This window comes from Streptomyces sp. NBC_01497 (genome assembly GCF_036250695.1).
GTDB lineage: Bacteria > Actinomycetota > Actinomycetes > Streptomycetales > Streptomycetaceae > Streptomyces.
On sequence record NZ_CP109427.1, the window covers coordinates 1320093 to 1435435 of the forward strand.

General features: G+C 71.1%; 91 protein-coding genes and 8 pseudogenes (2 of these 99 cut by a window edge). 37 read left to right on the forward strand and 62 right to left on the reverse strand.

Annotation, left to right across the window (positions count from 1 at the left end):
• Positions 1-25, reverse strand: partial view of a gamma-glutamyltransferase family protein gene (locus OG310_RS05725; protein WP_329454782.1) — the beginning only. The gene continues 1784 nt to the left of window position 1, outside the view; 25 of the gene's 1809 nt are visible here — the first part of the coding sequence; it begins with the start codon at positions 23-25; its stop codon lies off the left edge, out of view.
• A gap of 687 nt (positions 26-712) precedes the next feature.
• Here OG310_RS05725 and OG310_RS05730 point away from each other — a divergent pair.
• On the forward strand, positions 713-2383 hold the full coding sequence (locus tag OG310_RS05730; RefSeq protein WP_329454783.1) for an APC family permease: 1671 nt from the start codon (positions 713-715) through the stop codon (positions 2381-2383).
• A gap of 208 nt (positions 2384-2591) precedes the next feature.
• Here the strand turns inward: OG310_RS05730 and OG310_RS05735 are convergent, their stop codons facing one another.
• Positions 2592-3617 (reverse strand): hypothetical protein, encoded by a 1026-nt coding sequence (locus OG310_RS05735; protein WP_329454784.1) that lies wholly within the window; start codon positions 3615-3617, stop codon positions 2592-2594.
• A 275-nt stretch (positions 3618-3892) separates the two neighbouring features.
• On the opposite strand from OG310_RS05735, the gene OG310_RS05740 reads away from it, so the two are divergent.
• From OG310_RS05740 to OG310_RS05755, 4 genes are all read left to right on the forward strand, one after another.
• Positions 3893-4708: a response regulator transcription factor gene (locus tag OG310_RS05740; RefSeq protein WP_329454785.1), complete on the forward strand. Its 816-nt coding sequence runs from the start codon at positions 3893-3895 to the stop codon at positions 4706-4708.
• Positions 4709-4884: 176 nt separating this feature from the next.
• On the forward strand, positions 4885-6450 hold the full coding sequence (locus OG310_RS05745; RefSeq protein ID WP_329454786.1) for a HAMP domain-containing sensor histidine kinase: 1566 nt from the start codon (positions 4885-4887) through the stop codon (positions 6448-6450).
• A 39-nt stretch (positions 6451-6489) separates the two neighbouring features.
• Entirely contained in the window at positions 6490-7767 is a 1278-nt protein-coding gene (locus OG310_RS05750) for a glycosyltransferase (protein ID WP_329454787.1), read from the forward strand.
• Positions 7764-9935 carry a glycosyltransferase family 39 protein gene (locus OG310_RS05755; protein ID WP_329454788.1) on the forward strand — a complete coding sequence of 724 codons (2172 nt, stop codon included), beginning with the start codon at positions 7764-7766 and terminating at the stop codon, positions 9933-9935. Before OG310_RS05750 ends, OG310_RS05755 begins: the two co-directional genes overlap by 4 nt.
• Before the next feature lie 94 nt (positions 9936-10029).
• On the opposite strand, the gene OG310_RS05760 is transcribed toward OG310_RS05755, so the two are convergent.
• The 5 genes from OG310_RS05760 to OG310_RS05780 form a co-directional block, all read right to left on the reverse strand.
• On the reverse strand, positions 10030-13290 hold the full coding sequence (locus OG310_RS05760; protein WP_329454789.1) for an alpha-mannosidase: 3261 nt from the start codon (positions 13288-13290) through the stop codon (positions 10030-10032).
• 130 nt (positions 13291-13420) lie between these two features.
• The gene (locus OG310_RS05765) at positions 13421-14641 is read right to left on the reverse strand and encodes a glycoside hydrolase family 76 protein (RefSeq protein WP_329454790.1); all 1221 of its coding nucleotides are present in this window, start codon (positions 14639-14641) and stop codon (positions 13421-13423) included.
• 97 nt (positions 14642-14738) lie between these two features.
• Positions 14739-15551 (reverse strand): carbohydrate ABC transporter permease, encoded by an 813-nt coding sequence (locus OG310_RS05770; RefSeq protein WP_329454791.1) that lies wholly within the window; start codon positions 15549-15551, stop codon positions 14739-14741.
• A 1-nt stretch (position 15552) separates the two neighbouring features.
• A complete protein-coding gene (locus OG310_RS05775; RefSeq protein ID WP_329454792.1) occupies positions 15553-16509 on the reverse strand; it encodes a carbohydrate ABC transporter permease in 957 nt (318 codons plus the stop codon).
• Positions 16506-17801, reverse strand: coding sequence for an ABC transporter substrate-binding protein (locus OG310_RS05780; protein ID WP_329454793.1), 1296 nt, complete (start codon positions 17799-17801; stop codon positions 16506-16508). Before OG310_RS05780 ends, OG310_RS05775 begins: the two co-directional genes overlap by 4 nt.
• A 306-nt stretch (positions 17802-18107) precedes the next feature.
• On the opposite strand from OG310_RS05780, the gene OG310_RS05785 reads away from it, so the two are divergent.
• The 4 genes from OG310_RS05785 (at position 18108) to OG310_RS05800 (ending at position 22990) form a co-directional block, all read left to right on the forward strand.
• Positions 18108-19808 carry a class I mannose-6-phosphate isomerase gene (locus tag OG310_RS05785; RefSeq protein ID WP_329454794.1) on the forward strand — a complete coding sequence of 567 codons (1701 nt, stop codon included), beginning with the start codon at positions 18108-18110 and terminating at the stop codon, positions 19806-19808.
• The gene (locus tag OG310_RS05790) at positions 19805-20872 is read left to right on the forward strand and encodes an ROK family protein (RefSeq protein ID WP_329454795.1); all 1068 of its coding nucleotides are present in this window, start codon (positions 19805-19807) and stop codon (positions 20870-20872) included. The genes OG310_RS05785 and OG310_RS05790 overlap by 4 nt, the downstream gene beginning before the upstream one ends.
• A 79-nt stretch (positions 20873-20951) precedes the next feature.
• On the forward strand, positions 20952-21986 hold the full coding sequence (locus OG310_RS05795) for a LacI family DNA-binding transcriptional regulator (protein WP_329454796.1): 1035 nt from the start codon (positions 20952-20954) through the stop codon (positions 21984-21986).
• A 122-nt stretch (positions 21987-22108) separates the two neighbouring features.
• Positions 22109-22990, forward strand: coding sequence for a class I SAM-dependent methyltransferase (locus tag OG310_RS05800; RefSeq protein WP_329454797.1), 882 nt, complete (start codon positions 22109-22111; stop codon positions 22988-22990).
• A gap of 54 nt (positions 22991-23044) precedes the next feature.
• On the opposite strand, the gene OG310_RS05805 is transcribed toward OG310_RS05800, so the two are convergent.
• Positions 23045-23932 (reverse strand): helix-turn-helix domain-containing protein, encoded by an 888-nt coding sequence (locus OG310_RS05805; protein ID WP_329454798.1) that lies wholly within the window; start codon positions 23930-23932, stop codon positions 23045-23047.
• Between the two features lie 77 nt (positions 23933-24009).
• Between OG310_RS05805 and OG310_RS05810 the strand changes: the two genes are divergently transcribed.
• From OG310_RS05810 to OG310_RS05820, 3 genes are all read left to right on the forward strand, one after another.
• Positions 24010-24867 (forward strand): alpha/beta fold hydrolase, encoded by an 858-nt coding sequence (locus OG310_RS05810; protein WP_329454799.1) that lies wholly within the window; start codon positions 24010-24012, stop codon positions 24865-24867.
• A 67-nt stretch (positions 24868-24934) separates the two neighbouring features.
• Positions 24935-26107: a cytochrome P450 family protein gene (locus OG310_RS05815; protein WP_329454800.1), complete on the forward strand. Its 1173-nt coding sequence runs from the start codon at positions 24935-24937 to the stop codon at positions 26105-26107.
• Between the two features lie 477 nt (positions 26108-26584).
• Positions 26585-27925, forward strand: a complete 1341-nt coding sequence (locus tag OG310_RS05820) for a M1 family metallopeptidase (RefSeq protein ID WP_329460036.1) — start codon at positions 26585-26587, stop codon at positions 27923-27925.
• A gap of 181 nt (positions 27926-28106) precedes the next feature.
• On the opposite strand, the gene OG310_RS05825 is transcribed toward OG310_RS05820, so the two are convergent.
• Together OG310_RS05825 and OG310_RS05830 are read right to left on the reverse strand one after the other, a co-directional pair.
• The gene (locus OG310_RS05825) at positions 28107-28592 is read right to left on the reverse strand and encodes a DUF2000 domain-containing protein (RefSeq protein WP_329454801.1); all 486 of its coding nucleotides are present in this window, start codon (positions 28590-28592) and stop codon (positions 28107-28109) included.
• Between the two features lie 316 nt (positions 28593-28908).
• Positions 28909-29427, reverse strand: a complete 519-nt coding sequence (locus tag OG310_RS05830) for an ATP-binding protein (protein WP_329454802.1) — start codon at positions 29425-29427, stop codon at positions 28909-28911.
• 358 nt (positions 29428-29785) lie between these two features.
• Between OG310_RS05830 and OG310_RS05835 the strand changes: the two genes are divergently transcribed.
• On the forward strand, positions 29786-30136 hold the full coding sequence (locus OG310_RS05835) for a hypothetical protein (protein ID WP_329454803.1): 351 nt from the start codon (positions 29786-29788) through the stop codon (positions 30134-30136).
• A 314-nt stretch (positions 30137-30450) separates the two neighbouring features.
• The gene (locus OG310_RS05840; RefSeq protein ID WP_329460037.1) at positions 30451-31506 is read left to right on the forward strand and encodes a lipoate--protein ligase family protein; all 1056 of its coding nucleotides are present in this window, start codon (positions 30451-30453) and stop codon (positions 31504-31506) included.
• A 332-nt stretch (positions 31507-31838) separates the two neighbouring features.
• Here OG310_RS05840 and asnB read toward each other — a convergent pair whose 3' ends face one another.
• Together asnB and OG310_RS05850 are read right to left on the reverse strand one after the other, a co-directional pair.
• Complete coding sequence (gene asnB / locus OG310_RS05845; protein WP_329454804.1) at positions 31839-33668, reverse strand: asparagine synthase (glutamine-hydrolyzing); 1830 nt, start codon at positions 33666-33668, stop codon at positions 31839-31841.
• 356 nt (positions 33669-34024) lie between these two features.
• Complete coding sequence (locus tag OG310_RS05850) at positions 34025-35023, reverse strand: TIGR03842 family LLM class F420-dependent oxidoreductase (RefSeq protein WP_329454805.1); 999 nt, start codon at positions 35021-35023, stop codon at positions 34025-34027.
• A gap of 956 nt (positions 35024-35979) precedes the next feature.
• Here OG310_RS05850 and OG310_RS05855 point away from each other — a divergent pair.
• Together OG310_RS05855 and OG310_RS05860 are read left to right on the forward strand one after the other, a co-directional pair.
• Positions 35980-36108, forward strand: coding sequence for a hypothetical protein (locus tag OG310_RS05855; RefSeq protein ID WP_329454806.1), 129 nt, complete (start codon positions 35980-35982; stop codon positions 36106-36108).
• A gap of 599 nt (positions 36109-36707) precedes the next feature.
• Positions 36708-38122, forward strand: a pseudogene (locus OG310_RS05860) (amidase).
• 364 nt (positions 38123-38486) lie between these two features.
• Here the strand turns inward: OG310_RS05860 and OG310_RS05865 are convergent.
• The 7 genes from OG310_RS05865 to katG all read right to left on the reverse strand — a co-directional run bounded on the left by OG310_RS05865 (position 38487) and on the right by katG (position 50331).
• Entirely contained in the window at positions 38487-42323 is a 3837-nt protein-coding gene (locus OG310_RS05865; RefSeq protein WP_329454807.1) for a GH92 family glycosyl hydrolase, read from the reverse strand.
• An 890-nt stretch (positions 42324-43213) separates the two neighbouring features.
• A complete protein-coding gene (locus OG310_RS05870; protein ID WP_329454808.1) occupies positions 43214-44038 on the reverse strand; it encodes a hypothetical protein in 825 nt (274 codons plus the stop codon).
• Positions 44039-44280: 242 nt separating this feature from the next.
• Positions 44281-45192: a LysR family transcriptional regulator gene (locus tag OG310_RS05875; protein WP_329454809.1), complete on the reverse strand. Its 912-nt coding sequence runs from the start codon at positions 45190-45192 to the stop codon at positions 44281-44283.
• A gap of 364 nt (positions 45193-45556) precedes the next feature.
• Positions 45557-45961: an NADPH-dependent FMN reductase gene (locus OG310_RS05880; protein WP_329460038.1), complete on the reverse strand. Its 405-nt coding sequence runs from the start codon at positions 45959-45961 to the stop codon at positions 45557-45559.
• Positions 45958-46170, reverse strand: coding sequence for an NADPH-dependent FMN reductase (locus tag OG310_RS05885; RefSeq protein WP_329454810.1), 213 nt, complete (start codon positions 46168-46170; stop codon positions 45958-45960). Before OG310_RS05885 ends, OG310_RS05880 begins: the two co-directional genes overlap by 4 nt.
• A gap of 36 nt (positions 46171-46206) precedes the next feature.
• Positions 46207-47538: an NtaA/DmoA family FMN-dependent monooxygenase gene (locus tag OG310_RS05890; protein WP_329454811.1), complete on the reverse strand. Its 1332-nt coding sequence runs from the start codon at positions 47536-47538 to the stop codon at positions 46207-46209.
• A 570-nt stretch (positions 47539-48108) separates the two neighbouring features.
• Positions 48109-50331 (reverse strand): catalase/peroxidase HPI, encoded by a 2223-nt coding sequence (katG, locus tag OG310_RS05895; protein ID WP_329454812.1) that lies wholly within the window; start codon positions 50329-50331, stop codon positions 48109-48111.
• Positions 50332-50673: 342 nt separating this feature from the next.
• Between katG and OG310_RS05900 the strand changes: the two genes are divergently transcribed.
• The gene (locus OG310_RS05900; protein WP_329454813.1) at positions 50674-51093 is read left to right on the forward strand and encodes a Fur family transcriptional regulator; all 420 of its coding nucleotides are present in this window, start codon (positions 50674-50676) and stop codon (positions 51091-51093) included.
• 322 nt (positions 51094-51415) lie between these two features.
• On the opposite strand, the gene OG310_RS05905 is transcribed toward OG310_RS05900, so the two are convergent.
• From OG310_RS05905 to OG310_RS05930, 5 genes and pseudogenes are all read right to left on the reverse strand, one after another.
• Complete coding sequence (locus OG310_RS05905; protein WP_329454814.1) at positions 51416-51874, reverse strand: VOC family protein; 459 nt, start codon at positions 51872-51874, stop codon at positions 51416-51418.
• 115 nt (positions 51875-51989) lie between these two features.
• Positions 51990-52934 carry a DUF5996 family protein gene (locus tag OG310_RS05910; RefSeq protein ID WP_329454815.1) on the reverse strand — a complete coding sequence of 315 codons (945 nt, stop codon included), beginning with the start codon at positions 52932-52934 and terminating at the stop codon, positions 51990-51992.
• 543 nt (positions 52935-53477) lie between these two features.
• Positions 53478-53654 (reverse strand): hypothetical protein, encoded by a 177-nt coding sequence (locus OG310_RS05915; RefSeq protein ID WP_329454816.1) that lies wholly within the window; start codon positions 53652-53654, stop codon positions 53478-53480.
• 140 nt (positions 53655-53794) lie between these two features.
• Positions 53795-54958, reverse strand: coding sequence for an FUSC family protein (locus OG310_RS05920; RefSeq protein WP_329454817.1), 1164 nt, complete (start codon positions 54956-54958; stop codon positions 53795-53797).
• A gap of 400 nt (positions 54959-55358) precedes the next feature.
• A pseudogene (locus OG310_RS05930) lies at positions 55359-57487 on the reverse strand (SpoIIE family protein phosphatase).
• 313 nt (positions 57488-57800) lie between these two features.
• On the opposite strand from OG310_RS05930, the gene OG310_RS05935 reads away from it, so the two are divergent.
• From OG310_RS05935 to mug, 3 genes are all read left to right on the forward strand, one after another.
• Entirely contained in the window at positions 57801-58430 is a 630-nt protein-coding gene (locus OG310_RS05935; RefSeq protein WP_329454819.1) for a TetR/AcrR family transcriptional regulator, read from the forward strand.
• A gap of 461 nt (positions 58431-58891) precedes the next feature.
• On the forward strand, positions 58892-59659 hold the full coding sequence (locus OG310_RS05940) for an SDR family oxidoreductase (protein WP_329454820.1): 768 nt from the start codon (positions 58892-58894) through the stop codon (positions 59657-59659).
• Between the two features lie 298 nt (positions 59660-59957).
• A complete protein-coding gene (mug, locus tag OG310_RS05945; RefSeq protein WP_329454821.1) occupies positions 59958-60545 on the forward strand; it encodes a G/U mismatch-specific DNA glycosylase in 588 nt (195 codons plus the stop codon).
• Between the two features lie 40 nt (positions 60546-60585).
• Here the strand turns inward: mug and hydA are convergent, their stop codons facing one another.
• The 10 genes and pseudogenes from hydA to ggt all read right to left on the reverse strand — a co-directional run bounded on the left by hydA (position 60586) and on the right by ggt (position 70939).
• Positions 60586-61989: a dihydropyrimidinase gene (hydA, locus tag OG310_RS05950; RefSeq protein ID WP_329454822.1), complete on the reverse strand. Its 1404-nt coding sequence runs from the start codon at positions 61987-61989 to the stop codon at positions 60586-60588.
• A 94-nt stretch (positions 61990-62083) separates the two neighbouring features.
• On the reverse strand, positions 62084-63331 hold the full coding sequence (locus OG310_RS05955) for an aspartate aminotransferase family protein (RefSeq protein ID WP_329460039.1): 1248 nt from the start codon (positions 63329-63331) through the stop codon (positions 62084-62086).
• A gap of 32 nt (positions 63332-63363) precedes the next feature.
• Positions 63364-64236, reverse strand: coding sequence for a nitrilase-related carbon-nitrogen hydrolase (locus OG310_RS05960; RefSeq protein ID WP_329454823.1), 873 nt, complete (start codon positions 64234-64236; stop codon positions 63364-63366).
• A 192-nt stretch (positions 64237-64428) separates the two neighbouring features.
• Positions 64429-64833: a PPOX class F420-dependent oxidoreductase gene (locus OG310_RS05965; protein WP_329454824.1), complete on the reverse strand. Its 405-nt coding sequence runs from the start codon at positions 64831-64833 to the stop codon at positions 64429-64431.
• A gap of 244 nt (positions 64834-65077) precedes the next feature.
• Complete coding sequence (locus tag OG310_RS05970; RefSeq protein WP_329454825.1) at positions 65078-65644, reverse strand: YbhB/YbcL family Raf kinase inhibitor-like protein; 567 nt, start codon at positions 65642-65644, stop codon at positions 65078-65080.
• Positions 65641-66207 (reverse strand): isochorismatase family protein, encoded by a 567-nt coding sequence (locus tag OG310_RS05975; protein ID WP_329460040.1) that lies wholly within the window; start codon positions 66205-66207, stop codon positions 65641-65643. The genes OG310_RS05970 and OG310_RS05975 overlap by 4 nt, the downstream gene beginning before the upstream one ends.
• A 585-nt stretch (positions 66208-66792) precedes the next feature.
• Positions 66793-67077, reverse strand: a pseudogene (locus tag OG310_RS38500) (MFS transporter); the annotation flags it as partial.
• Positions 67078-67240: 163 nt separating this feature from the next.
• Positions 67241-68092, reverse strand: a pseudogene (locus OG310_RS38505) (MFS transporter); the annotation flags it as partial.
• An 85-nt stretch (positions 68093-68177) separates the two neighbouring features.
• Complete coding sequence (locus tag OG310_RS05985; RefSeq protein WP_329454826.1) at positions 68178-68618, reverse strand: MarR family winged helix-turn-helix transcriptional regulator; 441 nt, start codon at positions 68616-68618, stop codon at positions 68178-68180.
• Positions 68619-69115: 497 nt separating this feature from the next.
• The gene (gene ggt, locus OG310_RS05990; protein WP_329454827.1) at positions 69116-70939 is read right to left on the reverse strand and encodes a gamma-glutamyltransferase; all 1824 of its coding nucleotides are present in this window, start codon (positions 70937-70939) and stop codon (positions 69116-69118) included.
• Positions 70940-71093: 154 nt separating this feature from the next.
• Between ggt and OG310_RS05995 the strand changes: the two genes are divergently transcribed.
• Positions 71094-71849, forward strand: coding sequence for a hypothetical protein (locus OG310_RS05995; RefSeq protein WP_329454828.1), 756 nt, complete (start codon positions 71094-71096; stop codon positions 71847-71849).
• 477 nt (positions 71850-72326) lie between these two features.
• On the opposite strand, the gene OG310_RS06000 is transcribed toward OG310_RS05995, so the two are convergent.
• From OG310_RS06000 to OG310_RS06050, 11 genes are all read right to left on the reverse strand, one after another.
• Entirely contained in the window at positions 72327-72767 is a 441-nt protein-coding gene (locus tag OG310_RS06000) for a DUF6278 family protein (protein ID WP_329454829.1), read from the reverse strand.
• Between the two features lie 86 nt (positions 72768-72853).
• Positions 72854-73912: a DUF2891 domain-containing protein gene (locus tag OG310_RS06005; protein WP_329454830.1), complete on the reverse strand. Its 1059-nt coding sequence runs from the start codon at positions 73910-73912 to the stop codon at positions 72854-72856.
• The gene (pcp, locus tag OG310_RS06010; RefSeq protein WP_329454831.1) at positions 73909-74550 is read right to left on the reverse strand and encodes a pyroglutamyl-peptidase I; all 642 of its coding nucleotides are present in this window, start codon (positions 74548-74550) and stop codon (positions 73909-73911) included. Before pcp ends, OG310_RS06005 begins: the two co-directional genes overlap by 4 nt.
• Positions 74551-74627: 77 nt before the next feature.
• Positions 74628-75596, reverse strand: a complete 969-nt coding sequence (locus OG310_RS06015) for a DUF979 domain-containing protein (RefSeq protein WP_329454832.1) — start codon at positions 75594-75596, stop codon at positions 74628-74630.
• A complete protein-coding gene (locus OG310_RS06020; RefSeq protein ID WP_329454833.1) occupies positions 75593-76306 on the reverse strand; it encodes a DUF969 domain-containing protein in 714 nt (237 codons plus the stop codon). The genes OG310_RS06015 and OG310_RS06020 overlap by 4 nt, the downstream gene beginning before the upstream one ends.
• Positions 76307-76460: 154 nt before the next feature.
• The gene (locus OG310_RS06025; RefSeq protein WP_329454834.1) at positions 76461-77168 is read right to left on the reverse strand and encodes a GntR family transcriptional regulator; all 708 of its coding nucleotides are present in this window, start codon (positions 77166-77168) and stop codon (positions 76461-76463) included.
• Between the two features lie 142 nt (positions 77169-77310).
• Positions 77311-78090 carry an exodeoxyribonuclease III gene (locus OG310_RS06030; RefSeq protein WP_329454835.1) on the reverse strand — a complete coding sequence of 260 codons (780 nt, stop codon included), beginning with the start codon at positions 78088-78090 and terminating at the stop codon, positions 77311-77313.
• A gap of 30 nt (positions 78091-78120) precedes the next feature.
• Complete coding sequence (locus tag OG310_RS06035) at positions 78121-78756, reverse strand: MBL fold metallo-hydrolase (RefSeq protein WP_329454836.1); 636 nt, start codon at positions 78754-78756, stop codon at positions 78121-78123.
• A gap of 131 nt (positions 78757-78887) precedes the next feature.
• On the reverse strand, positions 78888-80201 hold the full coding sequence (gene pcaDC, locus OG310_RS06040; RefSeq protein ID WP_329454837.1) for a bifunctional 3-oxoadipate enol-lactonase/4-carboxymuconolactone decarboxylase PcaDC: 1314 nt from the start codon (positions 80199-80201) through the stop codon (positions 78888-78890).
• A 19-nt stretch (positions 80202-80220) separates the two neighbouring features.
• Positions 80221-80631, reverse strand: a complete 411-nt coding sequence (locus OG310_RS06045; RefSeq protein ID WP_329454838.1) for a hypothetical protein — start codon at positions 80629-80631, stop codon at positions 80221-80223.
• A 540-nt stretch (positions 80632-81171) separates the two neighbouring features.
• On the reverse strand, positions 81172-81807 hold the full coding sequence (locus OG310_RS06050; RefSeq protein WP_329454839.1) for a TetR/AcrR family transcriptional regulator: 636 nt from the start codon (positions 81805-81807) through the stop codon (positions 81172-81174).
• Positions 81808-81957: 150 nt separating this feature from the next.
• On the opposite strand from OG310_RS06050, the gene OG310_RS06055 reads away from it, so the two are divergent.
• On the forward strand, positions 81958-82716 hold the full coding sequence (locus tag OG310_RS06055; RefSeq protein ID WP_329454840.1) for an SDR family NAD(P)-dependent oxidoreductase: 759 nt from the start codon (positions 81958-81960) through the stop codon (positions 82714-82716).
• A 130-nt stretch (positions 82717-82846) separates the two neighbouring features.
• On the opposite strand, the gene OG310_RS06060 is transcribed toward OG310_RS06055, so the two are convergent.
• The 5 genes and pseudogenes from OG310_RS06060 to OG310_RS06080 all read right to left on the reverse strand — a co-directional run bounded on the left by OG310_RS06060 (position 82847) and on the right by OG310_RS06080 (position 87326).
• Positions 82847-83062, reverse strand: coding sequence for a hypothetical protein (locus OG310_RS06060; protein ID WP_329460041.1), 216 nt, complete (start codon positions 83060-83062; stop codon positions 82847-82849).
• 150 nt (positions 83063-83212) lie between these two features.
• Positions 83213-83434 (reverse strand): annotated as a pseudogene (locus tag OG310_RS06065) (SDR family NAD(P)-dependent oxidoreductase); the annotation flags it as partial.
• 260 nt (positions 83435-83694) lie between these two features.
• Positions 83695-84054 carry a COG4315 family predicted lipoprotein gene (locus OG310_RS06070; RefSeq protein ID WP_329454841.1) on the reverse strand — a complete coding sequence of 120 codons (360 nt, stop codon included), beginning with the start codon at positions 84052-84054 and terminating at the stop codon, positions 83695-83697.
• A 579-nt stretch (positions 84055-84633) separates the two neighbouring features.
• Entirely contained in the window at positions 84634-86277 is a 1644-nt protein-coding gene (locus OG310_RS06075; protein ID WP_329454842.1) for a molybdopterin-dependent oxidoreductase, read from the reverse strand.
• 248 nt (positions 86278-86525) lie between these two features.
• Positions 86526-87326: an alpha/beta fold hydrolase gene (locus tag OG310_RS06080; RefSeq protein WP_329454843.1), complete on the reverse strand. Its 801-nt coding sequence runs from the start codon at positions 87324-87326 to the stop codon at positions 86526-86528.
• Positions 87327-88166: 840 nt separating this feature from the next.
• Between OG310_RS06080 and OG310_RS06085 the strand changes: the two genes are divergently transcribed.
• The gene (locus OG310_RS06085; RefSeq protein ID WP_329460042.1) at positions 88167-88484 is read left to right on the forward strand and encodes a DUF427 domain-containing protein; all 318 of its coding nucleotides are present in this window, start codon (positions 88167-88169) and stop codon (positions 88482-88484) included.
• Here the strand turns inward: OG310_RS06085 and OG310_RS06090 are convergent.
• From OG310_RS06090 to OG310_RS06100, 3 genes are read right to left on the reverse strand one after another with little or no spacing between them, the layout of a single operon-like run.
• Positions 88371-89072 (reverse strand): MmyB family transcriptional regulator, encoded by a 702-nt coding sequence (locus OG310_RS06090; protein WP_329454844.1) that lies wholly within the window; start codon positions 89070-89072, stop codon positions 88371-88373. The two genes, OG310_RS06085 and OG310_RS06090, sit on opposite strands and share 114 nt — an antisense overlap.
• Before the next feature lie 52 nt (positions 89073-89124).
• On the reverse strand, positions 89125-89940 hold the full coding sequence (locus tag OG310_RS06095) for a hypothetical protein (protein ID WP_329454845.1): 816 nt from the start codon (positions 89938-89940) through the stop codon (positions 89125-89127).
• A complete protein-coding gene (locus OG310_RS06100) occupies positions 89930-90484 on the reverse strand; it encodes an RNA polymerase sigma factor (RefSeq protein ID WP_329454846.1) in 555 nt (184 codons plus the stop codon). Before OG310_RS06100 ends, OG310_RS06095 begins: the two co-directional genes overlap by 11 nt.
• A gap of 1319 nt (positions 90485-91803) precedes the next feature.
• Between OG310_RS06100 and OG310_RS06105 the strand changes: the two genes are divergently transcribed.
• Positions 91804-92856: an NAD-dependent epimerase/dehydratase family protein gene (locus tag OG310_RS06105; RefSeq protein ID WP_329454847.1), complete on the forward strand. Its 1053-nt coding sequence runs from the start codon at positions 91804-91806 to the stop codon at positions 92854-92856.
• 197 nt (positions 92857-93053) lie between these two features.
• On the opposite strand, the pseudogene OG310_RS06110 reads toward OG310_RS06105, so the two are convergent.
• The 4 genes and pseudogenes from OG310_RS06110 to OG310_RS06125 form a co-directional block, all read right to left on the reverse strand.
• Positions 93054-93907: pseudogene (locus OG310_RS06110) on the reverse strand (helix-turn-helix domain-containing protein).
• A gap of 85 nt (positions 93908-93992) precedes the next feature.
• On the reverse strand, positions 93993-94541 hold the full coding sequence (locus OG310_RS06115; RefSeq protein WP_329454848.1) for a GNAT family N-acetyltransferase: 549 nt from the start codon (positions 94539-94541) through the stop codon (positions 93993-93995).
• Between the two features lie 206 nt (positions 94542-94747).
• Positions 94748-94912 carry a hypothetical protein gene (locus OG310_RS06120; RefSeq protein WP_329454849.1) on the reverse strand — a complete coding sequence of 55 codons (165 nt, stop codon included), beginning with the start codon at positions 94910-94912 and terminating at the stop codon, positions 94748-94750.
• A gap of 617 nt (positions 94913-95529) precedes the next feature.
• A complete protein-coding gene (locus tag OG310_RS06125) occupies positions 95530-96363 on the reverse strand; it encodes a helix-turn-helix transcriptional regulator (RefSeq protein ID WP_329454850.1) in 834 nt (277 codons plus the stop codon).
• A gap of 117 nt (positions 96364-96480) precedes the next feature.
• Between OG310_RS06125 and OG310_RS06130 the strand changes: the two genes are divergently transcribed.
• Entirely contained in the window at positions 96481-97551 is a 1071-nt protein-coding gene (locus OG310_RS06130) for an aldo/keto reductase (RefSeq protein WP_329454851.1), read from the forward strand.
• Between the two features lie 115 nt (positions 97552-97666).
• On the opposite strand, the gene OG310_RS06135 is transcribed toward OG310_RS06130, so the two are convergent.
• Positions 97667-98251, reverse strand: a complete 585-nt coding sequence (locus OG310_RS06135; RefSeq protein WP_329454852.1) for a TetR/AcrR family transcriptional regulator — start codon at positions 98249-98251, stop codon at positions 97667-97669.
• Positions 98252-98873: 622 nt separating this feature from the next.
• Here OG310_RS06135 and OG310_RS06140 point away from each other — a divergent pair.
• A protein-coding gene (locus tag OG310_RS06140) for an IS5 family transposase (protein WP_329460043.1) occupies positions 98874-99691 on the forward strand; the annotation gives its coding sequence in 2 pieces (ribosomal slippage) (positions 98874-99216 and positions 99216-99691; 819 coding nt in all).
• A 42-nt stretch (positions 99692-99733) separates the two neighbouring features.
• The gene (locus tag OG310_RS06145) at positions 99734-99862 is read left to right on the forward strand and encodes a hypothetical protein (RefSeq protein ID WP_443078561.1); all 129 of its coding nucleotides are present in this window, start codon (positions 99734-99736) and stop codon (positions 99860-99862) included.
• A gap of 101 nt (positions 99863-99963) precedes the next feature.
• Here OG310_RS06145 and OG310_RS06150 read toward each other — a convergent pair whose 3' ends face one another.
• On the reverse strand, positions 99964-100374 hold the full coding sequence (locus OG310_RS06150) for a tautomerase family protein (protein WP_329454853.1): 411 nt from the start codon (positions 100372-100374) through the stop codon (positions 99964-99966).
• A 716-nt stretch (positions 100375-101090) separates the two neighbouring features.
• Here OG310_RS06150 and OG310_RS06155 point away from each other — a divergent pair.
• The 3 genes and pseudogenes from OG310_RS06155 to OG310_RS38510 form a co-directional block, all read left to right on the forward strand.
• Positions 101091-102017, forward strand: a complete 927-nt coding sequence (locus tag OG310_RS06155) for a LysR family transcriptional regulator (RefSeq protein WP_329454854.1) — start codon at positions 101091-101093, stop codon at positions 102015-102017.
• Positions 102018-102073: 56 nt separating this feature from the next.
• A pseudogene (locus OG310_RS06160) lies at positions 102074-102321 on the forward strand (IS5/IS1182 family transposase); the annotation flags it as partial.
• Positions 102266-102394, forward strand: a pseudogene (locus tag OG310_RS38510) (IS701 family transposase); the annotation flags it as partial. The pseudogenes OG310_RS06160 and OG310_RS38510, both read left to right, overlap by 56 nt.
• A 686-nt stretch (positions 102395-103080) precedes the next feature.
• Here OG310_RS38510 and OG310_RS06165 read toward each other — a convergent pair.
• Together OG310_RS06165 and OG310_RS06170 are read right to left on the reverse strand one after the other, a co-directional pair.
• Positions 103081-103782, reverse strand: coding sequence for a response regulator transcription factor (locus OG310_RS06165; RefSeq protein WP_329454855.1), 702 nt, complete (start codon positions 103780-103782; stop codon positions 103081-103083).
• A complete protein-coding gene (locus tag OG310_RS06170; RefSeq protein ID WP_329454856.1) occupies positions 103779-104993 on the reverse strand; it encodes a sensor histidine kinase in 1215 nt (404 codons plus the stop codon). The genes OG310_RS06165 and OG310_RS06170 overlap by 4 nt, the downstream gene beginning before the upstream one ends.
• 472 nt (positions 104994-105465) lie before the next feature.
• Here OG310_RS06170 and OG310_RS06175 point away from each other — a divergent pair, with 472 nt between their 5' ends.
• Positions 105466-106404: a CPBP family intramembrane glutamic endopeptidase gene (locus tag OG310_RS06175; RefSeq protein ID WP_329454857.1), complete on the forward strand. Its 939-nt coding sequence runs from the start codon at positions 105466-105468 to the stop codon at positions 106402-106404.
• A 1115-nt stretch (positions 106405-107519) separates the two neighbouring features.
• Here OG310_RS06175 and OG310_RS06180 read toward each other — a convergent pair.
• Positions 107520-107846 (reverse strand): helix-turn-helix domain-containing protein, encoded by a 327-nt coding sequence (locus OG310_RS06180; RefSeq protein WP_443078562.1) that lies wholly within the window; start codon positions 107844-107846, stop codon positions 107520-107522.
• A gap of 745 nt (positions 107847-108591) precedes the next feature.
• On the opposite strand from OG310_RS06180, the gene OG310_RS06185 reads away from it, so the two are divergent.
• The 6 genes from OG310_RS06185 to OG310_RS06210 form a co-directional block, all read left to right on the forward strand.
• Positions 108592-109692, forward strand: coding sequence for an ABC transporter substrate-binding protein (locus tag OG310_RS06185; RefSeq protein WP_329454858.1), 1101 nt, complete (start codon positions 108592-108594; stop codon positions 109690-109692).
• Between the two features lie 254 nt (positions 109693-109946).
• Positions 109947-110804 carry an ABC transporter ATP-binding protein gene (locus OG310_RS06190; RefSeq protein WP_329454859.1) on the forward strand — a complete coding sequence of 286 codons (858 nt, stop codon included), beginning with the start codon at positions 109947-109949 and terminating at the stop codon, positions 110802-110804.
• A complete protein-coding gene (locus OG310_RS06195; protein ID WP_329454860.1) occupies positions 110801-111652 on the forward strand; it encodes an ABC transporter permease in 852 nt (283 codons plus the stop codon). Before OG310_RS06190 ends, OG310_RS06195 begins: the two co-directional genes overlap by 4 nt.
• Before the next feature lie 390 nt (positions 111653-112042).
• Positions 112043-112867: an NAD(P)-dependent oxidoreductase gene (locus OG310_RS06200; RefSeq protein ID WP_329454861.1), complete on the forward strand. Its 825-nt coding sequence runs from the start codon at positions 112043-112045 to the stop codon at positions 112865-112867.
• Positions 112868-113038: 171 nt separating this feature from the next.
• Complete coding sequence (locus OG310_RS06205; protein WP_329454862.1) at positions 113039-113797, forward strand: SDR family NAD(P)-dependent oxidoreductase; 759 nt, start codon at positions 113039-113041, stop codon at positions 113795-113797.
• A gap of 274 nt (positions 113798-114071) precedes the next feature.
• A protein-coding gene (locus OG310_RS06210; protein WP_329454863.1) for a hydantoinase/oxoprolinase family protein crosses the window boundary here: on the forward strand, positions 114072-115343 show its 5' portion. 846 nt of this gene lie beyond the right edge of the window; 1272 of the gene's 2118 nt are visible here — the first part of the coding sequence; its start codon is at positions 114072-114074; its stop codon lies beyond the right edge, outside the window.

The window sequence follows — 115343 nt, forward strand, 5'->3', positions numbered from 1 at the left end:
GCAGGGTCGGCCTTGTCGTGAACATTCGCTGTGCCACCTCGCCTCTCGTCGTACGGAAGCACCCCCCGGGCCGCGGGCGCGCCGCCGGCAGGGAGCGGGCGCGGCACGCGCCTGACCTGGGTCAGGAGCCGTACCGGCCGTTCAGCAGACTATCGACAGGCCACCGGGGCGCCCCGGCGCGTCCATACTCCGGGCGGGCCGGGACCGTCCGGCGCCGGCGACGGGCGGCAGCGCGGGCGGCGTGGAGCGCCGGGGCGGACGACGCCGTACGGGCCTCGCGGCGGGCGCGCCGACGGTCCGTACGGGCCGGACCGCTCCGTGCACCCCGGAGCGCACGGCCGCGGGCGCCCCGCACGGACGGCGTGGCATCCGGTGCCGCGAGGCCCCGGCGCGACGCGAGAGATATCCCGCGAAACCGCGACGCCTGCGTTCACGCGAATGACAACACCATCCCTTCACCCCTCGTCACGCCTCTTCACGCAGGGAGCGCGACCGTATCCGAATCGAGAGCTTATTGGCCCGGTTCGGGGGAAGCAGCCAGCAGATCACGCACCGATTCACGGGCGAAAAGGCGCAACAGCCCATGAAACCGCGCACGCCATACCGAGCCATCCCATCAAGGAAAGGCCAGGTCAGAGTCTTGATTTGAGCTCGACACGGTGTGCTAAGGATGAAGGCCGCATGCGGGGCAATGAGTCAAAGGAAAAGATGAATGACCACGATTGACAAAGCACCGGAGGGGCGTGCGGAACAACCGCGACTGCGCCGGGACATGGGACGCGTCAGCCTGCTGTTCGCCGGCGTCGGATCCATCATCGGGTCGGGCTGGCTGTTCGGCGCGCTGAACGCCGCCAAACTCGCGGGGCCTTCGTCCATATTCTCGTGGGCGATAGCCGCCGTAATGATCATCCTCATCGGGCTCTGCTTCGCGGAGTTGGGCACGATGTTTCCTGTATCGGGCGGTGTGGTGCGTTTTCCGCACCTGTCGTTCGGCTCCTTCGCCAGCTACACCATGGGCTGGATCACCTGGATCGCCGCCGCCACCGTGGCGCCGATCGAGGTCGAGGGCGCCCTGCAGTACGCCACCAAATGGGCACATTTCACTGATTTTCATCCGTCGAACGGCGCCTACACGCTCACGGGTCTCGGCTATGTCATCGCCGTCGTCGCCATGGCGTTCTTCGTCGCGCTGAACTACTTCGGTATCCGGTGGTTCGCGCGAGTGAACAATGTCCTGGTGTGGTGGAAGCTCGTGGTCATCCTCGTGGTGATCGTGGGCTTCCTGGTCACGGCGTTCCACGGCCACAACTTCAGCGCCAAGGAGTACGGCGGCTTCGCGCCCGGCGGCGCGAAGGGCATCTTCACGGCCATCTCCACGGCCGGCATCACGTTCTCGTTCCTCGGCTTCCGCCAGGGCGTGGAGCTCGCGGGCGAGACCGACAACCCCAAGCGCAACGTGCCCTTCGCGGTGATCGGCTCCGTGCTGCTGACCGGTGTCATCTACGTGCTGCTGGAGATCGCGTTCATCGGCTCCGTGCCGAAGCACGACCTGACGTCGTCGCACGGCTGGCTCAACCTCGCCTTCGCCAACGACTTCGGCCCGCTGGCGGCCATCTCCAGCGCCATCGGCCTGGGCTGGCTCGCGTACGTGCTGTACGTGGACGCGGTGATCTCCCCCGCCGACACCGGCCTCATCTACACGACGGTCACGGCACGCATCTCGTACGCGATGGCGCGCAACAAGAACGCACCGGAGAAGCTCGCCAAGGCCACCCGGCGCGGCGCGCCGCTCGTCAGCCTGATCGTCACGTTCATCGTGGGCCTCATCGTCTTCCTGCCGTTCCCCAGCTGGCAGGAGCTGGTCGGGTTCATCACGTCGGCGACGGTGCTCTCGTTCGGCTCCGGCCCGGTCGTGCTGGCCGCCATGCGCCGGCAGATACCCGACCAGCCGCGCCCGTTCAGGGTCCCCGGTGGCGACGTCATCCCGTTCCTGGCGCTGTACTCCGCGAACCTGATCGTCTACTGGGCCGGCTGGAACACCAACTGGAAGCTGTTCGTCACGATCCTCATCGGCTTCGTCTTCCTGGCCGCCTTCGAGATCTTCGACAAGGGCCGCGCGCCGAAGATGGACTGGAAGGCCGGTGCCAGCTGGGTGCTGCCGTGGATCGTCGGTCTCGCCCTCATCAGCTGGATGGGCGACTACGACGGCGGCCGCGGGTACATCGGTCTCGGCTGGGGCTTCGTGGTCAACCTGGTGCTGGCCGCGATCGTGTACTTCATCGCGCTGCGGGTGAAGCTGCCGCAGGCCCGGGTCCTCGAACACATCGAGGAGGCCCGCGAGGAGAGCCGCATCGAGGCCGAGGAACTGGGCTCGGCCCCCTGATCGGAGCGGGTCCCGGCGGGCCGCGCGCCTGCCCGCCCGGGCCCTGAGGCGCCGACCGGACGGTGCGCGGTACCCGACCCGGGTGCCGCGCACCGCCGCGTCAGGAGCCGGGACACCGGCGCGGCGCAGCGCGTCCCGGGCCGGCGCACGACGGACACGGGCCCGGGCGCTGTGCCTCGGGCGCTGTGCCTCGGGCGTGCGCCCCGGATCAGCGCACCGCGGCCATGACCTCCTCGGCCGTCCTCGCCAGTTCCGGCAGACAGGCCAGCGTCGCCCGGGCCCGGTCCCCGAGGTCCGCGCCGTCGATGATGCCGAGATCCGCCAGCAACTCGGAGAAAGCGGGAGCGAGTTCCGCCTCCAGCGCGGGATCGTCCGCCAGCAGCAGGGTGTGGCAGCGCGCGAAGGTCGCCGCCACCCAGAACAGCGCCTCGCGGTGGTCGCCCCGCCCCACCAGATCACGGCTCGCGTCCACGGCGACCGGGCGGGCGGCCCGGCTGATGTCGGTACTGAACGGGAACGGCGTGCGCGCGACGGCGGCCGTCGCGTCGAACGTCACGGCCAGCCGCTCGACATGGTGTCCGACCCGCTCCGGCGACAGCCCCGCCGGGTCCAACTGCCCGATCAGCGCCGGATAACGCGCCTGCAGGCCGGTAGCGGCGAACAGCTCGCGGGCCCTGAGATGACGCAGCCGTACGGTCGGGTTCCGGAGCCCGGCGACGAGCGGCAGGTGCGCGGTCACGCACGTCGGGAACAGCCACCCCGTGACCTGTACCGGCCAGGGCGCCGCCGTGTCCGGTGTGCGAAGGCCTCCCTCGATGCGCCGCCGCACCGCCTCGCACCGCTGCCGTACCCGCTCGGGCGCGGTGAACTCCCGCGCCACCGACCGCTGGAGAGCCCGCAGTCGGCCCGTCGGGTCGTCCAGGACGGTGTCACGGCTCAGTCCGGCGGCGAGATGGTAGTCGGCGAGGGCGCGTTCGGCCGGGGCGATCGTGTCCAGGCCGACAGTGGTCACATCGAGGAGCGCGCCGAGATGGCGGCACTTGCCCGGCTTGAACCCGCGGGGCGCGCGGGTGGTGACGAGTGTGACGTCCACGTCGGACCCGACCGGGACCTCCTGGTCCTCGCGCAACGCGACCGTCGACCCGGTCACGTACGCCCCGAGATACCCTTCGTGACCGCGCCCCACCGAGCACACCCAGTCGAGTGCGGCTGCCCGCGCCTCGTCAGCCCGCATGTGCGCCACTCACCCCGGGGCATGTCCTCGCCCGTCCGCCGCTCACCTGCCGCACACCGCCCTCGGGGCTTTCGGCCCCCGTCACCCACCGCTCCGGCGTCGCCCGCACCGGCTCGGACGGCCCGTCCCACCCGGCGTCCACGCCCTGTACCGGCCCGAGCGTACCGGCCCCACCCGGGCACCCGGGGGCGCTCGCGGACTGCTGACGTGGGATTCTCAGGCCCTTCACAGGACCGGGCAAGGAATCTCTCACGGCCCGACGCCAGCGTGGCACCATGACGACCACCTCATCCCAGGAGCAGCCCCGGCTGGTGCGCCCCGACGGCTCGCCCGTGCGGGTGCTCGTCGTGGACGACGAGACCTCGATCACCGAACTGCTGTCCATGGCACTGCGCTACGAGGGCTGGGACGTGCGGACTGCGGCCGACACGGCCTCCGCCGTGCGCACCGCGCGCGAGTTCCGGCCCGACGCGGTCGTCCTGGACGTGATGCTGCCCGACCAGGACGGCCTCACCGCGCTCGGCCGGATCCGCGACCACCTGCCGGAGGTACCGGTGCTGTTCCTCACCGCGCGGGACGCCGTCGAGGACCGTATCGCGGGACTCACGGCGGGCGGCGACGACTATGTGACGAAGCCCTTCAGCCTGGAGGAGCTGGTGGTGCGGATGCGCGGTCTGATCCGCAGGTCGGGGGCGGCGGCCACCAGGAACGAGCGGCTGCTCGTCGTCGGGGACCTGGTGCTCGACGAGGACAGCCGCGAGGCCCGGCGCGGTGGGGACCCGGTCGAGCTGACGGCGACCGAGTTCGAGCTGCTGCGGTACCTGATGCGCAATCCGCGCCGGGTGCTCAGCAAGGCGCAGATCCTGGATCGCGTCTGGTCGTACGACTTCGGCGGCAAGGCCAATGTGGTCGAGCTCTACATCTCCTACCTGCGGCGGAAGATCGACGCGGGCCGCCCCCCGATGATCCACACGCGCCGGGGAGCCGGTTACGTACTGCGGGCCGCGGAGGCGGGAGCGGAGCCGGCGGCGGCCCGGGACGGCCGTCGCCCGGGTCCTGCCCGGGACGCGGATGCGGCGGACGCACCATGAGGCCGAGGCCGCCGAACCGCCGGCTCCCCCGTACGGCGTCGGGCCCGTCCCGCCGTGCGGCGTCGGGCCGCTCCCCGCGTACCGCGTCGGGCCCGCTTCCGGGCACGGCGCCGACCGCGCGCCGCCCGCGTCCACGGCGGACCCGCTCGCTGCGTACGCGCCTCGTTCTCTCCGCGATGGCCCTGATCGCGGTGGTCGCCGCGGTGATCGGCACGGTCACCACCATCGCCTACCGCTCCTACCTGTACGACCAGCTCGACGCGCAGGTACTCAACGTCGCGATGCGCGCCTCGGGACCACCGCACGCGGGCCAGGTGCCCGAGGCCACGTCCGGGCTCCCACCGGGCGCGCCGCTCGACCGGGACCCGCTGCTGGTCGTGACGGGCGGCGGTGCGCCGGTGGGCACCGTCGGCGCCCAGGTGAGCGGTGACGGATCCCTCGGCCGTGCGGTGCGCAGCACCGAGCACCAGGACTCCGACCGGTTCGGCCAGGTCACCGCCGCCACCTTGACGTCGGCGCAGACCGCGGCCCTCGGCACTGTCACGCGCGACGGGTCGCCGCACACGGTGACACTGCCGGGCCTCGGTGACTACCGGGTGCGCCACGCGGACGGCTCGAACGGCGACTTCCTCGTCGGGCTGCCGCTTGAGGAGTTGCACGACAGCCTCACCACGCTGGTGCTGGTGGAGGCGTGTGTCACCGGGGCGGGCCTCGTCGCGGCCGGCCTCACCGGCAACGCGCTGATCGGGGTGGCCCTGCGGCCGCTGCGGCGGGTCGCGACGACCGCGACCCGCGTCTCCGAACTCCCCCTGCACAGCGGGGAGGTGTCACTGCTGGAGCGGGTGCCGGCCGCACAGGCCGACCCGGCGACGGAGGTCGGACAGGTGGGCGCCGCGCTCAACCGCATGCTGGGCCACGTCGGTTCGGCTCTGACGGCTCGTCAGGAAAGCGAGACCCGCGTACGCAGGTTCGTCGCGGACGCGGGCCACGAACTGCGCACACCCCTCGCGTCCATCCGGGGGTACGCCGAACTCACCCGGCGCGGGCGGGAGGAGACGGGCCCGGACACGCGGCACGCGCTGCGCAGGATCGAGTCGGAGGCCACCCGCATGGCGGGCCTCGTGGACGACCTGCTGCTGCTCGCCCGCCTCGACCAGGGCCGCCCGCTGGAGCGGGCGCCCGTCGACCTCGTACCCCTGCTCGTGGACGCGGTGAGCGACGCGCGCGCCGCGGGACCCGAACACCGCTGGACGCTGGAACTGCCACCGCCGGAGCCCGGCCCGACGAGCGCGGGCACCGACACCGACACCGACACCGCGACGACGGTACGGGGCGATGCGGGCCGGCTGCATCAGGTCCTGGCGAACCTGCTCGCCAACGCCCGTACGCACACGCCGCCGGGCACCCTGGTCGTCGCTCGCGTCGTCGGGGGCCCGGGGACCTCCGCCGGTGGCCGAGGCGCGGCACGGGCACGGGTCGTGGTCGAGATCGAGGACAACGGGCCCGGAATTCCCGCCGGGTTGCTGCCGCGCGTCTTCGAACGGTTCGCGCGCGGCGACGCCTCACGCTCTCGCGCCGCCGGTTCCACCGGGCTGGGACTCGCCATCGTCAGGGCCGTGGCCACCACCCACGGCGGCACCGTGGAGGCCGCCTCACGACCGGGCCGTACGGTCTTCACACTGACGCTCCCGGTGGCGGTCGCACAGGGGCCGGCCCCGGCTCACAGCGCCACCACAGGCTGAGCACACAGCCACGACAGCGCCTCCCACCAGCGTGGGGCCATGCTCACCGACACCACTTGTGGGGAGGCGCTCCCCGCACGGGAGCACCTGCCGGCGACGACCGCGGGCACTCCCGTGCTCGACGTCACGATCCCCGTCTTCAACGAGGAACGGGACCTGGCGCCCTGCGTCGAAAGACTCCACGACCACCTGTCCCGCACCTTCCCCTACGGCTTCCGCATCACCATCGCCGACAACGCGTCCACCGACCGCACCCCGCAGGTGGCGGCCGAACTCGACGCCCGGCTCCCCGAGGTCCGCTCCTGCCGGCTGGAGGAGAAGGGCCGGGGCCGCGCCCTGCACGCGGTGTGGTCCCACTCGGACGCACCCGTCCTCGCGTACATGGACGTCGACCTCTCGACCGGTCTCAACGCCCTGCTGCCGCTGGTGGCCCCGCTGATCTCGGGCCACTCGGACCTGGCGATCGGATCGCGGCTCGCGCGGAGCTCCCGGGTGGTGCGCGGCCCGAAGCGGGAGTTCGTCTCCCGCGCCTACAACATGATCCTCAAGTCCTCGCTGTCCGCCCGGTTCAGTGACGCCCAGTGCGGCTTCAAGGCGGTACGGGCGGACGTGGCCGCGCGGCTGCTGCCGATGGTCGAGGACACCGGGTGGTTCTTCGACACCGAGATGCTGGTCCTCGCCGAACGTGCAGGGCTGCGCATCCACGAGGTGCCCGTCGACTGGGTCGACGACCCCGACAGCCGGGTGCACATCGCCCGGACCGCCGTCGAGGACCTCAAGGGCGTCTGGCGCGTGGGCAGGGCCCTCGCGAAGGGCGCGCTGCCGCTCGACCGGCTCTCCCGTCCCCTCGCGGACGACCCCCGACAGGGCGCGGCGGGCGCACCGGGGCGCCTGGCACGGCAGTTGGCGGGGTTCTGCCTGGTGGGTGCCCTGTCCACCCTGGTCTACCTGCTGCTCTACTCCCTCTTCCGTACGCATCTCGGCGCGCAGGCTGCCAACGCGGCCGCGCTGCTCGTCTCCGCCGTCGCCAACACCGCCGCCAACCGCAGAGTGACCTTCGGTGTGCGGGGCCGGGGCAGGGCGGTGCGCCACCAGCTCCAGGGCCTGGTGGTGTTCGCCGTGGGACTCGCGCTGACCAGCGGCTCGCTGGCCGCGCTCGACGCCGCCACCGGATCGCCCCCGCACACCACGGAACTCGCGGTGCTGGTCGCCGCGAACCTCGCGGCCACCGTACTGCGCTTCCTGCTGCTGCGTGCCTGGGTCTTCCCCGAGCAGCGCGCCTCCTCCCCCACCTCCGGCGATCGGACCGCACGATGACCACCACCTCCCAGACCGCCGCCGCGGCCCGCACGGGGCACGCCCGCCCCGCGGGGCCGGGGTCCGTTCCCGCCCGGCTGTGGCGGGGACGGGCCGCCGACGCGCCCTGGGTGCGGCCCGCGCTGCTCGCGCTGCTGCTCCTGACGGCCGTCCTGGAGCTGTGGAACCTGAGTGCGTCGGGCTACGCCAACTCGTTCTACTCGGCGGCCGCGCAGGCGGGTTCCACGAGCTGGAAGGCGTTCCTGTTCGGCTCGTCCGACGCGGGCAACTCGATCACGGTCGACAAGCCGCCCGCGGCCCTGTGGCCGATGGACCTGTCGGTGCGCCTGTTCGGGCTCGGCTCCTGGCAGATCCTCGTACCGCAGGCGCTGATGGGGACGGCCACGGTCGCGGTGCTGTACGCGGCGGTCCGGCGCAGGTTCGACGCCCTGGCGGGGCTGCTCGCGGGCGCGGCGCTGGCACTGACCCCGGTGGCCTCGATGATGTTCCGGTTCAACAACCCGGACGCCCTGCTCGCGCTGCTGATGACCGCGACGGTGTACTGCGTGCTGCGCGCGCTTGAGGACGCGCGGACCAGGTGGCTCGTCGGGGCGGGCGCTCTGCTCGGCCTGGCGTTCTTGACCAAGACGCTCCAGGCGTTCCTGATCGTGCCGCCGCTGGCCGTGGTGTACGCGGTGTGCGCTCCCGCCCGGCCGCGCCGGCGGATCGGCGGGCTGTTGGCGGCCGGGCTCGCGGCGCTCGTCGCGGGCGGCTGGTGGGTGGCGCTCGTCCAGCTGTGGCCGGCCACGTCGCGGCCCTACGTCGGCGGTTCGCAGGACAACTCGTTCCTTGAACTCACCTTCGGCTACAACGGCTTCGGCCGGATCACCGGCGACGAGACGGGCAGTGTGGGCGGCCCGGAGAGCGGCGCGGGGCCGGGCGGCGGCGCGGGCTTCGGCGGCGGCGGCACGGTGGGTATCGGCCGGATGTTCGGCGACGCCCTCGGCGCCCAGGTGTCCTGGCTCCTGCCCGCCGCGCTGCTGCTGCTCGTCGCGGCTCTGGTGCTGACGCGGCGCGCGGCGCGCACCGACACGGTCCGCGCGGCGTTCCTCGTGTGGGGCGGCGCGCTGCTGGCGACCATGACGGTCTTCAGCTTCATGGCGGGGATCTTCCATCAGTACTACACGGTGGCTCTGGCCCCCTACCTGGCGGCGCTGGTGGGCATGGGCGCCTCGCTGCTGTGGCGTGAGCGTGAACGGCCGTTCGCGGCCGGGGCGCTGTGCGTGACGGTGCTCGCGACAGCGTCGTGGTCCTTTGTGCTGCTCGGCCGCACCCCGGACTATCTTCCCTGGCTGCGCTGGGTGATCCTCGCGGCCGGCGTCGTCGCGGGTGCGGCGAGCCCGGTGTCGCGCCGCATGCGCGGCGGCGCGGCGGTGGCGGCGCTCGCGGTGGCCGCGTCACTGGCAGGCCCGTTCGCGTACACGATGACGACGGTGGCGACCCCGCACACGGGCTCGATCATCGCGGCGGGTCCGGCGTCCGCCGGCGGCGGCCCGGGCGGCGGTGGAGGCGGACGGATGCCGGGCGGCTCCGGCTCCCCGGGCGGGGCGCCGGGAGGCACCGGCGCCCAGGGCGGTGCCCCGGGCGGCGGCTTCCCGCCGGGGGCCGGGCCGGGCGGTGGGCAGAACCCGCCCCAGAACACTCCCGGGACCGGTACGGCTCCCACCGGCGGGCAGCAGGGCACACCCCCCAGCGGTGCCGCCCTCCCGGACTCCGGCGGGAGGACCGGCTTCGGCCGGGGCGAGGCGGGAGGCGGCGCGATAGGCGGCCTGCTGCAGGCGCAGAAGGTCAGCTCCGCCGTCGAGGCCGCCCTGGAGAAGAACGCCTCGCGCTTCACCTGGGTCGCGGCGGCCGTCGGCTCGCAGAACGCCGCCGGCTACCAACTCGCCACCGAGCAGCCGGTGATGCCCATCGGCGGCTTCAACGGCAGCGACCCCTCCCCCACCCTGTCCCGGTTCGAGCAGTACGTGGCGGCGGGCCGCATCCACTACCTCCTGGCCTCCGGCCAGGGTGGCGGCCCCGGCGGCGGCTCCAGCAGTGCGATCACCACCTGGGTGGAGAAGGACTACACCAAGGTGACCGTGGACGGCACGACGCTGTACGACCTGACAAAGCCGCTGAGCGGCTGACCGGGCCGCCGTGCCGCGGTGGGGACGAGTGACGGTCCGGCGCCCGTGAGGGGCGTCGCGCCGGAGCACCCGCTCCCACCGCGCCGGCGAGCCCTCAGCCCACCGGGAGCGTCAGCAGCACCGCCGCGGTCCCACGGGCGGCCAGCGGCACACGCAGTGAGCCGTCGGGCCCGGGGAGCAGTTCCTCCCCGGGCCCGGCGAGGTAGGTCGCCGTGCGCGCGGTCGAGAACGGCACGTGGACGTGGAGCGCGACGTCGGCCGGTGCGTCGGCGAAGGACTGCAGCCGGACCAGTGCCGTGCCCGGCCGGGGTGTGGTCAGACCCACCACGCGCACACCGGGGTGGTCGAGCGTCAGCCACGAGGTGACGGCCGCGCCCGTCCCCTCGTCCGCCGCCCCGCCCGTGGCCCGGACGGCCAGCAGCGGGTGGCCGTTGGCCGCCGCGCGCATGCCGAGGGCCGCGTCGGACGCGGGTGTGCCCTCGTCGGGTTCCGGGACGGCGATGCTGTAGCGGAACTCCTGCTCGAACGCCTGCGAGCTCGGGAAGTTGGTGTCCCAGATGTTGTTGTGCACCCACGAGTAGAGGGTGCCGGGCTCGGTGCGGCTCAGCGACGACGGGTACGGCACGTAGGGCACGGCCAGTGTGCCGCGCTGTACGAGGGGTGCGTCGTGCGTGGCCCAGCCGACGCGGGTCCCGCCCTCGGCCAGCGTCGCCCAGCGGCGCATGGCCCGCATGTGGGGCGCGCCGCCGGGCACGGTGGGCAGCCCGGTACCGACGACGCCGCCGGTCGCCTCCATACGCACCAGCGGGTCGCCGAGCGCGAACGGGAAGGCGAAGAAGGCGCTCTCCTTCGTCAGCGTCGCCGGCTTCGTCAACCGGTTGGTGATGTCGAGGCGGGGCACACCGTGCGGCAGCGTCAGCGTCACGCGCAGCCGGTCGGCGCCGTCGGGCACGCACTCGTAGACCAGGGTCTCCGCCACCGGTGACGAGGTGCGCGACAGCAGGACCGCCGCGGGTGCGACGGCGCGGCTCGCGAGCAGGTGCATGGAGTCGTTCGCGACGGTCTTGCTGGACTGGTGGTTGAAGCCGCCGGCCGTCGCGTACCGGTCGTAGACGTAGGCGTTGAAGCCGAACACCGCGTCCTGGGAGACCAGTTCGGTGCCGGTGGCGCGATCCGTGACGGAGGCGACACGGGCGCTCCTCGGGTCGACCCGGACGGTCAGGTACTCGTTCTCCAGCACGGTCGACTCGCGGTCCAGCACGTCGAGTTCGCGCGCGCCGTACCCGTCGGTGCCGGGCGGCAGGGGTGCCGCGGCCGGCCGTATGTCCAGGCGCACGGTGCCCAGCGGGGGCACCTGGGCGACCGTCACGTGCAGGAAGCGGCCCGCCGCCCGGTGGCGGACGTTGACCTGGGCCTCACCGGTGAGCGGCAGCGGCTTCCCGGTGCGGCCGTCGGTGACCTCCACCGGCAGGTGCACCGCCGCGGCGCTCTCGGGGAGGAAGAACCGCACGACGTCGGTGCGTTCGCTGCTGCGCGTGTTGACGACGTGGAAGCTCGCCAGGGCACCGGGCGGTCCTGCGGGGAGTACGGCACCCAGCCGGTGGCCTGCCTGCTCCAGCAGGGTGAGCGCGCCATCCTTGGCGCCGGCGGCCTGCCCGTACTTCCAGTGCCACTGCTGTTCCCCGGAGCCGTGGCCCTGACAGCCGTACGTCCAGGGGTCGCCGGCGCCCCAGGTGTGCTCGTTGAAGAGGGACACCGTCCGGTAGACGCCGGCCACCGGACCGGGCGCGAGTCCTGGCATGGCCTCGTCCGCAGCCGCGCCGGACGCCGGGGCCGCGTCGGACGCCGCAGCCGCGCCGGACCCCGGGGCCGCTCCCGTGGCGGGTTCCGTGGCACGGGTGGCGGGGACGGCGGGTGCGGCGGCGGTCGTCGCGAGGGTGTCCAGCGTCTGCGCGTCGGTGATCGCGGCCTGCGCGGCGCGGTTCATCGCCATCGGGGCGGCCCCGGCGCCCACCCCGTCGGCCCACCAGTCGTTCCAGTCGCCCTCGTGCGTCTCCAGCCCGTCGCCGAGGCGCTGTTCGGCGTCGGCGAAGAAGTCCTCGTGCCGGGAGAGCCGCAGCCTCGGGTACGCCCAGGTCTCGTTCCAGTCGCGCACGGTGGCGGCCGCGACGAGGCGCGGCGGGCCGTTGTCGGCGAACGTGCCGAGGACCCGCAGATGCAGCACGTCCCACGGGTACGGATCCCGCCGGAACGGCTCGTCCAGGATGGGGAATCCCGGAATGCCCTTGCCGTCGTGCGGGTACGGGCGGGTCGCGAGTGAGGTGAGGTAGGCGGGCAGCAGGTCGTCCACGCGCGGGTACGACTCGTCGAACCCGATGATCGAGCCCTCCATGTAGGCGAGCCCGTGCGGGGTGTCGGTGCGCCACACCAGCACCGTGCGGCCGTCAGCGGTGCGCCACCGGAACAGCCGGGGCAGCGCGGCGCCGCCCACGAGGTGCGGCACGGCGCGGCCCGCCCAGTTGTGCGCGACGGACAGGCGTCGCACCCCGTGGTCGGCGAGCGCGTCGGGAAAGCCCACGACCTGGCCCGGCACGTCGGTCTGCATGGCGGTGCCGATGGTCAGGCCGTACCGCTCCCGGACGGTTGCGACGCCGCGCAGCGCCTCGTGCAGTTCGTCCACGGAGCAGGTCTCCGAGTGCAGGTTGAACGGCATCGCGGTGAGTTCGGCCCGGCCTTCGCGCACTCGCCGCACGAACTCCGCGACCTGGTGCGGCGGTCGGTGGGCGGCCCAGTCCTCGAAGGTGGAGAGCCCCTCGACGCTCCAGCGGTAGCGCGCCTCCTCGGGCCAGTCGTCGGTGGCCCGCATCAGTTCGAGGCAGGTGTCGAGGGCGGCGCGGGCCTCGGCGAGCACCACGCCCTGGGGGTCGGTGTAGCCGAGGTCGAGGTGGGCGTGCTGGACGAGGTGCACCGTCCAGTGGCGCTGCGGGGTCAGGGTGAGCGCCACTGTGGCACCGGGGGCGAGCACCGGTAGTTCCACGGTGAGTTCGGTGGCGGCGGGTACCTCGGGGACGAGCAGCCGCGCCGACCCCTCGGGGCCGGGCGCCGTCTCGCAGTCCAGCACGGCGCCGCCCCGGGTGCGCACGACGGCGCCCGCCAGCGCCTGCGGCACGGCCGGCTCGGTGTCGACGCGCAGCGACTGCAGCAGGCCGTCGCCGCGACGGCGCAGCAGGGGCTCCTGCGAGAACCGGACGGTCGTGGCGCCCAGGCGGTGGGTGTGTGCGACGGCGTTCTCGCGCAGCAGGTCGCGGGCGAGGTTCGAGTCCCACCAGGAGGGTCGGGTGAGGTCGGAGTCCATCGGGCGCGGTTCCCCTTCGTCTGTCGTGCGGTGCGATGCGGTGCGGTTCGGGTGCGGCGCGGTGACGGGCGGTGGTGTGTCTCCCGGGTGCGCCGCTGGGCGGCCCCGCCTCTCGCGGGGCCGGCCGACGTCACGTGATGCGGTGGTAGTCCTTCGGGTCCCAGGCCAGCAGGGCGAACAGCTGTACGGCGGCGGACTGGTTGAGGGTCCCGACCGGCAGGGCGGGGTCGGGTGTCCCGCCGTTGCTCCCCTGGAAGTGGAACAGCCCGGTGGCCGGGTCCCGGTTGTCGGTCCACAGCCGTTGTGCGTAGGCCGCGAGAGTGGCGCGGTAGCGGGCGTCGTGGTGCACGGAGTCCAGGAGCAGCAGGTCCTGGAAGAAGAACGAGTTGAAGATGGCCGGCTGGTCGTAGAGGCGGCTCTCGGCGCCGTAGTACGCGAGGGCGCCGTTCGCGTCGTCGACGGCGTCGTGGAGGTAGGCGCTCTTGCCCGTGGCACGGTAGAGCACGGTCGCGGCGCCGATCATGGCGCCCGAGTTGTAGCTCCACAGGGTGGTGTTGAGCGTGCCGTCGTCGCCGAGGTCGTTGGCGTACAGGCCCGGGGCCTGCCTGAGGCAGGTGCGGTTCCAGTCGTAGGCGCGCTGTGCCCAGTCGAGGTAGGTGCGCTGGTGGGTGATCTCGTAGAGGTTGGCCGAGAGCTGCGCGAACAGCCCGGTGACGTTGGCCGCGCGCATGGCGTTGCTGTCGCTCTCCACCCAGTGCATGCCGCCGGGGCAGGCGCGGGCGGTGTCGGAGTCCCAGCCGCGCAGGTCGGTGGTGAACTGGGCCCGTGCCGCGTCGAGGAGGCCGCGGTCACCGCTCGCCCGGTACTGGTCGGTGAGGGTGATGCCGACGACGGCGTTGTCGTCGTAGAAGAGGTCCCCGCCGGTGCCGAGCGGCGCCGGAAGGTAGGAGTCGTACCCGCTGTGCGCGGGATCGGTGCTCGCGTACTGCCCGAGTGCCGTGAGGCGGTCCTGGACGTCGGGGCCGTACTTCCGCCCGAGGCCCGGGACGTTCGCGAGGTCGAAGGTGGCCTGGGTGGCCTCGCGGTACTCCCACAGGTACGAGTACGGGTTGTCCGTGGGCTGCTTCGGTGTCTGCTCCTGGAAGAGGCCGTGGCCGGAGGCTCCGAGGTAGAGGTGGTCGAGCAGTGCGGCATAACTGCCGGCCGCGCGCGCGGCCCACGGTCCGTCCGCGGGCGCGGCAGGGGACGGCGCGGCGGAGGCGGGGGCGGCGAGGACCGCTCCGGCGATCAGCGGGCCGACGGCGGCGAGGACGCTCAGCAGGCGCCGTGGGCGGCGTCCGGTGCTTCTCATACGGGACTCTCCTCCTGGTCGGGGCGGGGTCGGTCCGCTCCCTGGGCGGGCGAAGGGGTGCGGGGCGTGCGGGGAGCGCGGGAAAGGCGTCCGGGCCTCAGACATTGAGTTTCAGGCTCGACACGAAGAACCGCTGGGCGAGGAAGAAGACGATCACGGTGGGCAGGGACACGAGCAGCGCGCCGCCGAGGACGACGGGCGGGCCGACGTTGGAGTAGTTGCCCTGGAGGTCCGCGAGCGCGGCCATCACCGGGCGGATGTTCCTGCTGGTGGCGAGGGTGATCCCGAACAGGAGGTCGTTCCACACGGCGACGAACTGGAAGACGAACGCGGCGATCATCGCGGACTTCGACAGCGGCAGGAACACCGAGACGAACAGCCGCCACCAGGAGGCTCCGTCGAGCCGGGCCGCCTCCACCACCTCCGGCGGGAGGGTGACCGCGAAGTTGCGGACGACGAAGTACGCGAAGGGGATCGCGATCGCCACGTAGATGACCATCATGCCGAGCTGGGTGTCGTACAGGCCGGTGTTGGCGTACGCGAGGAACAGCGGGCGCAGGAACACCTGCAGCGGCAGCAGGGTGCCGACGTAGATGAGCCAGAACCACAGCCCGCGGCGGCTCACCGGCATGATGACCGTGGCGAACGCGGCGAGGGTGGCGACGAACACGGCGACCAGTGAGCTGACCACGGCGTAGTACAGGCTGTTGGCCATCGCGGGACCGAGATCGGTCAGTGTCCAGGCCGACTTGATGTTGTCGAACAGACCGAAGCTGTTGGGGAACCACAGCGGGCTGCCGGTGTACTTCTTCGCCGAGGTCAGGCCGTTGACGATCAGCAGGTACGTGGGGACGAACCAGGCCAGGGCCAGGACCACGACGGTCGTGTTGCGAAGAGACTTGGCGACCATGTCACACCTTGCCCTGGGTCGGCAGCTGGCGCCGCAGGTAGGTCCATGACGCGAGCAGCACGACGACGGTCAGAAGGACCGCGATCGCCGCGCCCGCGCCCGGACTCTGGAAGAGGAAGGTCTCCTGGTACATGGAGACGGCCAGGGTCTCGGTGGCGCGGCCGGGACCGCCCTGGGTCAGCACGAAGATCAGGTCGAACGCCTTGAGCCCGTTGACCAGGCTCATCCCGATGACCACCACGGAGACGGGGCGCAGTTGCGGGAAGATCACGTAACGGAAGCGCGCCCAGGGGCCCGCGCCGTCGAGGCTCGCGGCCTCCAGGGTCTCCGGCGGCACGGTCCCCAGCCCGACCATGAAGAGGATCACGGCGACACCGGTGGCCTGCCAGGTGGAGGCGATGATCATCACGATGGTGTTCCCGGGCCACTCCAGCAGCCAGCCGCCGGCCAGGGAGCCGAGGTGCAGGCCACGCAGGATCTCGTTGAGGGCACCGTCGTCGGTGAGGATGAAGTTCCACACCACCGCGACAGCGGAACCGGAGATCGCGTACGGGACGGTGACCGAGAGCCGCGCGAGCCGGGACCAGCGGGTGGCGTTGGTGAGCATCGCGATGGCGAGCCCGGCGGCGGTGGGCAGGGCGATGGCGCCCACCACCCACAGCAGGGTGTTCTCCAGCGACCTGATGAGGTTGGGGTCGGTGAAGAACGCGCCGTAGTTCGTCAGGCCGTTGAAGGTGGAGTGGGTGAAGTCGCTGTAGAAGCTGCGGCGGAGTGTGTAGAGGAAGGGCAGCAGCAGGACGACCGCGACGATCAGGACGGCGGGAGCGAGGAAGCCGCCGGCCATCAGCCTCTCGCGCAGCAGTGCGGCGGCGCGCCCGCGGCGCGCGTCCCGGGTGGGGCCCGGGCCGCCCGGCGGCAGCGCCGCCCCCGGTCCCGCCTCGTCGGTCACCGTACTCATTGGCCGCCCTTCCGCCAGAGGTCCCACTCCGTGTCGGCGCGCGCCTGCATGGACCGCAGGGTGGACTTCGCCTCGGAGGGATGGATCATGAAGTTGCCGAGGTCCAGGATGTTGCCCTGGATGAGGTTGGGCGGGCTGGCCTCGTTGTACCGGGTGAGGAGTTGCCGCCCGTGGGTGGTGATGTCCTGCTGGATGCTCCGGACGACCGGGTTGGACGGCCGCACCGTGGGGTTGGCGGAGCTGTCCTGGAGGAAGTCGGACCACACGCGCTGCACGCGGGGGTCGAGCCAGCCTTGGACGGCGGCCATGGCGCCCTTGTGGTCGGCGGCCCTGCGCGGTACGACCAGGACGCCGGACTCGGTGATGACGGAGGCCTTGGTGCCGGGATGCACGGTCGGCAGGATGAACGCCCCGTAGTCGATGTCCGGCCGCAGGCCGCCCGCGCCGATCGCTGCCGCCTCCCAGCTGCCGTGGAGGAACATCGCGAGTTTCCCTGACTTCATCTGCGCGGGGCCGTTGGCCTGGTCGAAGTCGGGGGACGTCATGTAGCCCTTGGCGATGAGGCCCCGCCAGATGTCCATGGCCTCGACGACGGTGTCGTCGGTGTAGCGGGCCCGGCCCGCCACGAGGCGGGTGTAGAAGTCCGGGTCGAGTTTGCTGACCAGTTCCTCGAACCACTCGAACGCGGGCCAGGTGCCGCTCTGCGTACCGAGGAACGGTGTCACACCGTTCCTCTTGAGCACCGCCGCGTTGTGCATCAGCTCGTCCCACGTGGTGGGGACCTCCAGGCGGTACTTGGCGAAGACCGCCTTCGCGTAGAAGACCACGTACGAGGACTGGTACAGCGGCATGCCGTAGACCTTGCCCTCGTAGCTGACGGCGGGCCTGAGGCCGGCGGAGACCCAGCCCTGGGCGCGGGCCGCGTCCCAGGCGTCGCTCAGGTCGGACAGCCCGCCCCTGCGGGCGAGGGAGTAGAGGGCGTAGCCGTTGGCCCACTTGGCGACGTCGGCCGCCTTGTCGGTCTCGGTGGAGGTCTGCACGACCTCCTGGTACGAGGTGGTGGAGGCGTTGGACAGCGGCCGGAGGGCGTAGCCGGTGACACGCTTGAGGACCGCGCCCGCCTTCTCGTAGCCCGCCGTCCAGGTGGCGTTGTCGTTGTAGAGGTTGACGGCGCCCGGGACCGTGCTGGTCGAGCTGCCGCGTACGCAGCCCGCCAGGCCGCCCGCCGCCGCGAGTCCGGCCATTCCCGTCAGCAGGCGCCGCCTGCCGAGGTCAACACGGCCAGGGTGCATGACCTGTCCTTCCGTCCGTTGGGAGTGCGCCGTTGTTCCGGGCCGGCCGGGCGCGAGCCCGGGCGCCGGTCACGGCGCCGGGCCTCGACGAGGGTGCCCGGCATCGGGCGTGAACGTCCTTGGCCGGGAATCGCCTTGGCGCTGCACGGCCGACATGAAGGTAACCGTAACAATCAAGCGCTACAAGACTTCGTACAGAGAAACCTTTAAAACCGCACTTCACAGCCGTGCAAGAGGCACACGCACTGGACACTGACGCGATCGACGATATGGTACCGATACCAAGCGAGATGAAAGGTGCTTCCCGTGCGGCTGGATGGCGGCGACCGACCCTACGAGCCCAACCCGCGCTACGCGGCGATCGGCTCTTCCGTACAGACCGGCTGGTCAGCAGCCGTTGAGCAAGTGGAAGACGCGACCGGCACACTCGCCGTCGACGGCCCCTGGAGTCTGGACTGGGAGCGGGTACGCACCGATCTGGCCGCCGCGCTGCCCGGGGCGGAACTGATCGATGTGCGCACGTACCTCGCCCCCTGGGAGACGATCCGCGAGCGCACCGACGCCGACGTACTCGCGGACGACCCCCACTTCGCCCGGCTGACGACCGCGACCCTGGCCGACTTCTTCGGCGCGCTGCCCGAGCCGGCGGCCCCGGCGGGAACCAGAACCGTGGTGTTCGGCCCCGGCGCCGGCCTCGTCGGGCACGACACGCTCTGGTACGTGGACCTGCCGAAGCGCTACGCCGAGGCGGCCGTGGCCGCCGGCACGGGCTCCACCATCGGCCTGCCCCGGGGCGAGAAGCCGGGCACACGACGGCTGTTCTACATCGACTGGCCGGTACTCGACCGGCACCGCGACGCCCTCGCGCCGCGCGTGGACCGGTGGTTCGACCTCCAGGACCCGGCACGCCCGGTGTCCCTGAGCGGCGACGCCCTGCGTGCCACGGCCGCCGAGCTGTCCGGCCGCCCCTTCAGGACCCGGCCCACCTTCAACACCACACCGTGGGGCGGCCAGTGGGCCCGCCGCGAGCTGGGCTTCAACCCGGAAGGCCCCAACACCGCACTCGGGTACGAGCTGATCGCACCGGAGTCGGGTGTGCTCGTGGGGGACGGGGACGCCTGCCTGGAGATACCGTTCCAACTGCTGGTGGCGCTCGCGCCGGAGCGGGTGATGGGCGCCCGCGTGCACGAGATGTTCGGCACCTCGTTCCCGATCCGCTTCGACTACCTCGACACGGTGGCGGGCGGCTCCCTCTCCGTCCACTGCCATCCCCAGAGCGACTACATGCGCGAGGTGTTCGGCTGGCCGTACACCCAGCACGAGACGTACTACATGATGGTCGGCGGCGAGCAGAACAAGGTGTACCTCGGGCTGCGCGGCGATGTGGACGTCGACCGTTTCCACGACGACGTGCACCACGCGGACAGCGAGCAGCGGCCGTTCGACATCGAGGACCACGTACAGACGTTCCCCGCACGGGAGGGCCAGCTGTTCCTGGTGCCCGCGGGCACACCGCACGGCAGCGGTGCGGGCAACGTCGTCCTCGAAGTCAGCGCCACCCCCTACCTGTACTCGCTGCGCTTCTACGACTGGCTGCGCCGCGACGCCCGCGACCGGCCCCGCGCCGTCCACGTCGACCACGCCTTCCGCAACCTGAACAGCGGTCGGACCGGCGAGGCGGTCCGCACCGACCTGGTCCAGTCGCCGCGCACGGCCCGCTCCGGCGACGGGTGGAGCGACGAACTCCTCGGCGTGCTGCCGGAGATGTTCTTCGCGGTGCACCGGTTCGACGTCGACCCCGGTGCCACCGCCGAGGACGACACCGACGGGCGCTTCCACATCCTGAACGTGGTCGACGGAGCCGGGGTGCTCGTACGCACCGCGTCCGGCGACATCCACCCGCTGCACTACGCGGAGACCCTGGTCGTGCCCGCGGCCGTCGGGCCGTACACACTCACCGCGCTGGGAAGCGAACAGGTGCGGGTCGTCAAGGCGTTCGTACGGTGACAGCCGCCGGGAGCCCGCCCGGGAGCGGCCCGGGGCCCGACGGCGCGACCCGGCCCGGCGGGCACGGTGCGCCAGAGGCCGCGGCCCGGGTGCCCGTCCTGGAGGTGGGTGGCACGCATGTCGTCGCCGCCCTGGTCGACTTCGGCGGAACCACGCCGCGCGTGGAGCACGGCGAACGCCACCCGTTGCCCGCGGACGGCGGCCCGGAGGAGATCGTGGACCGCATCGCGGGCTGCGCCAGGACCCTGCCGGGGACACCACGCGGCCGGTGGGCGGTGGCACTGCCCGGCCCGTTCGACTACGAGGCCGGAGTCGCGCGGTACGAGGGCGTGGGAAAGTTCGACGCCCTGCACGGCCTGGATCTCGGCCGGGCCCTTATGGCACGGCTGCCCGGCGCCACGGGGATCACCTTCGTCAACGACGCCGTGGCGTTCGCCCTCGGCGAGGCAGCGTACGGTGCGGCCGTCGGGCACGGGCGGAGTGTCGCCATCACCCTCGGCACCGGGGTCGGCTCCGCGTTCCTCTCCGGCGGGCGCCCGGTGAGCGAGGGAGCGCTCGTACCACCGCAGGGGCGTGCCGATCTGATCCGGTGTGACGGACTTCCCCTGGAGGACGGGGTCTCCCGGCGGGCCGTGATCCGGGCCTACCGGGCGGCGACCGGGCGGGAGCGCGATGTGCGGGAGATAGCGGCACTCGCGCGCAGGGGCGACACGGCGGCGACCCGCGTCGTCACGGACGCCTTCGGCCTGCTCGGCCGGGCGCTCGGCCCCTGGCTCGCGCGCTTTCGTGCGACGGTGGTCGTCGTGGGCGGCTCGATGACCGGTTCCTGGGACGTGCTCGGACCCGCCGTACGGGACGGGGTGCGCGCGGGCGCGCCGCAGGCTGCGGGCATCCCCTGGGTGACCGCGCGCCTGGGCGCCGACGCGCCCCTGCTCGGGGCGGCACTGTCCGGCGGGGCCCCGCACGACGCGTGGCCGCCCGGGACGGCGTCTCGGGTCGCGACACCACCGGCCGGTCCCCCACCGCCCGCGTCCCCGGCCCCGCTTCGGGGCGAAACCGGCTGAACGCCGTGGACCCTATCCTTCAGCAGGAGCGGCGCGAGGGGTGCGCGTCGCGCGATTCGACAGCCCGGGAGGCACTGACATGGCCGGCACACCGCCCAGTCCGAGCGCGCCGACGATGAAGGAGGTCGCCTCGCTCGCGGAGGTCAGCACCATGACAGTGTCGCGGGTGCTGAGCGGCCACGCCGGGGTGTCCGCGGTCAAGCGGGAGCGGGTGGAGGCGGCGGTCAAGGAGCTCGGGTACCGGACGAACACCCTCGCCCGCAGCCTGCGGCACGGGGCGCGTACGGGCACCGTCGGGGTGATCGTCACCCACCTCGGCAACCCGTTCTACGCCCGCCTCGCGCTCGGCATCGAGGAGATGCTCGCGACCGAGAACCTGCGCGTGATGATCACCAACACCGACGGGGACGTGGCACGCGAGCGCGACGCGCTGCAGGACTTCACCGAACGGCGCGTGGACGGGCTGATCCTGGTCCCCGCGGGCTCCCATCAGGCCTACGTGGCCGACGAGGTCGGCGCATCCACCCCGGTGGTCGTGGTGGCCCGTCCACCCGTCGGACTCGAAGCGGACTGCGTCCTCGTCGACGACTTCGGCGGCGCGCACGCGGCGACCGCCCGCCTCGTCGCCGAGGGCCACCGCAGGATCGGCTTCCTCGGCACACCTCCGTCCGTCTACACCGGCTCGGAGCGCTACCGGGGCTTCTGCGCGGCGCTGGAGGAGGCGGGCATCGCACCGGACGAGGACTACGTCCGGCGGGGCCAGGAAGATCTCGCGGCAGCGGAGAGCGCGGCGACGGAGCTGCTGGCCCTGAGCCGGCCGCCGACGGCGGTGTTCTGCACCAACAACCGCAACACACTGGGCGCGTACCGGGCGGTGCGGCGCGCCGGCGCGCGCACGACGCTGGCCGGATTCGACAACTTCGAACTCGCCGACGTGCTGAGTGTGCCCGTGGTGGTCGTCGCGTACGACCCGGACGAGCTGGGCCGGCAGGCGGCCCGCCTCCTCGCCGACCGCCTGCCGTCGCCGGAGCGCCCCGGCGGCACGGCGATCCCGCCGCGCCGGATCGTGGTGCCGACCACACTCCTGTCGTACGTCCCGGACGACACCTACTGACACGGGCCGGGTCGACCGCTCGCGGACCTCGCGATCGGCAACTGGGTTCGCCACAGGCACCGTTCGCCCCTCGCGGGGACAGGACGACCGGTGGCTGCCGGCGGTGCGTGGATACTGTCGCGGTGTTCTCCGACGCCGACGCCGCCGCGCTGTACGACCTGCTGAACCCGTGGGACCCCCTGCGGTGGCCCAGCGACGCCTTCTACGACGAGTTGGTCGCGACCGCCGGCTCGGTCCTGGACGTCGGCTGCGGTACCGGCTCCATGCTGCGCCGGGCGCGCGAGAGCGGCCATACCGGCCGCCTCGTCGGCCTCGACCCGGACCGTGCCGCGCTCGCCCGGGCCCGGCGCCGCACCGACGTCGAGTGGGTCGAGGGCACTGCGGCGGACGCGGAGTGGAACGCCGAGTTCGACCTTGCGACCATGGTCAGCCATGCTTTCCAATGCCTCGTCACGGACCACGATGCGCGTGCCTCGCTGACGGCGATCCACGCCGCGCTGCGCCCGGGCGCGCGCTTCGCCTTCGAGACCCGCCATCCGCGCGCACGGGCCTGGGAGAGCTGGACCCCTTCGAACGCATCCGTCATCACCGACGCGCACGGCCGTGCCCTGCGCGTCTGGCACGAGATCGACTCTGTCGCCGGTGACGTGGTCACCTTCACCGGGACGACGGCCGCCCCCGACGGCGCCGTGCTGCGCGTCGACCGCACCAGCCTGCGCTTCTACGACGTCGCCACCCTCGACGCTCTCCTCGCGGAAACGGGGTTCGAGGTCGAGGCCCGGTACGGGGACTGGGATCGGGGGCCTCTCACCGGTACCAGCGCGGAGATCATCACGATCGCCCGCCGGACACCGCCCCACCGGATCCGGCCCTCCGATCGTGGCGCGTCGTCAGGGCCGCGGCCGGATGGCGTGGACCTTGAGGAACTCCCACGACCCCGAGCCCGACCGCGCCGCGAAGAAGGACACCCGGGCCGGCGACCGGGCCGCGGCCGGCGACGTTGAGTTCGCCCCGCACACCGACCGACCGCGCGTGGCGCAACCGCGTCGGAGCCCGGTTCACCGCCCTGCGCCACGGGGCGGACGTTGCCGGCTGCGGCACTGGCGCGTGTGGTCGGGCCAGGCGCTCTCGTCGACGGCCAGCCACGGCTCGCGGACCACGGCCGACGGAGTGATTCCGGCGAAGGCCGCCACGTCGCGGTGCAGGTGGGACTGGTCCGCGTAGCCGCCCTCCGCGGCGACGCGTGCCGCGACATCACCCGCGGCCAGTCGGTGAACCGCCCTGTCGAAGCGGACGAGCCGGGCGGCGCGCTTCGGCCCCATCCCTGTCTGCGACCGGAACCGGGACCACAACCGCTTGCGGCTCCACTCCACTTCGCCGGCCAGTTCCTCGACCCGGACCCTTCCTCCGGCGCCGACGATCCGCCTCCACACCCACGCCACCTCCGGGTCGACCAACGCCCGCATCCCGCATCGCCGTTCGATCAGGGACCCGGCCAGGGCGAAGCGCCTCTCCCACGACGGGGCCTCGCTCAACTGCTCGCGGATCCGTTCCACCACCCGCCGGCCCCACACATCGTCGAGGGCAACGAAGCCGTCCAGGCCGGCCGGGGACACGCCCAGCACCGAGTGCGCGACCAGCGGGGACAGGCGGACCTGCAGGCACTCGACGCGCTCGCCCCGCACCCGCACCTGACCGCCGGACCCCAGCCCGGGACCGGCGACCACGCTCCCCCGCTGCTGCCGCCCGGCCGTGTCCTCCGTGACCGGCGCATCCGAGCCGAACTCCACCGCCAGCATCACGGACGGGTGCGGAATCACCCTCTGGGAGACCGACGCCCTGCCGCTGTCCCGGAACCCGGCCATACTCACTCCCGTCGGCCCGCTGGGCCGTGCCGGGCTCACGACGTCCCAAACGGACGCACCGTGGTACGTGTTGGACCCCATGCTCCCAGCCTACGCACCCCGGGCCGGCGGAACATTCGTCCAATACGCGGGGGCCCCCGGCCGCCAGAGTGGGGCACATGACCACGGAGAACCTGTTCCTCCCCTGCGAAGGGGGAGACATCCACGTACAGCAGGACGGCCCCCACGACGCCCCCGCTCTCGTACTCGTCCACGGACTCGCCGCGTCCGCGCACTGGTGGGACGCGATCGTTCCGGAACTGTCCGGAGCCCATCGAGTCATCCGGATCGACCTGCTCGGACACGGGGGATCGGCCGCACCGGAAGGCCCCGGCTACGGGGTCCCCGAGCACGGACGCCGGGTCGGCGCGGTGCTGGACCACCTCGGTCTGGACCGGGTCGTCGGGATCGGCCACTCCACGGGCGGCCTCGTCGTGACGGCGCTCGCCGAGGAACGGCCGGGCCTCGTCACCGCGATGGCGCTCATCGACACCGGCCCGCGCCTGGACGCGTTCCTTTCGAACGGTTCCGCCGGGCGGCTGTTGCTCACCCCGGGCGTCGGCCGCCTGCTGTGGCGGCTGCGCACCGACGGCCTGATCCGCAAGGCGCTGAGCACGGGCTTCAGCCGCACCGGCTACGCGATCCCGCAGCAGATCGCGGACGACGTGCGGGCCATGACACTCCACGCGATGCTCGCCACCTCACGGGGCGCCGAGGACTACCTCGGGCAGCGCCCCGTCCCGGAGCGGCTGACAGCCCTCGGGATACCGCTCCTGGTCGTCTTCGGCGAACAGGACCGCAGGTGGCGGCCGTCGTCCGCGACCGACTACACCGCCGTCCCCCGGGCGAGGGTCGAGATGCTGCCCGGCCTCGGCCACTCACCCATGCTGGAGGATCCACGGGTGACCGCTGCGATCCTGCGGACCTTCCTGGCGGCCCCTCCCCCGAACCACCCTCGCCGCGCCCGCAATCCGTGAGGGTCGCGACGTGTCCGCCGCGCGCCACTCGTCGTGAACTCCCCTCCCCTGGTGGAGGGTGGGGACCATGACTCGTCCTGATCCGGTCGACGGCCCCTACGCCGTCCACGACCACGCCCACTCCGGCGGGCCTGTCCGTGAAGTCCCCAACGGCCAGGGGAGAACGTGCAGTTACCTCGTCACCGGGTACGACGCGGCCCGGCAGGCGCTGGCCGATCCGCGGCTGTCGAAGGACACCCAGGTGTTCTTCGCCGCGAACCCCGGCGGCCGGGACCTGCATCCGGCCCTCTCGCGCACCATGCTCGCCACCGATCCGCCCGGTCACACCCGCCTGCGCGCCCTGGTCACCAAGGCGTTCACGACCGGAGCGGTGTCCCGTCTGCGCCCGCGTGTCCAGCAGTTGACGGACGACCTGCTCGACCGATGGCCGTCCGGTCCCGGCGGTGAGGTCGACGTGGTCGAAGCCCTCGCCGTACCGCTGCCCGTGGCCGTGATCTGTGAACTCCTCGGCGTCCCCGAGTCGGACCGCCCCGATGTCCGCCGCTGGTCGGCCGCGTTGTTCGCCGCCGGAGCCCCGGCCACGACCGACGCCGCGTCGCACGCCGTCGCGTCCTTCATGGCGCGGCTGATCGCGGCGAAGCGGGAGGCCCCGGGGCGCTCGCTCCTGGACGGCCTGATCGCGGCGCGTGCGGGGGACGACCGGTTCACCGAGGACGAACTCGTCTCCCTGGCCTGCCTCCTCCTCGTCGCCGGGCACGAGACCACCACCAACCTGATCGGCAACGCGTTCCTGGCACTCCTCCTGCGGCCCGCCGCAGGGAGCCGCCTGCGAGAGAACCCCGACCGCATCGCCGGGGCGCTGGACGAGTTGCTCCGCTTCGACTCTCCCGTCAGTACGGCCACGTTCCGCCACGCCACGGAGCCGCTCACCCTCGCCGGTACGGACATTCCCGCCGGGGCACCCGTCCTCATCGCCCTGGGCGCCGCCAACCGGGATCCGCGACGGTTCGCGGATCCGGGGCAGTTGGACCTGGATCGCGACGCGGGCGGCCATCTGGCGTTCGGTCACGGCATCCACCGCTGCCTGGGCGCGCCGCTCGCCCGCGCGGAGGCCGAGATCGCCCTGCGCTCCGTCCTCGCCCGCTTCCCCGGCTGCCGGCTGGCCGTGCGTCCCGAACAGGTGCGGTGGCGCACGACGCGGCTCGTGCGCGGGCCGGCTTCCCTTCCCGTACGGGTCTGATCCGGGACGCGGACGAGCCGGTGCGCCGGAGCGCCACCTGTCAGTGCGCAGCGGTGCCTCACCGGCCGGTGCCCGGCGGTACGCGCCGGGGCAGGAGCACCGCGCTCCCGGTGCGCGCGCCGGCCGGTCGCTCGGGCCGGGGCGCCCCTCGCTCCTCGGAGTGCGGGGCCGGTCACGGGTCCGGTCGGGTCGGACAGCGGGCCGGGGGATTGTGACGAGGGGCCCGAAGTCCTTCTGGCGCGCGAACAGGGGCCCCTGGTAAGCCTGCTGTGCCTGGGACGTCTTGTCCCGCTCGTGCGGCGCGCAATAAAGTGTGCGTTTTCGCACCGCGCCGTTCCCGGGTCGACACCTCGTTCAGGAGTGCACGTGTTCGCTGCCCGCCCCGCCGCCCTCAGCCGCCGTTCGCGCGACGGTTTCGTCCGATCGGGCCGCCGCGCCCGTACCGCCGCCACCGCGCTCACCCTCGCCGCGCTCGTCCTGACCACCGTGGGGACCGCGGCCGCGGACTCCGGGGGCGGGCACGGTGCGCCGGGCCAGGGCGACCCCTACTTCCCGCTCTCCGGCAACGGCGGCTACACGGTCCGCCACTACGACCTCGACCTCGGCTACGAGCCCGCGACGAAGAAGCTCACCGGCGACGCCACGGTCACCGCCCGCGCGGGTCAGGCTCTCGCCGCCTTCGACCTCGACCTGTCGGGGCTCACCGTCAACCGGGTGCGGGTGGACGGACGTACGGCGCACTGGACCCGGCACGGCCAGGAACTCGTCGTCACACCGCCCCACGCGCTGCGCAAGGGCGCCACATTCCGCGTCGACGTCGCCTACTCCGGCGTGCCCCAGTACGTCACGGACCCCGACGGCTCGGCGGACGGCTGGATCACCACGGACGACGGCGCCTTCGTCGCCGGTGAGCCGCAGGGCGCCATGTCGTGGTTCCCGTCCGACAACAACCCACTGGACAAGGCCTCGTACAGCTTCCGGGTCACCGTGCCCGCCGGGTACACGGCCGTCTGCAACGGTGTGCTCGACGCGCAGCACACGCGGGGCGGGAAGACGACCTTCCAGTGGCGGCAGGACCAGCCGATGGCGAGCTACCTCGCCACGGCCACGGTCGGCAGGTTCGATGTCCAGCGCTACACCACGGCCTCCGGGATCCCGGTGTACAACGCCGTCGATCCGCGTGAGGCGGCCGGCGCGGCTCCCGCGCTCGCGAAGATCCCCGAGATCCTCGACTGGGAGACGAAGCTCTTCGGCCCGTACCCCTTCTCGGCCGCCGGGGCGATCGTCGACGACGCGCACGACGTCGGGTACGCCCTGGAGACGCAGACCCGGCCGATCTACGACCGGGCGCCCGACGTCAGCACGGTCGTCCACGAGACGGCCCACCAGTGGTTCGGTGACTCCGTCAGCCTGACCAGCTGGAAGGACATCTGGCTCAACGAGGGGTTCGCGACCTACGCCGAGTGGCTCTGGCAGGAGCAGCACGGGGGTGACACCGCGCAGGCGACCTTCGACCACTACGACGGGCTCCCGGCGACCGACAGCCTCTGGGACTTCCCCTCGGCCGACCCCGGCAACGGTGCCAACATCTTCGCCTCGCCCGTCTACACGCGCGGCGCGATGGCCCTGCAGGAACTGCGCGACGCCGTCGGCGACAAGGACTTCTTCGCCATTCTCAAGGCGTGGGCACGCGAGCACCGTTACGGCAACGGCACGACCGGCCAGTTCGTCGCGCTGAGCGAACACCTGTCGGGCAAGCACCTCGGGACGCTGTTCCACACCTGGCTGTACACGGCGGGCAAGCCCGCGACCTCGTAGCGGACAGCGCCGGTGCGTACCGCGCGCACGCGCCGCGACGGGCCGACGGCGGCGGGCCCCGGGCCTGTTCCGGGTCCGCCCCGCCGTGGGCCCCTCCCCCTCGTCCCTGGTTCGTGCCTCCTGTGCGCGCGGCGGCCGGGACAGCGGCGCGCCGCCCACGCCGGGGCGGGGCGGGAGCGTGTCAGGGCAGCAGGGGGAGCTTCTTGACAATCTTGTCCACGCGGTTGCGCGGCCCGACGATGCTGACCGCGTAGTAGTCGAGGGCATCGCCGGCCGTCTCCCCGACCGAGTCCAGGTACTCCGAGTAGACCCGGGTGTGCTGGGCGGCGGCGGGCATGTCGGCGACGAACGTCCCTTCCGAAGCGGCGGCCTTGGCCCGTACGGCACGCAGCGTCGCGGAATCGGCGGCCAGGACCGAGCAGCCGGCCCACGGCAGTCCGGGGTGCGCGGCGCCGTCCGCGTCGACGGCGGTGTCACCGAGCATGCCCCCGACGGCGTCCGAGGTGGCGGCCGCGACGCAGATCGCGGCGTTCACCGCGCGGCCTGCGGGCAGACTCCCGTCGACCACGACGACCCACTTGAGGCGGGCGGCACGGGTGGGCGCGTCCTGATCGATCTCGTCGGCGGCGAAGCCGACGGCGGCGGCTTCCGTGGTTTCAGCGAGCACTGGCTCAACTCCTGCTCGGATGTACGGCATATACGCCAGCGAGCATACGGATCGTGCGCGAGGAGTCACTGTGCTTCGAACGTTGTGCGGCGAGATGGGGCCTTGCGGCACCGGAATCACCGTTCGTACGGCGATCAGCTCGCGTCGCCCCTCAAGGTTCGGCGGCCCGGTTGCCGGAAGTCAGAAGGAGCGGGAGCAGGAGGAGCCGGAAGGGTGGGGAGATCCGGAACGGCGTCGGCCGCACGGTCGGCCGCCGGTCCGCCCGGGCGTCCCCGACTTCGTACGGCGAAGCGCGCCCGGGGTGACGCCGGGGAGATCAGACCGCTGCCGGCTCCAGGGCGACCCGCACCTTGATCCGCTTGCCGACGGGCTCCCGCCGTACGTCGAAGCCGTCGCAGAGCGCCATGACGATCTCCAGGCCGTGCTGGCCGATGCGGCCCGGCTCCGCCGCGCGTGCCACCGGCAGGGTCCCGTCGCTGTCCCACACCGCGATCTCCAGTTGGTCGCCGATCAGTTCGCAGTCCAGGAGGCAGGGCCCCGGCGCGTACTTGCAGGCGTTGGTCACCAGCTCGCTGACGACCAGCTGGGCCGTCCCGATCGTTCGCGACGACACGGGGATGCCGTGCACGCGGCTGAGATCCGCCAGGTAACCGGAGGCGAAACCCCGGGCCGCGGCGATCGACTCCGGCTCGCCGTCGTACACGGCGCTGACCCGTGGACAGGCTCCCGGCGTCCCGGCAGCTCCGGTGCCGTCCTGCCCGCCGCCGTGTCCCGTCATCTGCTCCATGTGCTTCTCTCCCCCGCGCCCGTTCGATCCCACGATGATCCATCGCATACCCGCTCCAGCCCGCTCCACGCCTACGGCATCGGGACGAACGCCCCGGACGGCACACCGCCCCGGCAGCGGCGGCACGGTGGGGCAGGCCTTTCCGCCGGCGCCGACGACCCGTCCCCGTCCCCGTCCCCGTCCCCGTCCCCGTCCCCGTCCCCGTCCCCGAAGAGTGAACCTGCCGATGCCCCCGGAGCGCCTGGAGTGCCCGTTCCCTCCACGGACCCGGCCTGCGACGGGCCCGGCGTACGGGGCCGGCCATGCGGAATCCGGGCCGCCGCACCCGGAGCACGCGGTGCGCGGCCGGTGAGCACGCCACGACCGGCGTCCCACCCCTCGCTTCCCGGCCGATAGCGTGCACCGCGTGATGAGATTCCGGCGTTCCGCCTCCGCCGACCCCGCCCGTACGGACGCGACGCCGGCCTCCCCGCCCGGCTCCCGGGGCTGCCAGGCACCCGCGGGCGGCGCCGGCGAGAGCATCGACGACCTGATGGTCCAGATCGCCGAGGGGAGCGAGACGGCCCTCGCCCGGCTCTACGACCTCACCGCGGGCCTCGTGCTCGCCATGGCGGGCACCGCCGTCTCGTCGGAGCCATCAGCCGAGGCGTACCTGACGCGTGCCTACCGGGCAGTGTGGAAGGCGGCACCGCGGTACCGTCCGGGTCCGCACGCCCTGGCCTGGGTGCTCCACCGCGCCGTCGCCGTCCAGCCGTGAGTCATCGCTTCCGGGCGACCGCGCCGGCCGGTCGCCGGGCCGTGCCGGGGCTTTCGCCCTCCGCGCCGACCCGCAGAGCGCCGCGTCCCGCACGACCACGCCCCTCCGCCGCGCGGGACGCACGCGCGGATGCCTCCACGGTCTGAGGGCGCCTACGCCACCCGGGGGTCTCGCGTGGTCCGCGGGCCCGGCCCGGCCGAGTCCCTGGCCTGTGCGGGTCCGTGGTCGAGGAAGGGTGTCGACCGTTCCCGGCCGCGTGGAATGAACCCGGGAGCGGGACGGTTCGCAGTCTCGGGAAGTGTGGAGGCATGGCCATGCATGGTGAGTACAAAGTGCCCGGCGGGAAGCTCGTCGTCGTGGATCTCGACACCGAGGGCGGTGTGTTGCGGCGGGTGCGCGTCGCCGGTGACTTCTTCCTGGAACCCGACGACGCGCTGGGCGCCATCGACGCCGCGCTGGAGGGCGCTCCCGCCGACACCGACGCGGCGGGGCTCACCGCCCGGATCGATGCCGCGCTGCCGGCCGGCACCACCATGCTCGGGCTCACGACCGAGGGCGTCGCCGTCGCCGTACGCCGGGCCCTCGCGCAGGCCACCGAGTGGCGCGACTACGACTGGCAGCTCATCCATGAGGCGCCCCAACCACCGGCCCTCCACATGGCGCTGGACGAGGTGATCACCGCCGAGGTCGCGACCGGGCGCAGACCGCCCACCCTGCGGGTGTGGGAGTGGGCGGCGCCCGCGGTCATCATCGGCAGCTTCCAGTCGCTGCGCAACGAGGTCGATCCCGAGGGGGCGGAACGCCACGGCATCACGGTGGTGCGGCGCGTCTCCGGTGGCGGCGCCATGTTCGTGGAGCCGGGAAACACCATCACGTACTCGCTGTCCGTACCCGAGGCATTGGTCAAGGGCCTCTCGTTCGCGGACAGTTACGCCTATCTGGACGACTGGGTGCTCGGCGCTCTCGGGGACATGGGGATCAACGCCTGGTACCAGCCGCTCAACGACATCGCCACCGACGTCGGGAAGATCGCGGGCGCCGCGCAGAAGCGCGTCGTGGAGGGGCAGGGCGCGGTCCTGCACCATGTGACGATGGCGTACGACATCGACGCCGAGAAGATGACCGACGTCCTGCGCATCGGGCGGGAGAAGCTCTCCGACAAGGGAACGCGCAGCGCCAAGAAGCGCGTGGACCCGCTTCGACGCCAGACCGGCCTGCCGCGCGAGACGGTCATCGACCGCATGATCGAATCGTTCGGGAGCCGGTACGGGCTGACCGCCGGCCGGGTGTCCGCCGGGGAACTCGCCCGCGCGGAGGAGCTCGTACGCACGAAGTTCAGCAGGCCGGAATGGCTTGCGCGCGTCCCCTGAACACCCGTGCGAGCGCCGCGTGTCCGGGTCTCGACGCCGCCCGGAAGATCCCCGGCAACAGTCGGGCGCCGGTGACACCCCCGTACTGACGGCGCGGCACACCACCGACGGCTGTGTCTGTGTCTGTGTCTGTGTCTGTGTCTGTGTCTCGCGAGGGTTCACGCGGTGTGTGCCGCCGCACGACCGGCGCCCCGGCCCCATGAAGGGCCGGGGCGCCGGCATCGCGCACGGGAGGGAGTGTGACGGACGGGGCGTACAGCGGGCGCGGCCTGCACCTCCGCACCCACGCCGGGCCCCGCCGGGCTACGCCCCCGGCCCGGGCGATCCGGCCGTCAGACCCGCACGGTCGGGTTGTACGAGGTGAACCAGGTGTCCAGGTCCAGCGCCCGCTCCAGCACCGCGCGCTGCTGCTGTGTGATGTCCTCGGGCGCCGCGGTGGTGGCCGCCCTCAGCGCCTCCTTGTTGAGCAGGTCCGCCGCCGGGCGCCGCCCGCTGACGACCTCGGCCGCCTGGTCCTGGATGGCGGTGACATAGCTCGGGTCGAACGTGCCCGGGTACCCGCTCTTCTTGCGGTTCGCCACCGACTCCGGCAGCAGTTCCCTGGTCGCCGCGCGCAGCAGGCTCTTCTCCCGGCCGTCGAACGTCTTCATCGACCAGGGGGTGTTGAAGACGTACTGCACGAGGCGGTGGTCGCAGAACGGCACCCGCACCTCCAGACCCACCGCCATGCTCATCCGGTCCTTGCGGTCAAGCAGCATCTGCACCATGCGGGTCAGATGGAGGTGGCTGACGACGCGCATCCGCGCGTCCAGACCCGTCTCACCGTCCAGCAGCGGGGTCTCGGCGACAGCCGTACGGTAGCCGTCCGCTATGTATCCGCCGAGGTCGAGCACGGGGGCGAGGTCGTCGCTGACCTGCCCGGCCGATCCGCCGATGGACGGAGCGCCCGCCATCCACGGGAACGTCTCGGCGTGGCGCCGGTCGTCGTGGAACCACGGATACCCGCCGAACACCTCGTCCGCCGACTCGCCGGAGAGCGCGACGGTGGAGTGTTTGCGCACGGCCGCGAACAGCAGGTACAGCGAGTTGTCCCGGTCGCCTATCCCCATGGGCAGGTCGCGTGCGCCGACGGCCGCCCTGCGGACGGCGGGAGCCGACAGCGCGGTGCCGTCGAGGATGATGTCCTCGTGGGCGTTGCCGAGGTGTTCGGCGACGGCGTGCACGAACGGGGTGTCCTGCGTCGGCGCGATGTCGATCGCCTGGAAGTGCTTCTCCTGGTCGGGGAAGTCGACGGCGAAGCTGCGCACGGTCTCGCCCTGCGGCGCCAGGTGCATCGCGGCGAGCGCGGTCAGCGCCGAAGAGTCGAGCCCCCCGGAGAGCAGGGTGCACCGCGGCACGTCCGCGACGAGCTGCCGCTTGACGATGTCGTCCAGCAACTCCCGTACGTGCGCCACGGTCTGCTCGCGGCTGTCGGTGTGCGGCTCGGAGCGCAGCTGCCAGTACGTACGGCGGCGCAGCCCGTTCCTGTCGAGGGTGATGATCTCGCCGGGCCTGACCTCCGCCATGCCCTCCCACACCGCCACACCGGGGGTCTTGGCGAAGGAGAACAGCTCGCGCAGCCCGTCGAGGCCGACGACCGGCCGCGCCAGCGGGTTGGCCAGGATGGCCTTGGGCTCGGAGCCGAAAAGGACACCGTCGTCCGTCTCGTAGTAGTAGAACGGCTTGATCCCCATCCGGTCGCGGATCATCACGAGCCGTTCGGTGCGCGCGTCCCAGATTGCGAACGCGTACATGCCGTTGAGGCGGTCGACGAGCGCGTCGCCCCATTCGAGGTAGCCGTGGAGCACGACCTCGGTGTCCGAGTCGGTGTCGAACCGGTGGCCCGCGCGGCGCAGTTCCTCGCGGAGTTCGGTGTAGTTGTACGCCTCTCCCGAGTAGACCATCGAGACGTCGCCCTCGGGCGTCCCGACCGTCATCGGCTGCGCGCCGCCCGGGAGATCGATGACCGCGAGCCGCCGGTGGCCGAGGGCCGCGTGGTGGTCGAGCCAGGCGCCCGCCGCGTCAGGGCCGCGGCAGGACATGGTCTCGGTCATCGCTTCGACGTCCTGCCGGTGGAGCGTCAGGTCGCGCTGGTACGCGACCCATCCGGTGATGCCACACATGGTGGTCCTCATTCCTGTCGCAAAGGTTGCCTTGGCAAACCACTTCCCATCTCACTCGCCCGTGCACACCTGTACGGCACACCCATCGGCGTGGGGTTTCTAACAGCAAAGGTCTGGTCAGGAGAGGTTGGCCGACCGACCGGCGCGGGTAAGCGAACCGGCACCGTGCGTCACCGGGCGCACCCCTTGAGGACTCCACCGGACCCGCGGGCGACGGCGGGTGACACGAGCAGCGACCGGCGCCCCCGGCCCAGTACTCCGGGGAACGCCGTCGGACGCGGGGCGCGGGAGCGGAGGCGACACCCGCCGTTCCCGCGCGGTGCGGGGCCGCCCACCGCAGGGCGTCCGCAGGGTCCTCAGCGCAGCGCGGGGATGACCTGCTCCCCGTAGACCTCGATCACGGCCTCCTTCGCGTCGTGCATCGCGTACACCGCGAACTGGTCGACACCCAGGTCCCGCAGCGCGCGCAGCTTCGCCACGTGGGCCGCCACGTCGCCCAGGACGCAGAAGCGGTCCACGATGTCGTCGGGCACGAAGTCGGTCGACGGGTTCCCGGCCCGGCCGTGGTGCGCGTAGTCGTAGCCCTGCCGGCGCCCGATGTAGTCCGTGAGCGCGGCCGGGACGACGTCGGAGTGGGCGCCGTAGCGCGCGACGAGGTCCGCGACATGGTTGCCGACCATGCCGCCGAACCAGCGGCACTGCTCGCGCGCGTGCGCCAGGTCGTCGCCCACGTACGCGGGCGCCGCCACGCACACCGTGAGCGCGGCCGGATCACGTCCCGCCTCGGCGGCGGCCGTCCGGGCGGCCTTGATCATCCACTCCGTCAGATACGGGTCGGCGAGTTGCAGGATCAGCCCGTCGGCGACCCGCCCCGCGAGCGCGAGCGCCTTCGGGCCGTACGCCCCCATCCAGACCGGCAGACGGCCCTCGCGCACCCAGGGAAGGCGCAGCGGACGTCCGTCGACCAGGGCCTCCCTGCCCTCCGCGAGATCCCGGATCACTCCGATCGCCTCGCCGAGCCGGGCCAGGGTGTTCGGGGCGCGGCCCGCGACCCGCATCGCGGAGTCGCCCCGGCCGATGCCGCACACCGTCCTGTTGCCGTACATCTCGTTGAGCGTCGCGAACGTGGAGGCCGTGACCTCCCAGGTACGCGTCCCGGGATTGGTCACCATCGGCCCCACGACCAGCCGGTCCGTCTCCGCGAGAACCCGGCTGTGGATGACGAAGGGCTCCTGCCACAGCACCGCCGAGTCGAAGGTCCAGCCGTGGCGGAACCCGGCCGACTCCGCGCGGCGCATCAGGTCCACGACCGCGCTCGCCGGTGGGTCCGTCTGCAGGACAAGTCCGAATTCCATCGGCCGTTCCTCCTGGGGTGCGGGGCGGCCGGCCCACGGAGCCGGCGGACGCGTGGGCGACGTGGGCGGGCCGGACGTCGGTGGACAGGGAGCGAACGGGGCGGCGGTGGGTGGCCGGAGGTACGGGCGTCTCCCGTCGGTACGTATCACCCGCGGCGCGTGCGTTGAGTGAACTCTCCCCCTTCGGCGGCGGTTTCCTGCCGTGACAGGACCGTCTCCCCCCGGCCGTCAGCCGTTTGCCCTCGTGCGCGCCGGGCAGCCCCGGCGCGCGTTCGTTGCCCCGCCACCGAACGGGCCATGAGCGGCGCGCGGGTCGTGGGTGCCGGTCATGGGTGCGGGCCGGCCGTACGGGAGGGGCCGCACCGTCACCGGGCGTGCCGCCGGTCCCTCCGGCGAAGGCGCCCCGGTCCGGCTCCTTGCGGCCAGTGAAGCAGAGGGGCACTCGTCCGTCACCACCGCGTGAGCGCGCGAAGACCGTCGCCCCCGGCCCCCGGGTACGGCATCGCACGCGCGGGGGAACAGGGCCCGCACGGCGCACGGCCGGACCGGCGGGCAAACGGATCGGTGGACAGCGCATCGGGGACAGCCGCAGGGGTGGCGCGACCCGCCGGCTCGGCAGCCGGACCGGTGGCTCGGCGCACCCCGCCCGGCGCCCGACCCGGGGCAGCCGGGTCGGAGGGCGCCCTCCCCAAGGGGCCGCCGGAGCGGGAACCGCGCGGCCGGAGGGCGCCGGCACCGGGGCGTCGCCGACCTGCCGAGCACCAGGAGCCGTGAGACGGTGGGGGTGCCGCGGGGCGGGACGCACCGTGCCGCACAGGTCCGTGGCGCGGGGCACGGGCGAGGTGTCGCACGGGCGGGCGAGCCCGGACCCGGTCCGCCCGGCGTAGGCCGCGATTCCGGCCCGGGCGAGCCCTGCCCGGTCGCACCCGCAGCATCCTCACCCCGGAGGAGTCCGCATGAGGGCACTGGAAGTAATCGGATTCTCGCTCGCCGTGACCGCCATCGTCGTCCTGCTCTTCCTGTTCATGGTCGGCGGGCCCACGTACCGGCGGCGGACGCCGAAGGGCGACGGGAGCGACAAGTAGGACGGCCCCGGGTCGAGGCGCGCCGAGGTCGCGGCCCCGGGGCGCGGACTGCTCCCGTGCGGCATCCCGTCGAGCCGGCGCGCCCGTGCCGCGTCGGACACCGGCCGCGCTCGCCTCGGTGCTCCCGGGCTCGGCGTATCCACCTCGACGACCTCACGGCGCGTCCCTGTCCCCGCCATACCGTTCCGGGGCGCGGGGGTGGGCGTGGACACGCGGCGGGCCGGGACGCCGACCTTCGCCGGCGCCCGCGACCCCGTTGCTTCCATCATGGAAGTGTCGTAATCTGACCATCGGCCAGAGCGGGAGGACGACGAGATGCGCCGTGGCGCGGCCGCCAGGCCCGCGCGCCTCACCCTCCCCCGGCCACCCGGTCCCCATCGGTGCCCCGGCCCGTCCCGTGCCGTCCAGGCACCGCTCACGGCATGCCGTTCCTCCGGCCATCGCCAGAGGGCGCCTCGGTGACGGCAGGCAGATCCCCGCAAGAAGCTCCCGGGCCTCACGGCCTCACGAGTGATCAGTTTCCAGCCGAACCGCCGAAGGTACGCACCGTGACGACATCCGACTTCACCTACAAGAGCGCGACCGAACTCGTGGCGGCCATGAACTCCCGGGAGGCCTCCGCCGTCGAACTCGCGGAGCAGGCCATCGCCCGCATCGAGCGGCACGACGGCGCCCTCAACGCCGTGTGCGTCCGGGACTTCGACCGCGCCCTCCTCGCGGCGCGCGAGGCCGACCGCTCCCGGGCCGGGGGCGACGACCGGCCGCTGCTGGGTGTGCCCATGACCGTCAAGGAGTCCTTCAACGTTGCCGGACTGCCCACGACCTGGGGCATTCCCCCTTTCAGGGACTTCGTGCCGGCCGAGGACGCGGTCGCCGTGGCCCGCCTCAAGAGCGCCGGCGCCTGGTCCTCGGCAAGACCAACGTGCCCTTCGCACTGGGCGACCTGCAGACCTACAACGCCCTCTACGGGACGACGAACAACCCCTACGCCCCCGACAGGACCCCGGGCGGCTCGTCCGGTGGATCGGCCGCCGCCCTCGCCGCGGGATACGGCGCGCTGTCCCTCGGCTCCGACATCGCGGGATCGCTGCGCGTACCGGCCCACTTCTGCGGGGTGTACGCGCACAAGTCGTCCTTCGGCCTGCTGCCCTCGCGCGGCCACACCACCCCGCCGGCCCCGCCTCTCGCCTTCGAACGCGATCTCACCGTCATCGGCCCGATGGCACGCAGCGCCACCGATCTCGCGCTCGCCCTGCGCCTGTTGGCCGACCCCGACGACACCGCGCTGGGCATCGCCCACCGTCTCGCGCTGCGGCCGCCGCGCCACGAGGACCTGGCGAGCCACCGCGTGCTCGTCCTCGACAGCCACCCGCTGATCCCGACGTCGGACAGCGTGCGCGGCGCGGTCGACAGGGTGGCACGGGCGTTGTCGGAGGCCGGGGCGACGGTGGCACGTCACAGCCCGCTGCTGCCCGACCCGACCGAGGCCGCGCGCCTGTACATGCGGCTACTGCTGTCCGTCGTGGCCTCCGGCTATCCGGCCGAGACGTACGAGCGCGTCCGCGACGAGGCAGCCGGACTCGACCCGGACGACCTCGGCCTCGCCGCCGAGCGGACGCGGGGGTCGGTGCTCAGTCACCGGGACTGGATCGCCGCGGACGCCCTGCGCGTGCGGCACCGGGACCAGTGGCGCGAACTGTTCACGGCCTTCGACATCGTCCTGTGCCCCGCGGCGCCCACCCCCGCGTTCCCGCACGACCAGAGCCAGGACCAGTGGCGGCGCCGCGTCGTGATCGACGGCGAGCCGCACTCCTACGCCGATCAGCTCGTCTGGTCCGGGGTCGCGACGACGCCGGGCCTGCCGGCCACCGTGGCGCCCGTCGGCCTGTCCGGGGAGGGCCTGCCCCTCGGCGTTCAGCTCATCGGCCCGCTCTTCGAGGACCTCACTCCGATCCGCTTCGCCGAACTGCTCGCCCGGGAAGTCGGCGGCTTCACCCCTGCCCCGCTCGCCTGACCGGGACGGCCCCGCCCGGACCGGTGGACCGGCCGGTCCCGGAGACCCGAACGCCCCTGCGGGGCCGAGCCGGAGGCCGCTGGTCCCTCCGGGGCCGTCGTCGTGTCCAGGGGTGGGTTCAGGTGCCCAGGCGTGGGTTCACCCGCCCGGATCGACGCCCACCGTCCCGGCCACCCAGGGCCGCACCCGCACCGGCCGCTTCGCAGCACTTCGCCCCGCCTGGCTGCTCGCTCGGCGGGGCGAAGTGGTCAAGGGCCCGCATCAGCCGACGGCGTCGGGCCGATTCGGACGGGGCCGTGCCGCTCGTCGCGGCGGCCGGGTCCCGCCGGTGCGCGGCGGGACCCGGACCGGACACGACGGGCCGTCAGTGCAGCAGCTCCACCTCCGCGAGGCTGCTCTCGTGGTCGGCCACCAGCCGGTAGTGGGTGTACGCGCCGGGATGCGCGACGGTGAACGGCCGCGTCTGCTTGTCCCAGGTGAAGGACTGGCCCGAGCGCCGGTCCACCGTCGTCCAGTGGCTGCCGTCCGTGGAGCCCTGGAGCTGCCAGCCGTCCGGCGCCTTGGTGTGGTCCGAGGACGTCAGGGTGTACTGGGTCCCCTCGACCGCGGCGCCCGAGGTTCCGAGCGGCAGGTCCGTCGCCGTGAAGGTGGCGGCGGTGTCCGAAGTGTTGTCGAAGAGCGCGCCGGAGCCCGACAGTGCGTCGGTGCGCGGCGTCGGCGCCGTGTCGCCCTTGGTGATGGACGTCGGGCCGTCCTCGGCCCCGCTGCCCCACGCGGACGGCTTCGGGCCCATCGCGAAGTCGAGCGTCCCGCCCTTGGAGAGCAGGTCGTTCGGGAGGGACGTGGAGTCCCAGCGCTTGCCGTTGAACTTCACGCCCTGGATGTAGACGTTCTTCGTGTTGTTCTTCGGGGCGTTGACGGTCAGCGTGCGACCGCCGTCCAGGTGGAGGGTCGCCTGGGTGAACAGCGGGGAGCCGATGCTGTAGTCACCGCTGCCCATCACCAGGGGGTAGAAGCCCAGCGACGAGAAGATGTACCAGGCCGACTGCTCGCCGTTGTCCTCGTCGCCGTGGTAGCCCTGCCCGATGTCGCTGCCGGTGTACAGGCGGGACAGCACCTCGCGCACGTTGGCCTGGGTCTTGTAGGGCTGGCCGGCGGCGTCGTACATGTACGTGATGCCGTGCGAGGGCTGGTTGTTCTGGCCCAGCTCGCCCATCCGGGTGTCACGTGCCTCGGTCATCTCGTGGATGACACCGCCGTAGGCGCCGGTGAACTGCGCGGTCTCCGGGGTGGAGAAGAAGGTGTCGAGCTTCTTCGCGAGCCCGGCGCGGCCTCCGTACACGTCGGCCAGGCCCCGGGTGTCCTGGGGCACGGTGAAGGAGTAGCCCCAGCCGTTGCTCTCGGTGTAGTCGCCGCCCCATTCGCGCGGGTCGTACTGGTCGGCCGGCAGGTGCCAGTCGCCCTTGTCGTCGCGGCCCTGGAAGAAGCCCACCTGCTTGTCGTACAGCTCGACGTAGTCCTGGGACCGGTTGAGGAAGTACGAGGACTCTTCCTTGTACCGCTTCTTGCCCGTCTTCTTGTACAGCGCCGCGCCCATCTGCGAGATGCCGTAGTCGTTGACGTAGCCCTCCATCGCCCAGGAGAAGCCCTCACCGGTGCTGGTGGTGGTGTACCCGAGGAACGGCGAGGTGGCCATGCCCTTGCGGCCGACACCGGAGGACGGCGGCACGACGGTGGCGTTCTTCACCGCCGCGTCGTAGGCGGCCTCGGCGTCGAACTTCACGCCCTTGACGTAGGCGTCCGAGAAGGCCACGTCGGATGAGGTGCCGGTCATCAGGTCGGCGTAGCCCGGCGAGGACCAACGCGAGGTCCAGCCGCCGTCCTTGTACTGCTGCACGAACCCGTCGACCATCTCGCCCGCCTTCTTCGGCGTGAGCAGCGAGTAGGCGGGCCAGGTGGTCCTGTACGTGTCCCAGAAGCCGTTGTTGACGAACACCTTGCCGTCGACGATCTTCGCGCCGGTGTGCGTGGTGGTGTCCTGCCCCGGCATCGCGGAGAACGGGCTGGCGTACTGGTAGACCGGCTTCTTCTTCGTACCGGTGTTCTCGTAGCCGGAGTTCGGGTACAGGTAGAGCCGGTACATGTTGGAGTAGAGCGTGGTGAGCTGGTCCTCGCTCGCGCCCTTCACCGTGATCCGGCCCATGAGCTGGTCCCACTGCGCGCGGGCGTCGTCACGGACCTTCTCGTACGAGGTGCCGTCCGGGATCTCCTGCGCCAGGTTGGCCTTCGCCTGGTCGATGCCGATCAGCGAGGTCGCCATCCGCAGGGTCACGGTGTGGCCGTGCCGGGGCGCGAACGAGAGGTAGCCGGTCACACCGCTCGAACCGCTGTCCGTGACGGGCGCGTCGAACGTCCCGTAGACGAACAGCCGCGTCGCACCGGTGGACAGGCCGCTCTTGACGTCCGAGTAGCCGGTGAAGGTGCCGTTGTCCTTGTCGAGCGTGAGGCCGCCCTGCTGGGAGACGTTGTCGAAGATGACCGACGCGTCCTTGCCCGGGTAGGTGAAGCGCATCATCGCCGCGTGGTCGGTGGGCGCCACCTGCGCCTTCAGCCCGTTCTCGAAGGTGACGCCGTACTCGTACGGCCGCGCCTCCTCCTTGTCGTGGCTGAACGGCAGCGCGCGCCCGGTGCGCGAGGTGTCGGGCTTGCCCGAGGCGGCGGACGGCATCACCTGGAAGGTCTGCCGGTCGCCCATCCAGGGGCTCGGCTCGTGGCTGAGGCCGAGGGCCTGCATCTCGGGCAGGTTGTCCGCGTTGTTGGTGCTGGCGTAGTTGTAGAGCCAGCTGTCCGAACTGGCGTCGGTGACCGGCGTCCAGAAGTTGAAGCCGTTCGGCACGGCGGCCGCGGGGAAGTTGTTGCCCCGCGAGTAGTTGCCACTGGAGTTGGTGCCCCTGGTGGTCAGCGCGTAGTCCGCGAGGTGTGCCTTCGGCTTCGCGGGCGGTGTCACGGCGAGGCCGATGTCGTCCACCCACCCCTGGAACTTCGCGGGGCCCTTCGGGGCGTCGTACGCCACGAGGATCCGCGCCACGGTCTTCCCGGCGGCGACGTCGCCGATCAGGGAGGTCCGGTGGTTCCACTGGTTGACGTAGAGGGACTTCGAGTCGCCCTGGGCGCGCGGGCTGAGCCCGAAGCCGTTCTGGTCGACGGCACCCAGGTCGCTGAGGTACGTGCCGTCGGTGAAGGCCAGATCGACGGCGACGTTGGTGGCCTGGTAGTCCAGGTCACCGTTGGCCATCGCCGGGAACAGCTCGTACGACAGCTGCGTGTCGCGGCGCACCGCGACGTTCACGTCGAAGACCTTGTTGTACGAGAAGCCCCGGCCCGCGGCGGTCTGCGAACCGGCGTAGCGCAGCGCGCTCTTGCCGGTGAAGCCCATCCCGACCTTGGCGGTCGGCGAGGCGGCCGGTCCGCTGTCGACGCGGCTGAGCATCTGCGGGGCCGGCGGTGTGTCCGTGACACCGGTGACGAGCTGGAGGTCCGCCAGCTGGGTCGCGTCGGTGGCGCCGTTGTTGGCGGTCACATCGAGGCGGTAGTGGGCATACGCGGCCGGCGTGCCGGCCAGGTCGTAACTCACCGTCTGCTGCCGCTTGGCGAAGGACTGGCCGCTCTGCGTGTCGAGGGTCTTCCAGTCCTTGCCGTCCGTCGAGCCTTCCAGCGACCAGGACTTCGGGTCGCGCTCCGCGTGGTCGTTGGCGGAGGTCATGGCGTAGCTCGTCAGGGCGACGGGGGCGTCGAGGTCGTAGGTGACCCAGGCGGTGGGGGTGAACGCCAGCCACTTGCTGGACGAGTCGCCGTCGGTGAGGTTGCGGGCGACCTCACCGCCGCCGGTGTTCTCGTCGCTGGCGGCGACCGCGGTCACCCGGTCGTTCGTGTTGCCCGGAACGCCGCTCGTGAAGGTGCCGTTGACGCCGGAGACCTTCGGCGCCCCGCCGGGCCCGGTCTCGGCAGTGTCGGTCCACGTGGGAGCGGGGTCTCCGGTTTCGAAGGAGGAACTGAAGCCGGTCTTGGCCGGATGCGTGGCGGAGGCGGAGGAGGCGAGGGCCCCGCCCTGCGCCGACGCCACGAGCGCCAGAGCCGCCAGGCCCACGGTGAGAGCCCGTCTCCGCTTGCGGGGGCGGGCTGGGGGTTGCGGGTGCGGCATGCGTGGACTCCCCTAAGGGTCAGGACAACGTTGTCAGGTACCTGCTGGGTCACGCTATCGGGGCAAGAGTGGCGGCAGTCAAGGGTGTTGCACAGGAATCTCAGGGACTGGCAGGTCACGCCCGGGCCCGGACGCGCCGCGGGCTCCACCGCGGAGGACCCTCCCCGGCGACCCGAACCATGGATGTCCGGGCCCGCGCGCCTCCGGAGATCGTCGCGGGACACGCCAAGGCGCGAGCGCACAGGGGGCGTTCGGGCCGTGTCGCGGGCATATCGGGTCCCTGTCAGGTCGAGAAGGGTCCAGGGAGGGCGCCGCCACACGTGACGCCGTTCCGCTCACATCTCGACTCCTCGAACTCCTCCGCCCCCAGCGTGTAGGGCCGTTGGCCTTCACGCGGGCCAATGCGGCCTGCTGCGCGCACGGGCCGCCGCGCCCTTCGCCGGGCCCCGGCCAACCGGCCATCGGGGCGCGGCCGATGCGCCCTGTCGCACCGGGTGCCGCGCCGGTCAGGGCATCCCGCCGGTCAGCGCGCCAGCCGGCTGATGCTCACGTCCGGCCGAGCCCGGTGAGTGGAGTGCTCGCACGGCGCCGGCCCCACGACCCTTCCCCCACCCCCTTGTTCGGCGCGGCCCCTCCCCTACGGCCCCTTCAGCGCGGCCGGTCCCGTACGGCGCCGCCCACACCGAGCGGCCTCTCGGAACGTTTCTTCCACGCCGGCGGCCGGTCCGCCCGCCGGTCGCCACAGCCCCGTTCGGCGTAGCCCCTCCCGTACGGCCCGTTCAGAACGGCCCGTCCCGTATACGGCGCGGCCCGCACCGAGCGGGCTCTCGGAACGTTTCTCCACGCCGACGGCCGGTCCGCCCGCCGGTCGCCCCCGCGTCCTTCGGCGATCACGAATAGGCCGGGAACGGGGTGGTGTTGGCGAACGTGGCGTAGCCCTCCGCGTAGTACCTGCGGTGCCGGCCCGACTGGTTGTCCTCGACCACGGGGCTCTCGGGGACCGCGTCGTACTCCATGCCGAGCCGGCCCTCCTCGGCGAGCGTCTGGGTGCGCAGGAGCAGCGAGCGCAGGTCCAGGCCCAGTTCGGCGGCGACCGTGTGCAGGTCCAGGTTGGATCTCCAGCTCCAGACCAGGACGGAGTCCATGCTGGGGGACCAGGTCACGGTGTTCTGCATGTTCTGCATCGGTACGTTCTGCATCGCCTGCATGGTCTGCATGTCGTATTCCGTCGCCTCCTGGGACACCTGCGACACGGTCGGCGCCAGCAGGGCCTCCTTGCGCTGGTGCGGCAGTTGAGAGGACGAGGGGACCTCCTGCTCCAGCATCGGGTCGGCCAGCGGCTGGTTCAGGGACTGCCCCAGCGCCAGCTGTTCGGCCACCGCCTCCGACGAAGCCTGCAGGGCCGCGGACCCTGCCGCCTCCGCGCTCTCCCTGTTCTTGGACTGCGGGGCCCGGACCAGGAGTTCCTGGGCCACCTCGCGGGCGTCCGTCTTGCCGACGGTGCGCCGGGCCAGGCGCACCTCCCGCTCCCCCAGCCCCATCAGGTTCGCGACCGTTCCGTCGTCCCCGACCGTGACGGCGAAGGCCGCGAGGGTGCGGCTGCGCTCGATCTGCCGTTCGTCCAGGATCGCCTGGGCCTCTCGCACCTGCTCGTCACAGGCGCAGAAGGCCTCGGCCAGGACCGCGTTCCTGTCCCAATATTCACGTGGTTCCATGAGGGCGTTAACTGGGATGAAGCCAACATAACGTCGCGATTTATGGGAGACTACCCGAACGGGCTAATTGGGCATACTTGCGATGATAGTTGAGGGGCCGATCGAAGGGGCGCGACAGCGCGCCGACATCTACGACGGACTCACCCCGGCGGAACCGGACATGAGGGCCGCCGGTCCGCTGCGGCGGGGCACTCATCGGGCGAGCCCGGAAGCCGGGTGCCCGGCGAGGGGGCGCTGCGCCTTCAGTGACCGGTCAGCAGGTCCCGTGCCGTGTCGGCCAGGATGTCCAGCAGGTCGCGCAGCGGCGTTCCGGGCCCCGGCGCGGTGAGCGTCAGCGCGCTCACCCGGCGGGCGGGGGCGGGAGCGGCGACCCGGAGCACCGCGATGTCCTCGCGGTGCGGGAACAGCGACAGCGCGGGCGCCAGGCTGACCCCCATCCCCGCGGCGACCAGGCCCTGCAGCGACTGGTAGTCGTCGGTCGTGAAGGCGACGGCGGGTTCGAACCCGGCGATCCTGCACATCGTCTCGTAGGCGTCCGCGTAGGGGGCGCGGTGCGCGCGGACCACCCAGCGTTCCGCGGCCAGTTCACTGAGCGCGACCTCGTGCCGCCCGGCGAGGGGATGGTCGGCGGGGACGACGGCGCGCAACGGGTCGTCCGCCAGGTGCCAGGGGGCGAGCCCCGGGTCCGCGGGCTGGGGCGCGAAGTCGTACTCCCAGGTCAGCAGGGCGTGGAAGCGTCCCTCCCGCAGGCCGACGGGCGGATCGTCCGCGTGCACCGAGTTCAGCAGGACCCGAACATCGGGACGGCGGGCGCGGAAGGTCCGCAGGGCCAGGGGCAGCAGTTCGACCCCCGCGCTCGCGAACGCGCCCAGCCTGACCTCCCGTGAGCCGTCGGCGAAGGAACGTATCTCTTCCTCGACGGTGGTGAGCCGGCCGAACAGGTCCTTGGCGTGTGCGGCCAGGGCCGCGCCGGCGGGGGTGAGCCGGACACCCCGGGCGACGCGGCGCAGCAGCGGTACGTCCAGTTCCCGTTCCAGGGCCTGGACCTGCTGGGAGACGGCGGACTGGGTCAGGTAGAGGCGCTGCGCCGCGGCGGTCACGGAACCTTCCTCGGCTACGGCGAGGAAGACCTGGAGGCGCCGGACGTCCAGCACGGGCGGCACTCCCCTCCCGGCCGTGGCCGCGTCCTTGCAGGTTCCCGGTCCCTCGTGTCGGGACATCATGACCGATCACGGCGCACGGGGACAGAGGCCGTCGGGCGGCCCCGGACGCCGCGGAGGCAACCGGTGGCGGTACGGGGAGGCCCGCAGGCGACGCAGGGGCAGGGGTACGGGGCTCGCGCGTACGAGGAGGCCAACGTGCGCGGGGCAGGTCGCGCACGGCAAGCCGGCCGGGCCGCACGGCGCCCGGGGCCTCCTGAAGTCACCGCGAACCGGCATACGCGACCGGTCCGGAGGCGGGCAGCGCAGTCCGCCCCCGGGCCGGGGTCTTCGCGGTTCACGGCCGCGTACCGGTGATTCAGACGGAGCTCGACGCCCGCATCCGCGCGAACGAGGCGACCTGCCCGCCGAGCCCCGCCAGCTGGCCCGCCACCTTCGGGTCGAGTGCCTCACCGTCGGGCCCGAAGGGCTTCGCCGAGGAGTTGACCACCACGCCGAGCGGGGTCGGCCAGCCGCGCAGCGCGTGCACGGTGGAGCGCAGCGAGGTCAGCGTGGTCACCCCGGCCTGCCAGCCCAGGGTGGTCACGATGCAGCCGACGGCCTTGCCGTCCACGTACGGGACCGGGTCGGCGGCCAGTTCCTGCAGGTAGTCCAGGGCGTTCTTGAGCAGCCCCGAGGTGCCGCCGTGGTAGCCGGGGCTGGCGATGACGATGCTGTCCGCACGCCTGACCGCGTCGAGGAAGTACCTCGCCCGTGGGGTCAGGGGCCGGGATCGTACATGGGCAGTTCGAGCTCCGTGGCCGTGATGACCTCGGTGCGCGCACCGTGGTCGCGGGCGGCGCGCAACGCCACGTGCAGGGCCTGCTCGGAGGTGGAGCCGGGCCTCAGCGTGCCGCCGATGCCGAGGACGGTCGGGGAGCGGGCCACGTCCGGCAGGGTGGGCGTGTCCCTCGGGGCCAGGTCGTTGATCATGTCAGTCCTCGTCGTCCGTCGAGTGGAACTGCCGGCTCACGCCGCCGGTGTGGCGGCCGGGGAGGTCCCGGGTACGGGGCCCGCCGGGCCGATGCCCAGCGTCGCGCGCAGCGTGTCGTGCTCGTAGTCCTCGTGGAACAGGCCGCGTTCCCGGAGTTCCGGCACGAGCAGGTCGACCACGTCGTGCAGCCCGGAGGGCAGCATGTCGATCATGAGCGTGAAGCCGTCGGCCGCTCCCGCCGCGAGGCGCTCCGCCATGTCGTCGGCGACCTGTTCCGCCGTGCCGACGACCTGGTGGTGGCCGCCCCCGTACTGCGCGATCAGCTCACGTACGGTCAGGTCCTCGGTGACGGCGAGGTTGACGATGCTGCGGCGGAATCCGATGGATCCCTTGAACTCCTCGTCGGGGCCCAGCAGATGAGCGGGGAACTTCTTGTCGAGTTCGAGCACGTCCACCGGCAGGCCGACCCGCTTGGCGAGCTTGCGCAGGTTGGGCCCCGTACCGAAGACCTCGTCGAGGTGGTCCTTGCGCTTCTGCGCCTCGGCCTGGGTCCGGCCGAGTACCAGCGAGATCCCGGGGAGGATCTTGATGGAGTCGGGGTCGCGGCCGTACGCGGCGGCCCGCTCCCGCATGTCGGTGCGGAAGTCCACCGCGTCCTGCAGCACGTGCTGTGCGGTGAAGACGACGTCCGCGTACTTGGCCGCCTGGTCCCGGCCGCGCGGCGAGGAGCCGGCCTGGAAGATGACGGGCCGGCCCTGGGGCGTACGGGGGAAGGGCAGCGGGCCGCGCACGGAGAAGTACGTGCCGGTGTGGTTGATCTCGCGCACGAGGTCGTCCCTGGCGAAGACGCCGTTCTCCTTGTCTCCCACCAGCGCGCCGTCCTGCCAGCTGTCCCACAGCCGCAGCACGACGTCGATGAACTCGTCGGCGCGGGCGTAGCGCTGTTCGTGGTCGAGGCTCTCGCCGCCGCCGTACTGCTCGACGACGGTCGGGTTCTGGGTGGCGATGGAGTTCCAGCCGACGCGTCCGCCGGTGAGGTGGTCGAGCGTCGCGAACCGGCGGGCCAGGTCGTACGGCTGGTTGTACGTGGTCGAGGCGGTCCCGACCAGGCCGATCCGGTCCGTCACCCCGGCCATCAGCGCGAGCACGGTCGCCGTGTCCAGGGCGCCGCACGGCCGTTCGGTGCCGACCTCCTGGTTCGTCATCTGCTCCGCGAGGAAGACCGCGTGCAGCTTGCCCGCCTCCGCGGTGCGGGCGATGTCCTTGTACATCGCGGACGACAGGTAGTCGGACGCCTTCCCGTCCCGCGCCATCCAGGCGCCCGTGTGCATGCCCAGGCCGTGCATGAGTGCCGCGGTCAGAATCATCGAGGAATTCTCCGTTCCGGGTTCTCAGCGGGCCGCGGACGCTTCCGATCGCCGCAGGCGGGAGACCGTGCTGGGCCGTCGGGCCACGCTGTGGGGCTGCCGTACGACGACGCTACGAGCACCTGCGGCGGCGCACCAGGGACCGCCTTCTACTGGCAGCGTTCAGCAGAACTGATGCATGGACCGGCACCGCACGGGGCATCACAGCACCGCTCCGGGCCCGCCCCCGACCGCGGTTCGGCCGCGCGCCGGGCCCTCGCCCCGACGCGGTGCGGACCGATGGGCGCTCCGCCACCGAGGGGCGCTCCGCCACCGCCGAGGCACGCCACCACTGTCCGCCCGTACGGCATCGCCCGCCGGTGAAGCCTCCGGGACTGCGGTACCGACGGCAGCCCACGGATGGGCTCACGGCGCCCAGGAACGGGCGGCGCCCAACGCGTGGGCGGGCGAGGCGGCGGGAGCGCGGCCGGAACACCCGGTCGCGCGACGCCGCACCGCCCCGGACACACCGCCGGCCCGTCGCCCCGCCGTGGTGGCGGGGCGACGGGCCGGGTACGACGGCCGCGGGGATCAGGCGACGTCGTAGCGGTCCAGGTCCATCACCTTGCTCCAGGCGGCGGCGAAGTCGCGGACGAACTTCTCCTTCGCGTCGTCGCTCGCGTACACCTCGGCGAGCGCGCGGAGTTCGGAGTTGGAGCCGAAGACGAGGTCGGCGCGGGTGCCGGTCCACACGACCTCGCCCGAGGCGTCGACGGCCTCGTAGCCGTTGCCCTCGCCCGCGGCCGGACGCCAGGTCGTGTCGAGGCCCAGCAGGTTGACGAAGAAGTCGTTCGTCAGCACACCCGGGGTGGCGGTGAGGACACCCGCAGCGGACTGGCCCGTGTTCGCGCCCAGCACCCGAAGGCCGCCGACGAGGACGGTCATCTCGGGGGCGCTCAGCGTCAGCAGGTTGGCGCGGTCCACGAGCAGGTACTCGGCGGGCAGGCGGCTGCCCTTGCCGAGGTGGTTGCGGAAACCGTCGGCAGCCGGCTCCAGCGCGGCGAACGACTCCGCGTCGGTGTGCTCCTCCGTCGCGTCGACGCGGCCCGGCGTGAAGGCGACCTCGACGGCCTGCCCCGCGTCACGGGCGGCCTTCTCGACCGCCGCGGTGCCGCCGAGCACGATCAAGTCGGCCAGCGAGACCGTCCTGGCGCCCGTGTCGAACTCCGCCTTGACGCCTTCCAGGACGCCCAGCACCGAGGCCAGACGCTGGGGGTCGTTGGCCTCCCAGTCGCGCTGCGGCTCCAGGCGGATGCGGGCGCCGTTGGCGCCGCCGCGCTTGTCGCTGCCCCGGAAGGTCGAGGCCGACGCCCACGCGGTGAAGACCAGGTCCGCCACGCCCAGGCCCGAGCCCAGCAGCTTCTCCTTGAGTGTCGCGACATCCTCGGCGGTGAGCGGCTCGCCCTCGGCCTCGGGCAGCGGGTCCTGCCACAGCAGCGTCTCCGCCGGCACTTCCGGGCCCAGGTAGAGCGACTTGGGGCCGAGGTCGCGGTGGGTCAGCTTGTACCAGGCGCGGGCGAAGGCGTCCGCGAACTCCGCCGGGTTCTCGTGGAAGCGGCGGGAGATCTGCTCGTAGACCGGGTCGAAGCGCAGCGCCAGGTCGGTCGTCAGCATCGACGGGGCGATCTTCTTCGAGGCGTCGTGGGCGTCCGGGACGGTGCCCTGGCCCGCGCCGTCCGTCGGCGTCCACTGGTGGGCGCCGGCCGGGCTGCGCGTCAGCTCCCACTCGTAGCCGAAGAGGTTGTCGAAGAAGTCGTTGCTCCACCGCGTCGGGGTGCTGGTCCACGTCACCTCAAGGCCCGAGGTGATCGCGTCGGCGCCCGCACCGGTGCCGAAGGTGTTGCGCCAGCCGAGGCCCTGCTCCTCCAGGCCGGCCGCCTCCGGGTCGTCGCCCACGTGGTCGGCGGGGCCGGCCCCGTGGGTCTTGCCGAAGGTGTGACCGCCCGCGATGAGCGCCACCGTCTCCTCGTCGTTCATCGCCATGCGGCGGAACGTCTCACGGATGTCACGCGCGGAGGCGAGCGGGTCCGGGTCGCCGTTCGGGCCTTCGGGATTGACGTAGATGAGGCCCATCTGCACGGCGCCGAGCGGCTCTTCCAGCCGGCGGTCGCCCGTGTAGCGCTCGTCGCCGAGCCACGTGGTCTCCGGGCCCCAGTACACGTCGTCCTCGGGCTCCCAGACGTCCACGCGGCCGCCGGCGAAGCCGAAGGTCTCGAACCCCATCGACTCCAGGGCCACGTTGCCCGCGAGAATCAGCAGGTCGGCCCAGGACAGGCTCTGGCCGTACTTCCTCTTCACGGGCCACAGCAGACGGCGCGCCTTGTCGAGGTTGACGTTGTCCGGCCAGCTGTTGAGCGGAGCGAACCGCTGCTGCCCCGCGCCCGCGCCGCCGCGGCCGTCACTGATGCGGTAGGTGCCCGCGCTGTGCCACGCCATGCGGACGATGAGCGGCCCGTAGTGCCCGAAGTCGGCCGGCCACCAGTCCTGCGAGGTGCTCAGGACCTCCGCTATCTCGTGCTTCACGGCCGGGAGATCGAGCGTCGCGAACGCCCCGGCGTAGTCGAAGTCCTCGCCGAGCGGGTTCGTCACGGGCTGGTTCTTGGCGAGGATCTTCAGGTTGAGCCGCTCGGGCCACCACTGCCGGTTGCCACCGCCCTGGGTCGGGTGCGGGGCGCGGGCGGTGTGCACGACCGGGCAGCCCCCCGCCTCCTCGGTTTTCGGATCGGTGACTATGGCGTCGTGGTTCTCAGTCATGTAAATCCTTCCGGACCGGGGCGGATCCGGTACTTGGGGGACGTGCGGACGGTGGCACCCCGCCGGGGGCGTCCCCGACGGCAGGGACCGGGGGCATGCCGGAGCGGCCGTGACGGGTGGGGCCTGTGGGGCGGCGGACACGAGAGGGCGTACCTGCCGCGGCCGCCCCGCCCGCGGTGGTCCCATCCCCTCGTCAACTGCTGTCCCGGCCGTCCCGTTCCTTGGCTGGTGCCGGAACCGATCCTACGATGGACCCAGTCCAAGTCAAGAAGTACGGGTCTCGTGACCGGCCGGGAAGGCCGTCCGGGCGCAGACCCGCACCATCCGAGGAGGTGGGCCCAGATGAGCGACCTGATCGACCGGCTGCGCGGACGGGGATGGCGCATGACAGCGCAGCGGCGCGTCGTCGCGCAGGTCCTCGACGGCGACCACGTGCACCTCACCGCCGACGAGGTGCACGTCCACGCCGCGCGGCTGCTGCCCGAGATATCCCGGGCGACGGTCTACAACACCCTGGGCGAGATGGTCTCCCTCGGCGAGGTCATGGAGGTCTCCACCAACGGCCGCGCCAAGCGCTACGACCCCAACGCCCGCCGCCCGCACCAGCACCTCGTCTGCTCCGGCTGCGGCACCATCCGCGACGTCCACCCGACAGGCTCCCCCCTCGGCGACCTGCCCGCCGCCGAGCGCTTCGGCTTCACCGTCACCGCGGCCGAGGTCACCTACCGGGGCCTGTGCCCGGCCTGTACGGGCGCCGCTTAGTTGCCCTGTCCGGCGGATCCCGCGGCCGTCGTGGTCCCCGCGCGACGTCAGGGTCCTGGAGCGGCGGGGAGATCCGAGGAACCCGGTGCGGCTCCGGGACCTGGCTGCATCTGCCGAAATCCGGTCAGTGCGGCGGGCGTTGAGTGCGTCGCCGCAGGATCACCGACGGATCGTACGACGGCTCGGCCCCGGGGCGGGGCCGCCCGCGCGTCCCGGTCCGTGGAAGCTCGCGTACGAACACGGCGGACGCCGGCGGCTGCGCACCTGACCCGTCGGCGGGGCCCCGGCTCTCGGCGCCGCGGTCCTGCGGCGCTCCCCCGGCTCACGCTCCCGGCGGGCCGTCCCGATCCGCGAAGATCCCTTCCAGCATGCCGGTGGCCTGCCCGACCTCCACCAGGTAGCCGTCCGGATCCTTGACGTAGCAGCGGAGTTCGGCCTTGCGGTCGAGGGGCTCGGTGAGGAAGCGCGCGCCCTTCGCGGACGCCTGCTCGTAGAAGGCCCAGATGTCGGCCACCCGCACGTTGAGGAACGAGGAGACGGGGTCGCCGGGTTCGGGTGCGGTGAGGACGACATCGGGTTTGTCGGGGGTGGGGCCCCCGCCCGGGTTCATGATGATCCAGCCGTTCGCGATCCGCACGATGCAGGGGTTCTCCTCCAGCACCACCTGACCGCCGAAGACGTCCGCGTAGAAGCGCCGCGAGACCGCGACGTCCCGCACGGTCAGGAAGTGGGTCAGCACCAGCCCCTCGGCGGGCGTCGGCCAGTCGTCACGGGAGGTCATGGGGCGTTCCTTCCCTTCGTGTGCGGGCGCCGCGAGGTGTTCCCGGCCGGGAACGAGTCGCGGGCGGCTGGTGTCCCCGGGCGTCGGTGCCCGTCATGTCCGGAGCAGCCGCGGCTCATCGGTCGGCCCAGCGCTCCGGATCGGTCTCCAGCGCGGCCCTGTCCCATCCGGCCTTCTCCGCTGCTGCCACATACGTGCTCCGCAGGAAACGCGTCAGCGCGCGGTCGGGGTCCTCGGCGCTACGCACCGCTTCGTACGGCAGCAGGAACTGCCCGTTCTCCCGGCTGTAGAAGGCCTCCGCGGGCTCGACCGGACTCCGGGCGAAGCCGTCAGGCTCGGGATAGGCGTACGAGTAGAAGGCCCCTTCGTCCCCGCCGCCCGGCCAGAACCCGCAACTGCTCAACTCGTGCGAGTAGCCCTCCCACATGACCCAGTCACCGCAGTTAGGCGCTCCCCCGGGGTGCTGGGGGGCGCGGCGCCCCGAGAAGCGGGTGCACGCCAGGTCCATGCCGCCCCAGAAGAAGTGGACCGGGCTGGCCTTGCCCGCGAAGGATCCGCGGAACTCCCCCAGGACCCGGTTCGCCTGGAGGAGTTGGCCCCAGAACAGCCGCGCGGCTCGCGGGTCGTACGTGTGGTGCTCGTAGTCCGCCGCGAACGGGACCGCCGGCTCGACCTCGTTCGGATGGCCCTGCAGGGTGGTGGGTACGCCCAGTTCCTCCAGTGCCCGCAGAATACTGCCGTAGAAGTCGGCCACCGGCATGGACTGAAGGGCGAAGTGGCGGAGACCGCCGTCGCTGGTGCGCAGCCGGAGCTCCTGGTCGACGAAGTCGAATTCGATGTCGAGGGCACCCGTGCCGTGAGGAATGGCGGAGGTGGTCAGTCCACGCGGTGTGACATACAGGACGACCTGCCACCAATGGTTGAGCAGGGGAGCGTGGGCCAGCCGGACCTTGCCGACGATCTGGGTCCACATGTGCAGCGTTTCGCGGGTCTCGGCCCATTCAGCGACGCGCAACCGCGGCCACGCCGTAGCGGTCCTGATGTCTCCCGTCGTCCCCATGACTGTGCTTCCTCAGCTCGGCAGCGTCGGACAACTCCCCGTCCCGCACGCGCCGCCACCTCCGCCGACCCGTTCGTACCGGGCCCGCGTCCCCGGCGCGCCGGGTGGGCCGGGGACACGTCACGAAGGTCCCGCCGCGACGGGTCCGGGCGGTCGGCCGCCGGCACGAGCGGACCGGCCAGGAGGCTCGGCCGGAGCGGCGTGCCACGTGCGACGGCCGATCTCCGCCTCTCCACCTTGCACAGCGCGCTCGCGGCCCTGCAACTCGGAGGCCGCTCAGGGCAGGATTTCCCGGCCGGGCGCCCGGAGCCGCCCACGCCGTGCGGCTCCACCTCAGGTCGAAACGCCGTGGGTGCCGGCCGGCGGTCCGGCTGCTCCCGGTCACGCGCCACGCGTCACCGCCACCCGGAGCGCCGGACAGCGCCCGGGTCCCCGCTCCGGCTCAGCGGTGGGCCGACAGCATCCCTCAGAGGGGCTGACGGACGCCGTCCGTCAGGGGGACCTCCGACGGCGTCCGTCAGAGGGGACCTCCGACGGCGTCCGTCAGGGAAAGAGTGCGATGCCCACGACGACGAGGGCGACGACCACCACCACGATGGCCACCGCGCCCCACGTCTTTCCGCCCTTGGGCGACCGAGCGGCCCCTCCCCGCGGCCGGTCCTCGGGGAGAGTCGGGTGGTTCGGACGGTCATGTGTATAGAAGTCGTCGTTCTGCGCCATGGCTCCGCCTCCCTTGTTGCGGTCAGGATCTTGTTCCCGTACCCCGGGGACGCCCTTCCATGACGGCTGACGTCGTCCGGCTGAGGCACCGCCACCTCCGTACCTGCCCCAGCCGCCCGCATCCCGGTCGCGGCGGCCGTCTACCCGCCGGCAACCGGCAGCTCCCGGACGTCCGCCCCGCCGCTCCCCCGCCCGTCCAGCAGCGACAGCAGTTGCCGGGTCTCCGTCAGCAGGCCGCCGCAGACCGCCGCCGCCGGGGCCGGCTGCCGCGGCAGGTCGTCCGCCAGCGACTCCAGGACGGACCAGGCCTCCCGCGCCGACTCGGCCTCCCTGGGGTCGCCGCCCGCTTCCCGCGGGGCGTCGGCCCACGCCGCGCACACCTGCGAGACGCGCCCCGCGAGGGCCGCGTAACGCTCCAGGAAGCCCGAAGGCAGGACGGCGAGGGCGAGTTGCTCCCCCGTCGCGTTCGACAGGATGCGTACGACGGCCGCGAGGTGACCCACGACCGCGCGCCAGCGGGCATCCTCCTCAAGGGGCGGCGGCTCGGGACCGGGCCGACGGCGCAGCCGCAGAACGGGGTTGACGCGCAGGCTCTCCGCGGTCCACTGCCGCGCCTCGCTCACGGCCCCGACCAGGCTCTCCAGGCGGCGCAGCCGGTCCCGGGCCTGTCCATCGTCGTAGTCCGGCCCCCGCTCCTTAAGGTCCTCGGCCATCAGAGCGAGCAGTTCGGCGCTCCCGCGGGCGAGCCGCCGCGTCTGGTCGCGCACGTTGCGCAGGTGCACCGGGGGCAGGACGAACGCGTTCACGCCGATGCCGATCACGGCCCCGACGGCCGTCTCCGCCAGGCGGTAGCCGAGCGCGGGCAGTGCGTACGTGCCGTAGGTGATCACGAAGAGGGCCGTCGTCGCCCCGTAGATGCCCTGCCGTCCGAGGCGGCGGTACGTGCCGACCAGGACGAGGAAGGGCAGGGCCAGCGCCATCGCACCGAGGGTGCTGCCTCCGGTGACCGCCATCGCGACGGAGGCGGCCATCGCCCCCACCACCATCACGGCGAACTGCTGCAGCCCCGAACGTACGGAGCGGTAGACCGTCCCGTCCACCAGCGCCAGCGCCGTCCAGGGCGCCAGCAGGGCGAGCGGGGCCTTGAACCACCAGCCCACCAGCGCCCAGGCGAGCACCGCGGCGGCGGCTGCCTTCAGCGCCTGCACCATCGAGTCCCGCTCGGGTCCCGGACGCGCCAGGGCGTGGCGTGCCGTCCGGCCGACGGCGGCCGCCTCCCACCTGATCCACGGACCGACCCCCACCGCTCCTCCGTTCACGACGCCCGGCACACCGCCTTCGCGCGCGAGTGCGGCCTTCGCGCACGTGCCGCGGGATCACGGCGGCGGGCAGAACCCGTGTGGCCCGGATGAGGCCCCCCAACCCCGCGGTCACGGTGGGATGGATCACTGGGCAGGGAAGTGCGGCGGCGAGCGGCGTTACGCGCTCGGCCGGTACGCGGAGTCGAGAGAAGGGGATCGGGCCGACGGACGGCGGGCGCGGAGGCCCGGGGTGGTGGGTGGGGCCTGACTGCCACGGGCCGGGGGCGAGCCGGTATCAGGGCCCCTGTGCTGCTTTCGGACTCGGCCGCCGCGCCCGGCGGGCCCGCTCCGGCGGACCGTCGGCGTCGTACGCGCGGGGTCGTTCAGGGCAGCCGCGGGTCGTTCAGGGAGCCGTGCCTGCCGTGCCGCACTGCATCAGCAGCAGCGCGATGTCGTCCGCGCTCTCCGGGACAGCGGTCCGTTCCGCACGTTCGACGATCATGTCGGCGAGCACGTCCAGCGGCTCGTTGGGCGCCTCGGCGAGCTGCTCGGCCAGCCGGTCGATGGAGAGGCCCACGTCGACGCCGGGCCGCTCCACGAGGCCGTCCGTGTAGAGGGCGAGCAGCCCGCCGGGCCGCAGGTCCACCTCGACGGTCTCGAAGCGCGCGTCCTCCTGAACACCGAGAAGCAGCCCGGGGGGGAGGTCCAGCACTTCGGTGCGGCGCGAGGCATGGCGCAGGACCGGCGGCGGGTGTCCGGCACAGGCCAGCAGGATGCGATGCCCGGCGACGTCCACGTGGGCGTAGAGGCAGCTACAGAACAGGGGGTGTTGAGCTCCAGCAGCAGCTGGTTGGTGCGGGCGAGGACCTCTTCGGGCGGCGCGCCCGTCCGCGCGTTGCTGTGCACGGCGGTGCGGATCTGGCCCATCAGGGCCGCGGCCTGGACGCTGTGCCCCTGGACGTCGCCGATCACCGCCGCCGCCCCGTCCTCGCCGAAATCGATCACGTCGTAGAAATCGCCGCCCACCTCCAGCGTGTGCGTCGCGGGAAGGTAGCGCGCGGCCACGTCGAGGCCGGCCACCCGGGGCAGATGGCGCGGCAGCAGCCCGTCCTGGAGGCCGCGGGCCGCGCGCACGTTGGCGTCGTAGAGCCGGGCGCGGTCCAGTGCCTGCGCGATCATCCCGGCCAGCGAGGTGAGTTCCGCGCGTTCGTCCGGGGTGAAGGGGCGCGGCTTGTCGTATCCCAGCACCAGGGACCCGAAGGTGCTGCCGGATACCGTAAGCGGCAGGAAGGCGAACGCGCCCATCTCCCGGTAGGGCCGGTGCTGCGGGTAGGCGCGTACCAGCTCGGCGTTGGTGGGGTGGAAGCCCGGGACGCCGGTCTCCATGGTCCGTATGCCTTCGGTGCGGTCCGCCATCGGAAGGCTGTTGAAGTACCCCCGCATCTCCGGTGGAAAACCCCGCGACCCCACCACCCGCAGCCTGCCCTCGTCGGAGAACAGCAGGGCCAGCCCCTCGGCGGCGAGAACGGGCCGCATCTGCTCCATGAGGGATTCGGCCACCTCGCTGACGCCCGTCGCCTCGGTGAGTGCGGAGGCCAGGTGCAGCAGGTGGAAGAGGGTGCCCGCACGGGCGGGCCCGGTGGGGAGGGTCTCCTCGGCCGGTTCCGCTTCCTCCTCGCCGTCCGAGCTGTCCCTGGTCCGCACCCGCACGCTGATGCCGGTGGCATCCGGGTAGAGCAGGAACGACAGCCACGCGCCGTCCGGCCTGCGGGCGGCGAACCCGGTGGGGCGGCGGCTGAAGACCGCGGCGACGAAGGCGTTCTCGTAGACCGGGTCGTTGAGCCACGGCAGGACGTCCCAGGGCTCGGCGTTCAGCAGGTCGGCGCGGTCCCGGCCCAGCAGCCGTGCGGCCCGTTCGGTGAGAAAGGTCATCCGGCCACGCAGGTCGAGGGCGAGCAAGCCGTCCGTGAAGCGCTCCGCGAGGGCGGCCGCGGGGTCGGCGGGAGAGGCCGGCGGCTCCATGAGCAGTGGCTCTTCCCTCGGGCGCACCGGCCGCCCGCGTGCCGATGCGTTCCGCAGCACCTCGGCCATCCGGTCGGCGTTCGCACTGATCGACTCCCGCTCGGCGCCGGGCAGCTCCGGACGGCTGCCCGGCCACAGCAGGATCAGGGCGCCCCAGCACTCTCCGGCGGCCATCAAGGGAACGACGTACATCGCGACGGAGTATGGAAAGGCGAGAGCGACGCGGGGAAAACGGCGGGCGAGTTCCTGCTGGTCGGCGAGGTATACGGGGCTCCCGGAGCGGACCGCCTCGGGCACCGGCGCGGGCGCCGCCACCGCGAGCCGCGCCCAGGGCCAGGCCAGCCTCCCGGGTGCGCCCGTCACCGCCGTCATCTGCAGCACCTGCCGCTTCGGCACCAGGAGATACGTGACCCCTATGTGGGCGCCGGCGTCGCGCGTTGCACGGTCCAGCAAGAGATCGAGCCGTGCCGCCGCTGCCCGCGTCACGGCGCCGTCCTCGTTCTCGCGCACGCCTTCCCTCCCTCACGCGCCGATAGCCCTGATTGACATGAATTATCCCACTTTACTGATGAGCCGGCGGCGTCCGCCCGCCCGTCGGTACCGTTCGCATCCGTGCTGCGGGGGACGGACGCCGTGGTGCCGCCCGGCACCGAGCACCGCCCACCGCCACCCCGGCGCCTCGGCGCCCCGGCCTCGAAGGCGAGCATGCGCACATCCGCGCCGGGAGCCGAGCCGCGGCGAGAACCGGACCACCCCACGGCGCACCGCCCCGGTCCCGTTCTCGTACCGCGTTTCGGCGAACCGATCGGTATCCTCGGCTGTCATGGATACGGAAGAAGAGAGCCGGCGGATCCTGAAAGTGGCGCAGGACCTCTTCCATCGCGAGGGGATCACAGCCACGGGCGTCCAGCGGATCAGCACCGCCGCCGGGATCTCGAAGCGCACGCTGTACGAACGCTTCGACAGCAAGGACCACCTGCTGGAGCTGGTCCTGCGCGGTCTCGACATGCAGGTCTACGCGGGCTTCGTGGGCCAGGCCGAGACCGCCGGCGCGGACCCCGTCGCGCGACTGGACGCACTGTTCGCCGGAGCGGAGCGCCGGGCCGGGCAGGACGGCTTCCGGGGGTGCCCGTTCATCAACTTCGCCGCCGAGATCCCCGGGCCCGCGCATCCGGCGCGCGAGATCATCAAGGCCCACAAGGAACGCATGCGCGGCTGGATCGAGCAGCAGCTGCGCACCGCGGACGCCCGCGATCCGATCGGGCTCTCCCGGGAGTTGGCCGTCCTGTTCGACGGTGCGCTCGCGACGAGCGGGATCACCGGGGACGTGGGGCCCGCCAAGGCTGCCAGGAATCTGGCGGCGGCGAGGGTCCGCGAGGCCCTGCCCGGGGGCCCGGGCACCTCGGTCGGCTCCCCGTCCCCACGCCGGACGGCCGGCTCGACCCCGTCCTGAGCGACCCGCACGGGGCGCCCCGCCCGAGCGGCGGGCGGCGCCGGGCCGCCACCGGAGCGGCCTCCCCCGTCCGGGGCGGCGATTCGCGTCCGCCGCGGTGGGTCACGGCGTCCGCGGTGGGTTCCGGCATCCCCTGACGCCGCACGGCCCGTACGCCGGGGGTCAGTACGCCGGGGGTCCGGCGCCCGCACACGCGTCGGCCCGTCCGGGTCGTCCCGACGCGCCCTTCGTAAAAACCGATCGGTTTCGTGCCGGATGCGGCGAGTGCTACGTTGACACTGGAAACCGATCGGTTTCCGAGGGGCCCGGTCGCCGTGCCGACCGCAGGGGAGGGCGCCTGCTCTCCCGGACGGCGAGGCCGCCCCGGGAGTGGGAACCGCCCTCGCCCGCCCCTGACGAAGCGGGGTGCCCGGGCGGCGCCGCTCACCCGGCACCGCCCGGGCACCAGACAGGAGACCCGCATGTCCTCCGTGCTCATCACCGGCGCCTCCCGGGGTATCGGCCGGGCCATCGCGATCGAACTCGCCGGCCGCGGCCACCGGGTCATCGCCACCGCCCGCCGCCCGGAAACGCTCGACGACCTCCCCGTCGACCAGCGCCTGCGCCTCGACGTGACCGACCAGGACAGCGTCGACGCGGCCCTGCGCGAGGCCGGGGAGGTCGACGTACTCGTCAGCAACGCGGGCGGGACGGTCCGCTCGCCACTGGAGAACATCCCGCTGGCCGAACTGGAGGCCCTCTTCCAGCTCAACACCTTCGGCCCCCTGCGGGTGACCCAGGCGGTACTGCCCGCCATGCGCGAACGGGGCGCGGGCCGCCTGGTCTTCGTCTCCAGCATCCAGGGCCGGCTGGTCCTGCCGGTCATCGGCCCCTACGGCGCGAGCAAGTGGGCGCTGGAGGCGCTGGCCGAGACGCTGGCCATCGAGGCGGGGCACTTCGGCGTCAAGGTGAGCGTCATCCAGCCGGGCGCCGTCTCCTCCGGCGGCGCCGAGCAAGCCAGAACGTTCCGCAAGCAGGACGATCCCTACGGCCCGCTCTTCGACCAACTTCCCTCCCTGCGCGGCGCGTTCGTCACTCCTGAGGACGTCGCCGCCGCTGTCGCCGACACGGTCGAGCAGCCGGAGCCCCCGCTGCGCATACCGGTCGGGACGCCGGCCGCCACCGTCCTTCAGGCCCGCAAGGCGGCACCGGAGGACACATCCTTCCTGCCGGTCGCGCTCGACTGGTGAGGGCGCTCGCGCGGCGAGCGTCCACCGGCCGCCGGTCCGGTACGGGCAGGGCACCGGCCACCAGCACAGCCCGAAGCGCTCTCCGCCCCGGGCTGTGCGGCCCCTGCCGGCGGCGCGGGCCGCCCGTACCGGCGCGGGCCGCCCGCACGGCCGCGCACCACCCCTGCGGGCGTGGACAGCCCTCGTCTCGTACCGTGGGCGGAGCAGGTCAGGACGACAGGATCAGCACCGGTGCCTTCGCGCGCGGGAAACGCACGCCGGACGCGTACCGACGTACGAAGGGGGGCGGGCCACCGCCATGACCGGTGCGCGACCGTCGCGGAAACCGCCGCCGCCCCAGCCCGGCGACCCCGCCGGGCGGGGTGGACCGCAGCTCACCGACATCGTCGCCGACGATCTCTCCGTGCTGTTCGTCGGCATCAATCCCGGGCTCCCCTCCGCCGTCCTGGGCCACAATTTCGCGACGCCGGGCAACCGGTTCTGGCCGGCCCTTCACCGGGCGGGCTTCACCGCGCACCGCTTCAGAGCCGAAGAGGAGGAGGAACTGCTGCCTCTCGGCCTGGGCATCACCAGCATCGTCCGGCGGCCGACGGCGCGGGCGGCCGACCTCACGCGCCGCGAACTCGAAGAGGGCGGCGAGGACCTCCGGCGCAGGGCGTCGGCGCTGCGCCCCCGCTGGCTCGCCCTGCTGGGTGTCACCGGCTACCGCGCGGCGTTCGCCGCACCCGGGGCCACGATCGGACCGGCGCCCGCCCTGGGCGCCACGCGCGTGTGGGTGCTGCCCAATCCGAGCGGGCTCAACGCGCACTATCCGCCGGCCGCGCTGGCGAGCGAGTTCGCCCGGCTCCGTGCCGCCGCCGGCCTGCCCGACCGATCGGAGAGCTGACCGGGCAGGGCGGAGGCATCGTACGGGTCGTCCCCGCCGTTCAGTTCGCGTACTGGGAGATCCCCCGCGGCAGGTACGCCCCATGGCCCGCGTGCCCCACGTAACGGCGGTCGTCGATCACGGGAACGCCCCGGGAAAGGACGGTCTCCACCCGTCCCGTCACACGCTTGCCCTCGTACGCCGAGTAGTCGACGTTCATGTGGTGCGTCCCGGCGGACATGATCTGTTCGGCGTGCGGGTCGTAGACGACGATGTCGGCGTCGCCGCCCGGGGCGATCGTGCCCTTCTTCGGGTACAGGCCGAACATCCGCGCCGGTGCCGCGCAGGCCAGCTCGATCCAGCGGCGGCGGCTGATGTGCCCCTCCACGACGGCCTGGTGCAGGAGGTCCATGCGGTTCTCGACGCCCGGCATGCCGTTGGGGATCTTCGAGAAGTCGTCCCGGCCCCGTTCCTTCTGGCCGGTGAAGCAGAACGGGCAGTGGTCCGTCGAGACCACCTGGAGGTCGCCGGCGCGCAGCCCGCGCCAGAGCGCCTCCTGGTGGTCCCGGGGCCGCAGCGGCGTGGAGCAGACGTACTTGGCGCCTTCGAAGTCCGGCTCCGCGAGGTTGTCGGTCGACAGGAACAGGTACTGCGGGCAGGTCTCGCCGAAGACCGGCAGCCCCTTGTCGCGGGCCGCCACGATCTCCGCGAGCGCCTCCTCGGCCGACACGTGCACGATGTACAGCGGCGCGCCCGCCACCCGCGCGAGCTGGATCGCCCGGTGGGTCGCCTCGGCCTCCAGCAGCGCCTTGCGCACCTCGCCGTGGGTGCGGGGATCGGTGCGTCCCTCGGCCAGCGCCTGCTCGACGAGGACGTCGATGGCGATGCCGTTCTCCGCGTGCATCATCACGAGGCCGCCGTCGCGCGACGCCTGCTGCATGGCGCGCAGGATGCGGCCGTCATCGCTGTAGAACACGCCGGGGTAGGCCATGAAGAGCTTGAAGGAGGTCACGCCCTCCTGGACGAGCAAATCCATCTCCTTGAGCGACTGGTCGTTGACGTCGGAGAGGATCATGTGGAAGCCGTAGTCGATCGCGCACTTGCCGTCCGCCTTCGCGAACCACGCGTCGAGCCCGGCGCGCAGCGACTGCCCGCGTGACTGGATGGCGAAGTCCACGATGGTCGTGGTGCCGCCCCACGCCGCGGCGCGGGTGCCCGTCTCGAAGGTGTCGGAGGCGTACGTGCCGCCGAACGGCATCTCCATGTGGGTGTGCGCGTCGACCCCGCCGGGGATGACGTAGCGGTCGGTGGCGTCGATGACGGTGCCGGCCGTCCAGCCCGCCGCGATCCCGGAGCCGTGGGCGGCGAGAGCGACGACCCGTCCGTCCTCGATCAGGACGTCGGCGTGGGTCTCGTCCGCGGCGGTGACGACGAGACCGCCGCGGATGAGGGTTCGGGTGGTCATGGCACTCGCCTTCCCTAGGTCACGTCAGGTCGTCGCGGCGCGCCGCGCCCCGGGGGGCCGCCCGAGGTACACGGACGGCCCGTCGCCGGCTGCGTCAGGCGCTCCGCAGCGCGCGGTCCATGATCTTCGCGCCCTCCTCCGCCTCGGCTACCGTCAGGGTCAGCGGCGGGGCGATACGCAGCACGCTCGTGTCGTGACCGCCGCCCTTGCCGATGAGCAGGCCGCTTTCGCGGGCCGCCTCCTGCACCGCCGCCGCGCGCTCCGGGGACGCCTCGTCCGTGCCGGACCGGACGATTTCGAGGCCGGCCATCAGCCCCCGGCCGCGTACCTCCCGTACGAACCCGGTCCGTGCCGCCGTGGCGCGCAGCCGCTCCAGCAGCAGCCCGCCCACCCGGCGGGCGTTGCCCTGGAGGTCGTGCTCCAGCAGGTACGACAGGTTGGCGAGGCCCGCGGCCATGGTGACGGGGCTGCCGCCGAAGGTCGAGATGGAGTTGGTGTCGACGCAGTTCATGATGTCGGCGCGGGCGACGACACCGCCGACGGACATGCCGTTGCCGATGCCCTTGGCGAAGGTGAGGATGTCCGGCGGCCCGCTCGACGCGTGTGCCTGCCACCCCCAGAAGTGGTCGCCGGTGCGGCCCCAGCCGGTCTGCACCTCGTCGCTGATCCACAGGGTCCCGCGCTCGGCGAGCACCTCGCGGAAGGCCGCGTACAGCCCGTCGGGCGGCATCGTGAAGCCGCCGACGCCCTGCACCGGTTCGGCGATCAGCGCGGCGGGCGCCCGGCCGTGGCCGAGGAGGTCCCTGAGGTCGGCGGTGCACGCGGCGGTGAACGCCTCGTCGTCGAGGTGTGCGAACGGGCCCCTGCCGCGCACCGCACCGTGCACGTACGTCGTCTGCAGCGGCGAATAACTCGTGGGCGACCAGCCGCTGTTGCCGGTGACGGAGACCGTCGAGAAGGAGCGGCCGTGGTAGCTGTTGCGCATCGCGAGGATCTGGTTCGAGCCGCGGTAGGCGGTGGCGAGGAGCAGCGCCGTGTCGTTCGCCTCCGTGCCCGAGGTGGTGAAGAAGACCCGGGCGTCGGGGATGCCGGACAGGGCGGCGATCCGCTCCGCGAGCTCCACCATCGGCCGGTTGAGGTACAGCGTCGAGGAGTGGATGATCCGCGCGGCCTGCTCGGCGACGGCCTTGGTGACCTCGGGCAGCGCGTGCGCGGTCATGGTGGTGAGGATGCCGCCGAAGAAGTCGAGGTAGCGCCTGCCGTCCACGTCCCAGACGTGGCGGCCCTCGCCGTGGGTGATCTCCAGGGGCTCGGCGTAGTAGAGGCTGAGCCAGTCGGGCATGACCGCGCGGTGCCGCTCGTGCAGCGAGTCGTTCACGGCGTGACCAGCCCCTCGTACGCGTCGGGCCTGCGGTCCCGGTAGAACGCCCACTGCTGCCGCACCTCGTCGATCAGGGAGAGGTCCAGGTCGCGTACAACGAGTTCCTCCTCCTTGTCGCTCGCCGTCTCGCCGACGAACCGGCCGAGCGGGTCGACGAAGTAGCTCGTCCCGTAGAAGTCGTTGTCGCCGTACTCCTCACGGCCGACCCGGTTGATCGCGGCGACGAAGTACTCGTTGGCGACGGCCGCCGCGGGCTGTTCCAGCTGCCACAGGTACCCGGACAGACCGCGGGAGGTGGCGGAGGGGTTGTAGACGATCTCAGCCCCGTTCAGGCCGAGTTGGCGCCACCCCTCGGGGAAGTGCCGGTCGTAGCAGATGTAGACGCCGACCTTGCCGACCGCGGTGTCGAACACCGGCCATCCCGCGTTGCCCGGCTTGAAGTAGTACTTCTCCCAGAACCCCTTGACCTGCGGGATGTGGTGCTTGCGGTACTTCCCGAGGTACGAGCCGTCCGCGTCGATCACGGCAGCCGTGTTGTAGTAGAAGCCCGCGCCCTCGACCTCGAAGACCGGCACGACCAGCACCATGCCGGTCTCCCGCGCCAGTTCGCGCATCCGGGTGACCGTGGGACCGTCCGGGACCGGCTCGGCCCAGCGGTAGTGCTCGGGCTCCTGCACCTGGCAGAAGTAGGGGGCGTTGAAGACCTCCTGGAAGCCCATCACCCGCGCGCCCTGCCGCGCCGCCTCCCGCGCGTGCTCCTCGTGCTTGGCGATCATGGACTCGGTGTCGCCGGTCCAGGTCGTCTGGACGAGTGCGGCACGGACGACGCGGGGCCGGGTCCCGGCGGTCTCGGAGGGGTCGGTCACGGGCTGCTCCTTCGGATCAGCGGACCTGACGAACGTAATCCCCGGCACGAACCGGGGCAAGACCACCTTCGCCCGAACGAGCACCACGACGGCCGTCCGTGCGACGGCGCTCCACGCCCCGGCGGGCGGCTCCCGGCGACTGCGACACCCCGGCGACCGGCAGCGGCGGCGCGCCCGCCGCCACGGGCACGGTCACAGCTCGACGGCGATGCCGGTCATCGGGTGCCGTGCGCGGCGGCGGGAGAGCCTCGCGCCCAGTTCGTTGACCCGGAACTGCCAGCCGTACTTGCCGGCCAGCAGTCCCTGGATGTGTGCCTTGCCGGCCTCGTCCGGGACCAGCCGCGCCGCGCCCTCGGCGTGCACGGCCCCCTCCTCGATCCGGCCGCGCACGGTGCACACCGTGACGACCGCGCGGGGGACGTTGCGGACGCGTCTGACCTTCCAGGACTCGGCGTTGGTCCAGATGTAGAGCGTGCCGTCGTCCACCGCGTGCCACACGGGCGTGTCGACGCCCACGCCGTCCCTGCGGTACGTGGTGAGGCTGACGTAGCGGCTGCGCGCGAGCGCGTCGAGGGTCTGTCGGTCGAGGCTGGTCACGGGCCGAAGGGTACGCCTTGCCGGGTGACGGGGCGTCGGCCTGCATCCGGGCGGCCCCACCCGCCGTGGACCTCCCGCCGCGGACGGTGCGACGACCGACGGGCGCGCCCGCCACGCGCCCCGGTCCGCACCCGCGACGGCCCCGCGCCGCCGTGGCGGACGGTGTCGCGACGCTCGCCGGGGGCCTCCCTTCGCAGGCGGGCCCGGGTCGGGGCCTGTGCCAACGGCCGGGTCGGGGCCTGAGTCAGCGTTCGTAGACGCCGGTCAGCCGGCCGCGGCCGAGCACGGGTGGTGTGGCGGCGGACAGGAGAGCACGAGGGCGTGCCCGGTCCGTCGCCTCGGACGCGCCGCCCAGGGGGCTTTCGAGGGCGAACAGCTCGAAGACGTACCGGTGCGGCCCGTGGCCCTTGATGGGAGCGGGGCCGTGGTAGCCGCGTCCGATGGTGGACCGCAACACCCGCACCCCGGGACCGGGTCGCTTCGCCGCCAGGGCCCCGGGCTCCAGGTGGCCGGCCGCCGGGTCGATCAGGGCGAGGCAGTGCACGGCGGGCTTCGACATGGGGACGTCGATGTCCTCGACGACCAGGAGGAGCTGGGCGGTGCCGGGTGGGGGCGGCGTCCAGGTCAGGTGGGGCGAGAGGTCGTCGCCGCCCATGGTCTTCGCGCAGTTCTTCAGCGGCAGGGCGCCGTCCTTCTCGAAGTCCCGGCTGGTGAGCGTCAGGAGCTCGGGAGCATGGAGGTGGGGCAGGTTCCAGGCCGCGTGGGTCTCGCCTGCCCTGCGGTTCTTCAGGAGTCGGCCGAGCACGCTCATCGGGTGGCCTCGACCTTCTCGACGACCTCGGCGGCGGTGGCGGTCTCGCCGATCTTGGGGAAGACGCGTTCGACGCTGTGGCGGTGGGAGGCGGCGTCGGGGTCGTACATGGCGTCGGTGGCCAGGACGACGTGGTAGCCGTAGTCGGAGGCGGAGCGTGCGCTCGACTCGACGCCCGCACTGGTCGAGATCCCGGCGAACACGATCTGGGTGACGCCCAGGTCCCGCAGCAGGGTGTCGAGCCCGGTGTCGTGGAAGGCGCTGCGCCGTCGTTTGGTGATCAGGTGGTCGGTCGGCCGCACGTCGAGCTCGTCGATGAGGTCGGCCCAGTCGGCGGGCAGTGCGGCGGTGCCCGCCGACCGTCCGGACTCGGTGCGTCCCGGTGCGCGTCCGGTGACGTTGACCAGTACGACGGGCAGGCCGTGCCGGCGGAACTCGGCGGCCAGGTGCGCTGCTTGCTTGACGGCGGCGGTGACCGCGTCGTCGGCGCGGGCGGAGACGATGCCCTTCTGCAGGTCGATCACGACCAGCGCGGACCCGGGGTCAATCGTTGTCAGTGCCATGGTGCGTATCTCTTCCGTGGGTGAGGGACTGGTGCGGGGGTCTGAGGCGGGGACGGTCCCGGACGGCTTCGGGCCGGGCCGGCCGCCTGCCGCCGGAGCGGGGGCGAGGGCGGCTTCGCTGGCTGAGGGCCGCGGCTCGGAGGGCCGTGCGGCGGGGACGGCTTCGGTGGCTGCCGCCCGCGGCTCGGAGGGCCGTGCGGCGGGAGCGCCGCCGCGCAGCAGGGAGGCGATCGCGGCGAGGAAGGCGAGGGCCGCGCCGAAGCCGAATACGGTCACCAGGCCCGAGTGGAAAGGGCCGGAGATCAGGTGCGGAAAGAACTCATGCCCGGTCAGCGTCTGTTGCTGCGCCGCCGTCAGGCGGGCCAGGGTGCCACTGGGCTCAAGGAGGTGCTGGACGGGGTTGACGCCGAGCTGGGCGGCGAACAGCGACGAGACCGGGGGCAGGCCCCCGACCTGGGTGGCGAGGTGCGCCGGGACGCCCTGCTGCCGCAGGCCACTGGTGAGGGTGTGCGGCAGCGTGGCGGCCAGTCCGGCGACCATCAGGGAGAAGAACACGCCGATGGAGACGGCCGTACCCGAGTTCTGGAAGGTGGCCCGCATACCCGAGGCGACGCCGCGCAGGTGACTCGGCACGCTGCCCATGATGGACGCGGAGTTGGGGGAGGCGAACATGCCGCTGGCTACCCCGTTGAGGGCGATCAGCACCGCGAAGATCCAGTAGCTGAAGTCGACCGGAAGCAGCATCAGGCCCAGGAAGCTCGCACCGAACAGCAGCGCGCCGCCGGTCGCCAGGCCCCGGGAGCCGATCCGGTCGGACAGGTACCCCGACGCGGGGCCGGCGGCGAGGAAGCCGGCGGTCAGCGGCAGCATGAAGATGCCTGCCCACAGGGGCGCGTCGCCGTAGTCGTAGCCGTGCAGGGGCAGCCAGATGCCCTGAAGCCAGATTGATCAGTACGAACTGCATCCCGCCGCGGCCGATCGAGATGGCCAGGCCGGCCAGGTTGCCGAAGGTGAAGGCCCGCCGCCGGAAGAGGCTCAGCTGGACCATCGGCGCGCGAACGCGCCGCTCGATGACGACGAACGCCGCCAGGAGGACCAGTCCGCCGGCGATCAGCCCGTCGACCAGCGGGTTGCTCCAGCCCATGGTGTGTCCGCCGTAGGGCTGCAGGCCGAAGGTGACCGCGACCAGGACCACGCTGAGGCCCACCGCGAAGCTGAGGTTGCCCCACCAGTCGATCCGGCCGCCGCCGCGCCGGCCCGTCTCCCGCAGGGTGCGGTAGGCCCACAGTGTGAAGAAGACCCCGACGGGCACGTTCACCCAGAACACGGCCCGCCAGTCCCAGGCCGCGAGCAGGCCGCCGGCGACCAGGCCGATGAACATCCCGCCCAGCCCGGCCACCTGGTTGATGCCCAGGGCGAAGCCGCGCTGCTCCTCGGGGAAGGCGTCGGTCAGGATCGCGGCCGAGTTCGCGGTGAGCATCGAGCCGCCGACGGCCTGCACCACCCGCCAGGCGATCAGCCACATCGCTCCGTGTCCGCCGTCGAACGGGTCGAAGGACAGCAGGATCGAAGCGACGGTGAACACCGCGAAGCCGGAGTTGTAGATCCGCACCCGGCCGAACATGTCGCCGAACCGCCCCACGGTGACCACCAGGACGGCCTGGACCAGCCGGTACCCCATGATCATCCACAGGAGGTAGGCGATGTTGCCCGGGGCCAGCGGATCCAGATGTACGCCCCGGAAGATCGCCGGCAGGGCGATCAGCACGATCGAGCCGTCCAGCGCGGACATGAAGACCGCGGCGGTCGTGTTCGTCAGCGCCGTCCACTTGTACCGGTCGCCGGCCGCCCGGCGGGCCACAGGGGCCTGGGGAGAGTCGGCCATCAGCCTGTCTCCCCCTGCTCAGGTTGTTTCGGTTGTTTCGGTTGTTTCGGCTGCTTCGGCTGCTTCGGCTGCTTCCGTGCGCGCATCAGATGTTCTGCGCCAGGCGCTCCAGCAACGCGGCCGCCGACTGGAGTTGCTCCAGCTCGGCCGACGTGAACGCACCGCTGGTGAGGGCCTGGGCGATGAGCTCGGTCCGCGCGTTGCGCTTGTCCCTCAGCGCACGCAGGCCGGACTCGGTCACCGTCAGCACCACGCGCCGGCCGTCATCCGGGTCCTGCCGGCGTTCGACCAGGCCGCGGGCCCGCAGGGCACCGAGCGTCTCCCCCATCGCCTGCGCCGTGATCTGCACCTCCCTGGCCAGCGCCGAGGAAGTGGTGGGACCCGAGCGGTCCAGGGTCGACAGGGCCGTCCTCTCGGGGATGGTGAGCCCGCCCCCGATGGGCACGTGGCGCACCCGGCGTATCAGCACGCTGAAGCTGGCCAGGAGAGCCGCGGCGACACCGCTCGGATCCAGATCGTCATCCATATACTAAGGCTACCTTATCAGGCAGCCTTACGAATGTGTGGAGGCGGCGAGGCCGGGGCATGGCTCCAGATGACCGCCGGCGCGGTGAGGGGCCGCTCAGGGAACGGACCCGGTCACCCCCTCAGTCCGCGTCGCTTCCACGGCACGGGCGGCAGGTGGCAGGTGGCAGGTGGCAGGTGGCAGGTGGCAGGTGGCAGGTGGCAGGGCAACACGCTCCGGCAACGCTCGACCGCGCTCGTACCACCGCGAGGAACGCCCCGCCGCGACCGGGCGACCCCCGCATACAGCCCGGCGCCGGCAGGCCCCTTGAAGACCGGTCGGCCTCTCTCGATCCCCGCCGCGATCCCGGCGGCGCGGCACGGGCGAAAACCCGGAACCCGGAACCGGAATCCGGAGAGCGGGACCGGACCCCCGAGACCCGGACGCGAGGACGCGAGGACGCGGGCCATGGAACCCGGGGCGCGCCATCGCATTGCGGCGGCGCGCCCCGGCCGTCGTTACTGCGGGCCCGCGCGGTCGACCACCATCGCGGAGCCGCCGCCCCTGCGGACCTTCTCGGCCGCCGCCTGCCACCTGCCGTCCGGCAGGCGTTCGACGCCGGTCGCCGCCCCGATCTCGTCGAGTTCGGTGAACTTCTGCCCGAGCGCCTCCAGTTGGGCTCGCAACGGGCTGTTCCACAGGGCCGGTTCGAGTTCCGTCGTGGCCGCGTTGCGCTGGCTCGCACGGGGCGCCGCGATGGCGTCGACCAGCGGCATGCCCCGGTCGACGTGGTTCGTGAGGGTCTGGAGGACCGTGGTGATGATGCTGGCGCCGCCGGGCGAACCGATCGCGAACACCGGCCGGTGGTCGCGGTCGAGGACCACGGTCGGCGAGATCGAGGACCGCGGGCGCTTGCCGGGCCCCGGCAGGTTCGGGTCGTGCACGGCGGGGTTCGCGGGCGTGAACGAGAAGTCCGTCAGTTCGTTGTTGAGCAGGAAGCCCCGGCCGGGCACGGTCATCGCGCTGCCGCCGGTCTGCTCGATGGTGAGGGTGTACGCGACGACGTCACCCCACTTGTCGGCCACGGTCAGGTGCGTGGTGTTCTGCCCCTCGTAGGTGGTGGGGGCGGAGCTCCCGCCGCTCGCGCACGGCGCGGGGTGGCGCGGGTCGCCCGGCGCCAGCGGGCTGGTCAGCGCGTGGCCGTCGCTGATCAGGCAGGCGCGGGAGTCGGCGAACCGCCGGGACAGGAGCGCGGAGGTGGGCACGTCCTCGTACGCCGGATCGCCGACCCAGCGGCCCCGGTCGGCGAACGCGATCCGGCTCGCCTCGATGTAGTGGTGCAGGTACTGCGTGGCCGAGGCGTGCTTCAGGTCGGTGTCGCGCAGGATGTTCAGCGCCTCGCCGACGGTCGTGCCGCCGGAGGAGGACGGCGCCATGCCGTACACGTCGAGGCCCCGGTAGGACACCTCGGTGGGTTTCCTGAAGACGGTGTGATAGCCGGCGAGGTCGCCGGTCGTCAGGTCGCCGGGGCGCACGACGCGCGTGGTCCCCGGTGCGACGGGTGGCGTACGGACGGTGCGGACGATGTCGCGGCCGAGGTCGCCGTGGTAGAGAAGGCCGGTCCCGCGCTTTCCCAACTCCTCGTAGGTACGCGCCAGATCGGGGTTGCGCAGCGTCGAGCCGACGGCGGGCGGCGCTCCACCGGGCAGGAACAGCCGGGCCGTGTCGGGGAAGTCGGCGAACCGCGCCTGGTTCGAGGCCGTCTGTGACCGGAACGTGCCGTCCACGGTGAAGCCGTCCTTCGCGAGGTGCTCGGCCGGCTTCAGTACCTGTCCGAGCGGCCGGCTTCCCCAGGCGCGCAGCGCGCTGTCCCACGTCGCGGCGGTCCCCGGAGTGCCCACGCTGCGCCCGCTGGTGACGGCGTCGTCGAAGGGCAGCGGCTTCCCGTTCTCGTCGAGGAACAGGGTGGAGTCCGCCGATGCGGGCGCCGTCTCCCGGCCGTCGATCGTGTGGACGGTACGGGACTTCGCGTCGTAGTAGACGAAGTAGCCGCCTCCGCCGATACCCGCCGAGTAGGGCTCGGTGACCCCGAGCGCGGCGGCGGTCGCCACGGCGGCGTCCACGGCGTTCCCGCCCGCCTTCAGCACCTGGATGCCGGCGGCGGTGGCGTCCGCGTCCACGCTGGCCACCGCTCCCCCGTAGCCGGTGGCGACCGGCGTCTTCGCCGGGACACCCGAGGCTTGCCGGGAGTGCGTGGTGGACGGCGGCGCCGCGGCGCCCGCCGTGAGCATGGCCGCGGCGACGGCCAGGGCCGAGACGTTTCGTACGGTCGAGCGGCGCATCCGTACCTCCGAACCCCGAGGAGCGGTCAGTCAGCGCAGCCTAGTGCCGCCGCCCACGATTCGTCAGGAACACGTCACACACGGAGCGCCTCGCGCGGGGCGCCCGCGCAGAGGCCTCGAACATCGGTGCGCAACACCGCTACCATGCGCGCCCATGACGGACGACATGCGCGACATCGTGCTCGGCGTGGTAGTGGCCCTCGGATGCGCGGGGCTCGGCTGGTTCGCCCGTACGGCGCTCTGGCGGCGCGCCCTGCGCAGGAAACAGGCGTTCTTCGGGCTGCCGGAGCATGCCGAGTGCCTGGCGGTCGTCGGCCGCGAACCCGGCGGCGAGGCGGCCGTGCACCGCCACGACGTCTTCGCCCTGCTCGAACTGTCCGCCGCGGCCAAGGAGTGCGGGGCGCACATACGTCTGGTGGCGCACGACGCGACCCAGCAAGGCTTCGGCGAGCGGACGGAGTTCTGTCTCGGCGGGCCCGCCGGCAACCGCAGGACAGCCGCCCATCTCGCGTCGATGCTGCCCGGGGTACGGATCTCCGCGGACCCGGAGCCGGGACCCGAGCGCGGATCCTTCCGGATCGGCGCGGAGCAGTACCGCGTCGAACCGGGCATCACCGAGTACGTCCTGCTGGCGCGGCTGACGGGTGGCCAGGGCGCCCGTCCGGTCTTCGTGTTCTGCGGCCAGCGCCCGATCACGCACCAGGCGGCGGCGCGCTACCTCGCCCGGCACCATGAGCGCCTGCACCGCAAGCACGGCGACGAACCGTTCTGCCTGCTGCTGAAAGTGGTCAACTCCCAGGCGTACGGCCCCGATGTCGCGGAGTTCGTCGCGGATGTCACCAAGGCCGCACGGGAACCGATGCCGGCCGCCGCCGCACAGCCCTCGCACCGCGCCGGGGAGAAGACCTGACGGCGGGGTGGACCGGGGCCGAGGAAGGCCCGGAAACGAGAAGAGAGCGGTGCCCCCGCCGCGCACACGCGCGGCGTGGGCCCGCTCCACGCCGAGCACAACCCGGCCGGCCCGCAGCTGACCTTCTCCCCTGAACAGAGAAGTGATCACCGACTGCTGTCCGGTCCGGGCCATTGCCCCTGAGCTACTGCACGCTTTGCAGCAGCGTCCCTGGTGCGGCCGGGGTGCCGCCCTCGGCCACCGATCTCGACAGGGATGAACTGCCCATCGTAGTCGAGGTTCGATCCGGAGGCCCTGCTCTGCGCCGATGTGGCTCGATCAACGGTTCGACGGCCATATGCTGCCCTACCCCATTCCCGGCTCTGTCGAGGTCAGCGCAAACTATCCGTGCACTCAAGGGACTTCGGGGACGACACGCATAAATCCGGCATAAGCGCGATTTACTGCAAACTGCGGATAGTTCGGCCATTCGGGGCGTCACGCCTCGGCGGCCTCCGCGTACACCTGGGCAAGCTCCGGGGCGCCGGTGACCGCCCAGTCGAGACCGGCCTCCACCACCTGGATCTCCCGGCCCGACACGAGCCGCACCACGGGGTGCCCGCTGGGCCAGATGTTCCACAGCGCGCCGGGGACCGTACGGACGATCACCGTCCCGAGGTAGAGACCCGCGTCGTTGCCGACCCAGGGCAGCTCTTCCTTGTCCTCGCGCCAGCGTGGCGGCAGCTGGTCCAGCGCGGACAGCGATGCGACCGAGTCGTCGAGCCGCAGTCCCAGCCGCATGGCGTGCACGCGCAGCAGCTCGCACTCCGACAGCAGCTCGGTGATTCCCTCCTGTTCACGGGCGGCGGCGGCCGGCGACGGCGCCTCGCCGTCGCCTCGCCGCTTGCTGCGCCATGTGTCCAGGAAAGGGATATTCATACCGCTCAGCGTGCCATCCCCACCGGGGCGGCACCATAGGACGCGCTGATCGTGTCCCGGACTGTGAGACGGCTGTGCCGCAGGGTTCAGGCGGTGCTGTCGGTCCCTGCCGCCTCCAGTGCGAGCACCGCGAAGGTGGCCAGCCAGTGGTCCGTGGTGAAGTCGCCCGAACCCAGCGCCGACATGCCCGCCTCCAGGTGCGCGGCCGCCGTGTCGCGCAGGATCGCGGAACGGAAGTCGTCCAGCGCGTCCGCCAGCGCGTACAGGGCGGCGGCCCGGCTGAAGCACAGTCCGTGGAGGTGGCCGATCTGGCCGTCGGCGGGGTCCGTCACCTCGGGCGGCTCCAGCAGCAACGGCCGGCCGGCGTGGGCGGCGGAGGTCAGCTCGGGCAGCAGGGCCGCCGTCCAGCGGTTGAACTCCGCCGGCGTGGCGACCCGCCGCATCGCGTCGGCCTCCGTGAGCAGCGGCGACAGGAAGTCCTGGCCGGACGGCTCCCAGCTGAGCGCGCCGCCCTGGTCTGCGCCGAACCACGCGCGCAGTTTCGCGCGGACGGGCTCGACCAGGTGGGGTACGCCGGCGCGCTCCGCACTGTCCAGCACCAGGCCGAGGGCGAAGGCGCTGTTGCTGTGCACGCCGTGACGCACCGGGTAGCGGGCCTTGGGCAGCCAGTCGAGGATCAGCGTGGCGACGGTCCGGGCAGCGGGTTCCAGCGCGGTGAACCACCGCCGGTCCTCGTGCGCGGCGCTCTCGGCCGCGAGCATCAGCAGCCACGCCCAGCCGTAGGGGCGCTCGAAGGAGGGGTGCTCCTCCAGATAGGCGGCCTCGGCGGCCATCGCCTCGGTTGTCAGGTGCGTGTCCAGGGCCCGGGTGATCGCCCCGGCCTCGGCGGCCGCCGGTCCGTAGCGGCGCAGCAGCCGCATGGCGAGCCAGTGCATGTGCACCGAGGAGTGCCAGTCGTACGCGCCGTAGAAAGCGGGGTGGTACGAGCGCGGTGCCACCAGCTCCTCCGGCCCCGCCAGCAGGTGCGCCGGGAAGTTCGGGTACTCACGGGTGATGTTGGCGACGGCGAGCCGCGCGAACCTGTCCGTGTACGAGGTGAGTGCGGCGAGCGGCGCGCCGCTCGCGGTCTCGGGCGAGGCGGTCAATGCGTCGCTCCTTCCGGGACCCGCAGGTCCGTAGTGGTACGGACGGCGGTCTCGACGATCACGGCGAGGCCGCGCGCGATGTCCGCGACGGACATGGAGGGCTCGGCCCGCCCGACGACCTGCTCCGGCGCGTACGGCACGTGGACGAAGCCGCCGCGCAGCGTGGGCCGCTCGGTCGCGATGAGGTGGGCGAGCCCGTAGAAGACGTGGTTGCACAGGAAGTTCCCCGCGGTGCCGGAGACGGAGGCGGGCAGGCCCGCCTCACGTACGGCGGCGACGCACGCCTTGACGGGAAGGGAGGAGAGGTAGGCGACGGGTCCGCCGGGGACGATGGGTTCGTCCACCGGCTGGTTGCCCGCGTTGTCGGGGATACGCGCGTCGTCGACGTTCACGGCGACGCGCTCGACGCTCAGGCCGGTGCGCCCGCCGGCCTGGCCGACGCACAGGACGAGGGCGGGGTCGGTGTCGGCGACCGCGGTGCGCAGTTCCCCGATCGCCTGCCCGTAGACGCAGCTGAGCCGGACCGCCGTGACGTCGAGTCCGGCCGGTCGGGCGGACTCGACCAGCCGGGCCGCCGCCCAGGAGGGGTTGACCCCCTCGCCGCCGAACGGCTCGAAGCCGGTGATCAGGACTCTCATGGATGCTCCGTCCAGGTCGAAAGGGATGCCCGGCCACTCCCCCGGCGGGCCGTGGCCGGCCAGGGGGCCCGCGGCCGTCAGAAGGCGAAGAAGTAGATGATGAAAATGTTGCAGGCGAGCAGGACCAGAGCCGTGGGCGCCTGCACCTTGATCGGCCCGTACTGGTCCTTGAGCTCCAGCAGCGCGGCCGGTACGAGGTTGAAGTTGGCCGCCATGGGCGTGCAGAGCGTGCCGCAGAAGCCGGCCAGCATGCCGACGGACATGACGGCCGCCGCGTTGCCGTGCAGGTTCTGGACGAGGACCGGCCAGCCGACGGCGGCGGTCATCACCGGGAAGGCGGCGAAGGCGTTGCCCATGATCACGGTGAAGACGAACATGCCCACGCAGTACAGGGCGACGGCGGCGAGGAGCTGCCCGTCCGGCAGGATCTTCTCGGTGATCTTGCCGACCTGGGTGCCGACACCCGCCGCCTGGAAGATGGCGCCGAGCACGGCGAGGAGCTGCGGCAGCAGCAGCGCCCAGCCCATGGACTCCAGCAGCCCGCGGCCCGCGTGGATCGGCACCGACACGCGGGGTTCGCGCAGCACCCACATACCGACGAGCAGGGCGACGATGGCGCCGACCCCGAGGCCGAGGATGGTCTCGTTGCCCTTCTCGAAGATCACGTGGCCGCCGAAGTGGAACTTCGGGATCACGACGGCACAGATGACCGCGACGACCGGGATGGTGAGGGCCGGGATGAACAGTTTGTTGCCGAAGCGCCGGGCGAGCTCCGTGCGCTGCTTCTCGTCGGTCGTCTTCGGGGTGCCCTTGCCGACGAGGTTGAAGCCGCCGAGGCAGATCAGCACGAGCACCGCGATGCCCAGGGGCTCGGAGGGCAGCGACTTGTCGACGACCCAGGAGCTGTAGAAGAAGGTGACGCCCAGCAGCGTCCAGAAACTGCCCGAGGTGTAGCGCTTGGCGTTGGTGCGGTCCATGAGCGTCTGGACGCCCATGACGATGAACACGGCACCGACCAGCCAGTAGAACCATTCGGCCTTGATCACTTCGCCGTCTCCTCGACGTCGAGCTCGGCGTTGGCGACGACCAGTTCGCGTTCCAGCTCACGGTCGAAGCGCAGCAGCCGGGCGCCGTGCACGAGGAAGGCGCAGATGGCACTGGGGATGGCCCACAGCGCGAGGTCCAGCGGTTCGAGATGCGTGTGGTACGTGGCGTTGACCAGGCCGGTGATCAGCAGGATGGAGCCGATGGCGAGGAATATGTCCTCGCCGAAGAACACCCCGACGGTGTCGGCGCCGGCCGCGTGCGAGCGGACCTTGTCGCGGATCGCCCGGGGCAGCGGGCGCCCCCCGTTCTTGCGTTCCGCCGCGGCCTCGGCCATCGGCGCGATCATCGGCCGCACGCTCTGCGCGGGCCCTCCGATGGTCTGCAGTCCGACGGCCGCCGTCAGCTGGCGCAGCAGCAGGTAGAGCGTGAGGAAGCGCCCGGTGGTGAGGTTGCCCAGCTTCCCGATGAGCGTACGGGCCTGCTGCTGCAGGCCGTTGCGCTCCAGCAGCCCGATGACCGGCAGCGTGATGGCGAAGATCGTCACGGACCGGCTGGACGCGAAGCTCTCCCCGAACGTCTTCAGGATCTCGTCCGGTGAGAGCTTGCCGAGCACTCCGGTGACGATCCCGGCGACTCCGACGACCAGCAGGGGGTTGCGCCTTGTGGCGAATCCGAGGATCACCACGAGGACACCGAGCAGAACGATCATGTGCTGTCGGCCTTCCGTACAGGGCTCCGCGACGGCGGCGCGGACCGGGGGGGTGTGCACGGAGGCTAGATGATTGTTGAACGATCCGACAAGACGATGGTCGGCATCGGTTTTTTCCGACGCCGGCGGACCGGCGCCCGCGAGGACCGCCGCGTCAGTCGGGCAGGCCGGCCGGCTCGGGGTACGCCTCCGCCAACTGCCGCCTGGAGTCCTCCAGATAGAACCCGAGCATGCTCTCCGCGCCCGCCGCGTCACCCGAGGCCAACGCCGTGACCAACTCACGGTTACGGGTGAGATAAGGCTCATGGAAACGGCGGGGGTCGTCCATGATGTGGAACGCCAGCCGGAGTTCCGCGAGAACACCGCGCATCAGGTCGTCCAGCCGCTCGCTGCCCGCGAGGCCCGCGATCGCCTGGTGGAAGTGGATGTTGGCGGTGCCGCAGGCCGGCCAGTCCCCCGCCTCGGCCGCCCGGCGCCCCGCCTCCACCGCCGCCTCGACCTGGTCGAGCGGCCGGGGCCGGACACCGTGGGAGCGCACGGCCGCACACTCCACCACCTGCCGCACCCGGTAGATGTCGGCGATGTCATCGGCCGTCAGCACGCGGACGAACGTGCCCCGGTTGAGGCGGTGCACCAGCAGCCGCTCGTGGGTGAGCAGCCGGAACGCCTCACGCAGGGTGTTGCGGGAGATGCCGAGGGCCTGGCCGATGCGCTCCTCCGACAGGCGGCTGCCCGGCGGGAACGAGCCCTGCGCGATGCGCTCGCGCAGTATCGCGGCCACCCGCTCCGCCGTGCTCGTACGACTCAGGGACTCCCGCTCCCCGAGCAGGTGCGACAGGCCGGGATCGAGGTCGGCACTCATGCGGGTCTTCCCCCCTGGGCGGAGCGGTCGGCCCGTGACAGCCGGGTCACGGGAACGAAACACTATCTCCAGGAAGGATCGTTGAACAATTGTTTCCGTCAGATGACATCGCGGGCCGACGGCGGTGGAGGCTCCCGGTCCGTCAGACGTCGAGATCGACCACGACGGGCGCGTGGTCCGACGCACCCTTGCCCTTGCGCTCCTCGCGGTCGACATAAGCGTCCTTGACCGCCGACGCGAACGGGGCGTTGCCGTACACGAGGTCGATGCGCATGCCCCGGTTCTTCGGGAAACCGAGCTGCCGGTAGTCCCAGTACGTGAACGGCCGGTCGTACTTGAGCGGGCGCGGCACCACGTCGCTCAGGCCCGTCCCCCGCAGCGCGGCGAGCGCGGCGCGCTCCGGCTCCGTGACATGCGTGGCGCCCTCGAACGCCGACCGGTCCCAGACGTCCTCGTCCGCCGGCGCGATGTTGTAGTCGCCCAGGACCGCGAAGGGGCGCTCCCCGCCCGCGTCCCCGGCGACGGCTTCCTTCAGTGCCTCCAGCCAGCGCAGCTTGTACGCGTAATGGTCATGACCGACCTCGCGGCCGTTGGGCACGTACACCGACCACAGGCGGACGGGACCGCAGGTCGCGGAGACGGACCGGGGCTCCGCCACGCCGTCGTACTCCGGGCCGCCGGGCAGCCCCCGCACGATGTCCGCGAGGCCGACGCGGGAGATGAGCGCGACCCCGTTCCACCGGCCGGTGGCGTGGACGGCGCACTCGTACCCCGCCGCGCGCAGCTCCTGAGTCGGGAACTGCTCCTCGGTGGTCTTGGCCTCCTGGACGCAGAGCACGTCGGTACCGCTGCTCTGGAGCCAGGCCAGCAGCCGGGGCAGCCGGGCGGTGATCGAGTTGACGTTCCACGTGGCGATACGCATGCCGACCACACTATCCGCGGGGTACGACAGTCAGAGCTCCAGCGATCCACCGGGCGCGAGCCTGCCGTGCTCGACGCCCCCGCCCATCGAGCCGAGCAGCCCGTCGTAGAGGGGCCGGGCGACGTCCGTCAGCAGCACGTCGTGCACGTCGTACGCCCGCCGGGGCTTCAGCTCGCGCAGGTAGTCGATGACGTCCGCGATCCGGCTCCACGGCGCCATCACCGGCAGCATCAGCGTGTCGACCGGCACCTCGGGGACCGTCAGCGCGTCGCCCGGGTGGAAGACCGCCCCGTCGATGAGGTAGCCGGAGTTGGCGACCCGCGGGATGTCCGGGTGGATCACGGCGTGCAGCTCGCCGTGCACCTGGATGTCGAACCCGGCGGCGGTGAAGGTGTCGCCGTGGCCCACCGTGTGCACACGGCCCGGGTACGCCGCCGCCATCCGCTCACTCACACTGCGCGGCGCCCACAGCTCGGCCGCGGGGTTCGCGTCGAGCCCGGCACGCAGCCGCCCCTCGTCGAAGTGGTCCGGGTGCTCGTGGGTGACGAGGACCGCGTCGGCGCCCACCGCCGCGTCGTCCTCACTGAATCCGCCAGGATCGAGGACGAGGGTCCGTCCGTCCTTCTCCAGCCATACGCACGAGTGCTTGCGCTTGGTGAACTTCATGCCCGACCGCCTTTTCTCGTCGCGTTCCCCGGGCCCCGGCGCCGGTGCGCCGGGGACGTCCCGGCGCCGCGCGGAAGGGCACGGCGGCCGGCAGGGCCGCTCCCCCGGGAGTCGCTCCCCCACCCATCCTGCTACTCCTGCGGCCGGGTCTCCTCCCGGATCACCGCACCCGCGACCTGGAACGCCGAGTTCGCGGCGGGCACCCCGCAGTAGATCGCGCTCTGCAGCAGTACCTCCTTGATCTCGGCGGGACTGAGACCATTGCGCAGCGCCGCCCTCGTGTGGAATTTCAGCTCGTCGAAGTGACCGCCCGCGACGAGCGCCGTCAGGGTGATCACGCTCCGAGTGCGGCGGTCGAGGCCGTCCCGCGTCCAGATCTCGCCCCACGCGTAGCGCGTGATCAGCTGCTGGAAGTCCTCGCTGAAGTCGTCCGTGGCGGCGACGGACCGGTCCACGTGCTCGTCGCCGAGGACCTCGCGGCGCACCCGCATACCCGCGTCGTAGGGGTCGCCGGGGCCCGCGGGCGCCGGGGTCTGCTGCGGCTGCTCCTCGGCGGCGTCCTTCGCGCCCGAGGGCTCGGCGGGGCCCGCGGGCGCCGGAGCGGGCGGGGAGGCCGGGAGCCGATCGGGGAGGACCGTCATACCGGTGGCCGTGTCCGAGGGGTTGTACCAGGCGGTCGAGAAGTGGTGCATGAGCAGGTCGGTGACGGCGGCGGGCTGCTCGACGGGCGCCAGGTGGGAGGCGCCGGGGACCAGCGCGAGGCGCGCGTCCGGTATGCCCGCCACCAGGGTCCGCGCCTCGGCGGGGCCGGTCACCTGGTCCTCCGCGCCGACGAGGACGAGCGTCGGCACGGCGATCCGGCCGAGCTCCGCGCGGATGTCGAAGGCGGCGAGCGCCTCGCAGGCGGCGATGTAGCAGCCGGGCTCCGTGGTGCGCACCATCTGCACGGCCCACTCCACGATCGCGGGCTGCGCCGCGGCGAAGCCCGGCGTGAACCAGCGCTCGGGCGCGCTGCGCGCGATGGGTTCGAGGCCGTTGGCCCGTACGATCACGCCGCGCTGGCGGAACTCGTCCGCGGTACCGAACCGGGGCGAGGCCGCCGTCAGTGCGAGCGAGGCGATCCGGTCGGGCCGGCGCAGCGCCAGCTCGGCGCCGATCGCGGCGCCCAGAGCGCAGCCCGCGTAACCGAAGCGCTGCACGCCGAGGCTGTCCAGGGTGTCGAGGAGGCGCTGCGCCAGCTCGGGAACGGCGCCGACGGGCAGGGCGGGCGCGCCGCCGTGGCCGGGCAGGTCGAAGCGCACCACGCACCACTGCTTGGCGAGCTCGGGAACCTGCCGGTCCCACATATGCCACGTAGTACCGAGGGAGGGCCCGAGGACCAGGGTCGGGGCGTCTTTCGGCCCGTCAACGCGGTATTGCAGGGTCTGGGTCGATGTCTCACTCACGGGATCTCACCTTCGTCTGTCACGATCTGTCACACGCCCCCCTCGCGAGACCGCCCCACGCCTCCGCCGCCGGAAGCAGGTCCACCACGTCCGGCTTTACGTACCACTTCTTGGTCGTCTTCACGTTGGTGTGCCCGGCCCACACAGCGAGCAGATGATCCGGCACGCCGGTGTTGGCCGGGTACGTCAAGCACGACGCCCGAGCATCGTACAGACGAACCCTGCGAAGGCCGTTGTCGTCCATGATCTTGTACGCCCGCTCCCGCAGCTGCCGACCGTTCAGAGCGGCGCCGAGTTCGTCCACGAGCGCGTACACGCCGCCCTCGTACCCCTCGCCCGCCGCCAGACGCTCTTTCGCCCGCATGGCACGGAACGTCTTCAGCGCTTCGTGCACGAGCGCCGGGAGTGGCAGCATGCGTTCCCCCGCCATGCTCTTGGTGTCCTTCTCCCTACGGTGCGATTGCCCATAAGGGTCCGCGTGTTGGTGATGCTGAGCCTGGCCGCGTGCAAGTCGATGTCCGACCACCCCAGCCCGCATACCTCTGCCGGGCGGAGGCCCATGAGGGAAGGGAGCCGCGGTGCGTTCAGGCGGTCCCCCTTCATCGCTGACATGAACCCGCCTACCTCAGTAGCGGTCCACGGTGCCACGACCCCTTTCGTCTTCCGTTCCGCCTTGCGAGCCTTTTTAGGCGAGATGGCCGACTCCGGCCCGGCGGCCAGCCGCACGCCGTCCCTGCCGCCGGATAGGGGCGGGCTCGAGCCGACGGGCGCCGGAAGGCCGGGCGTACCGAATACGGGCGGCGTCAGCCTGTTCGGGCGGTGGCCGCAGGACGGCCGGACGCCGCGCGACAGCGCGCGGACCCAGGTATCGAGTCGCCGGGGCGAGGAAGGCGGGCATTCGCCGGCATGGGGGCAGGCGGCTCGGACTGGCCAGCCGTCGTCGCGTTCGCGTGTGCATTCCGGCTTCCCATCAGGCCGGACGATCCGAGGTGTAGCGGGCGAGCATGGTCCCCACAGCCTGCTCGACGGCGTAGCGGATGTCAGAGGCCGTGGGGTTCCAGTCGGTCAGCAGCATCCGGGGCCACAGGACGTAGTTGGCGATCATCCCGAGGAACTGGTTGGCGGCGCTCTCGGCGTCCGGGACATCGGCGTTACCTGCCTCGTGCTCCGACTCGAGGTAGCGCCGCACTGAGGTGAAGTAGGGCAGCTTGCCGAGCTGGAACTGCATCCGTCCCAGCTCGGGGAAGCGGGGCAGTTCGGCGATGACGATGCGGAATAGGGCCGTCATGCCGGGGCGGCCGACCAGGTCGGCGTAGCGGTGGCCGATGGTGGTGAGGCCGGAACGCAGGTCTCCGGCCGGAGGTCGAGCGACAGCGCCTCCGGCATCACGCTGCCAGGACTCGGTGACGATGGCCTCGAAGAGAGCTGCCTTGGTGGGGAACTGCTTGAACAGGGTGGATTTGGAAACCACCGCCGCTTCGGCAATCCGGGCGAGGGACGTGCCGTCGTAACCGCGATCCAAGAAGAGGTCCGTGGCTGCGGAGATGATCGCCTCGCGCTTCTGCTGGGCGAGGCGACGGTGGTGCGGGGAGAGCTCTGCTGCCATGCGTGCAGTATGCCTCAGTTTCGAGCTCCGAGCCGAGTCACTTGACTCGCCTCTTCGGCGTGCCTACGGTGCAGTTGAGGCGAGTCGAGTGACTCGCAATGAGATTGCGGCACGCATGCGCTCGGGTGCCGTGCGCTGAGGGAGTAGCTGATGGTAGTCGACAGCATCGCTTTGGTGACCGGTGCGAATCGTGGCCTGGGGCGGAGTACGGCTCTTGCCTTGGCAGCGCGGGGAATGCGGGTCGTGGTCACCCATCGCGGTGATGCGGCAGGGGCCAAGGAGACGGAGCAGCAGGTGCACGATGCGGGTGGGACTGCCGCTGTCGCGCGTCTGGACATCAGTGACGTCAGCTCTTTCGGCGCCTTCGCTTCCGAGCTGCGCCGACTGCTCAAGCGCTGGGGTGCTTCGCGGCTCGATGTCGTGGTCAACAACGCGGGAGTAGGCATCTTCGGCCCGCTGGAATCTGTCACGCCCGACGACTTCGACACGGTGTTCGGCACGAACGTGCGGGGCACCTTCTTCCTCGTCCAGTCGCTTGTGCCGCTACTGGCGCAGGGCGCCCGCGTCATCAACGTCTCGTCGTCGTTGACCCGCCACACCAGCCCTGCGACCTCGGTCTACTCCGCCTCGAAGGCCGCCGTCGAAGCCCTGAGCCGCACCCTGGCCGCAGAACTCGGCCCACGCGGTATCCGCGTCAACTCCGTAGCCCCCGGGCCGACCGCCACCGACTTCAACAGCGGTGCCATGCGAGATGACGCCGAGATGCGCCAGAGTCTGGCTGCACAGACCGCGCTCGGCCGCGTCGGCGAACCCGAGGAGATCGGCGACGCCATCGCCACGCTGGCGTCCCAAAGTCTGCGGTGGATGACCGCTCAACGTATCGAGGTCTCCGGCGGCGCCCTCCTCTGAGCAACCGAGGCAGGGCAGACCGCTCGTCCACGCCTGTAGGGCGCGATGCCGGCTTCACGTGGCCACGGCAGAAGACCAGCAGGGACCGGCAGTCTCACCGACCCACTGATTCGGGCGCAATCGGGGGCGGTCAGGATCCGGCGGCGTTGCCGCTGTCCCACTCGTGCGGTGGCTCTCCCCGCCACTCCACCCACCGCGGATCGTCCAGCAGTCCAGACAGGTCCGCGTCCGGCAGGCCGACCCGTTCAAGGAACACGTCCAGGTCGTGGTCCGTATGCGAGAGCCCGACGATCTCCCCGCGCACCACGACCCGCCGGCCACCCTTCTGGGACAGTCGGCGAATCACGATCGGAGCGCCTGCCGTACGCCCAGCTTGCACGTTGGCGGGTAACGCGCACGGACAACAACCGCGCCTCTGGCGCCATCGGCGCGGCGACAGTGAGACCCGGACAGGGCCGCCTCCCCCGAGCCGCCCGTGCCGCAGATCGCCGACCGAAGCCGCGTCGTGCAGGTCAGCGCTAACGAAATAGGCTGTACCGTCCTTGGCCCGGATGTCTGAGACGACCTTCTCGCCCCGTGACCGATCGCGACCGGTGACCACGACCGTGAGACCGTCGCGGGCCAAGCGGCAAGCCACGGCCCGCCCGATACCACTGGTCGCCCCGGTGATCAGCGCAACGCGATCAGCCGGTTCTTGGTTAGCCATTGCGCGCTCCATTTTCCTGTCTGCTGGGGAGCTTTGATCCCATCAACTCGCGTGAGGAATCGCTTCAAGGCCATTCCACGGCGTCCGGTGGTCGACAACACCCCCAGTGAGACAGAACACTGCTTTATTCAGTGTTGTCTCGCCGGCGGCGTGGCCTTCAGCGACCCTGCGAAGCGCGATTCGCTGCCGCTTTGGACGGGTCGATCGATGCAGACAGCCGCTGCTGCCACGCGCAGCCCGGCATAGCCGCGAACACGATCGCCTGGCGGTTGTTACGGCTTGCCGCCGTTCATGATGTTGGCGATCGGTCCGATGAGGAACCACGTGTTGTCGACGCCTTGACCCTTGAGCTGGTGGGGGGCGGTGTCGCCCTTGTAGTAGTAGAGCGGGTGGCCCCCGTAGGTGACCTGCTGAGTGCCGTCGGTCCGGTTGATCGTGCCCAGACTGCTCGGCACGGTGTACTTGCCGGTCACAGTCACCGGCTTGGTCGTCGTGAGCGGAGGCCACTCTTTGTCGCACGGGTCGTAGCAGTTGGACGTCGTTTTGTTGTCCTTGGTGTTCAGATACAGCGTGCGCCCGGCCGAGTCGGTGAGCCAGATGCCTGCACTGCCCTTCGCGGTCTTCAGTACCAACGTCGGACCTGGGGCTGCCGAGTTCGGCGCCGAGGCAGCCGCCGAACCTGAGCTCGACGAGTCCGCTGCCGCTGAGGCCGGTTTCGAACCAGTGGCCGAGGGGTCATGGGAAGAGTCACTGCATGCTGCTGCAAGCGTCGCCAAGACAGCGACGGAAAAGCCGAAGCCGAGCGTTCGCAGTGAAGTTGTACGGAGCATGATCACCCTTGTCTGTTTGCGATGCGGAACGATCCGCAACTTCGTATATGTAGCGTTCAATACAGGGGTAAATCGGGTGCGCCCTTATCGCGAAAGTCAAGACCGAACATTCTGCCTCGCGAGTGGGAAAACCTGCGGTCGGTGAACGTGGGCGGCTGCGATCTCGCCTTAACGGCGCACCATCGCCTGCCCCTGCTCCAGACACCACGACCAGCCCCGGGCGCTCCAGGTGAGAACGCTCGGTGTCATCGACCGGTCCGGCAGTGCGTGTTCCACGACCGTGCGAAGCGCCGAAGCGCGAGAGGCCGAGGAACAGTCGCGCACAGCAGAGGGGTTGCCTCGCGGCGGTCCCCGGTGGCGGCGCAGGCCGACCGCAGCCGGTCAGGAGACGTGGACGGTGATGGTGTGGTAGCCGGTTGCGCCGTTCGGCACCACGTCCTGGACGGCTGAGGTCTGCACAGCACCTGTGCCGTCGGTTGCGCGCACCCTGACCTTGTGTGAGCCCTTGGGTGCGTTCGCCCACTGATACGACCATTGCCGCCAGGTATCCGGGGTGTCCGAAGCCGCCAGCTTCGCCTCCTGCCAGGCCCCGTTGCCGATCTGCACTTCCACCGCGGCGATGCCGCGGTGGTTGGCCCAGGCCGTGCCTGCGAGTACCACGGTCCCGGCCGACACCGTCGCCCCGCTCTTCGGCACGTCGATCCGGGACGCGGTCTTGACCGGGGCCTGCGGCGAATAGCCACGCGGCGTCCAGTACGCGTCGGAGGAGGCGAATGTGGTGAGGTTCAGATCGGTCAGCCACTTGGTGGCCGACACGTATCCGTACAGACCGGGAATCAGCATCCGGCACGGAAAGCCATGCTTGGCCGGTAGTGCCTCACCGTTCATCGCGATCGCCAGCATCGCCTGTCGGCCGTCGAGCACCGCTTCGACCGGCGAGCCGATCGTCATCCCGTCGGTCGAAGTGGACAAGATCATGTCCGCTCCGCGGCGGACGCCGGCGCGGCGCAGGAGGGGCGCCAACGGGGTGCCGAGCCAGCGCGCGTTGCCCATGTACGGTCCGCCCACCGGGTTCGACACGCAGGTCATGGTCATGTCGTGTTCCTCGAACCGGTAGGAGAGCAGTTCGTCGAACGTGATCTCAAACGGGCGGTCCACCATGCCGTGGATCTTCAGCTTCCAGTCCCTCGGGTCTACCTGAGGAACGGCAAGCGCCGTGTCCACCCGGTAGAACTGAGAGGTCGGAGTGAAGAACGGCCCGAGCCCGCCCACGTTCGGGTGCACTGAGGCGGGCAGTTCGGGCAGCACGGTCGCCGGGGTCGGCAGCGCCACTTTCGCAAGCGCCGGCACGTTGTAGCGTCTTTTGATCCATGCGTTGCCGCCGAATCCGGCCACCAGCGCGCCTGCAGCCGTCCCCAGCGTGCCGAGCACGAAGCGGCGCCTCTCGCCGGACTCCGCGGAAGGCTCCGATTCCTTCAGTGACCAGATGGTCAGCCGGCGCAGCACCAACGCCGCGGCGAGTCCAGCGAGCAGCGAGGGAAGCAGCCAACTCGTGGTCGCAGCGGATCGCGTGACCGCGGCGACCGCGCCGACCACGCCGAACACCGCGGTCAAAATGCTCGCAATGTTCAGCCGGCTGCGGGCAAGGACGCCGTCGACGGCAGCCAGCACAGCCACCGTCACATAGACGCCGGTCAGCAGCACCATTTTGTCATGGCTGCCGAAGTTGCGAATCGCGAACTGCTCAAGCCACGTCGGCGTGATGCTGATCGCCCAGGTCCCCACTGCCGTCACCGGCGCGGACGCCTCTCCAGTGGCCACTGCCACCAGTTCACCCGCCGCCAGCCCCGAGCCACCAGCCACCAGACCGACCAGCGCCCCTCGCGCGATCCGCCCGACGCGAGCCGCCCAGCGCGTCTTGGCCGTGGTGGAGCCCGACGCGTGCCGTGCGTCCTCCCGTCCCGGATCCGGCGTCGACCTGTCTGCGGCCCTCCCCTCGCCACCTTCGGACTGCTGCTCGCTCATGCGTCCTCCGTGAAAGTTGTTACCAGGCCCGGCAGTACCGGGCTCCCGTTGACTGACGTGGTGCCCACGTCAGTCCGCCTGGTGGCGCGGCCGAGACGCGGCGCCGAGACGAGGTAGAAGATTCCGCCGAGTTGTTGGCGAACAGCAGGGCCGCCCAGACGCTGGCGAACTCGAAGCGCACGAAGTACCGCTGACGCAGAGTCGGCTCGAGTCCGGCGGCGGCCGTAAGTGAGTCAACGGCAGTCGAGTCAGTTCGTGCCGTGGTCAGCGTCCTCGATCACCCGCGTGACCGCGCTGGGGTGGCTGACCATCACGGCGTGGGAGGAACTGACCTTCTCGATGTGCGCACCGGCTCGCTGGGACATGAAGCGCTGAACGTCGGGAGAGATCGCGTGGTCCTGCGTGGTGATCAGGCTCCAGGAGGGAATGCTGCGGAAGCCCTCCGAGGCACTGGCGTCGGTGACGGCCCTGGTGTTAGCGGGCCGCTGCTCCGCCGCCAGGTCGGCAGCGGTGGTCGTGTTGACGTCGCCGGCGAAGACGTCCCGGAAGTGGGCCGGGTCGATGGAAACGTCCGTACCGCCGGGTACGGGGGTCGAGATCAGCGGGATGGGCGACGAGGACCGAGCTGCCAGATCGCCTACCGTCTCACCCTTCACCGGGATGAAGCCGGCGACGTACACGAGGGCTTTGACCTCGGGGTCCGAGGCCGCGGCGTTGGTGATCACTGCACCGCCGTAGGAGTGACCGGCCAGGATCACGGGGCCGTCGATGGTGGCCAGGTAGCTGGAGAGGTAGGCGCTGTCGCTGGTGAGCCCCTGCAGCGGGTTGGCGATGGCTCGTACGGGATAGCCGTCCTTGCGCAGTCGCTCCATCACTCCCGCCCAACTGGAGGAGTCGGCCCACGCGCCGTGGACGAGGACCACCGTCGGCTTCGGTGAAGCATCGGAGCTTCGGTCGGTGGCCGCTGCCACGCTCGGGACCGCGGAGGCACCCAGCAGAGTGAGGGCCCCGGCGGCGATTGCGACGCGACGCGGGATGCGGATACGCATGATGTGTCCTTCTGTTTGGCTCGCAGATAGGTCGGACAGGGGAGCGCGTTGGTCTGTGGCGCTTCGACAGGGCGTGGAGCGCACCCGATCGCTGCTCCTGCCGTGGGTGTCCTCGCCCCTTGGCGATAGAGCCAAAGGGAGAACGTTCTGTCCCATCGGCTATTCAAGACGCTGGGTATGCCCATTGTCAATACTGAACGTTCTATCTTGCGAAGGTCCACGAAGAGGGGCGGATGATGGATCGACGTCCGCGCGCGGTGGGAGCTTGCGGCACCGCGGCGCGAGGATCCTCGACGAGAACCGCTTGAACTCACCGATGCCCACTTGTCGTTCGCGCTGGGTGCCTTCACCGCAACCGGCCCGGCCGCGGTGGTCACCGCCCATTCGCGACGACGGCCGTTGCCGACCACCTGAAAGCGGCCGGCCCCGTCCGGCCAACCAGCCGACTCGGCCATGTGCTGCTGGTTGACTTCGGTCTCCGGAGGCCGCAGCGAGCGTCCGCCCGGGCACCCTCGCGGTCGATATCGTCCATCAGGGAGGATCAAGCCTCGGTGATCGCGCGGCGTTGAGGCACACCGTTGGCGCTACCACCTTCACCCAGCGACGCCGGACCCACCCCGGACGAGGGTGTGCCCGCCTCGGCCGACCGATTCGGCGAACCGCGTCGCAGGGGCGGGTACAGCGTTTGCCGAGGTCGGCGACGTGCGAGGAAACGCAGATCTTGATCGGGCGACCATACGTTTTCACACCGCCGGGAAGAACTCGGCTTGCGGTCGTGCTGTCTTGACGGAGAACCGACTACCAAGGAGGACACCCGTGACCGAAGGGCTACCCAGGCGCATGGGACACCGCATCACCGTCGAGCCGAGCGGCCGGCACGTGCGCGCGGTGCAAGGCGGGCAGGTGCTGGCAGAGAGCGACGGGGCGTTCGTTCTGCGCGAGGCGGGCTGTCCCGACATGTACTACATCCCGTTCCAGGATGTGCGCCTCGATCTGCTGACCCCGTCCGTCACGCACACGCACTGCCCCTTCAAGGGCGAAGCGTCATATTGGTCGCTGCCGGACGCGCCAGACCTGGCCTGGGCATACCAGGACCCGAAGCCGGAGGTGGCCGAGATCAAGGATCACCTCTGCTTCTACGAGGTAGAGGTGTCCTGAACGATTCGTGGCGTGCCGCAAGGCAGCCGCCACCGGTGTGGATGAGCTGGCTGTTTCACGCGACGGCACGCCATCGCGTCCGAACAGCGGGCAGGAGCCGCCGGCCTCGTGCTCCCGGACCACGAGGCCGTCGGCCCTGGACGGTGTGTGCGGCCAGTCCATGGCCGCCTGGCTGTCATCGTCCGCGCCGCGCAGGATCATCAGTCGCTGGTCGGAGTCCTGAAGCAGCATGAGCACTTCGAAGTCGACCGCGATCTCTCCGGCGTCGAGATGACGCATCCCCTTTAGTCCGCGGCCGTTGATCTTGACGTCGTGCCGGGCCCACGAGCGGGCGAACTGCTCGTTGTGGGCGATGCATTGAGTGATGAATCCGTTCACTACCCGGTCTTCCGGATGTGCGGCCCATGCGGCGCGCAGGTAGGCGGTTCCCTCCCGTGCGACGCGTTCGGGGTCGGTGTAGTACGCGCGTGTTTGCGGATGGATCAGGCACAGCCACATCGATTTGCACTGCCGGGGCGGCAGGGCGTCGAAATCGGAAGCGTGCGAGTTTGCGGAATCCTGGACCGAAGGTGCCCGGAACCCGTACACGCACGTCTGGTCTGCGGGGTCGGCGTACGGGTTCCGTGTCCGGCTCTCGTGGTTACTTCGTCAGTGAGTCCGCTTTGACGGTCCGGGTCGTGCCATCGGCGAAGGTGAGAGTCAGGGTGCCGGTCAGCCGGTCGTGGGAGTCGCTGTCCGGCCACCAAGCGGTCCACCTGCCGTACGGGAGCGAGATGATTTGTTGCACTGTGGCGTGGACTGTACGCCCGTGATCGCGCACCACGATCGCCTTCACGTCGGAGCCCATCGAGCCGACCGCGTAGTGGAACCGAGCCGGGCCGCTGCCCCGGGCGCCCTGGGTATCCAGCGCGATGCCGTCCGCGGGGACCGCGTCGGGGAGAGGGATGGCCACCGCAACGCCCGAACCGTCCGCCGAACCGGCGAGGCAGTACTTCGCCATGCCGTGATTTGTGACGATCACGGAGTCGATGGACCCCCGTCGGTCCCAGTTGGTAATCATGGCCTGCCCGCCGGCCTGGTCGATGCACCACCCAAAAGCGCTTCGATCCTTCGGCTTGCCAGCCGTGGCGGTCCACGTGGCGATGTCCGCCGCTGACAGGGCTTCGGAACGGCTGTGCCTGGGCGGATCGGCCCTCACGGCCGAACCGCCCTGCCCCGACGGATCGGCGGTCACGGCAAGGAAAACGCCGCCTGCGGCGAGTGCGCTGGCCATCGTGTACGCGGCGCGGCGCACGAGCGGGCGTCGGAAAGCGGCGACCACCGGCTTGCTGGGCGGCCTGGTGTCGCTCAGAACGGTCCGCAGGAGCCGTTCCTTACGGTCGAGATCGGCAGCGGAAAGTTCACTGCGCGGTGCGGCGTCAAGTTCGGTGAGACGGGAGAGAAGGTCATGCTTCATGAGGGGCTCCTAGTGCGTCGGCGAGAGGGCGGGCGCCACGGGGGGCGGTGGGGTTGAGGCGGCTGGCGAGGCGCCGCTTGGCGCGTGTGAGGCGCATGGCGTAGGCCGCGCGGGTGCAGCCGAGGACCGTGGCCGCGTCCCGGGCGCTGAGCCCCTCCCAGACGTGCAACGCGAGAACTTCCCCGTCGGCCGGGGTGAGTGACTGCCAGGCGGACACGAGATCGATCCGACTGTCCACCCGTGCTGTCGCGTCAGCCGCCGTTCCGTATCCGCCGGCCTCGGTGGCTACCTGGATTTGAACCGCGAGCGCGGACTGTCGGCGCATGCTCCGGTCCGCGTTCAGCATCACGTTGCGTGCCGCGCCGAAGAGCCAAGGCCGCGGATTCCCGGGAAGCTCGCGGCGGCGGCGCCAGGCAACGAGGAACGTCTCTCCCACGATGTCGTCGACGTCCATCGGGCGGGCACGGCGGCGCACGAACCGCAGCACGTCCTCGTAGTTAGCCCGGTACACGTCCGTGAACTGGGCCTCGGTATCGATGGGCATGGCTTCCTTCCGTAGCACCTACCCCTACATGTCCACCACTGCCACAAGTGCAACAGACCCAAGTTCGCGAGTAGTCGGACCCCGGATCGGCACCTTGTGCACTCAGGGGCAGCAGTCGAGCCTGGTGCCCTCAGCCCTCGCGGCCCACGCGCAGGTGCGCCCCTGGCGAGTGCCCGGCAGGTCATGACCACGCACCCCTGTATCCGCGCTTGACCGGGTGAGCGGGCTTTGGGCGTGCTTGTACTCACTCGCGCTGCTTGTCTCGGCTCAGATCAACCGAGGTCAGCGGATGCGGGGCAGTGCCTTGTCGGGATGGGCGGCGTGGACGTAGCGGACGGCGGCTACGGGATGGATAGGCCCTTCGGTAGCGGGCCCCGGTCTGGCCCCTTCGCGGGGGCAGCAGCCGGGGCAGGGGGTTGCGGCCACCGGCCGCGACGACGGGTATCGCCTGGGGGCGGAGGGTGAGCTGACACTGCCGCGCTTCCTGCCCGCAGCCCTCTTGCCCGCATCCGTGCCCCGGCCCGCGGCTGCTACGCCGGCGGACGTCTTCGCGCTCGGTGTCGATACATACAGGCCACGACATGGATACCTTCCGCGAAGAACCGTTGGTCGGCAGTCCGGAGCAGCCGGGACCGGGCGGCCGGCTTCCCGATGCGCCGTGCCGTGTGTGATCTATGGAGGGTAGAACGTTCGGTCTTGACAAGGTGTGACGTTCTTGCCAGTCTGAGGGCGCAGAACATTCGGTTGTGCGAGAGGGATTGTGAGTGGTCCGAACGCTGTCGGACCTCAGTCCACACCGAACTGCCTGCTCCTCCGCCCATCCACCGAAAAGGATCACTGTGAGTATCACTGCCGGTCTGTCGGACATCATGGGACGGCCCCTGCCCTGTGCCGGCGTGCACGTCGTCCGGTTCGGGTGCGCCCTCGTCATGCGCCCATCCTGACGTCCACTGCGCTCGCCGCCATGGCCCCGGCCGTGCCCGCGCTTTGGACGACCAGGAAACAGGAAACCCTGGCCGATGGCTGGATCGCATCGGCGATGGGCCCCGGATGTGGTGAGGGCAGATCAAAGGCCGGCCCCGGCAGAGCCGTACGAAAGCTTCCTTCGTACGGCCGGCGCGCCTCGAAAACAGGGCCGCATCCGGAGGCTCTCCAGGTTCGAACCCCAACGGGTTCTTCGGCCACGAGCCTGTCGCCCGCGCCTGCACCCCGCCTCCTGACCTTGCGGACACCGAGCGCCTACGACATGCCCCAGGTGCCCGCCGCCGATCTCCCCTCGCCCATCCCGCATGTCAAGCGGCGCCCACATCCACGCGTTTTTGCCGAACACCACCATGAGTCACGAGGAGTCATCCATGCGCGTCTTCCTAACCGGCGGAAGCGGCTTCGTCGGGCAGCACCTGATACGCCGAATGCGCTCTGGGGGTCACACCGTCATCGCCCTGGCACGCTCTGCCTCAAGTGCGCGGAAGGTGACCGACGCGGGTGCCCTGCCGGTACGGGGCGACCTGGTCGAACTCACCAGGGGTGGCGACCCGGCCGCACCCCCGGCCTGGCTGGAACACCTGCACGACATCGACGTTGTCGTGCATGCCGCGGCTCGAATGGAATTCTGGGGCGACGACGCGGTTTTCCGCGCCGACAACCACGACCCGACGGTCGCCCTGCACGCAGCCACGGTCGCGGCGAAAGTACCCCGGTTCGTGCTGATCAGCGCCGCCGGTGTGTCCACCGGCACCCAACGCGGCGCCGTGGTCGACGAGAACACTGACAACGGCACCCCTGTCATCGCGTACTGCCGGATCAAGCTGGCTACCGAGAACGCGTTGCGGGCCACCTCGTCGCAAGCGACGACCCTGGTGATCCTGCGGCCACCGCTCGTCTGGGGCGCGGGCATGAACATCGCCGAAACGGCTGCCGAGGCTGCCAAGGGGCGTTTCCTGTGGATCGACGACGGCCGCCACATCGTGGACTTCATACACGTGGACAACCTCGCCGACGCCGTCCTGCTCGCCCTGACCCAAGGCCACCACGGCGTCCCCTACTACGTCACCGACGGGACACCCATGCCGGTCCGTGACTTCTTCCTCCCGCTGCTGGCAATCGAGGGTGTCGACGTCTCCACGAGCCGCAGTGTCCCGCTCGCTGCCGCCGCGCCGATCGCAGCCCTCATGGATACCGGCGCTCGTCTCCTTCGCCGGAGTACTCCACCGCCGCTCACCAACTGGCTGGTCGCTTTCTTGGGTCGCGACCGCATCTACGACATCAGCGCCGCCCGCAACATCCTCGGCTACCGGCCGCGCATCAGCATCGAGGCCGGACTGCGGGAGATGGCAAACCTGTCCCGCCGCATTCACGCCGATACGGCGTAGCGAGTAGCAGTCATCAAGCGGGTTCTGTGGGGCGGGAAGTGCGGCGCGAGGAGGATTTGAGGAGAGCGAGCAGCTCAGCGCCGGTGGTGCTGAGTGTACCGACTGCCACGGGTGTGGCACGCGATCCAGCGTCACCTGGCCCTCGCGGACGGGCCAGCACACGAGATTTCGTGCATATATTCGTTTCTAGTGCCGCATCAGGCAACGTTTGCCCTGTCGACCACTTCACGTAGCCGTTCGTCAGTGGCGTGCTTGTTCCGCCAGATGATGTAGCGGCGGATCATGCTGCCCTGCTCTGTGTGGCTGGCATGGTCCGTGCCGTCCAGGGCGAAGTAGCGCAGGGCGGTGAACTGGGCCTCGATGCGGTTCAGCCAGGAGCTGTTGGTCGGTGTGCAGGCGAGCTCGACGTTGTTGGCTGCGGCCCAGTCGCCGACCCGGGAGTCCTTCTTCGTGGTCAGGTGCGGGGAGAAGTTGTCGAGCGCGATCGCGATGCGGATCTTCGGTGGGTAGAGGCTGCGCAGGTGGCGATCGCCCAGAGGTGTTCGACGCGGGCCTTCTTGGCGGCATAGTCGGGGTCACGGGAGGTCTTCCAGGTCTTTGTGCGTTGACAGGACACGCCCTCCTCGCGGAGCAGGACCCGAAGGCCCTCGTGGCTGATGTCGTCGACCACCCCCTCGGCGACCAGGAAGTCGGCCGGCTTGGCCAGGCTCCAGGTCGAGAAGGGCAGGCAATGCTCGGCCGGCTTGGACTTGGCGATCTTCTTGATGTCGCGCCGCTCGGGCAGGGTGAACGTTTTGGGCCGGCCGCCCTTGTACTTCGGGTAGAGCGCCTCGAAGCCGTCGGCGTTGAAGTTGTGGATCACAGCCCGCACACGGTCCGCGCTGGTGAACGTGACCTCGGCGATCTTCGCCACGGGCATGCCCTGCGCGGACAGCAGCACCATCTGGGCCCGCCGCCAGGTCACCACCGGCCCAGTACCCCTGCGGATGATCCGCGGCAGGCGCCTGCCCTCGTCGTCCTCGATCTCGCGGACGCGTACTCGTTCTGCCACCCGCACAGCCTGGCGACACGACGCTGCCCGGACCAGCATCCAAACGGCGCGTCATGTCACAACAGGGGTATCGGCGCTCGCGTCACTATGCGTCGGGGTCACGCAGGCCGACTGCGTCGTGCCGCCAGAACGGCTCTGCATAGACCAGCGTCCCCGTCATCCATGGCTCATGCTCCGGGAACCTGATGACCTGAAAGGCACCGTCCGGGATACGCAGGGACGGCTTTCGGAAGCCCAGGCCACCACCGGGCACGAAGCCGAAACGCGAGTAGTAGCCCGGATCGCCCTCCAGGAAGACGAGGGGAACGGCCCGTCCGGCCAGGACGTCCAGTCCGCGTCGGACCAGGGCCGAGCCGATACCGCGCTTATGGAGCTCAGGCATCACGGCCAGCGGACTGAGGACTTGCACGTCAACCAGCCGGCGAGGGGCATCAAGAAGACTGCGGGTGAACATGACATGCCCGACGACCTGCCTGTCGTGCTCGGCGACCAGCGAGATGCCGTCCTCGGGTGTGATGGTGTCCCGCAGGGTATCGACCAGATTGGCCACGACAAGGCCATGGTCACCGAACGCCTGCAGGTGGACATCCCGCACGGCCTGTCTGTCACTCGGAAGTTCTTCGCGAAGATCCATGCCCGGAGGCTAAAGGCCCCTCCGGGTGGCTTGCACACGGTTTTGGCGCCGGAAGGACACGAGGCCAGTGACCGCTCAGATGTACACCGGACCAACATCCGAACCGAACGCTCGCTCCGACGGGGCGAAGGTTCGCTGATGCGGCATTAGGTCCGCGACTTCGATCGCTTCGACGAAGTACGTCCGGACGAGGCCCGGCGAGACGATCAATACGGGCAGCTTGTCGCCACTCCGTAGATCTGCCCCGCGACGCCGCGCAGTGCCGCGCCGTCCGAGACGGCGTACGCAGGCAGCCCCCGCACGGCGACCAGCACCCGGTTGATCCGCCGCTCGCCCCGCACCGGCGCGGCACCCGGGCCGGGCTGCGCCACCGCGACCGTACCGTCCCGGGGAGCGGGGATGTATTCAGCCAGAGCATGAAGAGGCCCAGATCCAGGCCCGCTTCAGGCCACCGGTGGACGGTCGCGGCGCACCAGCGCAGATACAGCGCCACACCGCCGACGTACGACTTCGTCGTCAGCTCGGCCCGGTCCCGGCCAAACCGAAGGTTCCGCAGCCAGTGATCGGCCACGCGGACGACCTCCAGGTCCTCATCGAGGATCGTCCAGTACCTCTGCCCGGACGCGGGCCAGACCGTGCGTCATCGCAATCATGGCGGCAGTGAAGACTCCGGCTTCGTCGGGGCGTACGGCGGGCCAGTCGAAGAACGGGGAGCCGAGGGTGGCCACTGCCTGCCGGAGTGATCCGCGATGCGCGGACAGATGGGGCCGGGTGGGATCGTCGCTTCCCCCGAATTGCTGTCCGGCAGGCGGACCTGCCCGTCCTCGCGGCCTCGGTGAACGCAGACGGTACGGCACCGGACCAAACTGCCCTGAAACAAGGAGTGATGACGCCACGTCAGCAACCCCCCGCGGCATGCGATCAGGGTGGTGGGAGTGCGCGATGGTGAACTGGCCGGTGTGCTCCGCGATGGAGCGCGACAGCACCATCACCGTGCGTGCAACCACTCCAGTGCCGTCTGGCTGTCGCCGTCCGCGGCGCGGCAGATCATCAGCCGTTGGTCCGGGTTCTGAAGTGGCACGAGCACCTCGAAACGGACCGCGATGTCTCCCGCGTCGGGATGCCGTATCACCTTGTGCCCGCGGCCGTTGATCTTGACGTCGCCCTCGGCCCACAAGCCGGAGAACTGCTCGTTTTGTGTCAAGCACTGGGCGATGAGTTCGTTCAGCACCTGGTCGTCCGGATGTGCGGCCCTCGCGGAGCGCAGGTAGGCGGTTGCCTCCCGCACGACGCGTTCGCGGTCGACGTAGTACTCGCGTGTTTCCGGATGGATCAGACACAGCCACATCGCGTTGCGCTGCTCGGGCGGCAGGGTGTCGAAATCGATGAGCAGCCTCGCCATTTCGGGATTCCAGGCCAGGATGTCGTAGCGGTGGTTCAGCACCATGGCCGGCAGCGGGGAAAGGTCCGTGACCAGCCGGGTCAGCGGTGGTGCCGCCGTGGTGGGGGGCTTCGCCGTGGTGCGGGGGTGCTGCCGGGTGAGGTCGTAGAGGTAGGTGCGCTCGTCGGGGGCCAGGCGCAGGGCGCCAGCCAGTGCTTCGACCACGTCGGCTGAGGGCCGCAGCGGGCGGGCCTGTTCCAGCCGCACAAGGTAGTCGATGCTGATTCCCGCCAGTTCGGCGACCTCTTCGCGCCGGAGTCCGGGGGTGCGTCGGGTCTGCCGGCGCAGAGGGAGGCCGACATCACGCGGGTGGAGGCGCTCTCGTCGGCCGCGCAGGAACACGGCAAGTTCCTGGGCCGGGTCCACAGTGCGGGTCGTCATGCCCTCTCCAACAGGCTGGGTGGGAGTCGTGTTCCCAGGAAACCCCTTCCCTTACTCATGGCCGCTGGCGCTCGCAGGCTGGTGGGCGACATTGCATCACGAGCTGAGGAGATCACGATGTCACTGACTCTCGACACTTATCGGCTGCTGGGCCGCTCCGGGCTGCGGGTATCCCCGCTGGCGCTGGGTGCGGCGACTTTCGGTACCGAGTGGGGCTGGGGCGCCGAGCGCGATGAGGCGCGCAGGCTGTTCGACCGCTACACCGAGCTCGGCGGGAACTTCTTCGACACCGCCAGCACCTACACCAACGGCAGTTCCGAGCGGCTGCTGGGTGAGTTCGCCCGTAGCGAGCGCGACAGGCTGGTGCTGGCGACGAAGTATTCAACGCTGCGCCGGCCCGGTGACCCCAATTCCGGAGGTACGCACCGCAAAAGCATGCTCGCCTCGGTGGAGGCCAGTCTGCGGCAGCTGAACACGGACTACATCGACCTGCTCTACCTGAACGTATGGGACTTCAGGACGCCGGTGGAGGAGATCCTGCGGGGCCTGGACGACCTGGTGCGGCAGGGCAAGGTGCTGTATACGGCGATCTCCAGCGCCCCGGCGTGGCAGGTATCGCGGATGCAGACGATCGCCGATCTGCGGGGCTGGTCGCCGCTGGCCGCACTGGAGATCGAGTACAGCCTGATCGAGCGTACCGGGGAGCGTGACCTGATCCCCATGGCACGCGAGATGGGACTGGGCGTGGTGCCCTTCTCCCCGCTGGGCGGCGGGGTCCTCACCGGAAAGTACGGCAGGCAGGACCTGAACCCGGCCGGCCCTGTCGCCGGCGAGACCGCCGCCAGCCGCAGGAGCCTCAACACGGCCCTGGGAATCGTCACCGAACGTGCCCTCGCCATCGCCGATGTGGTGAAGGAGGTGGCCTCGGAGCTGGGCCACACCCCCGCCCAGGTCGCACTGGCCTGGACCCTGAACGCCCCGGGCGTGACAGCACCCATCATCGGCGCCCGCACCGTCGCACAGCTGGAAGACAACCTGGGCGCCCTCCAGGTCGGCCTCACCCCCTCCCAGCTCGCTCGCCTCGACGCGGTCAGCACCATCGACCTCGGCAACCCCCACGCACTACTCGCCAGCGACCACATCCGCACGGTCACCTCGGGCGACATGACCATCGAAACCCGCCACTGACCCGGGAACAGCGCCTCATCACCCCTGACGGCGCGGGTGGAAGTCGCTGTTGAAGCACGAGGAACGCTCCGGTGTTCATCGCGGCACTGGAGGCGGTCGCGCTCAGCCCGGATGCTCAGGCGGTGCGGGCCTGCAGGACGCCATCGACACCGTGCAGGAAGGTCTCGGAGATCAGTTTCGGATCGAAGAGACAGCCGGCTGCCATCGCGCCGTCGCGGAGCATGACGAGGTGCCGGCCAGCGGCGTCGGCGGGTGCGTCGCCGATCTGTGCCAGCAGATCCGTGACGGTGTTCAGGAACCATTCCCGGTGGGCCAGGACAGCTTGGTGGATCGGGTGGGAGGCGTCGGGATACTCGGCGGCCGCGTTGAGGAAGGCGCATCCACGGAATTGGGGGGACTGGATGCCTTCGGTGATGGACCTGGCGACGGCCCAGACCTGGTCGCTTGCCGACGGGCTGCCGGCCATGGCGGCGCCGATCTGTGCCCGGATGCCCTGGTCGGCCAGTGCGAGGTACGCCAGGATGAGCTCTTCCTTGCTCGCGAAGTGCCGGTACAGGGTGGCCCGGGTCACCTGCGCCTCGGCGACGATGCGGTCGATGCCGACCGAGTGGATCCCCTCTGCGTAGAAGATCCGGGTTGCTGTGCCGAGCAGCCGCGCTCTCGCCTCAGAGATGTTGCCGCCTTCTGTACTCCGACTCATGGTGCGATCCTAACAAACGGCAGAACGTTCGATCTCGAAGTTCTCCGCATGAATTCCCGGCAATCCCATGAGAGGTGGGCACGCTCCGCGACGGCTCGACACTGAGGGAGAACGTTCGGTCTTGACGCACAGGGCCACCGTTGTCGTTCTTGTGTTCGTGTCGCGGCTCGTCGTCTCGGCTGAGGTCTCACAGTCCGCCGTCAACATTTTGCGGACTGAGCCCTGCATGCATTCGGGCGATACTGCGGGCTCATCATCGACGAGTTCCGCGCTGCCGACGAGGAGCGACCCGACGCTGAGCGCAGACGGGCACTGCCGCCCGCTGTTCCTGGTACTGACCGGCGGCCGCGGGCGGACTGCACGCAGTTCGACGCGGTGCTGAAGAAGATTCGCGTCCCGCGCACGACTGCGGGCAGGCCGCGGGCAAGCCTGACAGCCTTGCCGCGGACAAGGCATTCAGCAACGGCCCCTGCCGCCGCTACCTGCGGCGTCGGGGTATCCGGCACACGCTCCCGGAGAAAAGACCGACAGCCAGGCCGCCCGCCTGCGCAAAGGCTCACGGCGGCGGACGGCCATCCGCCTTAGACAGTGTCCTATGTGGGAGCGTCTCGTTGAGCTGAACATGGGGCGAGGTACGTGGAGTTGGATTGTTCCGGATGGTTTGTGGGAGATCGCGGAGCCATTGATCCCGCCGTCGAGGGTGCGGCCGCAGGGCGGCGGGACGCAGGACACGCCTGATGAGACGCTGTTCGCGGCGATCATCTACGTCCTGGTCAGTGGCTGTGCCTGGCGGGCCCTGCCACCCTGTTTCGGCATTTCGAAGTCCACCGCGCATCGCCGGTTCCTGATCTGGTCGAGAGCCGGGGTGTGGGGCCGGCTCCACGAGGCCGTGCTGGATCGGATCGACGAGTGCGGACTGCTCGACCTCACACGCACTGTCCTCGACTCCGCCCACGTACGGGCTAAAAAGGGGGCGAACTCACAGGTCCGAGCCCCGTGGACCGAGGCAAGCCGGGCTCCAAGATGCACGTCTTGTCGGACGCGAACGGGCTGCCCCTCGTCGTCGGCGTCTCCGCAGGCAACACCCCTGACAGCCAGGGCCTGAAGGCGATGGTCGCCGGTCTCCAAACGAGACACGACCCCGAAAACGGCTGGCACTACAAACCCCGCAAGCTCCACGCCGACAAGGCGTACGACCAGCGCGACCTGCGACGATGGCTCCGCGGCAAACGCATCGGCGTCCGCATCGCCCGCAAAGGAATCGAGTCCAGCGAACGATTAGGCCGACGACGATGGGTCATCGAGCGGACCATGTCCTGGCTGACCGGCTACCGCAGACTCAACCACCGCTACGAACGTCATCCCCGCAACTACTTGGCCTTCCTCGGCCTCGCCGCCGCCCTCTGCTGCTACAAACGACTCATTCGGCTCACCACATAGGACACTGTCTTAACGCGGAGCGGTACAAGAAACGCGGGCACCGTGGAACGAGCGATCAACAAGCTCAATCAGTCACGAGCCGTCGCCACGCGATACGACAAACGCGGCTACGTCTACCTCGGCACCGCCACCGCCACCGCAACAACCCTCGTTATCCGGCTCCGCACATGATCGCCCGGACAAGTCCTAGTCCCCGCGGTCGGCGGTCACTCGTGTCTCTACGTGCTGCTGCTCGCATGCATCAGTGGACGAGGAGCGATTGCCGGTCCTGTTCATTTGGCAGTCATCCGCTCGTCGTAGCCGGTGTGGGGGTCGACCACGCGACCGGCTGCCCACCAGTTCTCGCGCGCGGTCTCCAGGATGCGGAGGACAACATCCTCGCGGGGCACCCCCGCTATCTGCAGCAAGTGCTTCACCAGCGACTCGAACAGCGCGTTCTTTGTTTCGGCCGTGCGGTCGTTGAACGACAACGTGATGCCTATCAGCCGCTCCGAGCGTGGGAGGCCGAACACGACGTCGTCGTGGAACACGGAGCCCTCCGGGAACTCGTGGAAGTAATGAAACCGATCATCGTCAGGGATGACGAGCGTCTCGACCATCGCCGCGTGGATCGCGTCAGAGATGGCTCTACGCTGATCGCGAGTGGTCACGCCTTGGTGCAGGTAGACGTCGACGAGCGGCATGGTGATCCTCCAGTTGGGGAGAAGTGGGGTGACTAGGGCCACGGTTGGGCGCCGGGCACGGGGACGCGGAAGCACGTCGACACAGCGCACGTGACTGGGTACTGGCCGATCAGGCCGATGAGGACGACGGCCGCTTCTCGCCGTACTCCGACAGGAAGTCGCCGTACAGGTCGTCCGGTACGTCGCGATCCGGGACCAATGCGAGCGCCACGCGGGCCAATCGAGCAGTTCGATCGAGGCCCGCGGGAGTGCGCGCTGCAACGAGGTCATCGATCGCGTTGGCTTTCAGACCGGCGCTAAGCGCGGCCGCGCTATGGGCTGCAGGATGCATTCAGCCCGCCACCGCGCGGCTACGGTGAGGATTGCGATCTCGCGTACTGCCGAGTTCAGGTCGGACGTCGAAATCGCCTCGGCTTCATCGAGTTGCCGTACGGCGACGTCCGGCGCCCGCAGAAGAGTGTTGAACGGAGCCGACAAGCCGGCCGTCGTCGAGAGCAGCGGGGTAGCCGGCATGTCTTCCGCGAGCGACGCGGGTGACCGTCAACCGAACGCTCATCTTCTCCTGTTCCGCGTGCCGCCCGCGCTAGGAGCCGGCGGCGGCCGCCCGCGGAGGGCTTCGTCGCCTCTCGGCGCATTCCATGTCATGACCCCGAGGCTATGTCCGCCTGCACCATGCGACCAGCGCAAGCTTCGCATCCCCCCTATGCTGGCTCAGCATGGATCTACCGTTGTCCACCCTTCAGACCATTCGCACTGTGGCTGAGTACCGCAGCTTCACGGCGGCCGCCGCCGCACTCGGCTACACGCAGTCGGCGGTGTCCCGCCAGATCGCGGCCGCGGAGCGTGATTTCGGTGTGGCGTTGTTCGAGCGCGTGCCACGAGGAGTGCAACTCACCCGCGCCGGTGGTCTCGTTCTGCGCCAGATCGTGATCGCCCTCGACGCGCTCGAACAGGCGGAGAGGATGCTTGCTGGCAAACCCCGGCAGGTGCGCCGGATTCGGATAGGCGCTGTCTCCGTGGCAGGTGCTGCGCTCCTCCCACGATCGATAGCCGCCCTGAGAGAGATGGAGCCCGATCTCGAGATCTCCACCCGCGAGGGCGCCACACCTACGCTCGTCCGCGGGGTGCGAGCCGGGACGCTGGACGTCGCCCTGATCACCGGGCGTCCACCGTTCCGTTCACCCGACCAGGAGCATCCGCCTCTGCAACAGCACACCATCACTGAGACCGCGCTCGCGCTCGCGGTGCCATCAGCCAGTCGGCACGCCGGGCCGGACCCGGTGACCGTGGAGTCGATCGAGGGCGAGTCGTGGATCGCCAGCCAGTCGAGCGAGGACGAGCCTCAGCTCGGTGTCTGGCCGGGCCTGCCCGGACGGCCGGTAGTGCGGCACTGGACCCGCGACTGGGCGACGAAGCTCGGACTTGTCGCCCAGGGCGCCGGAATCACGACGGTGCCGGCAGAGTTTCTCTTGGCTGTTCCGCCCGGGGTGACCATTAATCGGATCCACGGGGTGCCCGCCGAGATCCGCCGCGTGACGCTCACGCATGCACGCGACCTCGGGCCGGCCTTGGTCGCTTCGCTCGTCCGGGCCGTACGCGAAGCCACCGCCACCCTGGTTGCGGAGCACCGCGAGTGGGCCTGACCAGGAGCTTCGAGATCGGTTTCGCTTGAGTATCCGGATGAGGGCCGTTCGGTTCGTCGCCGGACGGGACCTGGGAACGGATCCTGCAGGCGGTCCTGGCAGACGCCGAGCTCATCGACCGCGTCGACGGGTCGATGGTCGGGGTCGATTCGACATCCTGCCGGGCCCATCAGCACGCGGCCGGCGCCCGCAAAGCCCGGCCACGGGTCCCGAAAAAAGGACGACGCCCCGGCACCACCGCCCCGACGAAGAAGGGGGTCCGGTCGGCGGGGGTGGGCCGACAGTACTCGGGAACTGCCGGCCGGATCGAGACTTCCCGGATCGGGGTGTTCCTGGCGGTCCGGGGGCGTCCTCGGCCGGCGTCAGTGTCGCGTCAACCGGTGCAAGGCGTCGAGTACGGGCGGCGCGAGTGTGTTGTGGGTTAACCCCTGGAGCAGCCGCCCTCGGCCTCGCCGGCGGAGCTGGCAAAACCCCTCGAAGCAACAACGTACCGAGCCCGTGGTCGACAGCAGGACGCAGCTAGGCAGGTGCCTCGGACGGCTCTTGGGCAGACCAGTCCCGATGAATCCGTTGGGCGATCACGGCCATCCGGTGCTGGGCTACGACGTCGAGGCCGATCGAGACGTCCTCCTGGCAGCTGGTCATGTGACGGCCGCCGACCGGGGTTCGTAGAAGGTGCCGTCGCGGAGCATCATCAGGCAGTGGAAGCAGAGAATTCACCCCGCGGACAAGAATGCTTGCGCATCTCCCGCCGACGCGCGCCCACAGGGATAGGCACAGGCCATGAGTCGAGAGCCGAAGGCACTACGGCAGATCGCGGAGAGAGCGTGCCGGACGGGATGGGAGCGAGGAACGGTGGTGGGCCCCTCGGTGTCGAGGGGCGCCTCTGCCTGGACGGTATGAATTCCCAACGGTCGACACCTGGTTGGGAGGCTGCGTTGACCCGCAGGAGCCAACAAGGGACCAGCGGTGTCGCGCTTCATCCCGGGAGCGGTCACCTTGGTGACTCGCTCGGAGACCACCGAGGCGAGGTTGCCACCGTGGGCGTGGGGCCCGGCGGAGCTCAGCCGGTCCAGCCACTGGCCCCCGCCAGTCCCGCTCGGTATGCCAGGACCACGGCTTGAACGCGGTCGCGGAGGTCGAGTTTGGTGAGGATGCGGGAGACATAGGTCTTCACTGTCTCGGGACTGATCATCAACTCAGCGGCGATCTCTGCGTTGGACAGGCCCTCGCTGATGAGGAGGAGCACCTCGTGTTCGCGCGGGGCGAGGGCCTTGAGACGGTCGCGTTCAGGTGACGGGGCGGCGGCCGACGGGCGTACGCGTTCGCCGAAGCGGCCGATCAGGGTGCGGGTGACCGCAGGGTCCAGCAGGGACTCGCCACGGGCCACCGTCCGTACGGCGCTGATGAGTTCCGGCGGTGGGGCGTCCTTCAGGATGAAGCCGCTGGCGCCGGCGCGGAGGGCCTCGTAGACGTACTCGTCGACATTGAACGTCGTGACAACGAGGATCTTCGCGGGACTGAGAGAGCCGGGGCCCGCCAGGTGGCGGGTGGCCTCGATTCCGTCGAGCAGGGGCATCCGGATGTCCATGACGACGACGTCCGGTTTCAGTTCCTCGGCTTTGCGGATTCCCGTCCGGCCGTCCGCCGCCTCCCCTACCAGCTCCATGTCGGGCTGGGCGGAGAGGATCGTGACGAAGCCGGCACGTACGAGGGCCTGGTCTTCGCAGACCAGCACCCTGATCGCGGCAGGCGGAACACTCATACGGCGCCTCCTGCGGGGATGTGTGCGTGTACGCGGAACCCGCCTTCGGGGGTGGGCCCTGCCGTGAACTCGCCGTCCAGCATATCCACCCGTTCTCGCAGTCCGGTCAGGCCCCGGCCTCCCGAGGTGTGTGGGCCGCCGTTGCGGTGGGCGGCGGCCGTGGGCGCGCCGTCGGTGGCCCCGGCGGTGGTGATCGTCACGTCCGTCCAGCCAGGGGTGTGCGCGAGCCGTACCAGCGTCTGCCGGCCCCTGGCGTACTTCACGGCGTTCGTGAGCGACTCCTGTATGACGCGGTACGCCGTGAGCTGGGCGCCTATGGCCATGGCCGGCGGCTCGCCGTCCTCGACCATCTCGACCGGCTGGCCGGCGGCTCGGACCTGCTCCACCAGATCAGGGACCCGGCCCGGCACCGGTGACCGTCCGTGCTGGGCCGAATCGCCGGTCGCCTCCAGCACACCGAGAAGGAACCGGAGTTCGGCCAGTGCACGGCGGCCGGTGCCGTTGATGGCGTCGAGGCTCTCGCGCAGGCGCGCCGGCGACTCCGTGAGGTACTGCGCCGCGCCGGCCTGCACCACCATCGCTGTCACATGGTGGGTCACGACGTCGTGCAACTCGCGCGCCATGCGGCTGCGTTCGGCGGCGATGGCCGCCTGCCCGGACAGCCGCCGACGCTCGGCCTCGTGCACCCGGTACCGGCGTACCAGGACACCCAGGCCCCACAACGCCGCCAGGAGCGTGTACTGGAGCAGATAGTCGGTCAACTCTTCGGGCGAACCCAGTCTGTACAAGGCGACGTCGAAGACCACGCACCCGGCTGTCACAGCCGGCGCTACGAGCCACCGCAGGCGTTCTTGGTGGGCCCCCACGGAGTACAACGCAATGTACAGCCCCAGGCTCCCGAAGGTCGGCGGGTAACCGACGGACTCGTAGAGCGCGAACGAGGCCCCCACCACCGCCAGGCAGGCGGCCGGCCACCGGGTACGCACCGTGAGCGGCAGGGCCTGCCCCAGGGTGAGCAGTACGCTCGCCGCGGAGGTTCCGTGGGCCGGAAGGTCGCTGAACTGCGCCCCGATCCGCGACAACGGCGCGGCGAAAGACAGCAGCGTGAACACGAGCGCGAACTCGCGGTCCCTGGTGGCGGCGGGCCGCGCTTCCCACCACAGGGTGAGCCGGGCGGCGGCCGCCGCCACCGGATTCGCTCCGGCGCGCATACCCCGGTCCTGCGCCCGCCGTCCGACCCCGGCTCTGAGCCCCGTGTCTTCCGATCCGTCAGGATGGGCTGTGGGATCCGTCGTGGCCGGGGACACTTTGCCTGACGCTTCGCGCGTTGTTCGTTTTTCCATCGTCATCCACGATCCGATAGGTCCAGCGCTGAGCGGTACGGAGGCCGGGCCATGGCCTGCAGCCTGCCCGCCCGTCCGGTGCCACCTGTCCATGACGACCCGTCCGGCATCGGCACCACGGTCCCACCGCGCTGGACAGCGTCGCACAGTGAACGTAGGGCCTGGTGGCAGGCGTGTCGTCCCCCCGGAGAGGACAGCCGGGTAGCTCGCTCGGGGGACCCACGCGTGCGGCAAGTGTCCACCCTGCAGTGACGATCCGGACAGGTGGTGGCCCGTAGCTTCTCGGTGTCCGAAACGGAAAGGGCCCCGTTATGACAAGTGGGCCTTGAAGGAGGAAGCCATGTCCCTGGACCATCAGCCATCACCGATGCGAGTGGCCGGTCACGATGTCCACAGCCCCGGTTCTACCGAGGAGAGCACCGGGCGCCGGGCACGGTGGGGGGCGTCGGCGTGGGTGCGGCTGCCGGTGCTGTTCGTGGCGATGCTCGCGGTGGACGGGATCACCAGCGCGATCAACAGCGCCGCCGACGCCACTCCGGTGACCGCCCTGATCGCCGGGGTCGCCACCGGCGGGCTCGCCCTGGCCGTGTATGTGGGGCTGGTGCGGTATCTGGAGGGCCGCCGCAAGCCGCAGGAGCTGGCGCTCGGGACAGCGCGGTACGGACTGCGCGTGGGCACCGTCCTCGGGCTCGGCCTGTTCAGCGTCACCATCGCGCTGGTCGCGGTGGCCGGCGGCTACCACGTACGTGGCTGGGGCTCGATCGGCGGCGCGTTGACCACGCTGGGACTGATGAGTTGCGTCGCGGTCGCCGAGGAACTGGCCTTCCGCGGTTCGCTGTTCCGGGTACTGGAAGAGAAGACCGGCACATGGGGGGCGCTCGCTGTCTCCGGGCTGATCTTCGGCGGCTTGCATCTGATGAACAAGGACGCGACGATCTGGGGCGCACTGGCCATCGCGATTGAGGCCGGAATGATGCTCGGTGCGGTCTACGCCGCCACTCGCTCAATGTGGCTGCCGATCGGCCTGCACCTCGGCTGGAACATGGCCGAGCAAGGAATCTTCGGGGCCAGCGTCTCCGGCGCCGGGAACGGATCCGGCGGTTTGCTGAGCTCCTCCGTCAGCGGCTCCGCCGCACTGACCGGAGGCAGCTTCGGCCCCGAAGCAAGCATCCCGGCCATCCTCGTGTGCACCGTGGCCACCGTGCTGTTCCTACGGGCTGCCAAGCGCCAGGGCCGGATCTTCACCCGCGCCGAGATGGCGAAGGCGATGCAAGGCTGAAGCGGTTCGTCACCGGCAAGCTTCAGCGCGAGATCGGCGGCGAACCGCCCGGATCACCCCCGGTCTCGCGCGGGCGAAGCGCGGCTTGAGAGCGGCGGAGGACGCGGTGGTCAGCCCTGTGCCGTCAGGAAGATCCACAAGCGAACCGTGCCACGGCCGCCAAGGCCCCGACCTGGAAGAAGCACTGCTCAGCGCGGCGTGGGCGGTACTCCGCGACCACGGCTACGCCGGATCCACCCTGGCAGCCGTGGCAGGCCACGCAGGCACCAGCCGCCCCGTCACCAAGAAACGTCAGCACCAAATCGGCATCCCTTTCTGACAGCAGCGAGTCACCCACAACACCCCTTGCACAGCGGAGAGTTCGACTCTCACCCACTGACACCACGATGCCGAACAACCACCGGAAAACACCCGCAGATCATCACGAGTGTGACCGCGCTGCGCCCGCCCGGTCCTGCCTGGGTTCGCCCGGTCAACCACTGTGCTGCGCATCAGGCTTGACTGCCCGCCAGGATTCAGGTGGTTCCGGAGACTCGACGAGCCCGGCCTCTCGCTTCGCTCGGGCCCGGTCGGAACGGCGGGCTGTCAGCGTCCTTCTCGGCGCCTGAGAATGCGCAGTCCGTCGATGTTCCGTGCGAGCAGCATGCAGCCCAGCACCGCACAGAAGATCTCCAGAGCCATCAGTCCCGAAGAGGGGGACCCCGCAAGAGTAATGCCGGCCTGGAACAGAATGAGACCACCCGCCAGGATGCCCAACACTCCGGCCGCCCGGCTCCTCGGTACGAACCGCCACCAGGGACCTTCGTCCGGGCGCCCCCAAGATCGCCTGCTGCCACTCATGTCGGCCTCCGATCAGTTGCTTGATGGGCGCTTTCCCGACCGCGGCAGGGTCATGCCCGTCATGTCGGCCGAACCGCGGGTGGCGCGGGGAGTGTGGGCCGGCGGATGGCTGGATGGTCGAGATGCGGAGCACACGACCGGTTCCGGAAGGTTCCGGCTGGAGGGGCTGCACGAGGACGCGTCACATCATCTGATGCGCTGGGGCCCTGAGTCGGAGATTCGTCGGCAGTAGGTGGCGACTTTGTCGAGGATCTCGTCGGCGGACTTGGTCCAGATCAAGGGCCGGGGTGTTCGTTCCAGCCCGCGAACGGCGCGAAGGCCCGCCAGATCCGCGAGATGGCCGACTGCTCATCCCGGTCGCCGCAAGCCATCCACCTCGTCGACCAGTGGGTGGCGTTCTTCGGCGTCTGCTCCAGCGTCTTGACGATGACCCGCTCGACATCCGCGTCCGTGATCTTCCGCGGGGCACCGGAGCGCGGCTCATCCGACAGGCCCTCCAAACCGCGCTCGATGAACCGCCGCCAGGTACGCACCATGTCCGCGGTCACCGACAACCGACGCGACACCTGCAGGATCGAATGCCCCTCGGCACACTCCAACACGATCCTCGAACGCTGGGCCAGAGCGTCGTTGGCGTGTCACCGCTGAGGGCCTGTCGTCTGCCGCCAGGGGCGGGCCGTCACGGCCGGCCCCTCCACGCCGGTGAAGGCCGCTCCTCCACGAAGGGCCCGGAGGCCGGGTACATCGTCGATCGCTCCCGGCCCGGAGCCGGCCGTCGTGGCCGTACGGGCTCACGGGCGATACGTGGCTGGATCCGCGGACACGGCCCCCGGGCGCCGAGAAGACGAGGGAGTACTCGTCTCCGGAGCCGTTGCACACCGAGTCGCGAGCGAGTCGTGGGCGGGCCGCACCGGATGACTGGCCGCCGCTTTCCGGACGGGCCGGCACGCGACAGTTGACGGCGCGAGCCCACGAGTCTCCCTTCCGCGCTCGGGCCGGCACGCCCCCCGTGGGGTCTCCGCCAGCGGGTCGGCCTCGTGAAACGAGATCAACGGTGAACGGCTGCACGCCCCTTGACTCGCCCGCGAGGCCAGTGGTCGAATCATCGAAAGGGTCAGATGGTCAGTCCATCAACACAGCAAGCTACGCCCCCCCGCATCACCTCGGAAAACGTCCGCTGGGTCGTTGAACCACTCGGCGTCGCCGTACGGCCGCGGGTAGCCGTACCCATGACCGGAATCGAGAACGGGACACTCGATGCGAGATCAAACGTGCGCGAAAGCCCTGTCAATCCATCGCCGAAGTGACCGATCCCCTCATCACAGACGCCCCTGGCATCGGAGTCTGATGCCGCTGGTCGCGGCCCTCCTCGTCGCGACCCTGTCCACAGCCTGCGCGAATCTCTCCAGAAACGCCGTTCACAGCGCCCCGGACGGCACGACACAGGTCACCATCGGGAAGGCCGTGGACACCATCGGCTTCACCACCGCCGATGTCGCCCAGCAGAAGGGCTACTTCGCCAAGGAAGGCGTGACGACCAAGCAGGAACTGCTCGGTGGGAGCAGTACCGCCTTCGCCGCCCTGCAGAGCGGCAGCGTCCAGTTCGTGATGGCGTCCTCGACCGCGTTGCTGAGCGCCAAGACGAAGAACGTGCCGCTGCAGGCCGTCGCTTCGCTGGACTACGGCGTGTCCCTGCAACTGGCCGCGTCCAAGAGCTGGGCCACGCAACACCACTTGTCAACGAAGCAGCCGCTGAAGTCGGTGATGCGGAGCCTGACCGGCGCGACCCTGGGCGTCGTCTCCACGACCGACCTGACGTACTACCACTACCTGATGAAGCAGGCGGGGCTGAGCCAGGACCAGTTCAAGACCATCACGATCAAGACCCAGGCCGCCGCTCTGGCCGCCCTGCAGCACGGGCAGATCGACGCCATCCTCCTCTCCCCTCCCAACAGCTACTTCGCCCAGGCGCAGGGGCAGGCGCGGATCGTCGCGACGCTGCACTCCGTGCCGGTGCTCCGGAAGATGACGTACGACGTGCTGGTGGTCGCCTCCTCGTTCGCCAAGGCTCATCCGGACGTCGTGCGGTCGGTCGCGACCGCGCTGGCACGGGCGGACAACACGATGGCCCAGCACCCGGAGTCGGTGCTGGACGTGGAGCGGGCCCACTACCCCAGGATGAGCGACGCCGTCCTGCTGCAGAGCCTGAAGTACGTCACCTTCGCCCCTGACGGGAAGATGAGTCAGGACGGCTGGCAGAAGGTCCGCGAGGAGGCGGAGCAGAGCGACGTGCCCGACGCGTCCTCCGTCAACGTGTCGCAGAACCAGGGCACCTGGTCCAACGACCACATCGCGGTGGACAGACTTCACACCACGTCCGGGACCTCCTCCCCACCCCCTCCCTCTTCCTCCGCCTCGTCCCCTTCCTCTGTCCCCGCATCCTCCTGACCCTCGTCCGCGGCAGGAGCAGCCGGCTGGACTCCAGCTCCGCGCAATGAGGAAACGTTCCCCCTGGGAGCCGTTCCCGCAGCGGGGCGACACACTCCGCAGGCCGCACCGCCACACCCGAGGCACGCCGTACGCCGTGCCGGCAGCGCCCGGCATCCCTTCGGCCTGCGTCCCCCGGCCCTTCGTCCCCGCTGTCGCTCGCTTCGACGTTCCGCCATCCCGCCATGCAACAAAACCCCGGACAGGTGATCCGCATGCAGAGGGAAACCCCAGTACCCGCAGTACACGACTCCCCCACCGCGGTGAAGAACCCGGCTTCCGGGCAGCACGCGGTCCGCTTCGAGAACGTCTCACTGATGTTCCGCAGCAGAAGGAGCGCCTCTCCGGTGGAGGCGCTGCACGAGGTGTCGTTCGACGTCGGTGAGCGCGAGTTCTGCGCGATCGTCGGCCCCAGCGGGTGCGGCAAGAGCACCCTGCTGAACCTGGTGGCCGGCCTGACCCCGCCGTCGTCCGGGAGCATCCAGGTCCACGGCCGTCCGGTGACCGGTCTGATACCCGACATCGGCTACGTGACGCAGGACTCCAACCTGCTGCCGTGGCTGACGGTGGACGAGAACATCCGCCTGCCGCTGCAGATACGCAAGATGCCCGCCGAGGAACAGGACGAGCGCGTCGACAAGTGGATCGAGCTGGTCGGCCTCGGTGGTTTCCGCGACAACTACCCGCACCAACTGTCGGGGGGCATGCAGAAACGCTGCTCGATCGCACGGACCCTGGTGTACGACCCGCCGATCCTGCTCATGGATGAGCCCTTCGGCGCGCTGGACGCCATGACCAAGGCCGTCATGCAGGACACCCTGCTCGACCTCTGGGACAGCCACCAGAAGACCGTCCTGTTCGTGACGCACGACCTCTCCGAGGCCCTCACCCTGGCCGACCGGGTGATCGTGATGAGCGCTCGTCCGGGCCGGGTGAAAGCCGCGGCGCAGGTGGACATACCGCGGCCCCGTGACGTCTTCCACATCTCCGAGCTGCGCGAGTTCGCCGAGCAGCACCGCGTCCTGTGGGACATGTTCGCAGCCGAGATCGCGACGGGAGGACTCTCGAAGTGAACGCACAAGCAGGTCTGGCCGCCGCCGAGGACACAGCCGCGACGACTGCCGCGCCCACACCGCGCGGCGGAGAGGACAAGAGCCGGTCCGGCACCTCCTGGAGCACCCAGGGCCTGCGTGTCCTGGTGTTCCTGATCGTCATCGGACTGTGGCAGCTGGCGGACGGCCACATGCTGCCCGACTACCTCATCAGCAGCCCCGTCCATGTCGCAAGGACCCTCTGGGACTACGCCTCGGGCGTCCAGCCGGGACTGTGGCGGGACGTCCAGGTCACCGCCGAGGAGCTTGTTCTGGGGTACGCCGTGGGAGTCGTGGGCGGGCTCGCCGTCGGACTGCTCCTCGGGTACTGGCGCGTCGGCGCCACGGTCCTCGGCCCCCTCATCGGAGCCGTCAACGGCATTCCGAAGATCGCCCTGGCTCCGCTGTTCCTGATCTGGTTCGGTATCGGCATCGAGTCGAAGATCGCCATCGCAGCCATGACGGTGTTCTTCGTGATGTTCTACAACACCTACATGGGCGTGGTGACCATGCCCGACAACCTGGTGAACGTGCTGCGGGTGATGGGGGCACGACGGGCCACGGTGATCCGGCGGGTGACCCTGCCGCAGATCAGCGTCCCGGTGCTGTCCGGAATGAAGTCCTCGGTCTCGTTCGCCATGATCGGCGTGATCGTCGGGGAGTTCATCGCCTCCCAGGACGGCATCGGGTACCTCATCAACACCGCCACGCAGAACTTCGACTCGGCGACGGTGTTCGCCGGGATCGTAGTGCTCATGCTCATGATCGCGATCGGCATGCTGTTGGTGGGAATGCTCGAACGGTGGGCCCTGCGCTGGCAGCGCGACTGAACGGGGCCGCCGGCAGGGAGCCCGCGCGAACGCCGGGGCGCGCCCGGTCCGTACCGCGCCCCACGTGTGTGCCCCACCTCATAGGTCACCCACAACGAGCGGACCGCGCCGCGTGCATGACGTGGCGCACGCGTCAACCACCGGACAGGGACGGGGAGAACGCGGATCCCCCACCACCACGGACCCGCCACGGACCCATCACTGATCACCGTTGGGTACCGCCGATCCACCACCACGAGCTCGCCCGCACAGGTGGGCCGCACCGAGCTCGGAGCCACCACCGGCCCGGCGGCCGCCGGCCGGCCGCCCCGAGTTCGGTCGTCACAGGTTCGACCGTCACGAGTTCGACCGTCACCGGTCAGAACACCACAGATCAAGGAGAGGTTCCGCATGGCTGCAGGGCAGACGACGGTAGGGGTACTGGGCGCGGGCCGGATGGGGACTCCCATCATCGGTCACCTGGTCCGGCACGGCTTCACCGTGCTGGTGCACGACGTGGACCCGGGCAAGGAGTCCGCGGTGACCGAACGTGGCGCGCGCTTCGTACGGTCCAAGGAGGAGATCGCCGGCGCATGCGACACCGTGATGGTCTGCGTCGGCTACGAGGAACAGCTCAAGGAGACGATGCTCGGCGACGGCGGCATGCTGGGTGCGCTGCGCGAGGGTTGCGTCGTGGCCGTGCTGAGCACCGTGCCCCCGCAGACCATGGGCACCCTCGCCGAGGCCGCCGAGAAGTACGGAGTGCACGTCGTGGACGCGCCGGTCTGCCGCGGCTCGTGGGCGGCCGACGCGGGCGAACTGCTCTCGCTGCTCGGCGGCACCGAGGAGGCGGTGGCGAAGTTCACCGAGGTCGCCCGCGCGTACTCCACGGACGTCGTCAGGACCGGTGACATCGGCGCGGGGCAGGTCGCGAAGGCGGTCAACAACCTGATCCTCTGGGCATGCCTGGTCGCCGACCACGAGGGACTCGCCCTGGCCCAGCGCCACGGCGTCGACATCGACGTCCTGCGTGAAGCGCTCACCATGTCCAGCGCCTCCAACCACGCGCTGGACAACTGGAACAACCAGACGATGGCCTGGGCCGAGGACGACATGAAGATCGTCTCCGAGATGGCCGCCGGCGCCGGCATCGGCCTCCCGCAGGCAGCGGTCAACCGGGAGATCTGCCGCGTGCTCAAGCCGCGGCGGTACGACCTCGGCCGGTACGGCGCGTGACCGGCCTGCCCGGGCCGCACACACAGCGTGGCCCGGTGCGGAGCACGGCCCCCGGGCGTCCCACCCACGCCAACGACCGTGCGTATTCCCGAATCTCGGATGGTCCGGGCTCAAGCGGTCCGGATGGATCAGATGGCTCACAGGGTTCAGCGGAAGCGGAGGAAATCTGACATGTCGTCCCCACTCCAGGGCAGGCACGCCGTGGTCACCGGCGCAGGCCGGAACGTCGGAGCGGCCATCGCCGGACGATTCGTCCGCGACGGCGCGCGGGTGGTCGTCGCGGACGTCGACTTCGATGCAGCGTCCCGGGTCGCCAAAGGGCTGAACGACGCGTACCCCGGCAGCGCCGTGCCGCTCGCCGCGGACGTCTCCTCGGGAGCCGAGGTGGCCGGGCTCGTCGACTCGGCGTGGGCAGCACTCGGTCACATCGACACACTGGTCAACTGCGTCGCCATCACCGACCGTCCGACCACCGTGCTGGACCTCTCGGACGATCTGTGGCGCAAGGTCATCGACGTGTCGCTGACGTCGGCGTTCCTCACCACCAAGTACCTCGCCAAGAAGATGGTGGCGGAGGGGCGCGGCGGAGTGGTCGTGCACATCGGCTCGACTTCCGGCCAGTTCGCCCGGAAGAACGCGCTCGCGTACCCGACCGCCAAGGCTGCCCTGTACGCGCTCGTACGCTCGCTCGCCGTGCAGCTCGGCCCGCACGGCATCCGCGTCAACACGGTGAGCCCGAACAAGGTCGGCTCACCAGTCGGCACCGACGTGGAGCCGGAGAACCGCGAGCGTCGCAACCTGGTGGGGCGTGCCTGCACGCCGGAGGACATCGCCGCGGCGGTGGCGTTCATGGTCGGCGCCGAGGCCGGTTTCATCACGGGCACGGATCTGCTCGTCGACGGCGGCGCGCTCCTCTCCACCGGCGACTGAGGCACGGCGGTCCCCGCCACGATCCACCGCCAGGGGCCGCCCCTCCCCGCCACGATCCCCCGCCGGGAGCCGCCCGTCCCCGCCACGGGAGGTCGCCGCCCGTCCCCGTCGTGGTCACCGCGGGGAGAGGGTGCCGCGGGGAGGGGCGGGGACGGCCCCGCGCCCGTCGCCCCTCCCCGCCCCGCCGCTTTCCTGTTCGTTCGTCCCCCCTCCCCCCGCCACCACCACGACACGAACCATCCGCCGGCCTCCCAAGAAAGCAGGTCCGCGTCCCATGTCCGAGCGCCCACCGTCCTACCGCGTCGCCACTGACACCGGCGGCACGTTCACCGACTTCGTCGTGTTCGACGAGTCCGCCGGGACGTACCGGATCATGAAGGTCCCTTCCAGCCCCCACCACCCCGAACAGGCCCTTCTCGACGGGCTGACGACCCTGGCGTCCCAAGGTGTGCCGCCCGAGCGCATCTCGGTCTTCACCCACGGCACCACCGTCGGCACCAACGCCCTCCTCGAAGAGCGGGGCGCCCGGGTGGGCCTCGCCGTCACCAGGGGCTTCCGCGGCGTCTACGAGGCGATGGAGCAGAGCCGCCCCTTCGGCCCGTCGGTCTTCGACCTCGGCTACACCAAGCCCGTGCTCCTGGCCGCGGAGAGCGACACCGTCGAGGTGGCGGAACGCATCGCCGCGTCCGGCGCCGTGGTGGAGCCGGTCGACGAGGAGTCGGTGGCCGAGGCGGTACTCCGCTTCCGCAAGAGTGGCGTCGAGTCGGTCGCCGTATGCCTGCTGTTCTCCTTTATGAACGACGAGCACGAGCGACTCCTGGCAGGCGCGCTGCGCGAGGCCGACCCCACGCTCTGGGTGACGACCTCCAGTGAACTGCTGCCGCAGATGCGGGAGTACGTACGGCTCAGTACCACCGTGATCAACGCCTATGTCTCCCCGGTCGTGGGCCGGTACGTCGGCCGGCTGTCGACCGAGCTGGAACGGCTGGGCGTCGCCCCCCGCCGCAGGTTCACCATGCAGAGCAACGGCGGCTCCGTACCCTTCGACCGCACCCCAGACCGGGGGGTCGCGACCATCCTGTCGGGGCCGGCTGGCGGTGTGACCGCGTCGGTGGCGATCGGACGCGCGGTGGGGATCGAGGACCTCATCACCTTCGACATGGGCGGGACCAGCTGCGACGTCTCCCTCGTGCAGGGCGGCGAGCCGGCGGTCTCCGACCAGAACACCGTGGAAGGCCGGCACATCGCCGTACCCATGCTCGACATCAACACGGTCAGCGCGGGCGGCGGCACCGTCGCCACCGTCGACCGGCACGGCTCTCTCCACGTCGGTCCACGCAGCGCGGGAGCCGTACCGGGGCCCGCCGCGTACGGCAAGGGCGGTCAGGCGGCGACCGTCACGGACGCGAACGTGGTGCTCGGCTACCTCAATCCCGTGTCGCTGCTGGACGGCGAGCTCGCGGTGGACTCGGCCGCGGCGGACCGCGTCGTCGCCGAGGTCGCCGCCGCGCTCGGCGTCGACACGGTGCGGGCCGCCGACGGCATC

What these genes read in the sequence shown, in the direction of transcription:
- OG310_RS05730 (WP_329454783.1), top strand. Translation starts at nt 713, where the DNA reads ATGACCACGATTGACAAAGCACCGGAGGGGCGTGCGGAACAACCGCGA.
- OG310_RS05735 (WP_329454784.1), bottom strand. Translation starts at nt 3,617, where the DNA reads ATGCGGGCTGACGAGGCGCGGGCAGCCGCACTCGACTGGGTGTGCTCG.
- OG310_RS05740 (WP_329454785.1), top strand. Translation starts at nt 3,893, where the DNA reads ATGACGACCACCTCATCCCAGGAGCAGCCCCGGCTGGTGCGCCCCGAC.
- OG310_RS05745 (WP_329454786.1), top strand. Translation starts at nt 4,885, where the DNA reads ATGGCCCTGATCGCGGTGGTCGCCGCGGTGATCGGCACGGTCACCACC.
- OG310_RS05750 (WP_329454787.1), top strand. Translation starts at nt 6,490, where the DNA reads ATGCTCACCGACACCACTTGTGGGGAGGCGCTCCCCGCACGGGAGCAC.
- OG310_RS05755 (WP_329454788.1), top strand. Translation starts at nt 7,764, where the DNA reads ATGACCACCACCTCCCAGACCGCCGCCGCGGCCCGCACGGGGCACGCC.
- OG310_RS05760 (WP_329454789.1), bottom strand. Translation starts at nt 13,290, where the DNA reads ATGGACTCCGACCTCACCCGACCCTCCTGGTGGGACTCGAACCTCGCC.
- OG310_RS05765 (WP_329454790.1), bottom strand. Translation starts at nt 14,641, where the DNA reads ATGAGAAGCACCGGACGCCGCCCACGGCGCCTGCTGAGCGTCCTCGCC.
- OG310_RS05770 (WP_329454791.1), bottom strand. Translation starts at nt 15,551, where the DNA reads ATGGTCGCCAAGTCTCTTCGCAACACGACCGTCGTGGTCCTGGCCCTG.
- OG310_RS05775 (WP_329454792.1), bottom strand. Translation starts at nt 16,509, where the DNA reads ATGAGTACGGTGACCGACGAGGCGGGACCGGGGGCGGCGCTGCCGCCG.
- OG310_RS05780 (WP_329454793.1), bottom strand. Translation starts at nt 17,801, where the DNA reads ATGCACCCTGGCCGTGTTGACCTCGGCAGGCGGCGCCTGCTGACGGGA.
- OG310_RS05795 (WP_329454796.1), top strand. Translation starts at nt 20,952, where the DNA reads ATGGCCGGCACACCGCCCAGTCCGAGCGCGCCGACGATGAAGGAGGTC.
- OG310_RS05805 (WP_329454798.1), bottom strand. Translation starts at nt 23,932, where the DNA reads ATGGGGTCCAACACGTACCACGGTGCGTCCGTTTGGGACGTCGTGAGC.
- OG310_RS05810 (WP_329454799.1), top strand. Translation starts at nt 24,010, where the DNA reads ATGACCACGGAGAACCTGTTCCTCCCCTGCGAAGGGGGAGACATCCAC.
- OG310_RS05815 (WP_329454800.1), top strand. Translation starts at nt 24,935, where the DNA reads ATGACTCGTCCTGATCCGGTCGACGGCCCCTACGCCGTCCACGACCAC.
- OG310_RS05830 (WP_329454802.1), bottom strand. Translation starts at nt 29,427, where the DNA reads ATGCGATGGATCATCGTGGGATCGAACGGGCGCGGGGGAGAGAAGCAC.
- OG310_RS05840 (WP_329460037.1), top strand. Translation starts at nt 30,451, where the DNA reads ATGCATGGTGAGTACAAAGTGCCCGGCGGGAAGCTCGTCGTCGTGGAT.
- asnB (WP_329454804.1), bottom strand. Translation starts at nt 33,668, where the DNA reads ATGTGTGGCATCACCGGATGGGTCGCGTACCAGCGCGACCTGACGCTC.
- OG310_RS05850 (WP_329454805.1), bottom strand. Translation starts at nt 35,023, where the DNA reads ATGGAATTCGGACTTGTCCTGCAGACGGACCCACCGGCGAGCGCGGTC.
- OG310_RS05855 (WP_329454806.1), top strand. Translation starts at nt 35,980, where the DNA reads ATGAGGGCACTGGAAGTAATCGGATTCTCGCTCGCCGTGACCGCCATC.
- OG310_RS05865 (WP_329454807.1), bottom strand. Translation starts at nt 42,323, where the DNA reads ATGCCGCACCCGCAACCCCCAGCCCGCCCCCGCAAGCGGAGACGGGCT.
- OG310_RS05870 (WP_329454808.1), bottom strand. Translation starts at nt 44,038, where the DNA reads ATGGAACCACGTGAATATTGGGACAGGAACGCGGTCCTGGCCGAGGCC.
- OG310_RS05885 (WP_329454810.1), bottom strand. Translation starts at nt 46,170, where the DNA reads ATGATCAACGACCTGGCCCCGAGGGACACGCCCACCCTGCCGGACGTG.
- OG310_RS05890 (WP_329454811.1), bottom strand. Translation starts at nt 47,538, where the DNA reads ATGATTCTGACCGCGGCACTCATGCACGGCCTGGGCATGCACACGGGC.
- katG (WP_329454812.1), bottom strand. Translation starts at nt 50,331, where the DNA reads ATGACTGAGAACCACGACGCCATAGTCACCGATCCGAAAACCGAGGAG.
- OG310_RS05900 (WP_329454813.1), top strand. Translation starts at nt 50,674, where the DNA reads ATGAGCGACCTGATCGACCGGCTGCGCGGACGGGGATGGCGCATGACA.
- OG310_RS05905 (WP_329454814.1), bottom strand. Translation starts at nt 51,874, where the DNA reads ATGACCTCCCGTGACGACTGGCCGACGCCCGCCGAGGGGCTGGTGCTG.
- OG310_RS05910 (WP_329454815.1), bottom strand. Translation starts at nt 52,934, where the DNA reads ATGGGGACGACGGGAGACATCAGGACCGCTACGGCGTGGCCGCGGTTG.
- OG310_RS05915 (WP_329454816.1), bottom strand. Translation starts at nt 53,654, where the DNA reads ATGGCGCAGAACGACGACTTCTATACACATGACCGTCCGAACCACCCG.
- OG310_RS05935 (WP_329454819.1), top strand. Translation starts at nt 57,801, where the DNA reads ATGGATACGGAAGAAGAGAGCCGGCGGATCCTGAAAGTGGCGCAGGAC.
- OG310_RS05940 (WP_329454820.1), top strand. Translation starts at nt 58,892, where the DNA reads ATGTCCTCCGTGCTCATCACCGGCGCCTCCCGGGGTATCGGCCGGGCC.
- mug (WP_329454821.1), top strand. Translation starts at nt 59,958, where the DNA reads ATGACCGGTGCGCGACCGTCGCGGAAACCGCCGCCGCCCCAGCCCGGC.
- hydA (WP_329454822.1), bottom strand. Translation starts at nt 61,989, where the DNA reads ATGACCACCCGAACCCTCATCCGCGGCGGTCTCGTCGTCACCGCCGCG.
- OG310_RS05955 (WP_329460039.1), bottom strand. Translation starts at nt 63,331, where the DNA reads ATGCCCGACTGGCTCAGCCTCTACTACGCCGAGCCCCTGGAGATCACC.
- OG310_RS05970 (WP_329454825.1), bottom strand. Translation starts at nt 65,644, where the DNA reads ATGAGCGTGCTCGGCCGACTCCTGAAGAACCGCAGGGCAGGCGAGACC.
- OG310_RS05975 (WP_329460040.1), bottom strand. Translation starts at nt 66,207, where the DNA reads ATGGCACTGACAACGATTGACCCCGGGTCCGCGCTGGTCGTGATCGAC.
- OG310_RS05985 (WP_329454826.1), bottom strand. Translation starts at nt 68,618, where the DNA reads ATGGATGACGATCTGGATCCGAGCGGTGTCGCCGCGGCTCTCCTGGCC.
- ggt (WP_329454827.1), bottom strand. Translation starts at nt 70,939, where the DNA reads ATGCGCCGCTCGACCGTACGAAACGTCTCGGCCCTGGCCGTCGCCGCG.
- OG310_RS05995 (WP_329454828.1), top strand. Translation starts at nt 71,094, where the DNA reads ATGACGGACGACATGCGCGACATCGTGCTCGGCGTGGTAGTGGCCCTC.
- OG310_RS06000 (WP_329454829.1), bottom strand. Translation starts at nt 72,767, where the DNA reads ATGAATATCCCTTTCCTGGACACATGGCGCAGCAAGCGGCGAGGCGAC.
- pcp (WP_329454831.1), bottom strand. Translation starts at nt 74,550, where the DNA reads ATGAGAGTCCTGATCACCGGCTTCGAGCCGTTCGGCGGCGAGGGGGTC.
- OG310_RS06020 (WP_329454833.1), bottom strand. Translation starts at nt 76,306, where the DNA reads ATGATCGTTCTGCTCGGTGTCCTCGTGGTGATCCTCGGATTCGCCACA.
- OG310_RS06025 (WP_329454834.1), bottom strand. Translation starts at nt 77,168, where the DNA reads ATGAGTGCCGACCTCGATCCCGGCCTGTCGCACCTGCTCGGGGAGCGG.
- OG310_RS06030 (WP_329454835.1), bottom strand. Translation starts at nt 78,090, where the DNA reads ATGCGTATCGCCACGTGGAACGTCAACTCGATCACCGCCCGGCTGCCC.
- OG310_RS06035 (WP_329454836.1), bottom strand. Translation starts at nt 78,756, where the DNA reads ATGAAGTTCACCAAGCGCAAGCACTCGTGCGTATGGCTGGAGAAGGAC.
- OG310_RS06045 (WP_329454838.1), bottom strand. Translation starts at nt 80,631, where the DNA reads ATGGCGGGGGAACGCATGCTGCCACTCCCGGCGCTCGTGCACGAAGCG.
- OG310_RS06050 (WP_329454839.1), bottom strand. Translation starts at nt 81,807, where the DNA reads ATGGCAGCAGAGCTCTCCCCGCACCACCGTCGCCTCGCCCAGCAGAAG.
- OG310_RS06055 (WP_329454840.1), top strand. Translation starts at nt 81,958, where the DNA reads ATGGTAGTCGACAGCATCGCTTTGGTGACCGGTGCGAATCGTGGCCTG.
- OG310_RS06075 (WP_329454842.1), bottom strand. Translation starts at nt 86,277, where the DNA reads ATGAGCGAGCAGCAGTCCGAAGGTGGCGAGGGGAGGGCCGCAGACAGG.
- OG310_RS06080 (WP_329454843.1), bottom strand. Translation starts at nt 87,326, where the DNA reads ATGCGTATCCGCATCCCGCGTCGCGTCGCAATCGCCGCCGGGGCCCTC.
- OG310_RS06085 (WP_329460042.1), top strand. Translation starts at nt 88,167, where the DNA reads ATGGGACACCGCATCACCGTCGAGCCGAGCGGCCGGCACGTGCGCGCG.
- OG310_RS06095 (WP_329454845.1), bottom strand. Translation starts at nt 89,940, where the DNA reads ATGAAGCATGACCTTCTCTCCCGTCTCACCGAACTTGACGCCGCACCG.
- OG310_RS06100 (WP_329454846.1), bottom strand. Translation starts at nt 90,484, where the DNA reads ATGCCCATCGATACCGAGGCCCAGTTCACGGACGTGTACCGGGCTAAC.
- OG310_RS06115 (WP_329454848.1), bottom strand. Translation starts at nt 94,541, where the DNA reads ATGGATCTTCGCGAAGAACTTCCGAGTGACAGACAGGCCGTGCGGGAT.
- OG310_RS06125 (WP_329454850.1), bottom strand. Translation starts at nt 96,363, where the DNA reads ATGACGACCCGCACTGTGGACCCGGCCCAGGAACTTGCCGTGTTCCTG.
- OG310_RS06130 (WP_329454851.1), top strand. Translation starts at nt 96,481, where the DNA reads ATGTCACTGACTCTCGACACTTATCGGCTGCTGGGCCGCTCCGGGCTG.
- OG310_RS06135 (WP_329454852.1), bottom strand. Translation starts at nt 98,251, where the DNA reads ATGAGTCGGAGTACAGAAGGCGGCAACATCTCTGAGGCGAGAGCGCGG.
- OG310_RS06150 (WP_329454853.1), bottom strand. Translation starts at nt 100,374, where the DNA reads ATGCCGCTCGTCGACGTCTACCTGCACCAAGGCGTGACCACTCGCGAT.
- OG310_RS06155 (WP_329454854.1), top strand. Translation starts at nt 101,091, where the DNA reads ATGGATCTACCGTTGTCCACCCTTCAGACCATTCGCACTGTGGCTGAG.
- OG310_RS06165 (WP_329454855.1), bottom strand. Translation starts at nt 103,782, where the DNA reads ATGAGTGTTCCGCCTGCCGCGATCAGGGTGCTGGTCTGCGAAGACCAG.
- OG310_RS06170 (WP_329454856.1), bottom strand. Translation starts at nt 104,993, where the DNA reads ATGCGCGCCGGAGCGAATCCGGTGGCGGCGGCCGCCGCCCGGCTCACC.
- OG310_RS06175 (WP_329454857.1), top strand. Translation starts at nt 105,466, where the DNA reads ATGTCCCTGGACCATCAGCCATCACCGATGCGAGTGGCCGGTCACGAT.
- OG310_RS06185 (WP_329454858.1), top strand. Translation starts at nt 108,592, where the DNA reads ATGCCGCTGGTCGCGGCCCTCCTCGTCGCGACCCTGTCCACAGCCTGC.
- OG310_RS06190 (WP_329454859.1), top strand. Translation starts at nt 109,947, where the DNA reads ATGCAGAGGGAAACCCCAGTACCCGCAGTACACGACTCCCCCACCGCG.
- OG310_RS06200 (WP_329454861.1), top strand. Translation starts at nt 112,043, where the DNA reads ATGGCTGCAGGGCAGACGACGGTAGGGGTACTGGGCGCGGGCCGGATG.
- OG310_RS06205 (WP_329454862.1), top strand. Translation starts at nt 113,039, where the DNA reads ATGTCGTCCCCACTCCAGGGCAGGCACGCCGTGGTCACCGGCGCAGGC.